The 106,208-nt window shown below is 38.9% G+C and carries 105 protein-coding genes and 1 tRNA gene (1 of these 106 cut by a window edge); 53 read left to right on the forward strand and 53 right to left on the reverse strand.

Annotated elements, in window-relative coordinates:
- Together QRD02_RS09350 and QRD02_RS09355 are read left to right on the forward strand one after the other, a co-directional pair.
- Positions 1 to 799, forward strand: partial view of a valine--tRNA ligase gene (locus tag QRD02_RS09350; RefSeq protein WP_290254679.1) — the 3' end only. Its footprint begins 1,832 nt before the window's first position; only the last 799 of its 2,631 coding nucleotides appear in the window; its start codon lies off the left edge, out of view; its stop codon occupies positions 797 to 799.
- 101 nt (positions 800 to 900) lie between these two features.
- Entirely contained in the window at positions 901 to 1,143 is a 243-nt protein-coding gene (locus tag QRD02_RS09355; protein ID WP_290254680.1) for a hypothetical protein, read from the forward strand.
- 1 nt (position 1,144) lies between these two features.
- On the opposite strand, the gene QRD02_RS09360 is transcribed toward QRD02_RS09355, so the two are convergent.
- From QRD02_RS09360 to rsfS, 6 genes are all read right to left on the reverse strand, one after another.
- Complete coding sequence (locus QRD02_RS09360) at positions 1,145 to 1,411, reverse strand: acyl-CoA-binding protein (RefSeq protein WP_290254681.1); 267 nt, start codon at positions 1,409 to 1,411, stop codon at positions 1,145 to 1,147.
- The gene (locus QRD02_RS09365; protein ID WP_290254682.1) at positions 1,411 to 2,061 is read right to left on the reverse strand and encodes a phosphatidylserine decarboxylase family protein; all 651 of its coding nucleotides are present in this window, start codon (positions 2,059 to 2,061) and stop codon (positions 1,411 to 1,413) included. The genes QRD02_RS09360 and QRD02_RS09365 overlap by 1 nt, the downstream gene beginning before the upstream one ends.
- Positions 2,051 to 2,884, reverse strand: coding sequence for a phosphatidate cytidylyltransferase (locus tag QRD02_RS09370; protein ID WP_290254683.1), 834 nt, complete (start codon positions 2,882 to 2,884; stop codon positions 2,051 to 2,053). Before QRD02_RS09370 ends, QRD02_RS09365 begins: the two co-directional genes overlap by 11 nt.
- A gap of 1 nt (position 2,885) precedes the next feature.
- The gene (locus QRD02_RS09375) at positions 2,886 to 3,497 is read right to left on the reverse strand and encodes an LUD domain-containing protein (RefSeq protein WP_290254684.1); all 612 of its coding nucleotides are present in this window, start codon (positions 3,495 to 3,497) and stop codon (positions 2,886 to 2,888) included.
- Positions 3,498 to 3,605: 108 nt separating this feature from the next.
- Positions 3,606 to 5,561: an ATP-dependent zinc metalloprotease FtsH gene (gene ftsH, locus QRD02_RS09380; protein WP_290254685.1), complete on the reverse strand. Its 1,956-nt coding sequence runs from the start codon at positions 5,559 to 5,561 to the stop codon at positions 3,606 to 3,608.
- Between the two features lie 15 nt (positions 5,562 to 5,576).
- On the reverse strand, positions 5,577 to 5,948 hold the full coding sequence (gene rsfS / locus QRD02_RS09385) for a ribosome silencing factor (RefSeq protein ID WP_272855708.1): 372 nt from the start codon (positions 5,946 to 5,948) through the stop codon (positions 5,577 to 5,579).
- A gap of 89 nt (positions 5,949 to 6,037) precedes the next feature.
- On the opposite strand from rsfS, the gene QRD02_RS09390 reads away from it, so the two are divergent.
- Complete coding sequence (locus QRD02_RS09390; RefSeq protein WP_290254686.1) at positions 6,038 to 6,769, forward strand: biotin--[acetyl-CoA-carboxylase] ligase; 732 nt, start codon at positions 6,038 to 6,040, stop codon at positions 6,767 to 6,769.
- Positions 6,770 to 6,859: 90 nt separating this feature from the next.
- On the opposite strand, the gene QRD02_RS09395 is transcribed toward QRD02_RS09390, so the two are convergent.
- On the reverse strand, positions 6,860 to 7,252 hold the full coding sequence (locus tag QRD02_RS09395; RefSeq protein ID WP_290254687.1) for an SRPBCC family protein: 393 nt from the start codon (positions 7,250 to 7,252) through the stop codon (positions 6,860 to 6,862).
- 72 nt (positions 7,253 to 7,324) lie between these two features.
- A complete protein-coding gene (pyrE, locus tag QRD02_RS09400) occupies positions 7,325 to 7,966 on the reverse strand; it encodes an orotate phosphoribosyltransferase (RefSeq protein ID WP_290254688.1) in 642 nt (213 codons plus the stop codon).
- 7 nt (positions 7,967 to 7,973) lie between these two features.
- Here pyrE and QRD02_RS09405 point away from each other — a divergent pair, with 7 nt between their 5' ends.
- The gene (locus QRD02_RS09405) at positions 7,974 to 8,603 is read left to right on the forward strand and encodes an NUDIX hydrolase (protein WP_290254689.1); all 630 of its coding nucleotides are present in this window, start codon (positions 7,974 to 7,976) and stop codon (positions 8,601 to 8,603) included.
- Here the strand turns inward: QRD02_RS09405 and QRD02_RS09410 are convergent.
- Together QRD02_RS09410 and rho are read right to left on the reverse strand one after the other, a co-directional pair.
- Positions 8,565 to 10,301 (reverse strand): M14 family metallopeptidase, encoded by a 1,737-nt coding sequence (locus tag QRD02_RS09410; RefSeq protein WP_290254690.1) that lies wholly within the window; start codon positions 10,299 to 10,301, stop codon positions 8,565 to 8,567. The genes QRD02_RS09405 and QRD02_RS09410 overlap by 39 nt on opposite strands.
- 177 nt (positions 10,302 to 10,478) lie before the next feature.
- On the reverse strand, positions 10,479 to 12,179 hold the full coding sequence (gene rho, locus QRD02_RS09415; RefSeq protein WP_290254691.1) for a transcription termination factor Rho: 1,701 nt from the start codon (positions 12,177 to 12,179) through the stop codon (positions 10,479 to 10,481).
- 199 nt (positions 12,180 to 12,378) lie between these two features.
- On the opposite strand from rho, the gene QRD02_RS09420 reads away from it, so the two are divergent.
- Entirely contained in the window at positions 12,379 to 12,789 is a 411-nt protein-coding gene (locus QRD02_RS09420; RefSeq protein ID WP_290254692.1) for a DUF4293 domain-containing protein, read from the forward strand.
- A 164-nt stretch (positions 12,790 to 12,953) separates the two neighbouring features.
- On the opposite strand, the gene QRD02_RS09425 is transcribed toward QRD02_RS09420, so the two are convergent.
- A complete protein-coding gene (locus tag QRD02_RS09425; protein ID WP_290254693.1) occupies positions 12,954 to 13,445 on the reverse strand; it encodes a metallophosphoesterase family protein in 492 nt (163 codons plus the stop codon).
- A 174-nt stretch (positions 13,446 to 13,619) separates the two neighbouring features.
- Between QRD02_RS09425 and truA the strand changes: the two genes are divergently transcribed.
- Both truA and QRD02_RS09435 read left to right on the forward strand, forming a co-directional pair.
- Positions 13,620 to 14,366 carry a tRNA pseudouridine(38-40) synthase TruA gene (gene truA, locus QRD02_RS09430; protein ID WP_290254694.1) on the forward strand — a complete coding sequence of 249 codons (747 nt, stop codon included), beginning with the start codon at positions 13,620 to 13,622 and terminating at the stop codon, positions 14,364 to 14,366.
- A 106-nt stretch (positions 14,367 to 14,472) separates the two neighbouring features.
- On the forward strand, positions 14,473 to 16,239 hold the full coding sequence (locus QRD02_RS09435; RefSeq protein WP_290254695.1) for an ABC transporter ATP-binding protein: 1,767 nt from the start codon (positions 14,473 to 14,475) through the stop codon (positions 16,237 to 16,239).
- A gap of 2 nt (positions 16,240 to 16,241) precedes the next feature.
- Here the strand turns inward: QRD02_RS09435 and cdaA are convergent, their stop codons facing one another.
- Together cdaA and folP are read right to left on the reverse strand one after the other, a co-directional pair.
- Positions 16,242 to 17,015 carry a diadenylate cyclase CdaA gene (gene cdaA, locus QRD02_RS09440; protein ID WP_290254696.1) on the reverse strand — a complete coding sequence of 258 codons (774 nt, stop codon included), beginning with the start codon at positions 17,013 to 17,015 and terminating at the stop codon, positions 16,242 to 16,244.
- Between the two features lie 50 nt (positions 17,016 to 17,065).
- Positions 17,066 to 17,893: a dihydropteroate synthase gene (gene folP / locus QRD02_RS09445; protein ID WP_290254697.1), complete on the reverse strand. Its 828-nt coding sequence runs from the start codon at positions 17,891 to 17,893 to the stop codon at positions 17,066 to 17,068.
- Positions 17,894 to 18,024: 131 nt separating this feature from the next.
- On the opposite strand from folP, the gene QRD02_RS09450 reads away from it, so the two are divergent.
- The 6 genes from QRD02_RS09450 to QRD02_RS09475 all read left to right on the forward strand — a co-directional run bounded on the left by QRD02_RS09450 (position 18,025) and on the right by QRD02_RS09475 (position 23,442).
- Positions 18,025 to 18,579, forward strand: a complete 555-nt coding sequence (locus QRD02_RS09450) for a DUF1599 domain-containing protein (protein WP_290254782.1) — start codon at positions 18,025 to 18,027, stop codon at positions 18,577 to 18,579.
- Positions 18,580 to 18,589: 10 nt separating this feature from the next.
- On the forward strand, positions 18,590 to 20,302 hold the full coding sequence (locus tag QRD02_RS09455; protein WP_290254698.1) for a BT_3928 family protein: 1,713 nt from the start codon (positions 18,590 to 18,592) through the stop codon (positions 20,300 to 20,302).
- Between the two features lie 46 nt (positions 20,303 to 20,348).
- Positions 20,349 to 21,425, forward strand: coding sequence for an ABC transporter permease (locus tag QRD02_RS09460; protein WP_290254699.1), 1,077 nt, complete (start codon positions 20,349 to 20,351; stop codon positions 21,423 to 21,425).
- 54 nt (positions 21,426 to 21,479) lie between these two features.
- Positions 21,480 to 22,235, forward strand: coding sequence for a triose-phosphate isomerase (gene tpiA, locus QRD02_RS09465; RefSeq protein ID WP_290254700.1), 756 nt, complete (start codon positions 21,480 to 21,482; stop codon positions 22,233 to 22,235).
- 70 nt (positions 22,236 to 22,305) lie between these two features.
- A complete protein-coding gene (prmA, locus tag QRD02_RS09470) occupies positions 22,306 to 23,136 on the forward strand; it encodes a 50S ribosomal protein L11 methyltransferase (protein ID WP_290254701.1) in 831 nt (276 codons plus the stop codon).
- Between the two features lie 30 nt (positions 23,137 to 23,166).
- The gene (locus tag QRD02_RS09475; RefSeq protein ID WP_290254702.1) at positions 23,167 to 23,442 is read left to right on the forward strand and encodes an ATP-dependent Clp protease adaptor ClpS; all 276 of its coding nucleotides are present in this window, start codon (positions 23,167 to 23,169) and stop codon (positions 23,440 to 23,442) included.
- A gap of 255 nt (positions 23,443 to 23,697) precedes the next feature.
- On the opposite strand, the gene QRD02_RS09480 is transcribed toward QRD02_RS09475, so the two are convergent.
- Positions 23,698 to 23,771 (reverse strand) — tRNA-Arg (locus QRD02_RS09480).
- Positions 23,772 to 23,844: 73 nt separating this feature from the next.
- Here QRD02_RS09480 and QRD02_RS09485 point away from each other — a divergent pair.
- Positions 23,845 to 24,357, forward strand: a complete 513-nt coding sequence (locus QRD02_RS09485; RefSeq protein ID WP_290254703.1) for an adenine phosphoribosyltransferase — start codon at positions 23,845 to 23,847, stop codon at positions 24,355 to 24,357.
- On the opposite strand, the gene QRD02_RS09490 is transcribed toward QRD02_RS09485, so the two are convergent.
- Complete coding sequence (locus QRD02_RS09490) at positions 24,354 to 24,506, reverse strand: SsrA-binding protein (protein ID WP_290254704.1); 153 nt, start codon at positions 24,504 to 24,506, stop codon at positions 24,354 to 24,356. The genes QRD02_RS09485 and QRD02_RS09490 overlap by 4 nt on opposite strands.
- 61 nt (positions 24,507 to 24,567) lie before the next feature.
- On the reverse strand, positions 24,568 to 25,461 hold the full coding sequence (locus tag QRD02_RS09495; protein WP_290254705.1) for a hypothetical protein: 894 nt from the start codon (positions 25,459 to 25,461) through the stop codon (positions 24,568 to 24,570).
- A gap of 134 nt (positions 25,462 to 25,595) precedes the next feature.
- Between QRD02_RS09495 and QRD02_RS09500 the strand changes: the two genes are divergently transcribed.
- The 13 genes from QRD02_RS09500 to QRD02_RS09560 all read left to right on the forward strand — a co-directional run bounded on the left by QRD02_RS09500 (position 25,596) and on the right by QRD02_RS09560 (position 41,792).
- Positions 25,596 to 26,549: a calcium/sodium antiporter gene (locus QRD02_RS09500; protein WP_290254706.1), complete on the forward strand. Its 954-nt coding sequence runs from the start codon at positions 25,596 to 25,598 to the stop codon at positions 26,547 to 26,549.
- A 453-nt stretch (positions 26,550 to 27,002) separates the two neighbouring features.
- On the forward strand, positions 27,003 to 29,189 hold the full coding sequence (locus QRD02_RS09505) for a glutamine synthetase III family protein (protein ID WP_290254707.1): 2,187 nt from the start codon (positions 27,003 to 27,005) through the stop codon (positions 29,187 to 29,189).
- Positions 29,190 to 29,902: 713 nt separating this feature from the next.
- Positions 29,903 to 30,760: a hypothetical protein gene (locus tag QRD02_RS09510; protein WP_290254708.1), complete on the forward strand. Its 858-nt coding sequence runs from the start codon at positions 29,903 to 29,905 to the stop codon at positions 30,758 to 30,760.
- 600 nt (positions 30,761 to 31,360) lie between these two features.
- Positions 31,361 to 32,833 carry a curlin gene (locus tag QRD02_RS09515; RefSeq protein WP_290254709.1) on the forward strand — a complete coding sequence of 491 codons (1,473 nt, stop codon included), beginning with the start codon at positions 31,361 to 31,363 and terminating at the stop codon, positions 32,831 to 32,833.
- Between the two features lie 177 nt (positions 32,834 to 33,010).
- A complete protein-coding gene (locus tag QRD02_RS09520; protein WP_290254710.1) occupies positions 33,011 to 33,553 on the forward strand; it encodes a hypothetical protein in 543 nt (180 codons plus the stop codon).
- Positions 33,554 to 33,568: 15 nt separating this feature from the next.
- Positions 33,569 to 34,345 carry a CsgE family curli-type amyloid fiber assembly protein gene (locus tag QRD02_RS09525; protein ID WP_290254711.1) on the forward strand — a complete coding sequence of 259 codons (777 nt, stop codon included), beginning with the start codon at positions 33,569 to 33,571 and terminating at the stop codon, positions 34,343 to 34,345.
- Position 34,346: 1 nt separating this feature from the next.
- The gene (locus QRD02_RS09530; RefSeq protein ID WP_290254712.1) at positions 34,347 to 34,763 is read left to right on the forward strand and encodes a curli production assembly/transport component CsgF; all 417 of its coding nucleotides are present in this window, start codon (positions 34,347 to 34,349) and stop codon (positions 34,761 to 34,763) included.
- 9 nt (positions 34,764 to 34,772) lie between these two features.
- Positions 34,773 to 36,155 (forward strand): CsgG/HfaB family protein, encoded by a 1,383-nt coding sequence (locus QRD02_RS09535; RefSeq protein ID WP_290254713.1) that lies wholly within the window; start codon positions 34,773 to 34,775, stop codon positions 36,153 to 36,155.
- 21 nt (positions 36,156 to 36,176) lie between these two features.
- The gene (locus QRD02_RS09540) at positions 36,177 to 37,700 is read left to right on the forward strand and encodes a carboxypeptidase regulatory-like domain-containing protein (protein WP_290254714.1); all 1,524 of its coding nucleotides are present in this window, start codon (positions 36,177 to 36,179) and stop codon (positions 37,698 to 37,700) included.
- 81 nt (positions 37,701 to 37,781) lie between these two features.
- Positions 37,782 to 38,960: an AIR synthase related protein gene (locus QRD02_RS09545; RefSeq protein ID WP_290254715.1), complete on the forward strand. Its 1,179-nt coding sequence runs from the start codon at positions 37,782 to 37,784 to the stop codon at positions 38,958 to 38,960.
- 139 nt (positions 38,961 to 39,099) lie between these two features.
- Complete coding sequence (prfA, locus tag QRD02_RS09550) at positions 39,100 to 40,176, forward strand: peptide chain release factor 1 (RefSeq protein ID WP_290254716.1); 1,077 nt, start codon at positions 39,100 to 39,102, stop codon at positions 40,174 to 40,176.
- 28 nt (positions 40,177 to 40,204) lie between these two features.
- On the forward strand, positions 40,205 to 41,026 hold the full coding sequence (gene pyrF / locus QRD02_RS09555) for an orotidine-5'-phosphate decarboxylase (protein WP_290254717.1): 822 nt from the start codon (positions 40,205 to 40,207) through the stop codon (positions 41,024 to 41,026).
- Positions 41,013 to 41,792, forward strand: a complete 780-nt coding sequence (locus QRD02_RS09560; RefSeq protein WP_290254718.1) for an ABC transporter substrate-binding protein — start codon at positions 41,013 to 41,015, stop codon at positions 41,790 to 41,792. The genes pyrF and QRD02_RS09560 overlap by 14 nt, the downstream gene beginning before the upstream one ends.
- Before the next feature lie 2 nt (positions 41,793 to 41,794).
- Here QRD02_RS09560 and QRD02_RS14415 read toward each other — a convergent pair whose 3' ends face one another.
- From QRD02_RS14415 to QRD02_RS09575, 4 genes are all read right to left on the reverse strand, one after another.
- Complete coding sequence (locus tag QRD02_RS14415; RefSeq protein WP_353959575.1) at positions 41,795 to 41,977, reverse strand: Lacal_2735 family protein; 183 nt, start codon at positions 41,975 to 41,977, stop codon at positions 41,795 to 41,797.
- Positions 41,978 to 42,094: 117 nt separating this feature from the next.
- Complete coding sequence (locus QRD02_RS09565; protein WP_290254719.1) at positions 42,095 to 42,826, reverse strand: DUF4197 domain-containing protein; 732 nt, start codon at positions 42,824 to 42,826, stop codon at positions 42,095 to 42,097.
- A 65-nt stretch (positions 42,827 to 42,891) separates the two neighbouring features.
- Entirely contained in the window at positions 42,892 to 43,845 is a 954-nt protein-coding gene (locus tag QRD02_RS09570; RefSeq protein ID WP_290254720.1) for a T9SS type A sorting domain-containing protein, read from the reverse strand.
- A gap of 99 nt (positions 43,846 to 43,944) precedes the next feature.
- Positions 43,945 to 44,895, reverse strand: coding sequence for a T9SS type A sorting domain-containing protein (locus QRD02_RS09575; RefSeq protein ID WP_290254721.1), 951 nt, complete (start codon positions 44,893 to 44,895; stop codon positions 43,945 to 43,947).
- 163 nt (positions 44,896 to 45,058) lie between these two features.
- On the opposite strand from QRD02_RS09575, the gene QRD02_RS09580 reads away from it, so the two are divergent.
- The 3 genes from QRD02_RS09580 to QRD02_RS09590 all read left to right on the forward strand — a co-directional run bounded on the left by QRD02_RS09580 (position 45,059) and on the right by QRD02_RS09590 (position 49,512).
- Entirely contained in the window at positions 45,059 to 48,484 is a 3,426-nt protein-coding gene (locus tag QRD02_RS09580) for a methylmalonyl-CoA mutase family protein (protein WP_290254722.1), read from the forward strand.
- 63 nt (positions 48,485 to 48,547) lie between these two features.
- A complete protein-coding gene (locus tag QRD02_RS09585; RefSeq protein WP_290254723.1) occupies positions 48,548 to 49,048 on the forward strand; it encodes an Xre family toxin-antitoxin system antitoxin in 501 nt (166 codons plus the stop codon).
- A 2-nt stretch (positions 49,049 to 49,050) separates the two neighbouring features.
- On the forward strand, positions 49,051 to 49,512 hold the full coding sequence (locus tag QRD02_RS09590; RefSeq protein ID WP_290254724.1) for an RES family NAD+ phosphorylase: 462 nt from the start codon (positions 49,051 to 49,053) through the stop codon (positions 49,510 to 49,512).
- Between the two features lie 74 nt (positions 49,513 to 49,586).
- Here QRD02_RS09590 and QRD02_RS09595 read toward each other — a convergent pair whose 3' ends face one another.
- A complete protein-coding gene (locus tag QRD02_RS09595; protein ID WP_290254725.1) occupies positions 49,587 to 49,982 on the reverse strand; it encodes a hypothetical protein in 396 nt (131 codons plus the stop codon).
- Between the two features lie 118 nt (positions 49,983 to 50,100).
- On the opposite strand from QRD02_RS09595, the gene QRD02_RS09600 reads away from it, so the two are divergent.
- Together QRD02_RS09600 and QRD02_RS09605 are read left to right on the forward strand one after the other, a co-directional pair.
- The gene (locus QRD02_RS09600) at positions 50,101 to 50,544 is read left to right on the forward strand and encodes an Lrp/AsnC family transcriptional regulator (RefSeq protein ID WP_290254726.1); all 444 of its coding nucleotides are present in this window, start codon (positions 50,101 to 50,103) and stop codon (positions 50,542 to 50,544) included.
- A gap of 100 nt (positions 50,545 to 50,644) precedes the next feature.
- Entirely contained in the window at positions 50,645 to 50,848 is a 204-nt protein-coding gene (locus QRD02_RS09605) for a DUF1328 domain-containing protein (RefSeq protein ID WP_290254727.1), read from the forward strand.
- Position 50,849: 1 nt separating this feature from the next.
- On the opposite strand, the gene QRD02_RS09610 is transcribed toward QRD02_RS09605, so the two are convergent.
- Positions 50,850 to 52,070: an MDR family MFS transporter gene (locus QRD02_RS09610; RefSeq protein ID WP_290254728.1), complete on the reverse strand. Its 1,221-nt coding sequence runs from the start codon at positions 52,068 to 52,070 to the stop codon at positions 50,850 to 50,852.
- Between the two features lie 206 nt (positions 52,071 to 52,276).
- On the reverse strand, positions 52,277 to 52,990 hold the full coding sequence (locus QRD02_RS09615; protein WP_290254729.1) for a hypothetical protein: 714 nt from the start codon (positions 52,988 to 52,990) through the stop codon (positions 52,277 to 52,279).
- A 75-nt stretch (positions 52,991 to 53,065) separates the two neighbouring features.
- On the opposite strand from QRD02_RS09615, the gene QRD02_RS09620 reads away from it, so the two are divergent.
- On the forward strand, positions 53,066 to 53,671 hold the full coding sequence (locus tag QRD02_RS09620) for a DUF1684 domain-containing protein (protein ID WP_290254730.1): 606 nt from the start codon (positions 53,066 to 53,068) through the stop codon (positions 53,669 to 53,671).
- 2 nt (positions 53,672 to 53,673) lie between these two features.
- Here the strand turns inward: QRD02_RS09620 and crcB are convergent, their stop codons facing one another.
- Together crcB and QRD02_RS09630 are read right to left on the reverse strand one after the other, a co-directional pair.
- Positions 53,674 to 54,039: a fluoride efflux transporter CrcB gene (crcB, locus tag QRD02_RS09625; RefSeq protein ID WP_290254731.1), complete on the reverse strand. Its 366-nt coding sequence runs from the start codon at positions 54,037 to 54,039 to the stop codon at positions 53,674 to 53,676.
- Positions 54,039 to 55,094, reverse strand: a complete 1,056-nt coding sequence (locus QRD02_RS09630) for an SRPBCC family protein (RefSeq protein ID WP_290254732.1) — start codon at positions 55,092 to 55,094, stop codon at positions 54,039 to 54,041. Before QRD02_RS09630 ends, crcB begins: the two co-directional genes overlap by 1 nt.
- 149 nt (positions 55,095 to 55,243) lie before the next feature.
- Here QRD02_RS09630 and QRD02_RS09635 point away from each other — a divergent pair, with 149 nt between their 5' ends.
- Positions 55,244 to 57,283, forward strand: a complete 2,040-nt coding sequence (locus tag QRD02_RS09635) for a dipeptidyl-peptidase 3 family protein (RefSeq protein WP_290254733.1) — start codon at positions 55,244 to 55,246, stop codon at positions 57,281 to 57,283.
- Positions 57,284 to 57,362: 79 nt separating this feature from the next.
- On the opposite strand, the gene QRD02_RS09640 is transcribed toward QRD02_RS09635, so the two are convergent.
- Complete coding sequence (locus QRD02_RS09640) at positions 57,363 to 58,148, reverse strand: hypothetical protein (RefSeq protein WP_290254734.1); 786 nt, start codon at positions 58,146 to 58,148, stop codon at positions 57,363 to 57,365.
- Between the two features lie 494 nt (positions 58,149 to 58,642).
- Here QRD02_RS09640 and QRD02_RS09650 point away from each other — a divergent pair, with 494 nt between their 5' ends.
- The gene (locus QRD02_RS09650) at positions 58,643 to 59,029 is read left to right on the forward strand and encodes a pyrophosphohydrolase domain-containing protein (RefSeq protein WP_290254736.1); all 387 of its coding nucleotides are present in this window, start codon (positions 58,643 to 58,645) and stop codon (positions 59,027 to 59,029) included.
- 105 nt (positions 59,030 to 59,134) lie between these two features.
- Here QRD02_RS09650 and QRD02_RS09655 read toward each other — a convergent pair whose 3' ends face one another.
- Positions 59,135 to 60,205, reverse strand: a complete 1,071-nt coding sequence (locus QRD02_RS09655) for a branched-chain amino acid aminotransferase (protein ID WP_290254737.1) — start codon at positions 60,203 to 60,205, stop codon at positions 59,135 to 59,137.
- Between the two features lie 112 nt (positions 60,206 to 60,317).
- On the opposite strand from QRD02_RS09655, the gene QRD02_RS09660 reads away from it, so the two are divergent.
- From QRD02_RS09660 to QRD02_RS09670, 3 genes are all read left to right on the forward strand, one after another.
- Complete coding sequence (locus QRD02_RS09660) at positions 60,318 to 60,830, forward strand: DUF4920 domain-containing protein (protein ID WP_290254738.1); 513 nt, start codon at positions 60,318 to 60,320, stop codon at positions 60,828 to 60,830.
- Positions 60,831 to 60,833: 3 nt separating this feature from the next.
- Positions 60,834 to 61,502 (forward strand): tRNA (5-methylaminomethyl-2-thiouridine)(34)-methyltransferase MnmC2, encoded by a 669-nt coding sequence (gene mnmC2, locus QRD02_RS09665; protein ID WP_290254739.1) that lies wholly within the window; start codon positions 60,834 to 60,836, stop codon positions 61,500 to 61,502.
- A gap of 83 nt (positions 61,503 to 61,585) precedes the next feature.
- Complete coding sequence (locus tag QRD02_RS09670; protein WP_290254740.1) at positions 61,586 to 62,494, forward strand: TIGR01777 family oxidoreductase; 909 nt, start codon at positions 61,586 to 61,588, stop codon at positions 62,492 to 62,494.
- A gap of 63 nt (positions 62,495 to 62,557) precedes the next feature.
- Here the strand turns inward: QRD02_RS09670 and QRD02_RS09675 are convergent, their stop codons facing one another.
- The gene (locus QRD02_RS09675; RefSeq protein WP_290254741.1) at positions 62,558 to 63,211 is read right to left on the reverse strand and encodes a YceI family protein; all 654 of its coding nucleotides are present in this window, start codon (positions 63,209 to 63,211) and stop codon (positions 62,558 to 62,560) included.
- A gap of 154 nt (positions 63,212 to 63,365) precedes the next feature.
- Between QRD02_RS09675 and QRD02_RS09680 the strand changes: the two genes are divergently transcribed.
- From QRD02_RS09680 to QRD02_RS09710, 7 genes are all read left to right on the forward strand, one after another.
- Complete coding sequence (locus tag QRD02_RS09680) at positions 63,366 to 63,917, forward strand: nucleotide exchange factor GrpE (protein ID WP_290254742.1); 552 nt, start codon at positions 63,366 to 63,368, stop codon at positions 63,915 to 63,917.
- A gap of 3 nt (positions 63,918 to 63,920) precedes the next feature.
- Positions 63,921 to 65,036: a molecular chaperone DnaJ gene (dnaJ, locus tag QRD02_RS09685; protein WP_290254743.1), complete on the forward strand. Its 1,116-nt coding sequence runs from the start codon at positions 63,921 to 63,923 to the stop codon at positions 65,034 to 65,036.
- A gap of 282 nt (positions 65,037 to 65,318) precedes the next feature.
- Positions 65,319 to 66,245 carry an ABC transporter ATP-binding protein gene (locus QRD02_RS09690; RefSeq protein WP_290254744.1) on the forward strand — a complete coding sequence of 309 codons (927 nt, stop codon included), beginning with the start codon at positions 65,319 to 65,321 and terminating at the stop codon, positions 66,243 to 66,245.
- 6 nt (positions 66,246 to 66,251) lie between these two features.
- A complete protein-coding gene (locus QRD02_RS09695; protein WP_290254745.1) occupies positions 66,252 to 67,559 on the forward strand; it encodes an ABC transporter permease in 1,308 nt (435 codons plus the stop codon).
- A 48-nt stretch (positions 67,560 to 67,607) separates the two neighbouring features.
- A complete protein-coding gene (locus QRD02_RS09700; RefSeq protein ID WP_290254746.1) occupies positions 67,608 to 68,771 on the forward strand; it encodes a sigma-54-dependent transcriptional regulator in 1,164 nt (387 codons plus the stop codon).
- 6 nt (positions 68,772 to 68,777) lie between these two features.
- Positions 68,778 to 69,656 carry a PPK2 family polyphosphate kinase gene (locus QRD02_RS09705; RefSeq protein WP_290254747.1) on the forward strand — a complete coding sequence of 293 codons (879 nt, stop codon included), beginning with the start codon at positions 68,778 to 68,780 and terminating at the stop codon, positions 69,654 to 69,656.
- Positions 69,657 to 69,710: 54 nt separating this feature from the next.
- A complete protein-coding gene (locus tag QRD02_RS09710; protein ID WP_290254748.1) occupies positions 69,711 to 71,102 on the forward strand; it encodes a M20/M25/M40 family metallo-hydrolase in 1,392 nt (463 codons plus the stop codon).
- A 33-nt stretch (positions 71,103 to 71,135) separates the two neighbouring features.
- On the opposite strand, the gene QRD02_RS09715 is transcribed toward QRD02_RS09710, so the two are convergent.
- The 8 genes from QRD02_RS09715 to QRD02_RS09750 form a co-directional block, all read right to left on the reverse strand.
- Entirely contained in the window at positions 71,136 to 71,942 is an 807-nt protein-coding gene (locus tag QRD02_RS09715; protein WP_290254749.1) for a DUF1853 family protein, read from the reverse strand.
- Positions 71,943 to 71,969: 27 nt separating this feature from the next.
- The gene (locus QRD02_RS09720; RefSeq protein WP_290254750.1) at positions 71,970 to 72,719 is read right to left on the reverse strand and encodes an AAA family ATPase; all 750 of its coding nucleotides are present in this window, start codon (positions 72,717 to 72,719) and stop codon (positions 71,970 to 71,972) included.
- A gap of 115 nt (positions 72,720 to 72,834) precedes the next feature.
- On the reverse strand, positions 72,835 to 73,293 hold the full coding sequence (locus QRD02_RS09725) for a DUF1801 domain-containing protein (RefSeq protein WP_290254751.1): 459 nt from the start codon (positions 73,291 to 73,293) through the stop codon (positions 72,835 to 72,837).
- 188 nt (positions 73,294 to 73,481) lie between these two features.
- On the reverse strand, positions 73,482 to 74,132 hold the full coding sequence (locus QRD02_RS09730; RefSeq protein WP_290254752.1) for a head GIN domain-containing protein: 651 nt from the start codon (positions 74,130 to 74,132) through the stop codon (positions 73,482 to 73,484).
- Positions 74,133 to 74,259: 127 nt separating this feature from the next.
- Entirely contained in the window at positions 74,260 to 75,381 is a 1,122-nt protein-coding gene (locus tag QRD02_RS09735; RefSeq protein WP_290254753.1) for an AraC family transcriptional regulator, read from the reverse strand.
- Between the two features lie 82 nt (positions 75,382 to 75,463).
- Positions 75,464 to 76,192: a phosphatase PAP2 family protein gene (locus QRD02_RS09740; protein ID WP_290254754.1), complete on the reverse strand. Its 729-nt coding sequence runs from the start codon at positions 76,190 to 76,192 to the stop codon at positions 75,464 to 75,466.
- A gap of 119 nt (positions 76,193 to 76,311) precedes the next feature.
- Positions 76,312 to 76,662, reverse strand: coding sequence for a DUF2200 domain-containing protein (locus QRD02_RS09745; RefSeq protein ID WP_290254755.1), 351 nt, complete (start codon positions 76,660 to 76,662; stop codon positions 76,312 to 76,314).
- A 510-nt stretch (positions 76,663 to 77,172) separates the two neighbouring features.
- Entirely contained in the window at positions 77,173 to 77,646 is a 474-nt protein-coding gene (locus QRD02_RS09750) for a DUF1572 domain-containing protein (protein WP_290254756.1), read from the reverse strand.
- A gap of 93 nt (positions 77,647 to 77,739) precedes the next feature.
- On the opposite strand from QRD02_RS09750, the gene QRD02_RS09755 reads away from it, so the two are divergent.
- The 3 genes from QRD02_RS09755 to QRD02_RS09765 all read left to right on the forward strand — a co-directional run bounded on the left by QRD02_RS09755 (position 77,740) and on the right by QRD02_RS09765 (position 80,146).
- Positions 77,740 to 79,128 carry an MATE family efflux transporter gene (locus tag QRD02_RS09755; RefSeq protein WP_290254757.1) on the forward strand — a complete coding sequence of 463 codons (1,389 nt, stop codon included), beginning with the start codon at positions 77,740 to 77,742 and terminating at the stop codon, positions 79,126 to 79,128.
- A 97-nt stretch (positions 79,129 to 79,225) separates the two neighbouring features.
- Complete coding sequence (locus QRD02_RS09760; protein ID WP_290254758.1) at positions 79,226 to 79,456, forward strand: DUF8828 family protein; 231 nt, start codon at positions 79,226 to 79,228, stop codon at positions 79,454 to 79,456.
- A 102-nt stretch (positions 79,457 to 79,558) separates the two neighbouring features.
- Positions 79,559 to 80,146: a phosphatase PAP2 family protein gene (locus QRD02_RS09765; protein ID WP_290254759.1), complete on the forward strand. Its 588-nt coding sequence runs from the start codon at positions 79,559 to 79,561 to the stop codon at positions 80,144 to 80,146.
- Here the strand turns inward: QRD02_RS09765 and QRD02_RS09770 are convergent.
- From QRD02_RS09770 to QRD02_RS09780, 3 genes are read right to left on the reverse strand one after another with little or no spacing between them, the layout of a single operon-like run.
- The gene (locus tag QRD02_RS09770) at positions 80,133 to 81,758 is read right to left on the reverse strand and encodes an ArnT family glycosyltransferase (protein ID WP_290254760.1); all 1,626 of its coding nucleotides are present in this window, start codon (positions 81,756 to 81,758) and stop codon (positions 80,133 to 80,135) included. The genes QRD02_RS09765 and QRD02_RS09770 overlap by 14 nt on opposite strands.
- Positions 81,748 to 82,380, reverse strand: a complete 633-nt coding sequence (locus QRD02_RS09775; protein WP_290254761.1) for a lipid-A-disaccharide synthase N-terminal domain-containing protein — start codon at positions 82,378 to 82,380, stop codon at positions 81,748 to 81,750. The genes QRD02_RS09770 and QRD02_RS09775 overlap by 11 nt, the downstream gene beginning before the upstream one ends.
- Positions 82,377 to 83,087 carry a glycosyltransferase family 2 protein gene (locus QRD02_RS09780; protein ID WP_290254783.1) on the reverse strand — a complete coding sequence of 237 codons (711 nt, stop codon included), beginning with the start codon at positions 83,085 to 83,087 and terminating at the stop codon, positions 82,377 to 82,379. Before QRD02_RS09780 ends, QRD02_RS09775 begins: the two co-directional genes overlap by 4 nt.
- A 188-nt stretch (positions 83,088 to 83,275) precedes the next feature.
- Here QRD02_RS09780 and QRD02_RS09785 point away from each other — a divergent pair, with 188 nt between their 5' ends.
- The gene (locus tag QRD02_RS09785) at positions 83,276 to 84,217 is read left to right on the forward strand and encodes an NAD-dependent epimerase/dehydratase family protein (RefSeq protein WP_290254762.1); all 942 of its coding nucleotides are present in this window, start codon (positions 83,276 to 83,278) and stop codon (positions 84,215 to 84,217) included.
- Position 84,218: 1 nt separating this feature from the next.
- Here the strand turns inward: QRD02_RS09785 and meaB are convergent, their stop codons facing one another.
- A complete protein-coding gene (meaB, locus tag QRD02_RS09790) occupies positions 84,219 to 85,298 on the reverse strand; it encodes a methylmalonyl Co-A mutase-associated GTPase MeaB (RefSeq protein ID WP_290254763.1) in 1,080 nt (359 codons plus the stop codon).
- Positions 85,299 to 85,480: 182 nt separating this feature from the next.
- On the opposite strand from meaB, the gene QRD02_RS09795 reads away from it, so the two are divergent.
- The gene (locus QRD02_RS09795; RefSeq protein WP_290254764.1) at positions 85,481 to 85,906 is read left to right on the forward strand and encodes an Ohr family peroxiredoxin; all 426 of its coding nucleotides are present in this window, start codon (positions 85,481 to 85,483) and stop codon (positions 85,904 to 85,906) included.
- Between the two features lie 45 nt (positions 85,907 to 85,951).
- Here the strand turns inward: QRD02_RS09795 and QRD02_RS09800 are convergent, their stop codons facing one another.
- Complete coding sequence (locus QRD02_RS09800) at positions 85,952 to 86,485, reverse strand: DUF2383 domain-containing protein (protein WP_290254765.1); 534 nt, start codon at positions 86,483 to 86,485, stop codon at positions 85,952 to 85,954.
- Between the two features lie 371 nt (positions 86,486 to 86,856).
- Between QRD02_RS09800 and QRD02_RS09805 the strand changes: the two genes are divergently transcribed.
- Genes QRD02_RS09805 through QRD02_RS09815 form a run of 3 tightly spaced genes read left to right on the forward strand, consistent with a single transcriptional unit; the run spans position 86,857 to position 89,396 of the window.
- On the forward strand, positions 86,857 to 87,402 hold the full coding sequence (locus QRD02_RS09805; RefSeq protein ID WP_290254766.1) for an RNA polymerase sigma factor: 546 nt from the start codon (positions 86,857 to 86,859) through the stop codon (positions 87,400 to 87,402).
- The gene (locus QRD02_RS09810) at positions 87,386 to 88,006 is read left to right on the forward strand and encodes a hypothetical protein (RefSeq protein WP_290254767.1); all 621 of its coding nucleotides are present in this window, start codon (positions 87,386 to 87,388) and stop codon (positions 88,004 to 88,006) included. Before QRD02_RS09805 ends, QRD02_RS09810 begins: the two co-directional genes overlap by 17 nt.
- Entirely contained in the window at positions 87,978 to 89,396 is a 1,419-nt protein-coding gene (locus tag QRD02_RS09815) for a YggN family protein (RefSeq protein WP_290254768.1), read from the forward strand. The genes QRD02_RS09810 and QRD02_RS09815 overlap by 29 nt, the downstream gene beginning before the upstream one ends.
- A 121-nt stretch (positions 89,397 to 89,517) precedes the next feature.
- Here the strand turns inward: QRD02_RS09815 and QRD02_RS09820 are convergent, their stop codons facing one another.
- From QRD02_RS09820 to QRD02_RS09875, 12 genes are all read right to left on the reverse strand, one after another.
- A complete protein-coding gene (locus QRD02_RS09820; protein WP_290254769.1) occupies positions 89,518 to 90,816 on the reverse strand; it encodes a T9SS type A sorting domain-containing protein in 1,299 nt (432 codons plus the stop codon).
- Positions 90,817 to 90,999: 183 nt separating this feature from the next.
- A complete protein-coding gene (locus QRD02_RS09825; protein ID WP_290254770.1) occupies positions 91,000 to 92,124 on the reverse strand; it encodes a tetratricopeptide repeat protein in 1,125 nt (374 codons plus the stop codon).
- A gap of 2 nt (positions 92,125 to 92,126) precedes the next feature.
- On the reverse strand, positions 92,127 to 93,650 hold the full coding sequence (locus QRD02_RS09830) for a helix-turn-helix domain-containing protein (protein ID WP_290254771.1): 1,524 nt from the start codon (positions 93,648 to 93,650) through the stop codon (positions 92,127 to 92,129).
- Positions 93,651 to 93,959: 309 nt separating this feature from the next.
- Complete coding sequence (locus QRD02_RS09835; RefSeq protein ID WP_290254772.1) at positions 93,960 to 96,617, reverse strand: YCF48-related protein; 2,658 nt, start codon at positions 96,615 to 96,617, stop codon at positions 93,960 to 93,962.
- A 189-nt stretch (positions 96,618 to 96,806) separates the two neighbouring features.
- Positions 96,807 to 97,916, reverse strand: coding sequence for a tetratricopeptide repeat protein (locus QRD02_RS09840; protein ID WP_290254773.1), 1,110 nt, complete (start codon positions 97,914 to 97,916; stop codon positions 96,807 to 96,809).
- Between the two features lie 4 nt (positions 97,917 to 97,920).
- Positions 97,921 to 99,480, reverse strand: coding sequence for a helix-turn-helix domain-containing protein (locus QRD02_RS09845; protein ID WP_290254774.1), 1,560 nt, complete (start codon positions 99,478 to 99,480; stop codon positions 97,921 to 97,923).
- A 143-nt stretch (positions 99,481 to 99,623) separates the two neighbouring features.
- The gene (locus QRD02_RS09850; RefSeq protein WP_290254775.1) at positions 99,624 to 100,283 is read right to left on the reverse strand and encodes a DUF1579 domain-containing protein; all 660 of its coding nucleotides are present in this window, start codon (positions 100,281 to 100,283) and stop codon (positions 99,624 to 99,626) included.
- Positions 100,284 to 100,429: 146 nt separating this feature from the next.
- Positions 100,430 to 100,906, reverse strand: a complete 477-nt coding sequence (locus tag QRD02_RS09855; RefSeq protein WP_290254776.1) for a DUF4199 domain-containing protein — start codon at positions 100,904 to 100,906, stop codon at positions 100,430 to 100,432.
- A 96-nt stretch (positions 100,907 to 101,002) separates the two neighbouring features.
- Complete coding sequence (gene secA / locus QRD02_RS09860) at positions 101,003 to 104,362, reverse strand: preprotein translocase subunit SecA (RefSeq protein ID WP_290254777.1); 3,360 nt, start codon at positions 104,360 to 104,362, stop codon at positions 101,003 to 101,005.
- 164 nt (positions 104,363 to 104,526) lie between these two features.
- Complete coding sequence (locus QRD02_RS09865; RefSeq protein WP_014782927.1) at positions 104,527 to 104,748, reverse strand: DUF2795 domain-containing protein; 222 nt, start codon at positions 104,746 to 104,748, stop codon at positions 104,527 to 104,529.
- A gap of 162 nt (positions 104,749 to 104,910) precedes the next feature.
- A complete protein-coding gene (locus QRD02_RS09870; protein ID WP_290254778.1) occupies positions 104,911 to 105,486 on the reverse strand; it encodes a cob(I)yrinic acid a,c-diamide adenosyltransferase in 576 nt (191 codons plus the stop codon).
- A 464-nt stretch (positions 105,487 to 105,950) separates the two neighbouring features.
- Positions 105,951 to 106,208: T9SS type A sorting domain-containing protein (locus QRD02_RS09875; protein WP_290254779.1), on the reverse strand; the 258-nt coding region annotated here is incomplete at its 5' end.

The following is a 106,208-nucleotide window of genomic DNA, read 5'->3' on the forward strand; positions in this document are numbered from 1 at the left end:
TATCGCCATAAAATGGTACCGAAGCAAATTTAAAAAAACACTTGCCGAAATTGAGGACCATTACAGCAAATACCGTATTAGTGACGCGTTGATGGCCACCTATAGGTTGGTGTGGGACGATTTCTGTTCATGGCTGTTGGAAATGGTAAAACCACCTTTCGGAGAAAAAATATCTGAAAAAACCTATTTGGAAGTCATTTCACTTTTGGAAGATAATCTTAAAATTCTGCATCCATTTGTGCCATTTGTTTCAGAAGAAATCTGGCAGCACATTGCCCAGCGCGATATTTCTGAAGCGTTGATTATTTCGGAATGGCCGAAAACTGAGCGTTTTGATGATAAAATCATTAAAGATTTCGAATTTGCTTCCGAAGTAATTTCAGGAATCCGCACAATTCGTAAAGAAAAGAACATTTCATTTAAAGAAACCATGGCACTGTCAGTGCTTAACAATGAAAATTTTTCAAAAGCTTTTGATGCCGTAATTTCCAAATTGGGAAATATTTCAGAATTGAACAATATTTCTGAAAAACTGGATGGGGCTCTTACTTTCCGCGTTAAAAGCAACGAATATTTCATTCCTATTGCGGGCGCTATAAACGTGGAAGAAGAACGCGCAAAACTTTCCGAAGAATTAAAATACACTGAGGGTTTTCTAAAAAGTGTGCAAGGCAAGCTGAAAAACGAACGTTTTGTGAGTGGCGCGCCCGAGCAAGTAGTGGCTTTGGAAAAGCAAAAAGAGGCAGATGCACTCGCCAAAATTGAAACGCTGAAGGCGAGTTTGGTGAACCTTCGGTAAATTATACTGCCGTTAAAAATTCTTAATTTGTTGTAAATCAAGGTTAATTGTTATCTATTAAAATATTTTTGCCCTTAACTTGTTCGGAAATTTGAACAATTATGGATCAAGCAAAGTATAATGAAATGGAAAAGATGCTCCATAAACTGGAGGACATTAAAAACAGTCAGAAAAGTATTATCGACAAAATAAACCACGTAATTACTGACCTCTTCCAACATCCGGATAAGGATTTGGAAACAGCAATGGAAGAGGCGCATGAGCGGGCATCAGAAAATGTGGAGCGAATTCGGGAGGCGATCGAGGATTATGAAATAAAGTTTAATAAAGCGCAGCAGTCCTAATTTATTTTCTATAAAGAAAATATTGGTTTACCGCCTCAATGTAGAGTTGTTTAGCTTCATCTTCAGAAAGTCCCCGGGTTTGGAAAAGCGCGTTCGTTTTAAAAGCAGATATGTGGGGTTTGCCGCCACTGGGAATATCGGCATCATTTGTGGCTCGCTTATAATAAGCGTAAAGCCGCAACAAAATGTCAGCGGGAAACGGCTCGGTGTGCTCATTTATGCTTTGCACGGCTTTTCTAAATGCAATTTCGAGCTCTTCTGATGTCATTACTTTTCGGCAATTATGGAAATTCCACCTTTCACTTTTTGATTTAGTGCGACTTTAATATTAGCGTCGAGTGGAAGAAAAATATCCACTCGGGATCCAAATTTTATAAAGCCACTGTCCGAAGCCTGTTCCACTTGTTGGTTTACTTCGGCATAGTTTACAATTCGCTTTGCCATTGCCCCAGCAATCTGGCGAAAGAGAACGTCTCCAAAAGATTTATTATTTACTACTACTGTTGTTCGTTCGTTCTCCTCTGAGGATTTTGGATGCCACGCCACTAAAAATTTACCCGGATGGTATTTGCTAAAAACTACTTTTCCGCCCACGGGATATCGGGTTACGTGCACATTTATGGGACTCATAAAGACTGAGACCTGCAATCTTTTATCATTAAAATACTCTGGTTCAAAAACCTCTTCAATCACCACGACTTTTCCGTCAACCGATGAAAGTATAGTGTCCGGTTGGACCAAAAAGTTGCGCTTTGGATTTCTGAAAAATTGAAGTATTAATAAAAGCAGTATTATTAATGAAATTATAATGCCGCCGCGAAGGGTTGTATTATCTATGAACACATTCGCCAATAGGCTTAGCCCAATAACAATTACCAGCGCTATAAAAATAATTTTAAAACCTTCTTTATGAAACATTGTCAACAATTAATAAAAATGCATAAATAAACGGACTTGCATAAATAATGCTATCCAATCGGTCATACAGGCCACCATGTCCTGGCATAATAATGCCACTGTCTTTCACCCCAGCTTGTCTTTTGAATTTTGACTGGATCAAATCCCCAATGGTTCCAAAAATCGATATCAATATGGCGAGCGACACCCAAATCCAAAGTGGGTAACGTTCGGCGTCCATGGGAATAAAATTCTCCAGCACCTTAAAGATAACAAATCCCGCCATAACAGCACCGATCATGCCACCCACAAAACCTTCAATGGTTTTTTTTGGTGAAATGCGTTCCAAAAGTTTATGCCTTCCCAGATTTTTACCAACCAAAAAGGCAAATGTGTCATTACTCCAAACCAGTATAAAAACTGCAACAATCAATTCTGGTTTGAAGGGACCGTCAATATCCATGATTGGTATAAGCGTAAGAAAAACGAACCCGCTGATAATGTAGAATACGACAGTGATATATTTTTTCTTCTCGAACATTGGGATTTTGCTGGTCCAAAGCACATCCTTTAAAAGAAAGAGATTCACGAAGCCACTTAAAATCAATAGAAGATACACGGCATTGTCGGCAAAAACGTCATAGCTCAAAAAATAAAATGCCGCAGCAAGAAGGAAGTAGGCTAGATAACTGGTTAAATGTACGAGCTTTAAATATTCACTTAAAGTAATGACGGCAAGTACGAAAAAAAGACCCATAAACCACTCGCGCGAAGTGAACATTGCAAAAATGATGATCGAAATGTATAATACGCCCGATATGGTGCGCACAAGAATTTCCTTCATATTATAAGTCTTCCAGTAGCAACAAATATAGGTTTTTTGTGCTACTTCCATAACTCATAAAATCCTTTTCTTTTTCGGTTTCAAAGTCTTGAATGGTAGTAATGTTACTCGGAATGTAACCGGAACTTTGGTTTTTAATTATCCGTAAGCCTTCACTAATGGAATCAACAATTTGGCTTGTTGTTGCGAAAATAATAATGTTTGCAGGAAGCTCATTCAGTTTCTTTTCCTTTATTTGGTTTGAAGAAAGCAGGATTGAACCGTTGTTCGAAACTAAGGATTCACAAGATGAAAGAAAAAATTTGGAATCCGATTTTTTGGTAAAGTTGAGGTTGAAGCCATCAAATTTTTGGGAAAGCAAATCGTTCACGCAAAAAACATCCTGCTCGTACCAATCATTTTCCAACATAATATTGTCAAATGCTTCGCTTACTTCCTCCCAATTCTCGCAATAAATAAATTTGCCACCGTTATTTTTGAAATTATAGGTGAATTTTTCGTCAATGGGAAGTTTCTGTTCGGGATAATAAGTGCTGTGATCGGCTTTCTCGGCACGTTTGGCCTTCTCTTCCGACTTATAATTAGGGTTTAAAAGTCTTTTAAATAGACTCATTTATAAAGAATTGAGGAGTTCAAAATCTGTTATACCTCAAATATATAAAATCTATACTGAAGTTGTTACCAAAAAAGTTTTATTATGAATTCAAAAAAGTGGCAACAATTATGTTGTTGCCACTCTGGTTGCTGCCTCTGGTGTCTCGAACGGACGATCACCAAAAATACTTTGAAGGTTGTCCTTAAATATCACTTCTTTTTCTAGCAATACGTTCGCTAATTCTGTCAATTTATCCTTGTTTTCTTCCAGAATTCTTACAGCACGTTCGTATTGTTCCTCGATCAATTTTGAAATTTCCTTATCTATTAGTTCGGCGGTTTTTTCGCTATATGGTTTGCTGAAGTTATATTCCGATTGACCGCTGCTATCATAATAGGTTAAATTCCCTATCTTTTCATTTAAGCCATAAATGGTGACCATGGCTCTCGCTTGTTTTGTAACTTTTTCAAGGTCACTCAAAGCTCCCGTTGAAATTCGGTTGAATATTACTTTCTCCGCTGCTCGACCTCCCAGTGCTGAGCACATTTCGTCTAACATTTGTTCTGGGTGGATAATTAATCTTTCTTCGGGTAAATACCAGGCAGCGCCCAATGATTGTCCACGAGGCACAATGGTTACTTTTACCAAAGGGGCAGCGTGCTCGAGCATCCAACTAACCGTTGCATGACCGGCTTCGTGAAAGGCGATGGCACGTTTTTCGTCCATTGTCATTATTTTGTTTTTCTTCTCAAGCCCGCCCACAATTCTATCAACGGCATCTAAAAAGTCTTGTCTTCCAACAGATTTTTTACCGTTTCGGGCTGCTATCAGCGCTGCTTCGTTACAGACATTTGCGATGTCTGCTCCAGAAAAACCTGGCGTTTGCTTTGAAAGAAAATCGGTGTCAAGTTCTTCGTCTTTTTTGATTGGGCGCAAATGCACTTCAAAAATTTCCTTGCGCTCGCGAACATCCGGAAGGTCCACATAAATCTGTCGGTCAAAACGGCCGGCGCGCATCAAAGCTTTGTCCAAAACGTCTGCACGGTTGGTTGCCGCAAGTACGATTACATTGGTATTGGTTCCAAAACCGTCCATTTCTGTCAGAAGCTGGTTTAAGGTATTTTCTCGTTCATCATTGCTTCCCGAGAAATTATTTTTACCGCGGGCGCGGCCAATGGCGTCAATTTCATCAATAAAAATAATGGCGGGCGATTTGTCTTTCGCTTGTTTAAAAAGATCACGCACACGTGAAGCTCCCACACCCACAAACATTTCCACAAAATCAGAACCCGAGAGTGAGAAGAATGGAACTTGTGCTTCGCCTGCTACTGCTCTAGCCAACAAGGTCTTACCTGTTCCGGGAGGTCCTACCAATAAGGCGCCTTTCGGAATTTTACCTCCAAGAGATGTATATTTATCTGGCTGTTTAAGAAAATCCACAATTTCTTGGACCTCTTCCTTAGCACCTTCTAATCCTGCAACATCTTTAAAAGTGGTTTTTACGTCAATTTTTTCATCAAAAAGCTTTGCTTTGGATTTACCAATATTAAAGAGTTGGCCACCTGCACCGCCGCCGGCACCGGATGACATTCTACGCATAATGAAAATCCAGATTGCAATAATGATAACGAACGGTAAAACGCCCATTAGTATATCGCCCCACACGTTATTGTCGGTTTCAAAATTCAAGGGAGTAGTAAGGCCATTTTCAGCCTTTATTTCCTGAAAATCTTTTTGAAAAAGCTGAAGGTCCCCAAATTCAAATTCATAATCTGGGTCATTCTGGCCTGGAGATAAAAATGAAGGAGTGTTCTCTTTTTTAGAATGGACTTCCTTCTGTTTCGCAGCATCCGTCAAATAAACTTTTGCAATTTTTTTATTGATGATGTCTACTTTTTCAACATCACCATTTTTCAAAAATTCCTCAAATTTTGCCTGGTTCGTTTTTTGAGGTTGCGACCAACTGCCACCACCAAATATCTGAATGGCAAAAAACAACATTATTATTGCCGCATAAATCCAGTAATAATTAGGTCTGGGCTTTTTGGAATCGTTCTTTTTATTTTTATTTTCTTCGGCCATATGGCATTTTCCTTTTTAGTGTGTTGTTTCTATTTTAACCGATTTTGCATCGCCCCAAAGTCCCTCAATATCATAAAACTCGCGAATGTGCTTTTGAAAAACGTGCACAACCACGTGCACATAATCCATTAGTATCCACTCCGCGTTATCGCTGCCCTCAACGTGCCACGGTTTTTCCTTTAAAGCCTTGCTTACTGATTTTTGAACGGAATTCACAATGGCATTTACCTGTGTGTTGGAAGTTCCATTGCATATTATAAAATAGTCACAAACGGTATTTTCTATATCTCTTAGGTCAAGAATTTCAATATCATTGCCCTTTACATCTTCAATCCCTCTTATTATTTGAGCAATAAGTTGATCTGGTTCTGCTTGTTTTTTCTGCATTAATTATTTTTCTTTTCTTTTTCGCAAAGTTATTACTTTTTTGTTTCTTGAAACGCCTTAAAAGCGTAATACTAAACATATTTATCGATTTGAACTTAATCAAACTTAGTGCCATCGATTCCACCAATTCCTACCTTAAAATATTGGCAAAGGAAACACGCGTGGATGACCGAACTGTAGTGATTGCGGAAAAACAAATTTCCGGTCGCGGACAAATGGGAAATGGGTGGGTTTCAAAAGAAGGTGAAAGCCTAACTTTCAGCATTTTTAAAGAGTTTGACGAATTGTTTGCTGATAACCAATTTATAATTTCAATGGCGGTTTCGCTTGGTATTTTGGAAGGATTCAAGCCATTAAATATTCCTAAAATTTCAATAAAATGGCCGAACGACATATTGTCAGCCAATAAAAAAATCGGTGGTATTTTAATTGAAAATGTTTTGGAGGGTAGTAGGGTGAAACATTCAATAATTGGGATTGGTATTAATGTAAATGAAACCGTTTTCACCAATCTGCCTCAGGCAAGTTCCTTAAAATTGCAGACTGGAATTGATTTTAATTTGGATGAAGTATTTCAAATTATTTTAAAAAGCGTGTTCAACTATCTGAATAATCTTTCTGAAATAGATTTTTCTGAAATGAAACAGCTTTACCAAAAACATTTATTTAAAGGAAATAAAATTTCCGTATTTGAAAACCCCAACGGTTTTCGCTATAACGGAATTATAAGAGGGGTTTCCGATATGGGCGAACTTTTGATTGAAACGGAAAACACTGCAATTAAAAAATTTCAACTAAAAGAAGTCAAACTTATTTATTGAATTACTTGTTTTGTCCGGTCGAGCGCAATCGATACTTTCTTTCAAAATAATAGATTACAGTTCCCGATTGCTCTCAAACAGCCATAAAACTTATATTTGCTCTAAATTCGATGCAAGTGTGTCAATAAATTTTGAAATTGGACCTTTTACCATCATCGCCATCATCATGTTGAATTCGCCTTCAAAATGCAATTCTACTGTTGAGGTATTTTCAGAAACCTCCTGAATATTTGCAGTCAAAGAAAAGGGAATTTTATCACTGATTGCGCCCAAAACTACTTTGTTCGGTCTTTCAACCTCTTTTACTTCCAGCGCAATTTCGGGCATTCCCTTCAATGCAAAAACAAAAGATTTTTGGCCTAGTACTTCAAATTTACTGATGCTTTCTGGCATTAAAGTTTCAAAATTCTTTACATCGGTCAAAAAATCGCAAAGTTCGGCTGCGGATTTTTGTACGGTAACTTTTTTGCTATTCAATTTCATTGCTATATTTTTTATTCTTTATTGATAAATTTTTTTGTGATTACGGGCAACTGCCATCGCCAATTGAACCCTTTATTGACCCCAAATTTGAGGATTTTTTCTCCACTGAGAAAGTAGCACCGCTTCTTCAGCATTGATATATTGGGATCTTTCGGCCTCTTGCAGCAACATTTCATAATTGCTCAATGTGTTCAAGGTAACATTCGCAGTTTTAAAATTTTCATCCGCAGTTTGAAAACCGTAACTGAAAATTGCAAGCATGCCCTTCACTTTTGCATTTGCTTCCTTCAATGCTTCTACGGCCATCAGACTGCTTTTTCCCGTACTTATCAAATCTTCAACCACCACCACACTTGTGTTCGGTTCAAAATGGCCCTCAATTTTATTTTGGCGGCCGTGGCCTTTTGCCTCGGGCCGAACGTAGCAAAATGGAACGTTTAAATAATCGGCTACCAATGCGCCCATCCCGATGGCTCCGGTTGCAACGCCGGCAATCATTTCGGGCTTTCCGTAAAGTTTCTCAATTTGTTTTGCAAGGTTTTCGCGTATGTAATTTCGAATTATTGGATACGAAAGCGTGATGCGGTTGTCACAATAAATAGGGGATTTCCATCCCGATGCCCACGTAAATGGGTTTTGTGGTTGCAATTTAATTGCATTAATTTGCAGAAGTAAGGCAGCGGTTTTTTGCGCCGTTTCTTTGTTTAATATCATTGTACAAATGTATAAAGTTTTTGTAAAAGATATTCCCATTATTCTGTCCACCGAGGAAAATATTGGGAAGCATTACACTACCATCCCTTTGAAACAGGCGCGTTTTAAAAAGTTGGTAAAAAAAATAAACAATGGCGAACTGCTTTACGTCAATCTCTACCACAAAAATGCGGAAAAACTTGAACGCTTTCTTCGGAAGAAAATAAAAGTGGTCGAGGCCGCCGGCGGGTTGGTCATTAACAGCAAAAAGGAAATTCTTTTTATACGAAGAAACAAAAAATGGGACCTTCCGAAAGGAAAAATCGAAAAAGGCGAAACCCACCAAGAAGCCGCCATTCGCGAAGTAATTGAAGAAACTGGGGTAATGGATTTGGAAATCCGCGATTTTCTAATGACAACCTACCACGTGTTTACGCGCAATGGAAAATTTCGTTTGAAAATAACCTATTGGTATGAAATGTTCAGCGATTACGATGGCCCGCTCATTCCAGAGGCCACCGAGGGAATTAAAAAAGTGAAATGGAAAAACTTCGAAAAATCGCAAGAGGCCCTGCAAGATTCCTATGAAAACATTAAACTTCTATTCCCAAAGGAATATTTAACCACCCACCCGAACGATAGGATAACGGAGGTGTGATTTTTCATAAAAGGTCGATTTTTTGTGAATCCAATCCAATTGCATATACCAGTTTTTTGAGAATTCGGGATCGTTTCGTTTTTTGGCTTCAAATTCTTTTTTGGTTTCTGGATTTTCGTTTAAAAAATTTTCAGCCATATCTTCCCAAACGTAAGGCGAAAAACCTTCCTTTTGCTGAAGGATTGCATCGAAAAAATTCCAATTAAAAAACGAGTCCGTAGCCGATGGTTCCAATGTTTCCAATAGATAACGAATGCCCGGCTGTTGCGTTTTTATTATAATGTCGCCAGGCTTTAGTGAAACTTGTTCAATGCCTTTTGAAACTTCGGTTCTATAATGCAAATAATGACCTTCAAATGGATTTTTGACCGTTTCAAAACTTTTTATGTGATACACTTCTGCGGAAATAGTTGAATCGTTTTTGATTTCGGAGAATTCAATATTGTTCAATTTTAAAAGGTCAATAACATTCCAGTACCCGTTCGGAACAATGTATGCCGAAGGAATTTTCACGGAATCCATCGGTTTGAAATAGTTGTAGTAAACAACATCTTTTACAAAAGGTTTGTCCAGAAAATATTTTAAGCGGTCTGAACCTGTTATTTTGCTCGGCACCATTTTTCCCTCAAAACCCTTGAAATTTAAAGTGGAAGTTTTGGTGGAATCCACCTCCCATGAAAGCGGATAATAGCTGCCAACTTTATATTTTTCTACAGCATTTGTCCGTAGGCGTTTAATTTTTGAAGCGTCCTTTTCAGCTATTGAAATAAAACTTTTCATCAATGCGTAAGTGCCTTCAACTCTTTGTTTATACGGTTTTAGCATATGAGTTTCAACCGTAAGTCCGAATGTGTTGAATAGGGTAGTATAGCCCGAGGCATACCGGGGAGAATCTAAAAACTGTGTAAACCCGAGTTCAGGCACTTGGTTGAAAACATTCACATAGGGAGTAATGTCCCATTTTTTTTGCTGAAGCGAATCTTCCAATTGCGGCATTAATGAAGTGTGTAAATAATGCCCCATTTCTCCACCAAGTTTATTATGCTGCGTAAAAAGATGGGTGAGCACATATTGGTAGTCGGCACCATTGCTCACGTGGTTGTCAATAAACAAATCTGGGTTTAACCAATGAAAAATTTCGGCAAAGGCGCGGGCATTTTTGGTGTCATTTTTTATAAAATCCCGGTTTAAATCATAGTTTCGCGCATTGCCGCGAAAGCCGTATTCGTCGGGGCCATTTTGGTTGGTTCGGCTTGTGCTGTTTCTGTTTAAAGCGCCGCCAATATTGTAAATTGGGATGGTAGCGATAATTGTGTTCTTCGGAAAAGGGATTTTATTTTCAGCAAAGTCCCGTAAAAGCAACATTGTGGCATCAATTCCGTCGGGCTCCCCGGGATGGATTCCGTTGTTTATTAGCAGAAGGTTTTTGCCGTTTTTTGAAAAGCTTTCCTTTGAATTTTTTTGGGGTGTATTTTCAGGATCAAATATCACAACGTGCAGCTGGAAGCCGCTATCGGTTTGACCCATTTCATAAACCTTTATTGGTGGAAATTTCTTTTCCAAAGCCAAATAGAAAGCAATTGTTTCTTGATAGGTGGCGGTTTGGTTTCCTCCAGAGTTCTCAAAAATTGTTTTTATGGGCTGGGCTATAGAATAGTTGAAAACTATAAAAATAACGAAGAATATTGTTTTTTGCATACCACAAAAATAAAAGCTTATTACTTTCTTTATCAAGAAACTTCTCAAAAGTTGTAACCACGTCAGGTACGATTATCCAAAAAATAGTAAAACAATATATTAATTATAGAAAACCTGAAAGCGGTAAATGAAAACGCCCCACAATTTCTTGCAGGGCGATTTTTCAATATTTATATTTTATCCATTCATCGAAATCAAAAACTCTTCGTTGTTCTTGGTCTGTTTGATTCGATCATTAATGAATTCCATTGCTTCCACGGGGTTCATGTCTGCAAGATATTTGCGCAATACCCACATACGTTGAATCACGTTTTCATCCAGCAACAAATCATCACGACGCGTGCTGGAAGAAGTTAAATCTATTGCAGGGAAAATTCTTCGGTTGGAAATTTTTCTGTCCAATTGCAGCTCCATATTTCCGGTTCCTTTGAATTCCTCAAAAATAACCTCGTCCATTTTTGAACCGGTTTCGGTTAAAGCCGTTGCGATTATGCTGAGCGATCCACCATTTTCAATATTCCTTGCAGCACCAAAAAAGCGCTTTGGTTTGTGAAGTGCATTGGCATCAACCCCACCGCTCAAAATCTTTCCACTGGCGGGTTGTACGGTATTGTAAGCCCTCGCCAAACGAGTAATGGAATCTAAAAGTATCACCACGTCATGCCCACATTCTACCAATCTTTTGGCTTTATCAATAACCAGATTTGCTACACGAACGTGCTCGCTGGCCTCTTTATCAAAGGTGGAAGCTACAACCTCGCCACGAACATTTCGCTGCATATCCGTAACTTCTTCGGGACGTTCGTCAATCAACAAAACAATTTGGTAAACCTCTGGATGATTTGCAGCAATTGCGTTTGCAATATCTTTCAGAAGCATAGTCTTACCTGTTTTTGGCTGCGAAACAATCATGCCACGTTGACCTTTTCCAATGGGTGCAAATAGATCTATAATTCTGGTTGAAATAGTACTTTGTTTATCGGCAAGATTGAACTTTTCCTGCGGAAAAAGTGGCGTTAAATGTTCAAAGGAAACACGGTCGCGAACCACATTTGGATTTAGCCCATTAATTTTATTCACTTTTATTAAAGGAAAATATTTCTCACCTTCCTTTGGCGGGCGCACTTCTCCCAAAACGGTATCTCCGGTCTTTAATCCGAAAAGTCTAATTTGTGACTGGGAAACATAAATATCATCGGGTGATGAAAGGTAATTGTAATCACTTGAGCGTAGAAAGCCGTAACCATCCTGCATAATATCCAGGACTCCTTCGCTTTCAATTATGCCATCAAACTCATAATCGGGTTCGCGATAACGGTTGCGGGAATCTTTATTGCCATTGGTTTTGTTATCGTGAACGTTGCCATCTTTTTGTTTATGGCCTTGATGTTTTTGACGATTGTCTTGGTTGTTGTTATCGTTGCGTGGGTTTTTTTGGCGGTTGTCACTGCTGTTGGGGTTAGACTTTTGGTGATGAGGTTTTTTATCGCCTTCGCTTTTTTCAGTTCTCTCATTCCGCTCATTGTTGGAGCGTTTATCCTCAGCCGGTTTTTTGTTGTCATCACTTTTTTTATCGTGATGTTTCTTTTGGTGCTGCGGTTTTTTGTTCCTGTTTTCGTTTTTTGGAGCCTGTGGTTTCTGTTCCTGTTCAGGATTGTCAACGACTGTGGGGGCATTTGCCTCTTTCTTTATTTCTGGGGCTGCTTCTTCCGTTTTTTGAACTGCTTTAACCGCCTTAGGATTTGCGGCCTGGTAATCAAGAATTTGATATACCAAATCCATTTTTTTTTGAGTGCGATATTTTGGCACATTAAGGTCTTTCGCTATTTCCTGAAGTTCGGGTAGCTTTTTATCTTTTAATTCTGAAATTTCAAACATGTAGAATATACTGTTGTTAATGTTGATACAAATGTTCCTTTTGAGAAGGTAAGTACGTTGAAAAGTTTTACGAAGACTAAGTAACCTTGATTGAACTGGTTACGAATTGTTCCTGCAATAATACAACAATAAATTAAAAAGTACTGTTATTTTTTTTAAAAAGAAAGAGTATTTTTGCTGCTCATTACAGCTAATTAGAATGATACAACGCGTTCAAACCATTTATTTAATTGTGTCCGCAATAATTATGGGGGCCTTGTTTTTGTGGTTTCCCGTGGTGTTGGGAAAAGATGGTTCTGTTATTATGGATCGCGATGAACCAGTATTATTCGGACTAATTTTTGTTAGTCTTGCATTGGCGGTTATTTCAATATTAAGTTTTAAAAAACGGCAGCTACAGTTTGTGCTAAACCGTTTAAATATAATATCAAATTTTGTATTACTAGGAGTTTTCGTTTATCGATTGCTTACATTATCCGGAGAAGCTATTGTTTCAGAGAAGGGTATTGGGGTGCTGCTTCCCATCATTTCTATCGTATTTTTAGTGCTGGCCAATAAGGCCATAAAAAGGGATGAGGACCTCGTAAAATCTGTTGATCGTTTACGATAAACCAATCTTGGTATATTAGTGCAAGAACCCCTGAAGGATGCCACCTTTGGGGGTTTTTTATTGAATAATTGAAAAGTAAAAGTTGAGTACTATTATTAGAATTTTATTAATTTCCCAAATTCAAAATCCCTATTCGCATAATGATAATGATATTTCGCTCGGAATTATTTATCAAACTCAATTACCTCCAAATTCTGGATTTTTTCTCCGTCAATTTCAAAACGTAACATAGTGCGTACTTTTTGAAATCCGTGCCTGCCTACCGCGCCGGGGTTCATATGGAGCAAACCCGTCGTTTTGTCTGGCATTACTTTCAGTATGTGGGAATGGCCACAAATGAAAATCTTCGGGGGATTGGAATAAATTTCCTGACGAATAGATGGATTGTACCGTCCGGGATAACCGCCAATGTGCGTAATCCAAACATCAATTTTTTCGCACATAAACCGGTCGTGAAGCGGAAACTCCATCCGTGCCTCGGTGCTGTCAATATTGCCGTACACCGCCCTCAAAGGTTTCAGTTCTTTGATGGCATCAGTAACGGAAAGGTCGCCGATATCGCCCGCGTGCCAAACTTCATCAGCGTTTTTTACATGCTTCAAAATTTTATCGTCAATGTAACTGTGGGTGTCGCTTAGCAGCAGGATTTTTTTCAAACCAGATAATTAGATTATTGGAATTTTGGATAGTTAGATCGCAAAGTTATTATTATTTTGGTTCATTGCCATTTAAAAATAAGTTCCCGATAAACACTAAAACTTTTTAAACAGTTAAACCCATCAACTCCTAAACTATATCGTAATTTTGTCAATTCTGAAAAAAAAATTCGCTTGCGTTATTTTATAGAAATAGCCTATAATGGCAAAAACTACTTTGGATGGCAGCGACAGCCCAAACAGGTTAGCGTGCAGCAGGTTTTGGAGGAAACGCTTTCAACTATGCTTCGCCGAGAAATAAAGATAACCGGCGCCGGAAGGACCGATGCCGGCGTGCACGCAAAACAATTATTTGCACATTTTGATATTGGGAAAATTGAAAATAGCGAAGAATTTCTTTTTAGGGCGAATTCGTTTCTTCCGAAGGACATTTCAATAAAAAATATTCGTGAGGTAAGAAAAGATGCACACGCTCGTTTTGACGCTCTGCAAAGGGAATACGAATATATAATTTCGTTGGGAAAGGATCCTTTTTCAAATGATTTTGCTTACCAAATTCACAACATGCCCAATGTGGAATTGATGAATCAAGCCGCCAAATTGCTATTGAAGCATAAAGATTTTCAATGCTTTTCCCGCTCAAAAACCGATGTGAAAACGTACAATTGCACAATTGTGAAGGCGAATTGGGAAGCAAAAAATAATAAACTTATTTTTACAATCGCAGCCGACCGGTTTTTGCGGAATATGGTTCGCGCAATAGTGGGAACACTTCTGGAAGTTGGTTTTGGAAAAACATCGTTGAAAGAATTTCAGAAAATATTGGATAGTAAAAGTAGGGAAGCGGCGGGCGCATCGGCTCCAGCGCACGGGTTATATTTAACGAAAGTGGAGTATCCGGAAAATATATTTCTAACATAAAATATTCAGAGCTTTTTCAATGAACCTGCAAGAACTATAGGTTAAAATAAAAGAGAAAAAATTACAAATTGATTGATAAATCAGTCACGAACTAAAGAAAATAAAAGTGTCAGAATCCACAGGAAATGCGTTTGATTTTAAGCTTTTTAAGCGATTATTAGCTTTCACTAAGCCCTATCGTGCCGTTTTTTATTTTGTGGCTTTTGCGGCAATCATCATGTCGGCACTCGCGGTGCTGCGTCCCTATCTTTTAAAACTGGCCATTGACAATTCCATGGTTCCGAAAGATGGTGATGAGTTTATGAAATACATCATATTAATGGTAGTTGTACTGCTGTTGGAGGTCATTTTTCAATTCGCCTTTATTTTTTATACCAATTGGCTGGGGCAAAGTGTAATTAGAGATATGCGCCAGAAACTCTTCAAGTTGATGATGAGTTTTAAAATGAAATATTTCGATAAAAGCGCCGTCGGAAGATTGACAACTCGCGCCGTGAACGATGTTGAAACCATTTCCAGCATTTTCAGCGAGGGTTTGTTTATGATTATTAGTGATCTTTTAAAAATGATAGTTATTGCCGGATTTATGCTTTATCAAAGCTGGCGACTGTCCTTAATAGTCTTTGTAGTTTTACCTTTTATACTCTATGCAACTAGGATTTTCCAAAAGGCGATGAAGGTTGCTTTCGAAGACGTTCGGAATCAAGTGGCCAATTTAAATACCTTTGTTCAGGAACGCATCACCGGAATGAAAATAGTGCAGATTTTCACGCGGGAGAAAACCGAATATGATCGTTTTCAGGAAATAAATAAAGACCATCGAAAAGCGTGGATAAAAACAGTGTGGTACAACTCTATTTTTTTTCCCATTGCTGAAACCGCGGGGGCTGTGGCCACAGGGTTGGTGGTTTGGTACGGCGGTTTGAATGTTATTGGAGGCGGCCTGGTAACCCTCGGTATTATCACTGCCTTTATACAGTATGCGGAAATGCTTTTTAGACCCCTGCGCCAAATTGCCGATAAATTCAACACCTTACAAATGGGAATGGTTGCCGCAAACCGGGTTTTCGGAATTTTGGACACTAAGTCGCATATTGCTGATACTGGCACGGTGGAATATACAGCTACAAATGGCGAAATTGAATTTAAGGAAGTCCATTTTGGATATAATGAGGATGAAGAGGTTATAAAAGGCATTTCCTTTAGGGCAAATCCGGGCGAAACCGTTGCAATTGTGGGAGCCACGGGAGCGGGAAAAAGTACAATTATCAATTTATTGAATCGTTTTTACGAAATAAATAGCGGCGAAATCTTAATAGACGGAATTTCTATAAAAAATTATAAACTCGCTTCCCTGCGAAGCCAAATTGCGGTGGTTTTGCAGGATGTCTTTCTTTTTGCCGATTCCATTTTGAACAATATTACCCTTGGCAATCCAGCCATTTCTGAAGCTGAGGTAATTGCCGCAGCCAAGGAAATAGGGGTGCATAAATTTATTGAATCGCTGCCGGGTGGTTATCATTACAATGTAAAGGAACGCGGAAGCATGCTCTCATCAGGGCAGCGGCAATTAATTTCATTCCTGCGGGCATATGTTAGCAAGCCCAGTATTTTAATTTTGGATGAAGCCACTTCATCCGTAGATACTTATTCTGAAGAATTGATTCAAACGGCTACGGATAAAATTACCGAAGACCGCACTTCAATAGTCATAGCCCACCGACTGGCGACAATTAAAAAAGCCGATAAAATTATTGTAATGGACGCGGGCAAAATTGTGGAAGTGGGCACACACCAGCAACTATTGCAGCTTGAAAAGGGTTTCTACAGAAATCTTTACGAAGTGCAGTTTATGGCTGAGGAATCCATTTAATTTCAACTTAAATCCTTCTTTAAAATTTTGAACAGCTCATCCGTATTTTCGAATAATACGAAATCCCCATCCTTTAAATAGGAAATCTGTCCGTTTTCCTCGGAAACAACCAAGCATACGGCATCTGTTTTTTCAGAAATTCCAACTGCTGCCCTATGCCTAAGTCCGAAGCGCAAAGGAATTTTTTTATCGTTGGAAACAGGTAGTATAACACGGGTTGCGGTAATTCTATTTTCTTCAATAATCATTGCCCCGTCGTGCAAGGGACTGTTTTTAAAAAAAATACTCTCAATAATTGGCTGATTAACTTCTAAGTTCATTTCGTCACCCGTGTTTTTAACAAAATCCAGGCTATTGTTTCGCTGAAGTACAATCAAGGCTCCGGTATGTGAAGCGGACATTTTTTTGCAGGCAGCCATAATTCCTTCTAAATTTGTCCTAAGGCCGGAATCGTTGCCGGAAAATCGAAATTGTTTTAAAAAGCGCCTTCGGGCGTTGAAATTTGTTGAACCCAGCATTAGCAAAAACTTTCGAATTTCCGGCTGAAACACTACTACCAATGCAAACATTCCGACGCCAAGAAAACCACCCAAAATCTTGCTAAGCAGTTCCATTTCTAAAAGTTGGGTAACTACGAAAATGGCGTACACAATGATAATTCCCACCAAAATGTTGATGGCCACAGTGCCCTTCACTAAGTTATAGAGGTAGTACAGCAGGAATGCAACCAGCACTATGTCCACAATGTCTATAATTCGTATGTCGAGAAAGTCCAAAAGGGTGCGATTTTTTGTAAAAGTACTTTAAAAATTTAAATGGTTCGTCTTCACGATTTCAGGTTTTCAAACAATTTTACGCATTCTACAGCTTCCTTTACATCGTGAACACGAATAATGGCGGCGCCTTTTAAAAGCGCTATTGTATTTAGAGAAGTCGTTCCGTTCAAAGCAAATTCTGCGGATGTTTCAAGCGTTTTGTAAATCAGCGATTTTCGGGAAATTCCGGCTAAAATCGGAACGTCCAAATTTTGAAATAATTCCAAATTATTTAAAAGCTGAAAACTTTGTTGGCGGGTTTTTGCAAAGCCAAAACCCGGATCGGCTATAATGTCGTTAATGCCTTCTTTCCGGGCGAGTGCTATTTTTTCAGATAAATCCTTTAAAACTTCCTTGGTCACGTTGTTGTAATCCGTAAGTTTCGCCATGGTTTGTGGGGTGCCCCGCATGTGCATCAAAATATACGGCACTTTCAATTTTGCAACTGTTTTATACATTTCTGCATCTAAGGTTCCGCCAGAAACATCGTTTACAATTGCGGCTCCGGCTTCAATCGCACTTTGTGCAACGGCACTACGGAAGGTGTCAATGGAAATAATGGTTTCGGGAAATTTTTGCAGGACACTTTCAATGGCTGCAACCACTCTATAAGTTTCTTCCTTTTCAGAAATCTCCGCAGCGCCGGGACGGGTGCTGTAACCGCCAATATCCAAAAATGTGGCTCCTTCCGAAAGCATTGTTTCGGCTTGCTTTAAAACTTCATTTTCTGAAAATGTTTTTCCGCCGTCATAAAATGAATCGGGCGTAACATTTATGATGCCCATCACTTTGGGCACGGAAAGGTCTATGAGTTTGCCGCGGCAATTAAGGGTCTGCAATTTCTTTGAATTTGGATTTTCAAAATTCGACTTTTTTACGGTAATGTGCCAATTCCACAATAACTTTGAGACTTCAACTTTGAACTTTGAACTATTTAAGCGAAATTTACGCAAAATCTTACACATCATTAATGGCGGATACTTCAAACCAATACAACGAACAAATTGAAAAATGCAGGGAGTTGTTTATCAAGAAAATGCACGATTACGGAAGTGCGTGGCGCATTCTTCGGCTTCCTTCCCTCACGGACCAGATTTTTATAAAAGCACAGCGAATCCGCGGTTTGCAACAAAATTCCGAAAGAAAAATTGAAGAAGATGAAACCAGTGAGTTTATCGGCGTGGTAAATTACGCCATCATGGCGCTCATTCAACTAGACAAAGGAATAGTGGAGCAACCTGATTTTTCTTTGGAAGAAGCAACCCAGCTTTATGATGAGCAGGTTGCAAAAACCAAGCAGTTGATGATGGACAAAAACCACGATTATGGCGAGGCGTGGCGCGATATGCGGGTAAGTTCGCTCACGGATTTAATTCTTCAAAAATTATTGCGCGTAAAACAAATTGAAAACAACCGCGGAAAAACCTTGGTATCGGAAGGGATTGATGCCAATTATCAGGATATGATTAATTATGCGATTTTTGCGTTGATTCATTTGGAAAAGGGAAAAGAGAATAAACAATAAAATATAGAGAATGAAAATATTAGTTGTAATATCAAGAATACTCGTAGGCGTACTTTTCATCATCAGTGGATTAATAAAATTGAATGATCCCGTTGGATTTTCATTCAAGTTAAAAGATTATTTCGCGCCCGAAGTTTTGGATCTTGGGTTTTTGGTGCCTTACGCTTTACTGCTTGCAATATTCGTAGTCATTTTTGAAGTACTGCTGGGCGTGGCGCTGCTTCTGGGCTACCTCAAAAAGTTTACGTTGTGGGCGCTGCTGCTTATGATTGTATTCTTCACATTTCTTACTTTTTACTCGGCCTATTTCAATAAAGTAACGGATTGCGGTTGTTTTGGCGACGCTATAAAACTAACGCCGTGGGAATCTTTCATTAAAGATATTGTGCTCTTGGTTTTGATTTTGATCCTTTTTATAGGGCAAAAATATATACTGCCATTCTTCACAAAAGGTACACGGAGCATTCTCATATTTGCATCGTTCGTTTTCTGTCTTGGAATTACCTATTATGTATTGCTCCACTTGCCAATAATAGATTTCCGTCCCTATAAAATCGGCGCGAATATAAAGGACGGAATGACCGTACCCGAAGATGCCCCAGGCCCTATTTATGAGTACAAATGGAAATTCAAAATAAATGGCGAGGAAAAAATTATTACCACAAATGGTGATTATCCGCAGGTTGACGGAGAATTGATCAGTACAGAAACTGAAATGATTCAGGAAGGCTACAGCCCACCAATCCACGATTTCACAATGGAAAGGGATGGCGAAGATTATACCGAACAATTTTTAAATGAAGAAAACCTGCTTGTCATTATAGCCTACAGTTTGGGCAATACCGAAAAAGACGGTTTCATACCAGTAAAGGAAATTACCGATAGAGCATTGAAAAATGGCTACAACGTTATTGGACTTTCGGCTTCCTCACAAGAAATGACCGAAGCTTTGACTGAAGAATATAAGTTGAATTTTAAGTTTTATTTCTGTGATGAAACTACGCTTAAAACCATCGTACGAAGCAATCCGGGAATTTTGGAACTGGATAATGGAACCATAAAACAAAAACTGCATTGGAACGACGCCCATAAACTGCAACTGCCCATAGTTGAAAATGCAAAACCTAAATTGGATTTATCTTTAAAACAGCGCTTGGATAGCATTGCGGTGCTCGACCAAAAATATCGTACGTTGATGCGTACCAAGTCTTTGGAAGAGCGAAAGAAATTGGGTGAAAAAATGGGTCTCTCCGAGGCTGAATATAGTGGTGATTTGGCTGTGATTCAAGGCGTTTTGGATAGCGTAAATATGGTTTTTGTCGAAAAATATTTTATTGAAAAAGGGTACCCCGGGATATCTGTAGTTGGCGAAGAATCAAGCCTTGTAGCTTGGAATGTACTTCAGCACAACCCAGATAAAATTCCGGTTTATTTACCTTTGGTGAAAAAAGCTGCCGAAACTGGAGAAATTCCAAAAACCTCAGCAGCAATTATGGAAGACCGTTATTTAATGATGGAAGGCAAACCGCAAATTTTTGGCTCACAGGGAATGACATATGACGATGCCCGCGGATCAATGATCTGGCCCATTGAAAATCCTGAAACCGTAAACAAAAGAAGAGCCGATGCGGGGTTTGATGAGACCATTGAAGCATATGCCAAAAGACTTTTCGGAGAAGATTTTGAATATAAAGCGGTGACCATGGAACAGATAAAGCAATAGCCAAATAAGAAATAAAAATTCCCATAAACAATAAACAATAAAATAGGTGGCGGGTTACATACTTCAAAAAATTGGTTACGCATTGCTCACCTTGTTTGGGGTTGTAACGGTGATTTTTCTACTTTTTACAATCCTTCCCGGCGATCCCGCGCGGATGATGCTGGGCCAAAACGAAACCGCGGAACAACTTGCCGTTGTTAAAAAGAAATATGGGTTTGACCAGCCGATTTCGGTACAATATCTTCGGTATTTAAATGATTTGTCGCCCATTTCCTTCCACAGTAAAAATTCTGGTGATTACACATTTCTTTCCGAAGGGAAATACAATGCCGTCAAATTATTTGCTGTTGGAAATACCAATGTAGTTCTAAAAACGCCCTATTTGCGGGAATCCTTTCAAAAGAACGGCAAAGAGGTAAGCGAGGTAATAGCCGAAACCCTTCCGAATACTTTCATATTGGCGGTTTCGGCAATCTTTATTGCAATGCTGATTGGGGTTTTTCTCGGAATAATTTCCGTGCTTTTTAAAGATGGATTTGTGGATAAAGCCATCCAATTGGTCAGCACTCTAGGAATGAGCGTCCCCTCATTTTTCAGTGCTATAATTTTTGCCTGGATTTTTGGTTTTTTGCTTCACGACTACACAAATTTGAATATGACCGGAAGCCTTTACGAAGTTGACGATTTCGGCAATGGAAAATATATTCAATGGAAAAACCTCATCCTTCCCGCTATCGTTTTGGGAATCCGTCCGCTGGCGGTTGTAAGCCAATTAATGCGAAATTCATTATTGGAAGTTTTGAACCAGGATTACATTCGAACTGCAAAAGCCAAAGGGCTTTCATTTTATCAAATTATTAAAAGACATGCGCTCAAAAATTCACTAAATCCGGTGGTTACGGCCATCTCCGGCTGGTTTGCGAGTATGCTAGCGGGAGCGGTTTTTGTGGAGTATATTTTCGGTTGGAATGGCTTAGGCAAGGAAATTGTGAACGCTCTGAACACATTGGATTTGCCCATAATTATGGGAGCAGTGCTTGTAATTGCCACTTTGTTCATTTTAATCAATATTTTTGTAGATATAATTTACGGATGGCTCGATCCAAAGATCAGTCGGCAGTAAGCATTGCGGAGAATATTCATCCCTTAATACACAATATCAATAAATTCCATAGAAATGAGAAGAAAAATAATAGTTGGAAATTGGAAAATGAATCATGATTTGGCCGAGACCGAAATGTTTTTGGTAGACTTGAAAAAACAAGTGTTTCCCGAAAATGTGGAAGTAATGATTGCCCCTCCTTTCACGAGTTTAAATCATACCTTTCGATCATTGCGAGAGCACCCGGTAACGATAGTTGCACAAAACATGCATCAAAGCATTGAAGGAGCCTTCACGGGTGAAATTTCTGCAAAAATGCTGAAAAGTGTGGGGGCAACTACAGTAATTATCGGCCATAGCGAACGGCGCACCTATTTCAACGAGAACAGCGCAGTGCTCGCGGAAAAAGTTAACACAGCGCTTGAAAATGAGATGAATGTTATTTTTTGCATTGGGGAAGAGTTGGATGACCGAAAAAAAGATAACCATTTCCAGCAGATCAAATCACAAATTTTAGAAGGACTTTTCCATCTTCCAAACGATGCTTGGGATAATGTAACAATAGCCTACGAACCCGTATGGGCAATAGGCACAGGTGAAACAGCCAGCGCGGAACAAGCGCAGGAAATGCATCAATATATCCGAAAAATTATTGCCGAAAATTATTCCGATAAAATTGCCGATTCCATTCTAATTCTTTACGGTGGAAGCGTAAAACCCGAGAATGCCGCTGAAATTTTTGGACAGCCCGATGTTGATGGTGGTCTTATTGGCGGTGCTTCCCTTCAAGTAGAAGATTTCATGAAAATAGTGAATGCCTTCGAGAAATAAAATTTTCGTTTATAAAAGTTTTTTTGCAGAAGGAACAGTATAAAAGAACAACCGTAAGTAATATTATAAAATGAACTACATTGAATACAAATTTACTGTGAATCCACTTCAGCCGGGAACTGAAATTCTTATTGCCGAACTTGGTCACGCAGGTTTTGAAAGCTTCGTGGAAACCGAGGCAGGGGTCATGGCATATATTCAATTATCGGAATGGACTGATCGTATTTTGGAGGATATCCATATTCTTGTTTCGGATGAATTTAAAATAGATTATACTTTTTCGGAAATAGAACAGGTAAACTGGAATTCGGAATGGGAAAAAAATTTTAGCCCTATTGAAGTGAACGGGAAATGTATTGTTCGCGCGCCATTTCATCCCCGTAAAAATTTTGAGTACGATATAGTGATTGAGCCCAAAATGTCCTTCGGAACTGGCCATCACGAAACCACCTTTATGATGCTCCAGTTTATATTGGAGAATGATTTTAAGGATAAATCGATACTTGACATGGGCTGCGGCACTGCAGTTTTGGCAATTTTGGCGGCAATGCGAGGGGCTTCAAAACTTGATGCCATAGATATTGACGAGTGGTGTTTTGAAAATTCCATGGAAAATATCCAGAGAAATAACTGTGAAAATATTTCCGTGTTTTTGGGTGATGCTTCCCTACTACACAAAAAAAAATATGATGTGATTATAGCCAACATCAACAGAAATATTCTACTGGCCGATATGGAGAGCTATCAAAAAAGTTTGAATGCTGGCGGAATTATTTATTTGAGTGGTTTTTATATAGACGATTTGTCAATAATTAGGGAATGTTGCAATAATTTAGGCCTCGTCTTCGTTGAAAATAAGGAAAAAAATAAATGGGTTGCGGCAAAGTTCAAAATTACTTAACTTCCCAGTATTGCTATTATTGAAAAGATTATGAGTACCAAGGAAAAAATTCAGGAAGATGTATCGGTGGTTGAAAAAGAGAGTCGCCAGAATGAAATCGTGCTTTACAATGACGATGTAAACACATTTGATCACGTTATCAACACCCTTATTTTTGCCTGTGAGCACACACCGGAACAGGCTGAACAATGTTCTATTATTGTGCACTATAAAGGGAAGTGCACAGTAAAAACAGGAGAATTCAGCGAATTAAAACCGCGCTGCTCCATGCTTTTGGAAGCCGGTTTAAGTGCCGAAATTATTTAAAACCATTCAAAAAAGAATCCAGAAATAATAACTCCGATTATTAAGATTATTAAAACAGTTATAATAAAACCTGCCCCGAAGCGGGTTTTTTTGTTGTCTTGAAAAATATAATCTCTTTCTTGTTTGTTGTCTGAGTCCTTTACAATTTTGGTCATTTCTGAAGTTTTTAGTATGTCCAAAGTAATAAAAAATAGGAGATATTCTAAAAATAAATCCATAAAAAAAACCACGTTTATCCAACGTGGTTTCCACTTGTGACCTTGCCAGGATTCAAACCTGGAACCTCCTGAGCCGTAATCAGGTGCGCTATTCAGTTGCGCCACAAGGCCAAATTAATTTCGGTTTAAGCGGGTGCAAATATATTTCTTTTTAAATTGCAAGACAAATTAATACTTGTAAAAAATGAATTTTTATGATTACGTTCGGAACATTCAGAATTTTCCAAAAGCAGGGATAAATTTCAAAGATATAAGCCCACTACTTGCAGACAAACATGCGTTGGCAAATTGTTTGTCAGAATTGGTAGTCCTTGTGGGCAGCCAAAAAATTGATAAAGTTGCTGCCATTGAATCTCGAGGCTTTTATTTTGGAACCCTTCTGGCCCATAAACTGGAGGCCGGTTTCGTGCCGATTAGAAAACCTGGAAAACTTCCATTTAAAACAATTAAGGAGCCTTATGAATTGGAATATGGGATTGATGTACTGGAAATTCACGAAGACGCAATAGAGGAAGGAGACCGAATATTATTGCATGATGATGTTTTGGCAACCGGCGGAACAGCGAGAGCAGCTTGTAATTTAATTGAACGATTGGGCGGGAAAATTGTTCAATGTAATTTTATTCTGGAACTTGAGTTTTTGTATGGAATAAAAAAATTGCAGGACCATTCCGTATGTTCCTTTTTGAAGTTTTAGTCCAGAGCATTTTTAGCTACCCACACTTTATAGGCAAATATGGCCATTTGAAATTTAGAGGCTTTTGCCAAATCCACTTCATTCTTGGTGAAACTTGGTAATATTTTCTTATTTACCTTCGCCAAGAGTTTAAAAAAATTCTTTTTCATTGCGCGTTTATTTCAAATGATTTAAGTAAAGTGGCCTACTATTTTAAATAATATTGGAACACTATTCTCCGTTGGCCATAATTGTGTTTTGTTTGTCGACAGCTAAAGTTATATTTTTAATTGGTTCCATTCCGTTACCAAAATTTGAAGTCGAAACAGACCCATTTCGATTATCTACAGTAATATAAATCTTGGTTATTTGATTGTTTTTGTTTCGCTCTAAGCTCTTATAATGAACGGAAATATCTTTTTCATTATAAAATTCTTGAATTTTAAGCAACTCGCTATCTGTGGTGTTGCACGTTATCAGTTTTGAACCTGCCGGTTTTTTGGCACTATGAACGGCGGGTTGGCCAACGGAGCGGATGTCGTCGCTCTGTTTTTTCATTCGTCTTTCCATTTCTGCTTGTCGTTTTTCCATCTCCTTCATTTGGGTCTCCATCTCCATTTCCATTTGAGCTCTTTTTTTATTCATTGCTTCCCTCATATCGTTTTCGGCTTTTTGGGAGTTCTGGGAAACTTGATCATTATTGCCTTGTTGGATAATAGCTTGATTGGAATTCCCAACACTTCGAACCGAAATCCTTGTTCCCTCAGATGCTATTGTGATGTTGTTAATGGGGTTTTCGCTGCTAACACTGTAGTTTCCGGAATTATTGTTGGCGTCTTTATACCAAATGTTTATAGCTGTTATTTCATTTTGTTTGTTATAAACAACATTTGAATAGTCAAATCCAAATCCTTCATCCGTCATTTGCTTTTTTATTTTTTGAAGCTCTTCCAAGGTGGTTTCTTTTGTTATCACAATAGTAATTTGTTTTTCATGGATAATTTTGGTCGCTGTAAATGAAGGACAAACATTATTAGTGCCGAACAATAGGAACGGCAAGCCACAGAAGACCAAACTTAAATAAAATGAAAAATTTTGTAATAAATTTTTAATGGTGGTTTTCATAATTTTTCCAATTAAATGATGGGTAACGCTTGTTGCGTTGGCAGCTAATGGTAAGAATTAAGTTTGCGGGGCTTAAAACAAATATACAATTAATTCTTTTTTGGTTTTAGTATCTTCGCAGGCATTTGCAAATTATGGACTATCTATTTATTTTTTTCGGATTCGTATTGTTAGTTGTTGGAGGAGAGTTTTTAGTTCGGTCCTCTGTGGCGCTTTCGTTCAAACTTCATCTTTCCAAAATGGTTATTGGACTCACCGTGGTTTCGTTTGCCACCTCAGCCCCTGAACTTCTTGTAAGTTTGCAAGCTGCATTAAATGGTTTTTCGGATATTTCTTTGGGAAATGTATTGGGATCGAACATTGCAAACATTGGGTTGATTCTTGGAGTAACTACCGTTATAGCGCCCCTCACTGTCGACAAAGACTTTTATAGGTTTAATTGGCCTGTAATGATGATTTTTTCCGTAGCGCTTTACTTTATTTTAATTAGCGGCGGCCAAATATCTTTTTCGGAAGGAGTGGCTTTAATCCTGATGCTCATTTGCTATTTATGGATTTTAATCAAACGCGCCCGAAATGAGAAAAGTTCCAATCCCACCGAGGAAAGTATAGATGACGGCTTATCGAAAGCATCCAATTTTAAGATAACAATCTGGCTACTAATTGGTGCGGGAGCCCTTTTTGCCGGAAGTGAGTTTTTGATAAGCGGTGCGGTTTCCGTGGCGGAGAACTTTGGGATTAGTGAGCGTGTGATTGCGGTAACAATGATTGCCGTAGGAACTAGCATTCCAGAATTGGCAGCCTCGTTAATTGCAGCATTGAAAAAGGAAAAATCCATCTCATTGGGAAATCTTGTTGGGTCTAATATTTTTAATATTTCTGCAGTTTTGGGCATAACAGCTATAATTCAGCCAATTGCCGTAAATAGTCAGGAAATAATTAATAAGGATATTTTTTGGATGATTGGCTTTGCAGCCATTATACTTCCGTTGGCATTGCTTCCAAAATCATTGCAATTAGGTCGTAAAAGAGGATTGGTTCTTGTGGGGGCTTATGCAGTTTTTATTTCAATGATCTTTATTTCTTAATCCCTAAATAAAACCATTTCATTTATTCACGAAGCGGTGCATTGGTGCGAACAGGTTTCTCCTATGCCTAAAAATTTGGTATCATTTAAATTAATTTTTAGCAAAAAAGAGCAGTTATGTTACCAATTAATAGCTTCGTATTGGATTTGCCGTGGCTTTAATATTTCTTAAATATTTTTGATTGGGGGATGCCCATTCCGAAGGAACTATTCGGATTAAAAGAATAAATTCATCCAATAATCCTATAATTTACTCTGGAAGAAGACTAATGAATTTAAAATTCCTGCATAGCGCAAAAAATATCTTTACAAAAATTTATATTGTTGCTTAAGCCCCTAAACTTTGAGGGTGTCAATAATTAAAATGTCATTAATTTATAAATAAACATTGAAATTATGGGGGTGTAAAAGTGTTTTTTATATTTTTGTGCTATCAAACCCTAAAAACAGTTGTATGCCCACCTTGCGATTTTATGCCTTAAAAGAAACTTTTAATAGAGTTCCGGTGCCAGTTACAGAGCCAGAAAGACGTTCTGAAATTTTCGGAAAAAATGTTTTTAACGAAACTGCAATGCGGCAGTATTTAACGAAAGATTCGTTTAAAAGTGTTATGGATGCGATAGAAAACGGATCTAAAATAGAACGACACATTGCCGATCATATTTCAACGGGAATGAAAGAGTGGGCTATAGCGAAAGGTGCTACCCATTATACCCATTGGTTTCAACCATTAACTGGTGCCACGGCAGAGAAGCACGATGCCTTCTTTGAGACGATGGATAACGGCCAGGCCATAGAGAAATTTGGCGGTGGGCAATTGGTACAACAGGAGCCGGATGCATCCAGTTTTCCCAATGGCGGAATTAGAAATACCTTCGAAGCTCGTGGGTATACTGCGTGGGATCCCACCTCGCCAGCGTTTATATATGGTACGACTCTTTGTATTCCTACGGTTTTCGTTTCATACACCGGTGAAGCGTTGGATTATAAAACCCCGCTACTTCGTGCATTGCAGGCCGTCGATAATGCTGCAACGGCCGTTGCTAAATATTTTGACAAGAATGTAACCAAGGTAAATGCCACTTTGGGATGGGAACAGGAATATTTTTTGGTGGATAGTGCATTGGCTCTGAGCCGTCCGGATATTTCCTTGGCTGGAAGAACTTTATTGGGACATTCCTCAGCAAAAGGGCAACAATTGGATGACCATTATTTTGGATCTATTCCTGCGCGAGTTTTAAATTTTATGCGCCATTTGGAAACCGAATGCATGTTTTTAGGTATTCCAGTAAAAACGAGGCACAATGAGGTTGCTCCCAACCAGTTTGAATTGGCCCCAATATTTGAGGAAACCAATTTGGCGGTGGACCACAATTCCTTATTGATGGACCTGATGCACAAAATTGCCAACAAGCATAATTTCAAAGTTCTATTTCATGAAAAACCCTTCGCAAATGTGAATGGAAGCGGGAAGCACAATAATTGGTCATTGGCAACCAATACAGGTATAAATCTTCTGGGTCCCGGCAGCACGCCAATGAAAAATTTACAGTTTCTAACTTTTTTCATTAACACCTTAAAAGCTGTAAACGAGCATGAGGAACTGCTTAGGGCTTCAATCGCAAGTGCAAGTAATGATCACAGATTGGGTGCGAATGAGGCTCCTCCGGCAATTATTTCCGCATTTATTGGTTCACAACTAACAGAAGTGCTGGATGAACTTGAAAAAGTTACCAGTGGTAAACTTTCTCCACAGGAAAAAACAGATCTTAAGCTAAATGTGGTTGGAAAAATCCCAGAAATATTATTGGATAATACAGATCGGAACAGAACCTCCCCATTTGCTTTTACAGGTAATAAATTTGAATTCCGTGCAGTAGGCTCTACGGCCAACTGTGCAAATCCCATGACCGTTCTAAACGCAATTGTTGCCAAACAATTGATTGACTTTAAGGTTGAAGTAGACGCACTGATCAAGAACAAAAAAATGAAGAAGGATGATGCCATCTTCAATGTATTGAAGGAATATATTAAAGATTCCAAAAGAATACGTTTTGAGGGTGACGGATATGGGGATGCTTGGGAAAAGGAAGCAAAGAAGCGAGGATTGAGCAACCATAAAACAACGCCTGAAGCCCTAAAGGCAAAGATTTCAAAAAAAACTATTTCTCTTTTTGAAGATTTAGGAATTATGAGTAAAGTGGAATTGGAGGCCCGTTATGAAATTGAAATGGAAGATTATGCGATGCGTATTCAAATTGAAGGTCGCATTTTGGGTGATATAGCCCGCAATCATGTTATTCCAACCGCGATTCGCTACCAAAATATATTGATTGAAAATGTTCAAGGACTAAAAAATATTTATGGAACTGATTTCAAGTTATTCGCTGTTGAACAAATGCAGCTTATTGAACAAATTAGTGAGCATATTGCGAAAATCAATAAGGGAATAACTGATATGATTGAAGAAAGAAAGAAGGCCAACAAGATTGAGAATATTGAAAGAAAGGCTTACGCATACTGTGAGGAAGTGAAGCCATATTTTGAAATTATTCGTTATCACTGTGATAAATTGGAATTGTTGGTGGATGATGAAATTTGGCCACTAACGAAATATAGGGAGTTGTTATTCACCAAATAACTTATACTATTTAATAATTAAAAGCACCTAATTTAAAAAATCAGGTGCTTTATTTTTTTGAAACGAGGTGAGAAAAAATGTGTTTTGTATTCTATTCTTCTTTTGATAATGAAGCGGAATTTTTATTGAATTTTATATAGTTAAAAATGAAGAACTTAAATAAAATGGTTCCTATAATTCTTCGCCAATCTATCATAGAAAACCGATAAACGACACAAATATTTTTCGAAATACGTGAACAACTATTTTAGAGGATAAATTTTTAACATAAAATTAACTTTTGTATAAAATGTTAAAAAAGGATTCTGTATATCGGAAGAAATTATTCTTTAAACATTTTATCGATGAATAATGGTTCGGGTAATTCCTACATACATTATTCATCGATACGATCCATCCCTTAATCGGATTGGAACTTAAGTTAAAATATTGCAGTTTTGGAAACTGAAATTTCAAAATGTTACTTCTCATTAAAAGGAAGTAAAAACAAACCTATCCCCCTTAGTTATACGTCCTTAATTTTTAGGAAATCAAAGAATTAGAATTTTTATAAGTTTTTCAATTTTTTTTAGAGAGGGAGTCTTCTTTAAGTATTTGAAAATCATTTTTAAATTCTTCTCAATGGTTTCCAGTTGAATTCTTTGGTAGCAAATAAGCTAACACGGAAAAATCAAACAATATTAAATAGATAATAACCTTTAAACCTTTAAATTATGAAAAAAGTTTTTTTAAGCACTTTAGCCTTAACATTCGGAGCAATTGGTTTTGCTCAAATCGGTAATATAGGAACTGTAACGCAAACAGGAAATGAAAATGCGGGCATTGTAAATCAATCAGGGGATGCTAATACAGCTACAATAACTTCCGAGGGTAATAGATTTAAAAATAATATTACTAAATATGGTAATTGGAGAACTGCAGGTGCGTCTGGCACAATGATGGCAAAAGGTGTGACCCAAACTGGGGACGGTAACACAGGGACTATATCTCAAGTAGGTTATAGTGGTGTTACTTCAGGCACTGGTAGTGCAGGTGTTGGACAATTAGGAAACTCCAATAAAGCGATCATTACTCAAACAAATGTCTTAGCGCACGCTTGGAGCAGTCAAAATCAAGCCTTTGTTGATCAAATTGGCGATTTAAATGAAAGCGTTCAATATCAAACTGGTCGTGCAGGTACAAGTTATTTTAGACAAGCCGGGAATGATAACTATGCAGAATCCCAACAAGCGAGCCAATCCAGTGCCAAATTAGAACAAGAAGGTAACAGAAATAATTCCGTTCAAATCCAGGGAGCAGAGAATGGCCAAAAATCAGATACCTATCAACTAGGGAATGACAACTTAGCAACGAGTAACCAATCTGGTGGTTTAAGCAATGAATCCACAATTTTACAAGATGGTGATACCAATATCGCAGGAGTGACTCAATTTGGTGCTACCAATAAAGGATATGTAACTCAAACTGGAGATTATAACACTGGAACAATTTCATCTAATGGCACTAATCATTTAGGCACAATAACCCAAATTGGTGGTTTAAATGAGGCCATTATTACTCAAAATCAATAAGTGGTAATTCAATGAGATTATATTAAAAAAGGGGAGAAACTCCCCTTTTTTGTTTCTATATGTTGATGCCTATTCTAACCAAAACATACTATCATTAATTCTAACAGGTGAGAGGTAAACATTTTACTTCAAATAGTTTATAAAATCATAATTATACCTATTCATTACTATTTAACAAAAATTTAACAAATTTATTTATTTTGATTATTTAGGTATTTTACCGAACAAAAGTTTCAATACATCATCTTTTCCCAAAATTGTTAATAAGATATTTCTTACATTTAAATTTAACTAGTTTCACACTTCAGTTTTAAAGTTTGGTTATTAGAAAATTATTTGGATATTTGGCTTGTAGTTAAAACGAAAAATTTTGACTGCGTACTCCTCAAAATAACAAATCTATCCCCTTTTACTATCAGATTCTCTTTCGAGAAAATTTGAAATCTTTATCCCCTAATATACATTTAGCATTTTTGAATGCAATGTTATCCCCACACTTATTTTGACAAATCCATTGATTTGTTGAATGCCAAGGAAAAAACCTTGTTTAAGAACAGAATATTTTTTTAACCAAATATTAATCTTTTAAACTATTTAATTATGAAAAAAGTAATTTTAAGCGCTGCGGCGCTAATGATTTGTGGGTTTGCCTTTGCTCAAAGGGGAGGAGTTGAAACTCCTACAGCACCTACAGGAGCGGAACAGATAGCAAATTTATCTGCTGATCCTACGGCGAATACGGGACAGTCCACACAGACGGGTAATGATAATCGTGTTCAGGTTTTGCAAATTGGAACAAGCCAATCAGCATCAACTTATCAAGGTGATGGAAGTGGTAGTGGTGGTAACTTAGCATCAATTAGGCAGGTTGGTGCAATTCAAGCTGGTATAAGTGGTGAGAGAAATGATGCTGAAGTGCATCAGTTCGGTACTGAAAACAAGTCTATTACTAATCAGGAGGGAGATTTGAATGAAGCTCTTACTAACCAGGGAATGAATGATGACGGTAGCACAAATAACTTTGCCTGGATTCGTCAAGGTACCAATGAGCAGGCACAGGAAAATATGTCGGAAGTTAATCAGGATGGTGACAACAACGTAGCAAAAACCTTGCAAACATTTGATGGAAGTTCCGCTCTTATTAACCAAGTAGGTGATGACAACAAGGCTTTCAGCAAACAAAATGCGGGTGCTAATTTAACCGGAGGGCATCAATCAGAGATTTGGCAAGAAGGAGACGATAACAAAGCCTTCCAGGATCAAAAACAAGGAAATGATGGGAATAATTCTGCGTTAATTGCTCAAATAGGCGATGGCAACGAAGCTCAGCAAACACAAGAAAATATGGGTGGATCGGGTGCTGCACAAAACACGGCATTTATTTCACAGGGTGATGGAACTATTGCAAGTGACTTAACCACTTCAATTTACTATGGCCGTCTTACTTTATTAGATGATATTCAGAATGGATCCTATAATGCTGGTTCCACAAATGGTAGAGCTTTCCAAGATCAAGTTGGTGTAGGGAATAATGTTGAGTTGTATCAAAATGGGGATGCTACTAATGGTAGTAACTATTCTGAGCAAAATCAGGATGGTACTGACAATGATGGTTACGTAATACAAAACCTATTTGGAAATCCTAATGGAAGTGGTAACGCTGCATGGCAAGATCAAACAGGGTCTGGTAACCAAGCTGGTATAGCCCAAAACGGAAATACTCACAAAGCATATCAGTTCCAAAATGGTAATGACAACATTGCAATGTCAACTCAAAGGGGAGAGTGTAACCAACTAAATACTCATCAACTTGGCGATGACAACTATGCTCAAACTGCTCAAAGAGGACATGATAACGGTATCCTAATTGTTCAAGATGGTGGTCACAGTTATTCAGTACAACAGAATCTTCTTGATGGAATGCCCAACGGTGGCAATTCTGTAAATGTGCTTCAATTAAATCCTAATGGTGTGGATCCAAATATCGTTTGTGATTTCCCAACAATGGATACGCACGATGGCGGTTATGGTACTCCAGGCTTAACTATAGATGATGTGTGCCCAGGTTGCTAATCTTTTATAAGTTAGAATTTGTAAGAAAAAATAATAGGAGGGCAATTCATTGTCCTCCTTTTACAATAAAAATTGATACCTTGAAGCTTAATTAAATAGGTGTATATTTGTAAATGATATAAATTCATTCAAAAAATACTACGGTCTATTTAAAGTATTACAACTGTAAAATTATTCATGATGATCAGATTATCTAAAGTTTATCTTTTCTTTCTTAGTATGGTGGTTTTTACCCCATCACTTACTGGGCAAACTTATAAAGAAGAAAATAAAAAAATTGATGGGAACAATGTGGTGCTGAAAGGGGAAAATGTTAATCCTGAAGTTTTATCCAATTTTGGAATATTTGCCACGCCCAACCCCAAAAACGCTACGGTTCAAGGAAATTCTGTTTTTGTGAGACAGATTGGTGATTTTAATACTGCAAGTGTACAGACTAAGACCAACGCAAGTGAAATTAATCTGTTGCAAAATGGCAATAGTAACCATACGCAACTGGACTATACTGCTAATACAGCTATAGCTGATTTGGTCCAAAATGGGGATTATAACCAAATCACTGACTTTGTAAATGACCCGAATGCCGATATTTCTTTAGATCTCGTACAGGAAGGAAGCAACTTGAACTTTGAACGAAACGGTGTTAATGAATTGACCAAATCAATAAAGTTTAAACAAACGGAAGCCTCTCCGACCATTATAGTTCGAAGTTATTTTTAAGAAAAATACTTCACTTTGAAAGAAAAAAAAACATTTGAACACGTAGTGACTTTTCTAATTCTGCTAATTAGTGCTGTCATTAATGCCCAGTTCTACAATAAAGATTATGTGGGTAAAATTTATGTAAAACAGGATAGTGAATTCTTCACCTTTACGGCAACAGCAGAGAACCTTACTCCAGTAGATGTAAATTTGAAATATGATTTTATTATTTATAAAGTAGATACCGCAAAAAATACATCAAAAAATAATCAGGAAAATCTCTTTTTTTTAAAAGGGAATGATAAAGTAGCGTTAGCCTCAACAACTATAAGTTATAATGAACAAGGAAAAATAACCTTGGTTTTAATAATATATGATAATGATGGAAAACCTGTAGGTCAGGACAGAATTGAATTAAATTCTGATGGAAATAATCAATCGGTTCCAAGAGACAATCAAGTGGAAGCTGAAAATTCAGATCAGGCCTTACCTCAGGATGGGATTATTTTGGATGGACTGGTTTTGGAAAAAACCATTACTAAAGCCGGACGTGATTTTTATAAATATTTTTACGCAGAATATTATAACAGACAAATAAGAACGAAAAAAAATATATTCATTGAAGAAGTTCCAGGCAGATTTCGAAACACGAGAATTTCGGTGTCAATCGACGGCCAATTACTTTGGCAATTTTTTTCGCAGCCTAATAAATCTTTTCTACAAAGTATGGCAACTACAGCATTAGATAAATGTATTTTGTATCTTCAACAACTACAACAACAAAAGACAAATTCAATAACACACTATTGAAATGAAAATATTTAAAGTTCCCTTTTTAGCCCTTGCTCTATTTTTTTGGAGTTCTATAAGTTTTGCGCAACAATTTTCATACACACCGTTAAACCCTGCATTTGGAGGAGACACTTTTAATTATAATTGGCTGCTAAGTTCTGCAACTTCGCAAAATAAACTTACAGCACCTGTTAATCCTAGAGACCAACTATCTGAATTGGAACAATTCGGCTCAAACTTAAATCGACAATTACTTAGTCAGATTTCACGTATTCTTTTACAACAGCAGTTAGGTGGCTTAGGAAATTTTGATCAAGAAGGCACCTTTACCTACGGTACTTTGAATGTTGAGATTTATCAATCCGATGAAGGATTGGTCATAAATATTTTGGATACATCCAATGGCGAAGAAACCCAGGTTATTGTCCCAAATTAAATATATTTCATGAAAATAATTTACAAAGCTATACCATTTCTGGTAACTTTATTTTTATCCTCTTGCTCGGCATATTTTAATCAACCGATGTTCCAGGAACCTTCCAGGACCGGCGAATTGTCTAAATCTACAAACAAACTTTTGGATTTACCACCTGCTGCACAACCTGTTGAAGTTGCTGTCTATAATTTTAGCGATCAGACCGGTCAATATAAGGCAGTAGAGTTGGGAAGTACATTTAGTACTGCAGTTTCACAAGGAGGAACTACAATGTTGATAAAAGCTTTAGAGGATTCGGGCTGGTTCATTCCAATTGAGAGAGAGAATTTAAATAATTTATCCACGGAAAGAAATATTATCCGAAATACGAAACAGGAATATGTTAAAAACCTAAATCCAAACGAACCGCCGTTGCCACCATTATTATATGCTGGTTTATTGTTGGAAGGGGGGGTGATTTCTTACGATACCAATATTATAACTGGGGGAATAGGAGCGAGATATTTTGGCTTGGGCGGTTCCGCAAAATATAGACAGGACCGAATTACCGTCTACTTAAGGGCAGTTTCCACCAGTAATGGCGAAATCTTAAAAACGGTTTACGTTTCAAAAACTATCCTTTCGCAGGCTATCGACGCTAGCTTTTTCCGCTTCGTTAAATTTCAACGATTATTGGAAGCAGAGACAGGGGTAACTCAGAACGAACCCGTGCAATTGGCCATGAAGGATGCCATTGAGAAGGCCGTTCATGACCTGATTATTGAAGGTATTCAAAAACAATTCTGGAGCTCACAAGGTGGAAAGGAAGTAAATGATCAACTAGTTGCTGAATATATAGCTGAAAAGGAAACGGATGAATCAACACTGCTGTTTGATAGATTACAAGTGGGAAGGGATGCACAAAATACTTTAGGAATTTCATTAGGGGGCAATTTACCTGATAATGATTATTCAACCCAAGAGCTGGGATTTTTGGGAAGTTTGGAGTATGGAAGGCATTTTGGACGATTTTTTAACGTGAATTTAAAAACATCGGTTTTTAGAATTGATAATGGTAGACAGTATAGAAATGTTTTTGCAAGTGCAGACATTAATGGGCAATTCGCATTACTTCCAAATGATAAGCTCACGCCTTTTGTTTATGCAGGTTCTGGTGTAATTATTAGTTTGTTGGATCCGAAAAATGACAATGCCTTTGATACCGGTGAACCATTTTTTAAGGTTCAGTACGGAGTGGGCCTAGAATATTTTATTTCGAAAAAAGTAGGAGTAAAATTATTCGGTGAACATAACCTTGTTTTTACCGATAAGTTAGAGAAAGCCGTCCAAGGTAAGAGGAACGATTTTTATTTTAATTTTGGGGTGGGCGTAAATTATTATTTTAAACTATAAAAAATTTAATAATATAAGACAATGAAAAAATTGATAACCTTATTTTCTGTATGTCTATTTCTTTTACATATCAGTTGTAGTGAAGACACGATAGATGTTGTGTTGATGGGAAATCTTTCCGGAAAGGTTACAGACAAATTAACAGGGGTACCGTTGGAAAATGTGAAAATAACAACAAATCCAGCATCTACGACCGTTTTCACGGATTCAATAGGGAGGTTTAGAATTAATAATATACCAGTAGATGATTATTCCGTCCAAGCTGAATTGAGTGGTTATGCCGCAGGTTTTGAAGCTACGGCCGTTACTGAAGGCCAGACTGCCGCAGTTTCTTTTGAGCTCTCCTTAGCTAATTCTGATAACAATCCACCCACTATTCCAATTTTGATATCACCCGAAGATGGCGCGGTAGATTTGCCTCTGGAAGTACAATTCATTTGGGAAGCCTCCGATCCAGAAGATGATGAGCTTTCTTATACGCTAGATTTGCGAAATGGAAGCACTGATGAAGTTCAAGTTTTTGAAGTAGGCCAGGATACTACCTTTACGGTAAGCAATCTTCAATTGGCCACGAAATATTTTTGGCAAGTTACGGTCACCGATGAAACAAATGATCCTGTGAGTTCGCTTATTAGTGAATTTAAAACGCTTACATTGCCTGACAATCCATATATTTTTGTAAAGGAAAAAAATGGAAGTCTTGTTATATTTTCAGGGGCACAGGATACGGTAACTGGAGGAAATACCACACCGGATTTCAATGTTCTGCAGCTAACCAGTGATAACACAAATAGTTTTAGACCTCGAAAAAGCAACATTCTTAAAAGAATTGCCTTTTTGCGCAATTCCGGGGGGAATACGAATATTTTTACAATGAATTATGACGGAACAGATGTTAGACAAATAACCAGTCAAAGACCTTTAGCTGGGTTCAGAACTGAAGAATTAGATTTTACTTGGGCTAAAAATGATAGTAAACTATATTATCCATATTTTGATAAATTATATTCTGTAAATTCGGATGGGAGCGGATTTATGTTAGAATACACCACAAGTGATGGTGCCTTTATTTCAGAAGTCGCCGTTCCGGAATTTGATGACAATTTAGTGTTGTTAAAAACGAATAACCCAAGCGGATATGACGTACGTATTTATACGGCAAGAATTGATACGGATACAGAGGAAACCATTATTCTGGAAAATGTAAGTGGCGCGGCCGGAGGAATTGACATTACGTCAAATGCCGATAGTGTTGTATACACCTGGGATAAAAGTGGAAATCAAAATTCCTCCTATAAAATTTCTGAAAGCAGAATATTTCTTTTTACAATAGGAAGCGGAAATCCTCCCATGGAATTGGACACAAACGCCATTCCTGGCGAAAATGATTTGGATGTCAAATATTCCCCCTCCGAAGGTGGCGTAATATTTACACGGGTCAAAAGTAACTTTGGAGCGGATCCAGCTATCTATTCATTTTCATTTGACCAAAATCAGGAGGATCAATTATTATTTACTAAAGCATTTATGCCCGACTGGCAATAATTCGCTAAAAAATTCAAATCACTAAAGCCCACCTTTGTGGGCTTTTTTTTAATCCGTACTTTTGCAACTTAATCAATTTCAATGAGCAAAGAAATTTCAAAAAGGTATGCCCAACGTGGCGTTTCTGCAGGAAAGGAAGACGTACACAATGCTATTAAAAATGTGGACAAAGGTCTTTTCCCAAAAGCATTTTGCAAAATTGTTCCGGATTTTTTGACGGGTGATGAAAAGCATTGCCTTATCATGCACGCTGATGGAGCCGGTACAAAATCTTCACTTGCTTATACTTATTGGAAGGAAACAGGTGATATTTCGGTTTGGAAAGGTATTGCTCAAGATGCCCTAATAATGAATATCGATGATTTGCTATGCGTCGGTGCTGTCGATAATATTATGCTATCATCAACTATTGGCAGGAACAAAAACTTAATTTCCGGAGAAGTCATCTCGGAAATAATAAATGGTACGGAGGAATTGATTTCGGAAATGAAACAATTTGGCGTAACCATTCATTCCACAGGAGGGGAAACGGCAGATGTTGGTGACCTGGTTAGAACCATTATAGTAGATTCCACGGTTACTGCCCGTATGAAACGTTCAGATGTTATTGATAACCGAAATATTAAACCAGGTGATGTTATTGTGGGTTTAGCCTCTTTCGGACAGGCTTCTTATGAAAGGGAATTTAATGGGGGCATGGGCAGCAATGGCCTCACTTCAGCAAGACATGATGTTTTCCAAAAATATTTGGCCGAAAAATATCCCGAAAGCTTTGACGCTTCCATGAATAATGATTTGGTTTATTCGGGATCAAAAATGCTCACGGATACTGTGGAAAATAGTCCGTTGAATGCTGGAAAATTAGTGCTTTCGCCAACAAGAACTTACGCACCAATTATTAAGGAAGTGCTTTCCATATTTTCTAATAAGGATATTCATGGAATGGTTCACTGCAGTGGTGGGGCGCAGACAAAGATTCTTCATTTTATTGAAAACCTGCATATCATAAAAAATAATCTGTTTCAAATTCCACCACTTTTTAAGCTAATTCAATCAGAGAGCGGAACAGATTGGAAGGAAATGTACCAAGTTTTCAATATGGGCCATCGAATGGAACTTTATGTACCCGAAGAGATTGCACAAACTATTATCAATATTTCGAAATCCTTCAATGTTGAAGCAAAAATTATAGGCAGGGTAGAAGCTTCAGAAACTAAAAAATTGACCATCACTACGGAAATGGGAAGTTTTGAATATTAAATGTGGTAAGCAATATATAACTCGATTTTAACCTATCTGAATGCCTTGCACTTGGCTTTATAAAAAGGGAAAATTTCCATATTTACCACAGTTTTCATTCTTTAAAAAAGTGTAAATTTGCACCCATTACAAAAACAATATGTTAGACAGGCTTCAAATTATAAAACAACGTTTTGACGAGGTAAGTGACCTAATTATTCAACCAGATATTATCAGTGACCAAAAACGGTATATCCAGTTAAATAAAGAATATAAAGACCTTCGAATTTTGATGGAAAAGCGCTCGGAATTTATGGAGCTTACCGATAATATAAACGAAGCTGAAGAAATTATTGCAGACGGAAGCGACGTTGAAATGATTGAAATGGCGAAATTGCAATTGGAAGAGGCCAAAGTACGTTTGCCAAAATTAGAAGAAGAAATTAAATTCCTGTTGGTACCTAAAGATCCCGAGGATGCGAAAAATGCGGTAATGGAAATTAGGGCGGGAACCGGTGGTGACGAAGCCAGTATCTTTGCTGGCGATCTTTTCCGAATGTACACTAAATATTGCGAGAGCAAAGGTTGGAAAACTAATGTGATTGATTTTAATGAAGGAACTAGTGGCGGCTTTAAAGAAGTGCAAATTGAGATAGAAGGCGAAGATGTTTATGGCACACTTAAGTTTGAGGCAGGCGTACACCGCGTACAGCGAGTTCCGCAGACCGAAACCCAGGGCCGCGTTCATACCAGTGCCGCAACGGTAATGGTGTTTCCGGAAGCTGAAGAATTTGATATTGAAGTGAATCCAAAGGATGTAAGAGTAGATTTTTTCTGTTCATCGGGTCCAGGTGGTCAATCGGTAAACACTACTTACTCAGCGGTGCGTTTAACCCATATTCCCACGGGAATTGTGGCACAGTGCCAAGATCAAAAGTCACAACACAAAAATAAGGAGAAAGCATTTAGAGTACTTCGATCCCGATTGTATGATCTTGAACTTGCCAAAAAGCAGGCAGAAGATGCTCTTAAGCGGGGATCGATGGTGACGAGTGGAGATAGGAGCGCAAAAATTAGAACCTATAATTATCCGCAGGGCCGGGTGACGGATCATCGAATTAACCTTACGCTCTACAATTTGGGGAATATTATGAACGGTGACGTTCAAGAAATAATAAATGAACTTCAATTAGTGAGCAACACCGAAAAATTAAAGGAAACGGGCGAAACTTTTTAATCTCAATTCCTTCTGAAACAATCTTATCATGACTATTGAAAATTTAATTTCAGAAATTAGGAAAAAAAACTCCTTTCTCTGCGTTGGTCTCGATGTTGATCTCGATAAAATTCCTCCCTTTCTGTTAATGGAAGATGATCCAATTTTTTCATTCAACAAAGCAATAATTGATGCGACGCATACTTTCACGGTTGCTTATAAACCTAATACGGCTTTTTATGAGGCATATGGCATAAAAGGCTGGAAGGCATTGGAAAAAACAATAAAATATTTAAACACAGCCTATCCCGAAATTTTCACAATAGCCGATGCAAAACGAGGCGATATCGGCAACACGTCCACTAGATATGCTAAAGCTTTTTTTGATGATTTGGGATTCGATTCCGTAACCGTCGCACCTTATATGGGAAGAGACTCTGTGGAACCTTTTCTCGCTTTTGAAAATAAACATACTATTTTATTGGCACTTACCTCAAATGAAGGTGCTGCAGATTTCCAAACCTTAAAAAACGGGAAAGAAGATTTCTATAAACAAGTTTTACGGATTTCCAAAACTTGGAAAAATTCGGAAAATCTTATGTATGTGGCTGGTGCCACTAAGGCTGAATATCTTGCGGAAATTCGGGAGTTGGTCCCCCACAATTTTTTATTGGTTCCAGGTATTGGCGCCCAAGGCGGAAATTTGAAAGAAGTGTGCAAATATGGTCTGACGGAAAATGTTGGTCTCTTAATAAATTCTTCTCGGTCTATTATTTATGCTTCAAATAATTCTGATTTTGCGGAAGCAGCTGCTAACGAAGCAGCCAAAATGCAACTTGAAATGAAAGCTATTCTCAATGGAATTCATTGATCAAATAGGTAGACGGATTGATTTAAATAAAACGCCTTCAAGAATTGTTTCCTTAGTTCCCTCACAAACCGAGTTAATAGTAACTCTTGGTTTGGAAACCCAACTTGTGGGAATCACGAAATTCTGCGTACACCCCTCGCACTTACGAGCTGAGAAAACGATTGTTGGAGGTACAAAAAAAGTTAATTATGAGAAAATAAAAGCGCTACAGCCGGATGTGATTATATGTAACAAGGAGGAGAATACCCGCGAAATGGTACTTCGTTTAGAAACCATTGCTCCTGTTTGGGTTAGCGATATTTCTTCCATTTCCCAGAGTAATGAGATGATTGAAAAGCTTGGGACACTTTTTGGAAAAAAGAGACAGGCATTAAATTTAATTTCAAAGATTGAAACGGAATTAAATGATTTTCAAATTTATATGAAATTGGTTCCAAGGAAAAAGGTGATTTATACAATCTGGAAAGATCCCTTTATGGCCGCTGGTAGAAATACTTTTATAAACACTCTTCTCGAATTGAATAATTTCGAAAATTGCATAATTGAGGAAAACTCCCGCTATCCCATCATCTCATTGAATGAAATGGACCGTGCCGAATTGGTTCTTCTCTCCACAGAACCTTATCCTTTTAATAAGCACCATGTTGTAGCTTTGCAAAATGAAATCAGAAGAAAAGTACGGTTAGTAAATGGCGAGTACTTTAGTTGGTATGGCAGCAGACTGTTATTCGCTTTTGATTATTTCAGAAGCCTTCACCAAGTTTAGGATTATTTATCGCCTCGCCGAAGTGTTAAATATTTAATTTCCTGATAAAGTTTATCTGCCTGATTATGAATTTTATCGCTTTGTTCCGTATCCCTTAAAGCTATTTCGAAAGATCTCCTCATTAAAAAGGTGTATCTCTCTTTCAATTTTTCTATTCTACTTTTCTTTCTGAACCAGTGCATCATTTCTCTTTCGCTTGTAATAACAAATATACTTTTGAAATACCGAAGTAATTATTAACGTCAGGTTAATGGAGTCTTAAAACTATAAAAAATGCTTTCTACCAAAGTGAAATTTAATTGCTAATCCTGAAGAGCGAAAACTTGTTTTAATAGCGGAGTGGTCCGGGCAGATATATTATTCCGAATTTGTTTTTCCTCTATGCTTATCATTTTATATACACCTTTGAGTGCTTCATTGGTTACGTAATCCGTAAGATCTGGATTTACTCTTGTTACAAAGGGTACAGAATTGTATTTTGTAATAATGTTGCTCCAAATTTGGTCCGCACCCACTTTTGAGAATGAAGTTTTAATAACGGGATTAAATTTAGAGTATAGAGCATTCGTAGTTCGCTGCTCTAAATATTGTGTAGCAGCATTGTCTGCTCCTAAAAGTATATTTTTTGCATCTGTAAATGTTATTTCTTTAACCGCATTCACAAATATTGGGGTTGCCTCTCTCACGGCATCTTCCGCCGCACGGTTCAAAACTTTCAAACCTTCATCGGCTAAACTTCCTAAGCCAATATCACGCAGAGTTTGATCTACTTTCTGTAATTCTTGGGGCAGTGTTATTTTAACTAATTGGTTTTTGTAAAAACCATCCTTCTGGGTGAGCTTTGTCACTTGCTTATCAATTCCCAAATCTAACGCTTGCCTTAAACCTTTTGCAATGGTATTGGTATCAATTCCAATTCCTGATTGATTGGGAAGTGTGTCTACCACATGTTGCAATTCGGCACAGGAAATAAGCGCAAATGTGGTGCAAAGAAGTAATATTTTTTTAAACCGCATATATTTTATGTTTATCATTTTTCAAATATAAAAAAGGCCCTACGATATCGAAGGGCCTTTTCTGTAAAAATATTTTTGGCTATTTATTTAAGCACTTTAACCGTCTTTGAAGAATCTCCGATAGTTACTTTAACTAGATAAGATCCAGAAGCTAGGTTCCCCATGTTGATTGCTGGTGAAATTTTTCCAGGGTTTTCTTGAAGAACAACTTTTCCTAATAAATCATAAACAGTAACATTGTCAACAGCAGTACTTGACTTAATGTTCAACATATCCTTTACTGGGTTCGGATAAACTGAGAATTTAGCTGCCGAGAATTCATCAACACCTACAGTTGTAATGTCACCATTATAAAGGGTTACGTCATCTATGTACATTTCATTATGGGCAGTTGCTGAATAGAAGTCCAAACCTGCCAATTCAATAAACACTTGCGTGTTAAATGCAAATGGATGTGCAAAAAAGAATTGAACATCATCAATGTACATATCCCAAGTTTCATTGTCAAGATCATAAACGCAATCCACTTTAAACCATTGATCCTCTGGATATGTAAAAGAAGCTGCTGATAGTGTACATTCCTGACCTGCTGGACTTTGGTCAATGGTACCGATACCGCCAGATGCACCGTCACAGTTAAAGAATATATTACCACCCATTAAGGCTTGTACCCACGCGGAACCTTCAGGAGTTAACGCAGCTTGCATGTTGAAATATCCTCCCTTTCCGGCAGGAATATATGCGTGAAATTGAATTGAATAGATGCCACTTGTTGGGGCTGAAGGCACCAAAAGCATTAAATCGGTGGCGAGGTTTCCAGGAATTAGAATAGATTGTAAACCGGAAAGAGCTTCATCATCTACAACGTTTGCCTCATCGGCACCGCCATCAACACCACTCCATGTTCTCCAATGTGGAGATTGAGCTGAAATACCTCCTAAATTATATGATTCAATGTCATCATATAGCTCCTGTTGAGCATTTGATGTAAAACTAAATGCTCCTAAAAGAAGCGCTACTAGGTAAACTTTTTTCATAATTTTAATTTTATAATGTTTAATATTAAAGAATCTACTATTTTAAAGAAAAAAGGCTCTTCGACCGAAGAGCCTTTTATCAAAAGCTTTATGAAATTTTTATTTCAATACTTTAACTGTTTTTGAAGAATCTCCGATGGTCACTTTAACTAAGTAAGATCCAGAAGCCAGATTGCTCATGTTGATTGCTGGAGAAATTTTTCCAGGGTTCTCTTGAAGAACTACTTTTCCTAATATATCGTAAACAGTTACATTGTCAACAGCAGTGCTAGACTTAATGTTCAACATATCTTTCACTGGGTTTGGATATACGGAAAATTTGTCAGCTGAAAAATCATTCACGCCTGCAGTCGTGATATCACCACTATAAAAAGTAACGTTATCTATAAACATTTCATTCGCAGCACTTGCAGAATAGAAATCTAATCCGGCTAATTCAATAAATACTTGAGGGCCAAATGCGAATGGGTAATCAAATACAAATTGAATATCGTCAATATACATATCCCATGCCTGACCATCGATGTCATACACACAAGTAACTTTGAACCACTGATCTTCAGGATAGGTAAAGGCTGCATCACCGGCTACAGGCACACAATCAATTGCGCCAGAAACGCTTCCAATTCCCCCAGAGTTACCATCGCAGTTAAAATAAACGTTACCACCCATTAATGCTTGAACCCAAGCACTTCCTTCAGGAGTAACTGCGGCCTGCATATTAAAATACCCAGCTTTCCCAGCAGGAATATAAGAATAAAATTCAATGGAGTAGACTCCGCTAGTTGGTGCAGAAGGTACCAAGGCAATTAAATCTGTTAATGTGTTTCCTGGAATAAGAAGTGATTGTAATCCAGAAAAAGATTCGTCATCAACAACGTTTCCATCGTCAGACCCACCGTCAACCCCACTCCAAGTTCTCCACTGCGGAGACTGGGCAGATATTGGGCCTAGGTTATAAGATTCGAAATCATCTACAAGCTCAACTTGAGCATTAGATGAAAAACTAAATGCACCTAAAACTAGTGCTAAAATGTAAATTTTTTTCATAATGTTAAAATTTTAATTGTTTAATATTGATGACGCAAGATACAAAAATATTGAATGAACGCAACACTTTTCTAAATTTTTTGTGATATCAATATTCACCGAAAGTGTTATGTTCGTTGCGTTTTAACTAAATTTGCAATTAATAAAATTAAGCATAACAATCATGCAACAGATAAATCCCTACAAACCAAAACATAAAGTACGCATTGTTACTGCCGCCTCTCTTTTTGATGGCCACGACGCTGCCATCAATATTATGCGAAGAATTATTCAATCCACTGGTGTTGAAGTTATTCACTTAGGTCATGATAGAAGTGTGGAGGAGGTTGTAAATACTGCCATTCAGGAAGATGCCAATGCCATTGCCCTCACCTCATATCAAGGTGGGCATAATGAATATTTTAAGTATATGTATGATCTTTTGAAGGAAAGAGGTGCGGGACATATTAAGATTTTTGGCGGCGGCGGCGGAGTAATTCTTCCTTCAGAAATAGAAGAATTAATGGCATATGGCATAACAAGAATATACGCTCCCGATGATGGAAGGGAAATGGGCCTGCAAGGAATGATCAATGACTTGGTGGAACAGTCCGATTTTGCTATTGGAAATTCCCTTAATGGAGAACTAGAAAATCTATCGCAAAGAAGTAGTGGTGCAATTGCTCGGATAATTTCTTCAGCTGAAAATTTTCCTGAGGTTGCTAAGGATACCCTTGAGAAAATTCACATTAAAAACAAAAAAAACAAGACACCGATTCTTGGAATAACCGGCACCGGAGGGGCAGGAAAATCCTCATTGGTTGATGAATTGGTGCGCAGATTTCTAATTGATTTCCCGCAAAAAACAATAGGCATAATTTCAGTAGATCCTTCTAAAAGAAAAACTGGGGGCGCATTGTTGGGCGATCGCATTCGAATGAACGCTATAAACTCCCCAAGGGTATATATGCGCAGTTTGGCCACCAGACAAAGCAATCTTGCACTTTCAAAATATGTTTCTGAGGCCATACAAGTTCTCAAGGCGGCGGAATTTGATCTTATAATATTGGAAACTTCCGGAATAGGCCAAAGTGATACGGAGATATTAGAGCACAGTGACATTTCCTTATACGTAATGACTCCAGAATTTGGCGCAGCTACCCAACTTGAAAAAATTGATATGCTAGATTTCGCGGATTTGGTGGCTATCAACAAATTTGATAAACGTGGTTCTTTGGATGCTTTGCGCGACGTAAAAAAACAATATGTAAGAAACCATTTGCTTTGGGACACGCCACAAGACCAACTGCCCGTTTACGGTACCATTGCTTCTCAGTTCAATGATCCCGGGATGAACAAACTCTATAAGGCGGTAATGGAAAAAATTGTTGAAAAAACCCGGGCTGATCTAAGCAGTGATCTTCACATTCCAGAAGAAATGGGTGAAAAGGTTTTTGTTATTCCACCATCACGCACGCGTTATCTTTCTGAAATTGCAGAGAATAATCGTAATTATGATAAAGATACTTTAGATCAAGCGGAAGTAGCCCAAAAATTATACGGTATCTTTAAAACAATAGAATCCGTATCCGGCAAAAAAATTAATATTGATAAAGGCGGAATTGTATCAGAATCCATCGCCAATTCTGAAAAAAATGAGGATTTGTTAAAATTGCTGCTAGCTGAATTTGATCGCGAAAAGCTTAATTTGAATCCCTATAACTGGGAGGTTATAATTGGCTGGGAAGAAAAAGTAGCAAAATATAAAAATCCAATTTATACCTTTAAGGTTCGGGCAAAGGAAATAAATATACAAACCCACACGGAATCGCTCTCACATACACAAATCCCGAAAGTTTCATTGCCAAAATACAAGGCTTGGGGTGATATTTTATGGTGGTGTTTGCAGGAAAATGTACCGGGAGAATTTCCGTATACTTCCGGACTTTATCCTTTCAAAAGAACTGGCGAGGACCCTGCGCGAATGTTTGCGGGGGAAGGTGGTCCGGAACGCACTAACCGTCGTTTTCATTACGTAAGTTTAGGATTGCCGGCAAAAAGACTTTCCACCGCATTTGACAGTGTTACTTTATATGGCAATGATCCCGATGTTCGGCCTGATATTTATGGTAAAATCGGAAATGCAGGTGTTTCAATCTGCTGCTTGGATGATGCCAAAAAATTATATTCCGGTTTTGATTTAAGTCATCCCATGACCTCTGTGAGTATGACCATTAATGGCCCTGCGCCTATGCTGCTCGGCTTTTTTATGAATGCAGCTATTGACCAAAATTGTGAGAAATATATAATTGAGCATAACCTCGAAAAGGAAGTTGAAGAAAAAATTAGTAATATTTACAAGAAGAAAGGTATTGAACGTCCTAAATATTTTGGCGATTTACCGCAGAGCAATAATGGCTTGGGGCTAATGTTGCTTGGAGTGACGGGCGATCAAGTTTTGGACGAATCTATTTATAATACCATAAAATTTGAAACCCTACAGCAAGTTCGTGGCACTGTTCAAGCAGATATTCTGAAGGAAGACCAGGCCCAAAATACTTGCATATTTTCTACTGAATTTGCGCTACGTTTGATGGGTGATGTACAGGAATATTTTATTCAAAACAAGATTCGGAATTTTTATTCTGTTTCCATCAGCGGTTACCACATTGCTGAAGCCGGCGCAAATCCTATAACTCAACTTGCGTTTACGCTGGCCAATGGTTTCACATATGTGGAATATTATTTGAGCCGCGGGATGGATATTAATGAGTTTGGACCAAATTTATCCTTTTTCTTCAGTAACGGAATAGATCCGGAATATGCAGTAATTGGTCGGGTAGCTAGGAAAATATGGGCAAAGGCCTTAAAAAATAAGTATGGCGCAAATTCTCGGGCGCAAATGTTGAAGTACCATATCCAAACTTCTGGACGGTCACTCCATGCCCAAGAAATTGATTTTAATGATATTCGAACAACGCTCCAGGCCTTGTATGCTATATATGATAATTGCAACTCTTTGCATACCAATGCTTATGATGAAGCCATAACTACACCCACGGAGGAAAGTGTTCGTCGGGCAATGGCTATCCAATTAATTATCAATAAGGAACTCGGTCTGGCTAAAAATGAAAATCCCATCCAAGGTTCTTTTATTATCGAGGAATTAACGGACTTGGTGGAAGAGGCGGTATTGAAGGAGTTTGATAATATTACGGAACGCGGCGGAGTATTAGGAGCAATGGAAACCATGTATCAACGCAGTAAAATCCAGGAGGAGAGTCTTTACTATGAAACTTTAAAACACAATGGAGATTTTCCTATTATTGGTGTAAATACTTTTTTAAGCAGTAAAGGATCCCCCACTGTACTTCCCGCTCAAGTTATTCGTGCAACGGAAGAAGAAAAAAAGGTTCAGATCCGAACTCTGAATAACCTTCAGAAAATGTATGGAGAGGAGGCAGTAGCTTCCCTTAGTAAAGTTAAAGATGCAGCGGTGCATAATGAAAATATTTTCGAAGTGCTCATGGAGGCTACAAAAGTTTGCTCATTGGGACAAATCACGGAAGGTTTATTTGAAGTTGGTGGACAATACAGACGAAATATGTAAAAAGTAGAAAAACAATTTTCAAACACGACAAAAATTCGTATATTTGTGTCAAATGTCGTGATTATGAAAAATTTTTCCTCACATACCGAAGTTAATTTATCAAAAGAGCCCGAGGTTTTTTATCTTATCGACAATCCGTTTGATAGAATTGTAAGTGTGCTTGGAGGTACAAGTCAGGTGGGTCAAGTGGTAAATAGTGATATAGATTTAATTACGGTAACCCGAAAAGGGTTGCCAAAAAGTGTTGTATATTCCCTTTGTGAGGTGTTGGGTATTTCCATGGAAAAACTGAGCGATCTTCTTCATATTTCTCACCGGACCTTGCAGCGTAAGGCAGATGATGATTTGTTATCCGTATCCAGCACGGAACAGGTTTTTGAAATTGCGGATGTAGTATCAAAAGGTATTGAAGCGTTCGATACACTTGAAACTTTTAGAAGTTGGCTACACTCTACGCCTTATATTTTTAATGGCCAAAAGCCATTGGATTTTCTAGACACTAGATTTGGTATTCAATATGTCAAAAATATTATCGGGCGTATAGCGCACGGAATTCCTTCTTAATTGTGCGCATTTATCGGATTTCCAAAAATCAGTATATCAATGACTTGTCGGGAGAAGGTTCCCGGTTGTACGGGGGTCGCTGGAATCATATTGGGGAGGCGATGCTGTATTTTTCCCAGAATCTTTCCTTGAGTTTGCTTGAAATATTAGTGCATGTGGATTATCCTAGGCTACCCTTGGACTATTCTTTTTTAGAGGTTGAGATTCCCGATAATTCAATTAAAAATATTCAATCAATAGAATTCATTGAACCCAAATGGAGTACTGAAGCTGCTGTTAACCAACTTCAATTATTGGGATCCAATTGGCTTAAAAAAAATGAAAGCTTAGCAATGAAAATACCATCGGCGGTATTGCAGCCTGAAAATAATTTCTTGATCAACCCTATGCACAAGGATTTCCAAAAATTAAAGGTTATTAAATCTGGTAAATTGGATTTGGACCCTCGTTTATTTCGAAAATAAAAGAAGAGATGGCTATCCGTATTAAAATTTTTGATAAAATTTTATAGAAATTCACTTAAAATTCTGGACAAAACCTAAAGTGTTAACCCCCAAGTATGTTGCAATTTTCTAAACTTTTTCAATTCTTTTCTGAGCAAGGGTAAAAAATCCTTTCCATTGCTATTTACCCGTTCCAACCGTTCGCAATTTTTGTAGAGCAAGTTTGACAGCCGTTGGACCGAAGCAATGTATTTATGCTTTTCTTCCGAATAATGCTGATTTTCTGCCTTAAGAATCTGTGGGCCCAAAGATATGGATTGCTGCACCAAATCACCTGTGAAATAAATATTGGGATCTTCTTTCCCATTTTTTTGAAGTGATGCAATATCATGGCTAATATAATGAGCAATATGCCTGGCCAATGAAAATATTTCTAAGGATTTGTTATAAACAGCGGAATGTTGATGGTTTCCGAACGAGCGGGATGACATTTTATTTTTTTTTAAGCGTATCAAATTTAACTACAACATGGATTTATTCACAATTGATATTAAGGTTATATCATATATTTGCTTTAAATATTAATCAATATCTTATTAAATCTTTAATATGAGCATAGATTCCCTCAACTGGAAAATTCTCCATTGTCTCCAAAAAAATGCCCGGCAACCCAATACGGAAATAGGAAGAGAGGTGGGTATGAGCTCTCCCGCCGTTTCGGAAAGAATAAAAAAAATGGAAGATTCGGGTGTCATCAATGGTTATTTTACAGCTGTTTCGCCTTTTGAGGCGGGCTATCAGTTTAAAGCCATTATTACACTTCGGGCCTTTATGGGAAAATTAAAACCCTTTTTGGAAATTGTAAAAACCTATGACGAAGTGTTAAACTGTTATCGAATAACGGGAAATGAAAATATTGTAATGGAGGTAGTCCTTAAAAATCAGAAGCATCTAGAAGCATTCATAGATCAGTTGATTATTTATGGCGAAACAAAAACGCAAATTGTCCTTTCACACGTGGTAAAAAATAATGCATTGAAGCCGCTGAAATAATAAATTCATCTTGTTAAAACTGTAATAATTGGATTTGTTTTAAGACTAGTCTTTTCCTTTCAGCCTATTTTTGGAGAAAATTTTTAAATAATATATCCAAATGAAAAAATATACTTTCCATTTTCTAATTGTCACGCTTCTCTCAGCATTATTAGGTTTTACCGGTTTGGAATTTCCCGGAGATACGGCCGTTAGGCTTCTGTGTCTCTTCGCAGGAATAGGTTTAATGATTTCTTGTTTGGATGCTATAATCATTAGTCGCAAACAAAGAAAAATCAAAAAGAAATCAGAATTTGAGGGGTGATTTAAATATTCTTAGTTTCAGATTTTTTCAAAAGATAATAAAGCCAAATGGTTAAGACCGCTACTAACAATAGGAAAAAGGACATAACCGTCCAAGTATGGAAATAACCGAAACTGTCCACTAAATTCATTCCCCCGTTGTGGCCAATCAAATGTGCAATACTGAAGCTCATACTATAAAAAGCCATATAACTACCTTTTCTTCCTTTGGGAGCCATTTCTAAAGCTAGCGCGTTCGAAAATGGAAATCCTATCATTTCGCCAAGTGTCATCAAAAGCATTCCGATTACTAATACGCCGGTCCAACTGGTAAAATTCAACACCAAAAAGCTAAGGCCCAAAAAGAAAATTCCCCAAAATGTGGCCATGGTTTTGGAAATTTTCTTGCGGTCGAGCCAGCCTATAAGTGGCATTTCAAAAATTACAATAGTTGCCCCATTTAGAAATAATAGCCATCCAATAATATCTTCCGAAAGAAAATGAGCTTTTTCATAATAAACCGGCAAAACCGAAAAATATTGAACGAAAGCCAAACTATTGGCTACCATTATAATGAAGAAAAGAATAAAAAGTTTATTCAAATAGGGTGGAATTCCTTCTTTAATGGCTATGGTTTTTTCACCCATTTCTTTTTGAGGCTTTGGTCTTAAGAGTATAAAAACGCCAATGGAGGCAAGGATACATGTTATGCCATCAATCCAAAACAGGGATGTATAATTAATGTGTGCAATAATCAATCCTCCAACTAACGGTCCAACCGAAAATCCGAGGTTTATAGCCAAACGGATTAGGGTTATGCTCCTTGTTGTGTTTCCCGGTTTACTATAAGTATCGGCGGCCACAAAAATTGCGGGTCTACCCGCATCGGCCATCATTGTTAATATAAAAATCCCGATGCAGAACCCATAAAATGAATTTATGAATTGAAGCAGGATAAAACCAATTCCCCCTAAAAACAAACTGCCGAGTATGACTTTATAAAAGCCAATGGTATCGGTAAGTTTTCCTCCAATAAAAGTTCCGAACAAGGAGCCCAAACCGAAACAGGACATAATCCAGCCCACTTGGGGCAGGGTGAATCCTTCAACATTAATTAAATACAGGGAAAGAAACGGAATTACCATTGCTCCGGCCCGATTGATAAAGGTAACTAGGGCCAATAGCCAGATTTCTCGGGACAGCCCGCGGAAATTTGCAAGATAGGAAGTATAGATTTTTCGCATTTTTGGTTGGCACCCTAAAAGTAAAACGTCCCGGTTACAGCCGGGACGTTTTTATATTGAATAAATTTATTGCTATATCAATACATACATCGCCGACATTTCTTCTTCGAAATGACTTGATAATTTGGGCAGGTGTATGTGTTGTTGCGCATTTTTTTCTTTTTGCAAAATCAAATGTAATGAAAAAATCTTTTCACCATAAAATTTTAATCCAAAACTCTTTTTAAGGTCATGCCAAAGCGGGCTGCGGCCTTATCGTACATATTTCCCATTCTGATAAGGCTGGGGCGAGGGTAATCATTATTGGCAATTAAAAATTCATCAAGCCAATTGGTGGCGGTAATTCCACTTGCTCCCAATGGAACAGTAGGGGTAAAGGAAAAATTTCCGATAACATCGAAGCCTTCAGCGCGATCAACTTCAATGGTTGATAGTACATTTTGCGGGTTAGATGTTTCATAAAATGAAACCTTTAAATTTGCCTTGGCCGGTTGTTTCGCGATTCCTGCATCATAGCCAAAATACATCCAATCAGTCTGCACTTTCATGGTATATTTCGTGGAAGCATCATTCACCACAAATTCTATGGGATGGTCATAATTTTTAATGCGGTTAGTTAGCGAGGTGGCAAATATTTTCGGATACACGGAATCCTTCGCATGAAAATATCGCTGTTCCCAATCCAACGCCTCTTCTGTATTTAGTTTAGTTTCTATTTTTTCTTTTATATAATCCAAAAATTCTTGTTCGGAAAGATTGTCTGCATTAAAACGAAGTCGTTCATAAGTAAAAATCACATTCACTGTTTTCTCTGCTGCCAAAAAGGCCATTTCTTTTTTGTCCAATCGAATATGTTGGGCACACAAGATGTGAGTGCCAAAAAAAAGCAGGACCAAAACTAGTATTGATTTAATTTTCATATATTTTTATTTCGGTCAAAAATAGAAATAATAATATAGTTGCAAATTGTTTTCTATTTTTACTGAAAACAGAGTATGAAGAATTTATTGCTTCTTTCCTTTTTAATCCTCGCTACCATGGTTGGTGCACAGAATACCGAGGATATTTCTGATAGTAGATTGGCTCAAATTGAATTAAACGCAGAATTCAGCAATCCGGAAACAACAATTTTGGAGCCGGAGGATTATAAGGAATTCACGGGGCTGGAATTTTATCCAATAAATAAGAAATTCATTGTGGAAGCCAAATTCATCCGCACTCCCAATGAAAAACCTTTTCTAATGCCAACAACTACCAGTCGTTTGCCGGAATATGTGAAATATGGCGAAGCACATTTTACCATTGACGAAAAGGATTTTGTGTTGAACCTTTTCAAAAGTGTGGAGCCTTATGATGAGCCCGGTTATGAAGACTATTTGTTCTTGCCATTTACGGATTTAACCAGCGGAGACGGTTCATACGGAGGCGGCAGATTTTTAGATCAACGCATTCCGGAAGGAAATACAATTGTTATTGATTTCAACAAGGCATATAATCCTTATTGCGCATACAGCCCTCGTTTTTCCTGTCCAATTCCTCCAAAGGAAAATGATTTAACCATTCGCATTGAGGCTGGGGTAAAGGCTTTCGGAAAGCATTAGGATTACTTAACCAGCCACAATCCAAGAAAGACCATTGCCAAGCCAACTGCAAAACTCGCAATGGTATAAAGGGCAAAAATTAGAAAATCACCATTTTTCAAAAAGAGATTACTTTCTAAGGCAAAAGTGGAAAAAGTAGTAAATCCGCCACAAAAACCCGTTGCCAATAATAAAACGGCGTTTGGGGAAAAGGTTATATTTTTTGCGGCAGCACCAAGGATCAATCCTACTAAAAAACACCCAATAATATTAGAAGCAAAAGTGCCAATTGGGAAGGAAGTTTCCGATGTATTTAACCAATTGGAAAGCAAATACCGAAGAACACTCCCAAATCCTCCCCCGATAAAAACCAATGCCAGTTGTTTCATTAATAGCCAGTTTCAACAGTCGCGGGTATAGTAATGATCGGTATATAAATTTCGGTTAGCCAATTGGCGGGGTTAGGCGTTTCTTCCGGGTCCGTTATATAAACCTCAAACATTTTCCCCGCGGAATCTATTTGAAGGTTATTTTTTTCAGCATATTGGTGCCCATTATTATAGGCTTCGGGTAGATGATCATAATTTCCTTTCAACGAAACCTTCACGGCCGATACGGGCTCCATAAAACCGCATACCACCGGGCTTCCGTCGGGAGTTATAACTTGTTCCTTCACGGGAATTCCTGTAGAGAAAATAACTGTGTTATTCGCATTATCTATTTCATTGTAAATTGTGAAGGGCTCTCCAGCCATATTCAAATTATTTTTTGCAATGAAACTCTTGACCACTTCCATCAATGATTTCATTTTTTCACCTATTTCACTTTGTTTGGCCACGGAAGTAGTGTACATATAAAAGCCGCCACCATATTGGGTTACGCCATCAACATTTATGGAATATTGTTTCATATCATTAGCCACTTCTAGCGCGATACTTTCCAAGCCAGCTTTGTTCATTTGGTGCATGGCAGCATCAAAATTGAATCCGCTAATGGAATAATAAGCCTTATCCATTAAGGTGTGTTCACCTTTCATTCCCCATGTTACCTTGGTTCCGCCTTCCACTTCTTCAAAAGTCCATACTACTTTTGGATGTCTTTCGCCACCCGGAGTGTTCAATGTCAAATCCTGTTCAATCGCTTTGTTTGGAATAACCTTGGTGGTTGTCATTGACCCACTCATTTCGCCTTCCCACGAATAGGAAGCGCCCTCACCTGAGGTTTTTTCGGCATAGGTAATGGTTATCGTGGAATCCTGCTTTTTCCATTGCCCCCAACTTTCCCAGGTTTTATAGTCATTCACTTTATTGAATACTACCTCTGGCGGAGCATTGATTACCATTGAATCCATAAGATTATAAGTTCCGTCCTTAGTTCCAAAATATATGGCGCTGCCAATAATAATCAATAGAATTAGAAAAAGTAAGTATTTAAGTATTTTCATCCGATAGCGAAGTGTTGATTGTAGTTGCTAAGATAATGAAATTTCAGTGATAGCGGGGAATGCCAATTATTCTGAACGGCAGCAGTTATATGGTTCGGTTTTCACCCGTAATATTTTAGTACATTTGCGGAAATTAAAAATTTTTTAAAATGAAAAACACCTTTTTTATTGCCATGGCTACGTGTGGAATATTGCTTTTTTCCTGCAAAGAAAAAGAGAAACCTAATAACCTGGCAAAAGTGGAGACCGAAACATCTACCGACTTTGATTATAATGTGGAGTCATTTGGCGACGTAAAAGTTTTACGTTACCAGATTCCGGGATGGGAAAAGTTGACTCTTAAGGAACAAAAACTAGCCTATTATCTTACTCAGGCAGGGTTGGCTGGAAGGGATATTATTTGGGACCAAAACTACCGTCATAATCTTACCATTAGAAAAGCTTTGGAGAATGTTTACACAAATTTCAATGGAGATAAAACTTCGGAAGATTGGAAAAATTTTGAAACCTATTTAAAAAGAGTTTGGTTTAGCAATGGTATTCACCACCATTATTCCAATGACAAATTAAAGCCAGATTTCTCACCCGAATATCTTAAATCACTTTTAGCTGAAACCAGTACAAATCTTGAAGGCGAAGCCTTTGAAGTGATTTTCAATGATAAGGATTCTAAAAAAGTTAATCAAGCCAAAGGTGTAGATAATGTTTTGGAAAGTGCCGTGAATTTCTATGGCCCAAATGTTACAAATAAAGATGTGGAAAGTTTCTATTCAAAAATGAAATCGCCCAATCCCAACAAGCCACTCTCTTTTGGCCTGAACTCAAAACTAGTAAAAGAAAATGGTCAGCTTAAGGAATTGGTATATAAATCTGGCGGATTATATGGCTCCGCAATTGACAAAATAGTTGAATGGCTTGAAAAAGCAAAAACCGTGGCGGAAAATAAGGCACAAGGTGATGCAATAGGTTTGTTGATACAATACTACAAAACAGGTGACCTTCAAACTTGGGATGACTACAATGTGGCTTGGACGCAAGCCACGGCAGGAAACATTGATTACATCAACAGTTTTATTGAAGTATATAACGATCCCTTGGGCTATCGGGGTTCCTATGAAACAATAGTGCAGATAAATGATTTTGATATGTCAGAAAAAATGGCGGTACTTTCAGAAAACGCCCAGTGGTTTGAGGACAATTCACCTTTAATGGATGAGCACAAAAAGAAAAACGTTGTGGGTGTAACCTACAAAGTAGTTAATGTTGCCGGTGAAGCGGGCGATGCTTCGCCAAGTACGCCCATTGGCGTAAATCTCCCCAACGCCAACTGGATCCGTGCTGCAGTGGGAAGCAAATCTGTTTCCTTGGGAAATATTATTGATGCTTATAACAATGCCGGAAGTACGGGTAGATTACAGGAATTTGTAAATGATTCCACCGAACTTGAATTGGAAGAAAAATACGGGCAGCTTGCCGATAAATTGCACACCGCACTTCACGAAGTTATTGGTCACGCCTCTGGCCAATTGAATCCAGGAGTGGGCGAAACCAAAGAAACCTTAAAAACCTATGCGTCCACTTTGGAAGAAGGCCGCGCGGATTTGGTAGGTCTCTATTACCTCTACAATCCGAAATTGCAAGAACTTGGTTTAGTTGACGATTGGAAAAAAGTTGGAATGGCAGCTTATGACGGTTACATTCGCAATGGGTTGATGACTCAGCTAATCCGTCTGAATTTGGGCGATGATGTTGAAGAAGCACACATGCGTAATAGACAATGGGTTTCCGCTTGGGTGTATGAAAAAGGCAAAGCAGATAATGTTATCGAAAAAATAAACCGCGACGGTAAAACCTATTATAACATCACCGACTATGACAAATTACACGATCTTTTCGGGCAATTGCTTCGCGAAACACAAAGAATAAAAAGTGAAGGCGACTATGCAGCCGTTGAAAAACTGGTTGAAGATTATGGCGTAAAGGTTGACCAAACCATCCATGCCGAAATATTGGAGCGCAACAAGCAATTTACATCCGCACCCTATAGCGGATTTGTTAATCCAGTAATAATTCCGAAAATGGATGATAATGGCGAGATTGAAAGCTTCAATATAGAGCAGCCAAAAACCTTCGCCGATCAAATGTTATTTTACTCAGATAACTATAGCAATCTGCCGGCAATCAACTAAAATTTAGCAATGCGTTAAAATGGAAAAGCTCCTCAAAATTTTTTGAGGAGCTTTTTTATTTCGAATGATTTTCAAAAATTTAAAGTGTCAACTGAAATCGCAAACAATTGTCCTCGGTAATATTCACTGTGCCGTTCCAAGTATAATCCTGGCAGCTGGCGGTATAATTGTAAGTGCCCACTGTTAGATAGTTAAAATTTCCGCCAAAACCATCTTGATCGCAATTAGGACTTACACCGTAATAACCGGTAATAGTGCTGGAACCAACTCCAGTTAGATTTACAGTAATGGGGCCACAACCATAATCTTGGTTGGTCCAAAATTTAACATCGCCTTTTCCACTTCCGCCGTTGCCGCCACCGTTGCCGCCAGAAGCATCGGTACAATCAACTCCGTAGCCACCAACAATCACGTCAATTGCGCCATTGGCATCAAGGTTTGCCTCAAGAATAAACTCCACTCCATTAATTGAAATGGTACAAGTGTTTGGCGAAATGCTCCCAAGATTGTGGGCATAAAGAGTTACATAGTTGAAACCATTGTAACCGAAATCATAATCAACACTAATCGGATTTGACGGGCCGTCAAGCGTTCTTTCGTCAATAATGGTATTGCCGTTGGCAATGATGGAAACTATATCTCCATCAACTGTTCCATGGTCCCAAACACTAATTGTGGTAATTCGGCTGGAAATTTCAATGCAACCCAGATAGTTGTTTTCCCTTCCCAATTGTGATGTTGGAATAATTGAAGTAGTGTTCACCACAATTTCTTGTTCAGGTTCAGAGTCGTCTTCTTCCTCACAACTAATCAGCAAGAGCGAAAAAATAAAAATAAATGGTACTAGATACTTGATTTTTTTCATTGGTAAAATTTGGTTTTAGTTAATTATTTTTCAGAATAAAGCGGCTAAAATAATTTTTTTTTTGATTTCTCATTGAATTTTTTCATTGCCGAAAGAAATTTATTTCAATAGAAATTTATTTCAATAGAAATCTTTCAATAGACACTTGATGCTTATCGAATTGTAGAACCGGAAATTTGAAAAAATAAAGAAAAATAGGGTTATCAATCCTTTGGTGGAATAGGGGAGTCGGTTATAAAAAAGAAAGAAGTAATTGCGTTTTAATGCTTAAAATAAGCTTTCATTGCCATCAAAAGGAGCACGAAAATAATAAACCCCATTAAAACCCAAATACTCCCTTTGTAATATTTTTTGTGAAGTTTTTTATCGCCTCTATAACTGTAGACCATAAGAATTACGAATGCAATAAAAACGATAACAGCGAAAACCAATTGACCGGTACTGAACATAAATGTGTAGCTTTACGCAACAAATTTACGCCTTAAGTTAACAATATGAAAAACAAAATTGCCGCAGTTTCCGAATTTCACAGAGCCTTTGGTCTAGGTATGAATGAAGCCCCAAAAGCCAATTTGGGAATCAAAAAAAACCTGTTGCGTTATGAGCTTATGCGCGAAGAAAATGAGGAATATCTTGAAGCTGCAAATAATGACGATATGGTTGAGGTTGCTGACGCGCTTGGCGATATGCTCTACATTCTTTGCGGAACTATCATTGAACACGGAATGCAATATAAAATAGAAGCTGTTTTTGATGAAATCCAACGTAGCAATATGAGCAAATTGGGAGCCGATGGAAAACCAATTTATCGTGAGGACGGAAAAGTTTTAAAGGGTCCAGACTACTTCAAACCTAAGATTAAGGAAATTCTCGCAAAATAATTTCCTATTTTCGGCAATCCTTTGATAGAGAATAAAAAAATTCCAAAATCCGAGGCAACTGTTTTCCGGATCTTGGAATTTTTGATAGTTATTTTATAACTGGCTTTACACTACCTCATATCTCCATCCAAAAGGATCTTCGCTGCGGTTATATTGTATGTCCATTAATTCTTTTTTAAACCGAGTAGCGAATCCGTCTTCCTGTTTTTCAAGTTCATAAATGGTTTCCTGATAGCTAAAGGCACTTACTGGACTAATGACGGCCGCCGTGCCGGCACCAAAAATTTCCTTTAAACTTCCATTTTTGGCTGCTTCCACAATTTCGGCAACCGAAACTGGCCTTTCTTCAACGGCAATATTGTCGTTTTTTGCGAGAGCAATTACACTTTTTCTGGTAACGCCGTCCAAAATCCGATCGCTTATTGGTGCCGTAAGCAAAGTGTCATTAACCCGAAAGAAAACGTTCATTGTACCGGCTTCTTCTAAATATTCATGTTTACTGGCGTCGGTCCAAATAACTTGCTGAAATCCTTTTTCACGTGCCAAATTGGTAGGGAAAAATTGTGCGCCATAATTTCCCGCAGCCTTTGCAGCCCCAACGCCACCGTTCGCTGAACGGCTGTAATGGTCCGCAATAACCACTTTCACATCGCCAGTGTAATATGCCTGTGCGGGCGACATTAAAATCATAAATTTATACTCCGAGGATGGAGATGCCGAAACCCCAACTTGCGTCGCAATCACAAATGGACGGATGTACAGTGAATTGCCTTGGCCCGGTTTAACCCATTCTTTATCCAATTTCACCAACGTAGTCAGGGCCTCAAAAAAAACGTCTCTCGGAAATTCCGGAATGGCGAGCCGTACGGAAGATTTATTGATTCTTAAATAATTTTGTTCCGGTCTAAAAAGCCATACTTTTCCGTTGTCATCCTTAAAAGCTTTCATACCTTCAAACACTGCTTGGCCATAGTGAAAAACCTTAGCCGCCGGCGAAATCGTTAAGGGACCATAAGGTTTTATTGTAGGGTTTTGCCATTCCCCATCTTTATAGTCACACTCAAACATGTGGTCCGTAAAAGCACTCCCGAAAGTAAGGTTATTAAAATCTACTTCTGCTATACGTGAAGACTCAACTTTTTGTATTTCTAGTTTTTGGTTGGTGGAAGAATTCATCAGAAGAAATGTTTATTTGGTAAAAATAGGTAAAATTTAGGCCATATTAAATTCAAAAAATCATTAAAATTGCAACGTCGTATCAATCAATTAATTATTAAATCCATTTAAGATGAAGAAAATCATATTTCTATTCGCCATTTCATTTGCAATAATCGGCTGTAAAAACGAAAAAACTGAAGAATTGCCGATGGAGGCTGAAGAAACCGCAATAAATTATCAGTCATTTGGTAATGAAATTACTGACGAAAATGTGCTTACAACAACAGAAATGATGGAGAAAAGCCAAAACCTCAAACCCGGAGATACCATAGATGTAAAATTTGCGGCAACCGTGAAGGATGTGTGTCAAAAAAAAGGATGTTGGATGAATATTGAAACAGGTGCGGAACCAGTTATGGTAAGGTTTAAGGATTATGCCTTTTTCATGCCAAAGGATATTGCCGGCCAAGAAATAATTGTAAACGGAAAGGCGTATGTGGAAGAAATGAGCGTGGATGACCAACGCCATTATGCCGAGGATGGCGGAAAAACTCCCGAAGAAATCGCCGCCATTACTGAGCCAAAATTGTCCTTGGCCTTTGAGGCCGACGGTGTACTTATTCCCGAAGTGCAGAACAACTAATTTTTGAAGAGAACTCTTTTAAGAACAGGCGATGGTTCGTACACCCTCCACATTCCAGAATGGAACGAGCAGTACCATTCCAAACACGGAGCCATAGCCGAAGCCAACCATGTTTTTATAAAATCCGGGCTTAGTCATTGGTTTGCAAACAATGAACCCAATGAAATTTCAATAATGGAAATAGGTTTCGGCACAGGTTTGAACGCATTGCTCACCTTATTGGAATCTGAAAGAGAAAATTTCATTATTGATTACACTGGCGTGGAAGCCTTCCCTTTAACGTGGGAAGAAATACAGCAACTCAATTATTCCTCAATGTTGAACATTTCGGATGAAAAATTCTTAGCCATCCACAAGATTCCGTGGGCAGAAAGGACTGCCATTTCTGAAAGATTCAAACTGATAAAAATGCAACAACTCTTTTCTGAAATAAATATTGAGAATGCCTACAATCTAATATATTTTGATGCTTTTGGAATTAGAGTGCAACCCGAACTTTGGACAGAAGAAATATTTCAGAAAATGTACAATTCCTTAAAAACTTCTGGAATCTTAGTTACCTATGCCGCAAGTGGCAACGCGCGTCGAGCCATGCAATCCGTAGGATTTAATGTAGAGCGACTACCCGGGCCGCCTGGGAAGAAAGAAATGCTCAGAGCCTCAAAATACTGACTTTTCCACGCCCTCAGCGACCAATTCACAATCTTCCGTTAACGTGCTTTGCTGTTTATAGTTGAATTTCTAAATTTAGAAATATGATTAAAAGAGTATTAATTACAGGGGCAACGGGACTTATTGGCAGTGAACTGGTGCGGCAGTGCCATCTTGATGGAATTGCGGTTAATTACTTGACAACCAGTAGGGAAAAAATAGAAAATACGACAAATTATAAGGGATTTTATTGGAATCCAATAAAAAATGAAATGGACGTTGAAGCCTTTAATGGGGTAACCGCTATTGTGAATTTAGTTGGCGCCCCTGTTTCAAAAAGATGGACCAATAACTATAAAAAGAAAATTTTGGATAGTCGTGTTCAATCGCTAAATCTTCTGCACGCCACACTTCAAAAAACAGATCATTCCATTGTTCATTTTATTACTGCGAGTGGCGTGAGCATTTATCCAAACTCCAAAACAAAATTATATACTGAAGAAGATAATGATGTGGATAATACTTTTTTGGCAAGAGTAGTATCCCAATGGGAGGCAACGGCAGCAAAATTCAAGAATCTGGGAATGGAAGTGAGCAAGGTTAGGACTGGCGTAGTTCTGGCTAGTGATGAGGGGGCGCTGCCCAAATTGGTCCAGCCAATTAAACTTGGCGTGGGTGCGCCTTTGGGTGATGGAGAGCAATGGTTGTCATGGATTCATATTCGCGATATTGCCGGCATCTATCTTTTTCTGCTAAAAAATCAGTTGGAAGGGAAGTACAACGCCGTGGCGCCCAACCCTGTACAAAATAAAAAAATGACACGGATGATTGCTGCAAAATTTGACAGTCCGCTATGGCTACCCAATATCCCTGCATTTGTACTGAAATTGATTCTGGGCGAAATGTCCGTAATGGTTTTGGAAGGACAATTGGTCAGCTCAAAAAAAATCGAACAATTGGGTTATAAGTTCAAATTCTATAATCTGGACAATGCCTTGGAAGATTTGCTATAAAAAAAGAGAGGGACGAAATTCGCCCCTCTTTTTTTCCAATTTTAAAATGCTAATACTTTTTAATTACGATTTTGTAGCCACTAGGGATACAGTAATTTTTACTTGGTCATTTATAAACTTGTCACCCAGGCTTGGAAAAACGGATTTTGAACCATAATTAACATCCCACTTTGTTCTGTCAATTTCAAAAGTTTCACTTTTTAGCATCAATTTTTCTCCTTCCATATTTACCGAGGCAGGAAATTCCACTGCGTGAGTTTTGTCACGAATGGTTAGATTTCCTTTAACCATGTTATTTTCAACACCCGTCATTTCAAATTTTGCAGTTGGAAATTCCTTTACGTTAAAGAAGTCGCCTTCCTTCCCTTCAGCGGTACCTTTCAAGTGGGCTTCCAAATTAGCTTTCTGATCACCTTCCAAATCAAGATCGGTTATGGTGTTCATATCAATTACAAAGTTCCCAGCCTCAATTTCGCCATTGTTCATATGTATAGTTCCCGAGGAAAGGCTAATTGTTCCATTGTGCTTTCCCGTTGGTTTTTCCCCTTCCCATGTAATTTGTGAAGCGGCTGTATCCACGGTGTATTCTGTAGCCATTTCAGTAGCTTCCGCCGCTTGTTCGGGCGTTACTTCTGCATCCTTTTCGGAATTTTTGCAGGAGAAAGCTCCAACTGTAACAAAAGCCATTACTGTAATTTTCAAAAATGTTGATTTCATAGGTATGAGTTTAGGTTTTTAAAGGAGCAAAATTATGATTTATGCCGAAGTATTATCTTAAAGTAATATTAAATAAATCCAGTGACATTTTGACATTTTATTACAAGTGGCAGTACTTTTGCTCCCTTTCCGAAAAATTGAAAGAACCCTAATTATGAATAAAGACGATAAAAACCCAACTGCCGAACGGGAAGACACCTCCGGAATTGAAGATATAGATTTGACCGAACAAAAACGTGCAGAGGAGAATGTTTCCCACGTACTTTCGGAATTGCAAAATGAATTTGAACGCGAAAAGGATAGATATTTACGTCTTTTTGCGGAATTTGAAAATTTCAAAAAAAGAACCGCCAGGGAACGTGTTGAAATGTTTAGAACCGCCGGGGAAGAGATTATGCTTTCACTTTTGCCTATTTTAGATGATTTTGAGCGCGCCCTGAAGGAAATTGATAAAATTGAAGATAATACCCATGTTAAAGGTGTGGAACTTATCAACAATAAACTCCGAGAAACCTTGCGATCAAAAGGATTGGAATTAATGGAGGTAAGCGCGGGTGATACCTTTAATGCTGATTCACACGAAGCAATCACGCAAATTCCGGCGCCAGAAGCCAAATTAAAAGGGAAAATTATAGATGTTGTTGAAAAGGGATATACTTTGGGCGACAAAGTTATTCGCTATCCAAAAGTTGTTATAGGTCAATAAGATATGAAGGAAGATTATTACGAAATTCTTGAGGTATCAAAAAGCGCCTCGACGGCCGAAATAAAAAAGGCCTACCGAAAAAAAGCTTTGCAATATCACCCAGATAAAAATCCGGGTGACCATGACGCGGAGGCTATGTTCAAGAAATCCGCTGAGGCCTATGAAGTTCTCAGCGACCCCAATAAACGCTCTCGTTATGATCAATTTGGTCATCGCGCCTTTGACGGAAGTGGCGGTTTTGGTGGCGGAGGAATGAATATGGAAGACATTTTCAGTCAATTCGGTGATATTTTCGGAGGAGCTTTCGGAGGTGGTTTTGGTGGTGGATTCGGAGGTGGAGCAGGCCGAAGAACCGTAAAAGGCAGTAATCTGCGTATCAGGGTTCAGCTCACCTTAGAGGAAATTGCCCAAGGGGTAGAGAAAAAAATTAAGGTTAAACGTAAAAAACTTGCGCAGGGCACCACCTATAAAACCTGTTCAACCTGTAATGGGCAGGGCCAGGTATCGCGTATCCAAAACACAATATTGGGTCGTATGCAAACCTCAACAACCTGTACGGCTTGTGGTGGTTTAGGGCAAATTGTTGACTCAAAACCCGCAAATGCCGATACCGAAGGAATGTTGGTGACGGAAGAAACCGTTTCAATAAAAATACCCGCAGGCGTTGTGGACGGTATGCAACTGAAGGTATCCGGAAAAGGTAATGATGCCCCAGGCAATGGAATTCCGGGGGATCTTTTGGTGGCCATCGAAGAAAAACCGCACGATACCCTGCAGCGTGAAGGCGACAATTTACATTATGATTTGTACATCAGTTTTTCCGAAGCTGCATTAGGAACTTCAAAAGAAATTGAAACCGTTACAGGTAAGGTGCGCATTAAAATTGATAATGGTGCACAAAGCGGTAAAATATTGAGGCTTCGAAATAAGGGAATCCCGAGCATTAACGGTTACGGAACGGGTGATTTGTTGGTTCATATAAATGTTTGGACTCCCAAAACCCTTTCAAAGGAACAACGGGAATTTTTCGAAAAGATGAGTGATGATGCCCATTTTCAGCCCAAGCCGGAAAAGGAGGATAAATCATTTTTTGAAAAAGTGAAAGATATGTTCTCTTAAACAAACGTTAAATTGAAAATTTTATTTATATTTGAATTGTCGCTTTGTAAAAGGGGCGACAATTTTTCTTTTTCATAGCAATTTTTTTTCCCACCCAAGAATTTACTTTTTGGGTGGGTTTTGTTTTTAGACCTATCATAGCCGGCTTTTGTGATAGGATGGTTTTTCAAAATGCCATTCAGTTTTTTATTCTTCATTTTGCAAAAGAAATCATAAATCTCACGCATTTTAAAGGATAGGGTTGGGCCAAATCAATATATTTACAGACTTCAAATAAATTTCATGGAAAAACTTTTAGTTGTCAATAATGTTTCCAAAAATTACGGCAGTTATAATGCGCTTAACAACGTTTCCATAACAGTGGAAAAAGGAAGCATCTTCGGATTGTTGGGCCCGAACGGAGCGGGAAAAACCACTCTCATTCGGATTATAAACCAAATTACAATGCCGGACTCCGGCACTGTCATTCTCGACGGCGAGCCGCTGCAGCCCCGCCACATTCAATATATCGGTTACCTTCCCGAAGAACGCGGTCTCTATAAAACTATGAAGGTTGGGGAGCAGGCACTCTATTTGGCGCAGTTGAAAGGGCTTTCAAAACAAGAGGCAAAGGAGCGCTTAAAATATTGGTTTGACCGCTTGCAAATTGGCGACTGGTGGGATAAAAAAATTCAAGAGCTTTCCAAAGGGATGGCACAAAAAATACAGTTTGTGGTAACTGTGCTGCACAAACCGAAGTTGCTGATCTTTGATGAACCCTTCAGCGGTTTCGATCCCATAAATGCCAATTTGATAAAGGACGAAATTTTGAAACTTCGCGATGACGGAGCGACCGTAATTTTTTCTACGCACCGAATGGAATCTGTCGAGGAAATGTGTGACCATATTGCGCTCATCCACAAATCAAATAAGATCCTTGACGGGAAATTGGTAGAAATAAAAAGGCAATATAGAAGCAATACATTTGAAATTGGACTTAAAACCACAAATCATGCAGCCATTTCGGATGTTTTACGGGATAAATTTGAAATTTTTCCGGCTACCTTCAAAAGCATTCATGACGAATTGCAATACAGAATAAAGGTGCCGGATTCCGTGGCAACCAATGACTTTGTCAGCTATTTAACATCATTGGGTCAGCTCACCCATTTCGTGGAAGTAATTCCCTCTGCAAGTGATATCTTTATTGAAACCATCAAAAAAAATTAATCAGCAATGAACCATCTTTCGCTCATCATTAAACGGGAATATCTAACCAAAGTTCGCAATAAGTCCTTCGTAATAATGACTTTTTTGAGCCCATTTATATTTGTTGGGATTTTTGCTCTGGTGGCCTACCTCTCAAGCCTGAATAGTGATACCATTCGGAGAATCTCAGTTTTGGACAACAGCGGATTGTTCATTGAGGAGTTTAATAGTTCCCCGCATAGCCAATATAAAATCTTGCAAAATATTACATTGGATGAAGCGAAAAAGCAAGCCGAAAAGGAAGACATCAACGGGTTGTTGTACATTCCGAAAACTGAGAGATTGGAAGACCTATCCAAAGGCATAACATTTTATTCCGAAGATTCGCCCTCACTTTCTATGATGGGCGACATCAATAATCTGTTGGAGTCAAAGGCGAATGCTTTAAAATTAAGGGAAGCCGGCATTGATGCTGAAACCATCAAAAATCTCCATATAAATATTGATGCGAACCAAGAAACCTTTCAAGGGAAGGAAACCTCCAAACTTGGTTCCGGCTTGAAATTGGCCTTTGGTGGCGCCGCGGGCTATTTGCTTTTTATGTTCATCATTATTTATGGCAACATGATAATGCGCAGTGTGATAGAGGAAAAAACGAGCCGGATTATAGAGGTAATTATTTCGTCCGTGAAACCTCGATTGTTGCTGCTCGGAAAAATTTTCGGAACCACTTTGGCGGGCATTACACAATTTTTAATTTGGGTGGTTTTGATTGTTGTTTTGATGACGGTTGTAACTTCCGTTTTTGGAATAGATCCCGCCGCGGGCTCGCCTTCCCAACAAATTATGGAAAATAAGGTGGAGGGAGGCGCACAGCAGGTCTTGCAGGACATCATGGTTGAAATCAACAATTTGCCGATTCTCAATTTAATATTAATGTTCATCCTTTTCTTTGTGGGAGGATATTTACTGTACGCATCATTATATGCCGCCGTTGGCGCCGCGGTTGATAGCGAAACAGACACCCAACAGTTTATGATGCCCATTTTGATGCCCCTAATCCTAGCGGTTTATGTGGGCTTTTTTACGGTAATTGACAATCCCCACGGCACGGTTTCACAGGTGTTCTCATACATCCCGTTTACCTCTCCCGTTGTTATGCTTATGCGCATTCCATTCGGTGTGCCGCTGTGGCAACAGCTCATTTCGGTAGTACTTCTCTTCGCCACTTTTATAGGAATGGTTTGGTTCGCCGCTAAAATTTATCGCGTGGGAATTTTGATGTACGGAAAAAAACCAACCTATAAAGAGATTTTTAAATGGTTAAAGTATTAAAAAACCTTAGCCTTAAACTGCCTTATTTTAGGCAATAATAAAATGTCCATGTACAGAATACTTATAATTGAAGACGAAGCAGCAATAAGGAGAGTGTTGGTTAAAATTCTTTCTGAGGAAAACCAGGGGTACGAAGTTTTCGAGGCGGAAGATGGCCTTGTTGGGCTGGAAATGATCACTAAAGAAGATTTTGATTTGGTGCTCTGCGATATCAAAATGCCGAAAATGGACGGAGTTGAGGTGCTCGAGGCGGCAAAAAAAATAAAACCGGAAATCCCAATAGTAATGATTTCTGGTCACGGCGATTTGGAAACAGCCGTGAATACTATGAAAATGGGCGCGTTTGATTACATCTCCAAACCCCCAGACTTGAATAGATTGCTGAACACTGTGCGTATTGCCTTGGACAGAAAGGAATTGGTAGTTGAGAATACCCGACTAAAAAAGAAAGTTTCCAAAAACTACGAAATGGTCGGCGCGTCCCACGAAATTGAACATATAAAAGAAATGATCGAAAAAGTGGCACCCACAGAAGCCCGCGTCCTCATTACCGGCCCAAACGGAACGGGAAAGGAATTGGTGGCTCACTGGCTCCATCAAAAAAGCGAGCGCAGCAGTGGCCCCATGATTGAAGTAAATTGTGCCGCAATACCCAGTGAATTGATAGAGAGCGAACTTTTCGGGCACGTAAAAGGGGCTTTTACTTCAGCAATAAAGGAGCGCGCTGGTAAATTTGAGGCCGCCAATAGTGGCACCATTTTTTTGGATGAAGTTGGTGATATGAGCCTCCCGGCCCAAGCCAAGGTGCTTCGCGCTTTGCAGGAAAACAAGGTGCAAAGGGTGGGTAGCGATAAAGATATTAAGGTTGATGTGCGCGTAATCACCGCTACCAACAAAGATTTGAAAAAGGAAATAGAGGCGGGCCGTTTTAGGGAAGATCTCTACCACAGGCTGGCAGTAATCCTTATAAAAGTCCCGGCCTTGAATGACAGACGGAACGATATACCATTACTGGTAGATTATTTTTCGGATAAAATTTCCATAGAGCACGGCACCGCCAAAAAGAAGTTTACCTCCAAAGCAATAAAACTTTTGCAGGAATATGATTGGACGGGTAATGTCCGTGAACTTAGAAACGTGGTGGAAAGACTCATAATTCTCGGCGGAAACGAAATAAGTGAGGAAGATGTGAAACTTTTCGCAAGTAAATAATCGCGCATGAAAAAGGTTAAGATTGACGATTTTAAGGTTACGCAGCCCATAAAACTTGACGGCACTAAAAATGATTGGGATTTAAACGCTACAGAAGACGAACTGAAAGACCGTCTTAAAACAACTCGACAAAAATTGGGGAAACTTCAAGATACCTTATACGCCCACGGAAAGTATGCAGTTTTGGTCTGCCTTCAGGGTATGGATACTGCCGGAAAAGACAGCCTCATACGTGAAGTCTTTAAAAGTTTTAACGCCCGTGGTGTGGTGGTTCACAGCTTCAAAACGCCCACTGCACTTGAAAAAAAACACGATTTTCTTTGGCGCCATTATATTGCCCTGCCCGAACGGGGAAAGTTTGGAATTTTTAACCGCACCCATTATGAAAATGTTTTAGTCACAAGAGTACATCCTCAATATATTCTTGGAGAAAATTTACCGGACGTCAACACTTTGGATGATATCAACACAAATTTTTGGGACAAACGATTTCAGCAAATCAATGATTTCGAAAAAACGCTTCAAGAAAATGGAACCATTATTTTTAAATTCTTTTTGAATATTAGTAAAGAAGAACAGAAACAACGCCAACTCCGCCGCTTAGACAAGCCTAACAAAAACTGGAAATTCTCTCCCGGTGATTTGGATGAGCGTGCCCTTTGGGAGGATTATAGAAAATATTATGAAGATGCCATTAATCGCACCTCCAAACCAAAAGCTCCGTGGTACGTGATTCCGTCAAACGATAAGGATATCGCCCGTGTTATAGTTGCAGAAATACTGCTGCAGGAACTTCAAAAATATAACGATATCAAAGAACCCGAATTGGACGATGCAATCAAGGCAAAAATTTCGGAATACCGGGAACGGCTAAAAAATGATTAATCGTACAAATATTTACCTTTGCGTAATCACGCTTTAACTATCAAAATTTTTATAATGAAATTTCCTTCAATCCCCGTTTTACTTTTTGTTTTTAGTACGGCCGCCTCAGGTTTTTCACAAAATGCTGTGCAGGATTCCGTAATGATGAAAAAATTATACACTGCTGCCCTAACTGAGGGGAAGGCTTATGAATGGCTGGACTATCTTTCCAATGAAATTGGCGGGCGACTTTCCGGTTCCATTGAAGCAGAAAATGCCATAAAATATACCGAAACCGAATTAAAGGAATTGGGACTGGACAAGGTTTGGCTGCAGCCTGTAATGGTTCCCAAATGGACGCGCGGATTTAAAGAATATGCATATATTGAATCGCCAACCGGTGAAAAAAGCGTGACTGATATATGCGCGCTCGGTGGTTCCGTGCCAACTCCCAATTTGGGAATAAAGGCCGAATTGGTAGAAGTAAAGGGCATTGATGAATTGGCCACTCTCGGCAAGGAAAAAATTGCCGGAAAAATAGTTTTCTACAACAGACCCATGCAGGCAGATTTAATTCAAACATTTGAAGCATACGGTGGCTGTGTTGACCAGCGCTATTCAGGGGCCGCGGAAGCCGCAAAATTTGGCGCAGTTGGGGTAATTGTTCGGTCTATGACGCTAAGTCAGGATGATTATCCGCATACGGGTGCTATGAGTTATGGAAACATCCCCGTGAACCAACGCATTCCCGCTGCCGCCATAAGCACAAACGGCGCCGATTATTTAAGCAGTTTGTTAAAGTTGCAACCCAATCTCTTATTTTATTTTAAACAAAATTGCAAAACCTTTGACGACGTACAATCCTATAACGTAATTGGAGAAATAACAGGCAGTACTAAACCCAATGAATATATGGTTGTCGGTGGACATTTGGACAGTTGGGATCTTGGTGATGGCGCTCATGATGACGGTGCCGGCTGTGTGCAAAGTATGGAAGTGCTGCGCCTGTTTAAAAAGGTGGGCTATAAACCAAAGCACACCATTCGTGTGGTGCTTTTTATGAATGAGGAAAATGGCCTTCGCGGTGGAAATAAATATGCAGAGGAAGCAAAACGCAAAAACGAAAAGCACCGGTTTGCCCTTGAAAGTGACGCGGGCGGTTTTACGCCTCGCGGATTTTCATTGGATTGTGATGAATCGAATTTTCGCAAGGTAAAATCTTGGGAGCCATTGTTCAAACCGTATTTAATTCATTATTTCGAAAAAGGATATAGCGGTGCAGACATTGGGCCACTAAAGGGAAATATAGATGTATTGGCCGGTTTTTTGCCGGATAGCCAGCGATATTTTGACCTCCACCACGCAGCCAATGATACTTTTGATGCCGTAAACAAACGCGAACTCGAACTAGGAGCGGCCACTATGGCCAGTTTAGTTTATTTATTCGACACTTATGGCACTAACTAAGCCATCATTTTTCTGAGACAGAATTTTATTCTTTCACCACCAGACTACAAAAAACCGCTCTATTTCATGAGGCGTTTTTTGATAAATTAAGGGTGACTTGTTCATTTTCAATTGAGCCTCAAGCATACTTTTTATTTCTGAATAACCATACCAATCGGTAATTTCCTCGATGGGCAAGAGCCATTCTTTTTTACTCGGCATGGCGTAACGGGCATTTTTCACGACGGTAAAATCTTGTCGTTTAATGTAATAGCCCACAATACAATCTTGAATATATTTGGGAAGAAAATCGGGTTTTATTTTCTTCGGAAGAAATAGAAATGCTTTCAAACATAATTTCTGTACGGTGGGTTTTTCTATATTTAACTGTTGCAATTTTTTGATCGTTTCCGCCTCGTGGAGCAGTGGAAATTGCTTCGTTTTGATCTTTTCCAATTTATAAAAAAGACTGTCCTTCCGGTTGGGACCGATCCAATGTTCTGCTTCGGAAGCATTTTCAATTTCATCATATAGATAAAATTTACAAGCCAATTCAATGTGTACAATTCTTTTTGCGGCGAGATCCTTTACAATATAATCCAGTTCGCCCAACGTCTTTTTTCCGTCATTAATTTGCAGGTTGGCAGCCAATAGTTCAAAATTTTCCGATTGCTTTAGGTATGCTTCAAAGCACGCTTCTGCCTGCATTCCCATTACGGAATTGCTCGGAAATGTGAAATTGCTTGCATTCACTTGTTCATTGGAAAACTCAAATGTTTCAAAAGGATATAGTTCCGAATTAATCCTTAAATCAGGAGCGTTTACGACGGTTTTTAAAATCTTACTTTCTAATGAATCCACTGACTTTAACAATTTCGTTGGGGCTGATCACGTAATCGATCCATCAGTATTTTCGAAAACATTACTACTATTTTTCACCTCTTCGCTGGCAATTATGTTATTCTTCACAGCCCTCAAAGTTATGTCCTTCGCTTCCGCATAGGAAATATTATATGTCCGCTCGACGCTTCTAAATTCCTCGGGAAATGGATTTAAAAGCGAATCATAATAGGTGTCCAATTGTTTTGGGGTGGGCAACTCAAATTTCAATTTTAGCTGAAACCTGCGCAACAGTGCGGTATCAATAACTTGGGAGTGGTTGGTAGCTGCAATCAAAAACGCATGGCTGGGCAGCTCATCAATCAATTGGATAACTGTATTCACCAATCGCTTCATTTCAGCGGAATCCTTGGCATCGTGATCGCGAAATTTGCCAATGGAATCAAATTCATCCAACAATAAAACTGCGTTTTCCCGGGCAGCTTTTGAAAATACCTCGGTGATATTCCGAGCTGTTTCGCCTAATCTAGAGGACACAATGTTTCCTAAGTTTAGGATGATTATCTTTTTGTTCAATGCTTTTGCAATGGCCTTTGCGGTGGTGGTTTTTCCACATCCCGTATGGCCGAAGAGAAAAATTTTGTTGGCTACCGGAAGGTTATAATGGCTAAGAATGGCCAGGTGTTTATATTCCTTCAACAGCTGGTTTAGCGAGTTTTGGTTCTCTTCGCTTACATGTATTTGGTCCAGCCCAATAGTGGATTCGTATGAATTAATTATAAAATCTGATACAGCCATTTGCGTCCTAATTTGTATATGCAAAAATAGGAAGCTTTTTAAAATGAACTGGTTGTTTTTGGGAATAAGAAATAGGCTTCGGTTTCTAAAAAAGTCGCCTTTAAATTAGTATTTACTACTGTTTTTTAAGAACACGCTCATAAATTTCAATCCATTGGGCAACTGAAATTTTTGTGGTGAGCTGGCCCACTAACTCAAAAGGAATATTATCCACATTTTTGAAACGAATGCAGCTTTTGCCCATATCCAGCTTTCCTTTGGCGTGTTTGGGATATTCTGCCTTAAACCATTCCAACAGTTCGGGGTCCGCATAAATTCCCGAATGGTATAAACTTATATTATTTTTTTGGGAGGCAATACTCACGAAAGGCAGCGCATCGGAGGGTTTGCAATGGTAGCCATCGGGATAGATGTTGTGCGGCACCACATAACTCAACATTCCATATTGCATGGTTTCCTCAAAACCTTTTGGCAGATTTAGTAATATGGTTTCGCGCAATTTTTGCATTGCTTCCTTTCTGTCGTGTGGCAATTCCGCAATGTATTGATTTGGCGTTGTGGCTGCTGATTGCATTTTTTTCGTGTTGAAAGTTGAGGTTTCAAAGATATTATTTTTTTGAATTGAAGCACCTATAGTGAATATTTCGAACATAAAATGTTTCAAAAAATGGCCGATACTAAACTTTCCGAAAAATAGAAATGGACGGTGAATGGATTCAACCACCGCCCAGTTATTATTTAGAAGAATTCCAATTTTGTTTCTTAATTGGCATTAATCAAACTGCCGGAACCGTGGATATCCACTTGTACCGTAGGGTTTCCTTTGTAATAAACATTGCTGCTGCCTTCTATTTCCACAGTCAGGTTTTCGGAGCAGTGCACTTCAATATCTCCCGTGCCCATAGTTTCCACATCGGCATTTTTAACCATAAAGGCAAAGCCGTGGAAACTGCCCGTACCTTCATTATAAATGGACAAGCTTTCTGCGCTGCCTGCGATTTTTATATCGCCAGTGCCGGAATTTTCTACGTTAAAATGGCCATTCCCTACCATTTCCTGAACGGCTATGTTTCCAGTACCTGAATTCTTGAGGCCGTTAAGATGTGGTACGGTAATTCGTGCCTTCAGGGTAACGCGATTGTAGCCGTCATTTTTTAAAAAAAGCCTTAGCTCATTGTCTATAACTTTCGTTTCCACGCGCCCTATTACGTTGTCGTCTGCAGTAATTTCAAGGGATTGAACTGGGCCTTGTGTTATGGTTACTTCAAAAACGCCTTCACTTTTCACCTTTGAGAAGTTTTCAACGCTTCGGGTTTCGGTAACCATTCTGCCGGAACCTACTACCATGTCGTCGTCATTGCAGGAAATTAAAATATAGAAAAGGCAAACCGGTAAATAAATTAGATTTTTCATAATGTGTTTGATTAAATTTTTGATTGAATCCAGCAAAAGTATGGCGCGAAATCGAACCGTAAAAACCAGCGTTGTATCAAATACGGTTTTTAGGACAACTACTTAAAACAATACACACATTCGGACACTATAATTTTCTGTATTGCCCGGGGGAATGGCCCAATTTTTTTTGAAAAGCGGAATACATGGTGGACCGTGATTTAAAACCTGCAGCAGTGCCAATCCCTTCGAGGGACAACTGGTTTTTTGTATCAGTTTCGATAAGTTTTATGGCTTTTTCAACTCGAAACCCATTTACCCATTCATTGAAATTATTACCAAAATTAGTATTGATACAAGTGGAAATCAATCTGGGGGACATATTGATGGCCTTTGCAAAATGATGGAGTGTTAGATCCTGGTTCAAGAAAAGTTCGGTTTCCACCATAAATTTATGAATTGCCTCACTTTGGAATGCATCGCATTTTTGAAAGGGAAATTCATTGGATAGAACTTCATTTTCGGGAACAATCCGATGAGGAATTTGATCGAACAAATTGGCATGCTGGTAGGCCTTATAACTGAGAAAGTAGAAAAAAAGCGCAACAAAACCCCAGATGATCATTTCTAAATTTGTTTCACTGGGACCGATAAAAAGGATTCGGGCTATTTCAATTCCCCAAAGCAAGGTGGCCGGAACCAACATAAATATGAATTGCCAAAGCCAGTTTATTTGAAGCATTTTATAGTCGGAATATTCATTTTGGGCTAGTTTTCTGAAGGCGCGGGTTTCCGTGATGGCAATGGTAAAGGCGGCAACCAAAATAGCAAAGGCATAAAGCTGTTGCGCCAGGTGGAAATTTTCAACAGCCATTGGCCCAAATGCGGCTTCCAAGGTAACCGAATGCATGAAAAAAAGAAATATATTTAAAATGGTGAGCGCACCAATGGCTGTGGCCAGAATATAGTTGTACTTCAAGAATTTCCTGTACTTGGCACTTTTGCCAATTTTTTCCAACACATAATGTATAAAGAAGAGGGGAATGAACAGTTTTACTTCGAGCAGCGAAAAATACGTGTCCACGGGATAGGAACCTATATAACGAAAAGGCAGAATGGTGGTAAGCGCTTCCAAGATGATACTTAACAAAAAAAATCCCAAAAGGGTGTTCGCAAAACTGCTATGCGTTTTTGAAAAAATGTACAGCAATGCCAATAGCAAGCCCTGTATTAGGGCGGCCCATAAAATAACATTGCCAACGTCGCTCATAAATAGGAATAGTGAAACAAATATAATTTTTTCGGGGAAACAAAGGCTTCGTAGTAGCGGGGAAGTCTTGTAAACGAATATATTAGGTTTTTTGATCTTTGCGGAAAACTTCAACCAAATTGAAAATGAGGATGCAAAACACCACCCAAATTAGTCCAGCAATGTAGCCGCCGGCAACATCCGATGGATAGTGCACTCCCAGATAAATTCTACTGATGCCAATTGCCAAAATAATGAAAACCAAGAAAATAGCTATCCCGATTTTTAAATAGATGTTGATCTTAAAGTTAAAGAAGAGATAGATCACAAAACCATAAAAAGCCATGGCACTCATGGCGTGGCCGCTAGGATAGCTAAGGGTTTCTACGGACACTAGATGTTCAATACCCGGTCGGGCCCGGTCGATAAATCGTTTTAAAATGGTGTTTGAGAGCGAGGCCAGCACTAAAACAAATATGGTTTGCAACAGTCCTCTCCATTTTTTGAAAATAAAAAAGGACAGCAGGCTGGAAATGGCTAGCACAATTAAATAGCCATATAAATCGCCAACATGGGTAATAAAAATAAAAAATTGAGTGAGCGCCGGAGTTCGAAAAGCGATTACGTAATCGGTAATAGCTTGATCATATTGAGGCAAAAGTTCGTCGTGCAATTCATCCGTGAGCTCAACAAACATATTAATACCGCCAATAACAATTATTAGCGCCACAACTACCGTAATTATATAGGGAAGTTTGCTATTATATTGATGAAAATTGTGGATTAAAAAAGCTTTTATCTTTTGAATTAATGCCCGAATGGATTCTCTCATTTTCAGCAAAATTTAATGGGATTGATGGCTAAAGATAAGTTTAATTTTTAGGGGAATTAAATTGAAGGATTGTTTAAAGATAACGCCAAAGGATAAAAAGAAAATTGAAAATTCTATAGCTATACCCTTAAAATTTTTTCCATCGCCCTGCCCTTGGCCAGCTCGTCCACTAGTTTATCTAGGTAACGGATTTTCTTCATCAGCGGTTCTTCAATTTCCTCTACGCGGTAGCCGCAGATTACGCCGGTTATTTTTGATACGTTTGGGTTTAAATGGGGGGCTTCGTCAAAAAAGGTTTCAAAGGTTACCTTTTTGTCTATTCGCTGTTGCAGTTGTTCTAGGCTATAGCCGGTTAGCCAATGGATAATGGTATCTACTTCCCCCTTGGTTCGTCCTTTTTTTTCGGCCTTGGCTATGTAGTGGGGATACACGCTGGCGAAGGTCATTTTGTAGATTCGGTGAGTTTTCATAGAGAATTTATTTTTTAATCGTGGAATAAGGGTGCCTAAATTCTCATTGTCTAGTTGTCTTTCGCCATATTTTGCTTTCAAATATCTGCATTTTTGTTTCCGCATCATTCGCGAATGCCGCTGTTAAGAATCTGTGGGTAAATTAAAAAGCAGCTTGTTCTTTTTGTTCTACAGTGGTTGTTTCCGGTTTAACAACTTCGCAATCTTCTGTTCGTGCAGCCATGCAAAGCGTGAAGCATAACATTGAAAAAATACTGTTTTTTGAATATTTATATAACCTTATTTCTAATTTATACAGGATATCATTTATAAAAATACAAATTTTATGTTGTCAGTGGTGCGCATTGCATATGATTTAATTAAGATGGGCACGCGTGGAAAACGCATCAGGAGAAGGAGATACGGACGCGAGTTTTCGTTCCTTTTCCAGATATGGATTTTGGAACTTGTCTGCGCATTCTTTAAATTAAGAGTTAGGTGTTAGTTGTTAGGAGTTAGTAGTTTTTGGTTTTACTTCGAGAATTGGATTAGCTTTTTTATCAAAACAATCTGTCCAAGGTGGTAATAACAATGCTCAATCATGGCGTCAATATTTCTTTGGTAGGTGCCATATTTTATATCGGTAAAAGAATGGTTTAAATTGCTTTCTGGCAGTTGCTCCACGAGAGTTGCAAATTCTTCGGCATCGTTAAAGAAAATATTGAGGAAATCCTTCCATTCTTTTTCAGCCGTCAGGGGAGGAAAATAGAAACTATTAACATCCTTAATTTCCAGATCGTTACCAATAAATACGGCAGAAACACCTTTTATATAATAATGTACATGCTGCGCCAAAAGTGCGATGGTGTTGAGTTCTCCCACCTTTTTGCACGCTATTTTCAACGGCAGATTTTCCAATTGAGCCTTATAATTGGTGTTTGCTATAAACGTGCCGTGCAGCAGTACTTCCCGGAAACGGTCTGCCAATTGTTGGGTGGTTGTCATCTTATATTTATTTGGTTTATTAAAGTAACAGTTTTTTGGGAAATTGCCCTTTAAAAATTCGCAACAACTATCTTTGCGCAAAAATCTTTCGTTTTGGCACTTTCTGATTATACCAAGGAATTTAAGTTCAATACAAAACTGGCAACCCCGGTAATTTTGGGTATGCTCGGGCACCAAGTAGTGGCTCTTGTTGACAATATTATGGTGGGCCAATTGGGTAGTGCCGAACTTGCCGCGGTGTCTCTGGGCAATAGTTTTATGTTTGTGGCCATGAGTATTGGCGTGGGCTTTTCAACCGCCATCACACCTTTGGTGGCCGAGGCCGATGGCGAAGGAAATCGTGAAAAGGGAAAATCATCATTTAAGCACGGTCTGTTTTTGTGCAGCGTGCTTGGGTTGGTTCTGTTTGCAATTGTTATGGCCGCAAAACCGCTGATGTATGTGATGAAACAACCGCCCGAAGTGGTGGATTTGGCAATGCCATACCTAACGTTGGTAGCAGCATCTCTGGTGCCATTAATAATTTTTCAGGGATTTAAACAGTTTAGCGATGGCCTATCAATGACGCGTTTTCCCATGTATGCTACGGTTGTGGCTAATTTGGTGAACGTGCTGCTCAACTATATGTTTATCTTCGGAAAATTTGGCGCCCCAGAACTTGGGGTAGTGGGCGCGGCAATAGGGACTTTGGTCTCGCGGGTAGTGATGGTTGCTTATTTGTGGTATTTGTTGAGCCGAAAGGAAAAGTCGCGATATTTTGTTACCAATATTAAGATATTCACATTAAGTAAAATAATGCTGAAGAAGCTTTTAAACCTAGGTTTTCCTTCGGCATTGCAAATGTTTTTTGAGGTGGCAATTTTCACCTCGGCAGTGTGGCTGTCAGGAATTCTAGGGAAAAACCCTCAAGCGGCAAACCAAATTGCACTGAACCTCGCCTCCATGACCTTTATGGTGGCAATGGGTTTTAGCGTGGCCGCTATGATTAGGGTGGGTAACCAAAAAGGTTTGAAAAACTTTCGCGAATTGCGCCGTGTGGCCATTTCAATTGGATTGTTGACTTCAATATTGTCTTTAATTTTTGCGATTTTCTTTATTCTTTTTAATGATGAATTGCCAAAAATATTCCTGGATTATAACAGCGTGGAAGATCTTACCGATAATATTGAAGTGGTAACCATAGCCGCACAACTCTTGATTATAGCTGCCATTTTCCAGTTTACCGATGCACTTCAAGTGGTGGCACTTGGCGCACTGCGCGGAATGCAGGATGTAAAGATTCCCACGGTCATAACCTTTATAGCCTATTGGATTATCGGTTTCCCAATTTCGTATTACTTAAGTATGGAAACCTCCTTGGAAAGCATGGGAATATGGATAGGCCTGTTGGCGGGCTTAACGGCAAGCGGCATTATGTTATTCATCAGATTTAATTATCTTTCGAAAAAATTGATTCGGCAGAAAATGTTGATGAGCCAATAGCGAAAAGCGACTAGCAAAAAGGGAATAGAGAATAGAGAACAGAGATTTTTTTATAATAACCAAACAATCAACCAACAACCATCAAAAAAACAAAAAAATGGATTTCCCAAAATATTTATTAGGCGACAATAGCGATTATCCAACCGCCATTTTTGTAATTCATACAGAGTTTCCTCGTTTTATAATAAACCTTGAAAACGATGAAGTGGAATGGTTGGAAGATTTTGATGCCGAGGACCAAAAGGAGCTTGAGGCAGAGGCAGAGAATTTGATTCAGGGGGCAAATGATTTTTATGATAGGGAAATTGCCCGCTATGATGAGGAATAATTTTGTTGTTTAACTGTTTCAATGTTTCAATGTTTAAATGTTTAAATGTTGAAGTGTTTGAAGGCGGAATTTATATTAATGTTTCAAAAGAATTAAAATTGAATGCTTGAAGAACTTTTAAAATACGACACTGAACTGTTTCTTCTTTTAAATAATTGGGGCAACCCCACTTGGGATGGGTTTTGGCTTTTTGTTACCGAAAAATGGTCGTCCATTCCCATTTACGCAATTCTTCTTTATTTAATTTATAAAAACTATGGTCTAAAAGGAACGCTCGTCATTGTGGTTTGCGTAGCTCTGATGATTACCGCCACCGACCAAGTTGCAAACGTTTTTAAACACGGATTTCGTCGCCCGCGCCCCTGCCAAGTCGCGGAATTAACAAAACAAATGCGCCACATTGCGGAAGGTTGTGGTAGGTATGGCTATTTTTCTGCCCACGCGGCCAGCAGTATGGCGGCTGCTGTTTTTTTAGGGCTGAGCCTTCAAAAATGGTATAAATATTTACCCTTTTTATTGTTGGTTTGGGCCATAGCCACAGGATATAGCCGCATTTATTTGGGCGTGCATTATCCGCTGGATGTTATTAGCGGGATGGCTTTTGGTGGTCTGGTGGGCTGGCTTTTTTATCTTTTGCAGCGTTGGGGGCAGAGGAAATTCAAAACGCAAACTGCAATTACTGCTTCGTAACTATAAACAAATCTCTATACAGCCTGTCTTTATGCGTACGACTTTCACGGCCTTTTGGGTTCATGTCATAACGGCCAATCCGCTTTGTTTTGAAAGGTGTGAAAACGGCTTCAAAATGTTCGATATTATTTTCTGAAACCATTACGCCGAATTCTTTTTCTTCGGGAATTGAAACTTTATCACCTGTTTTTAAAATTTCCATCTTTTCGCCATAATCCCAGATTAGCTCGGGCGTCATATCGGAGAATTCGTAAATTATTATTTGCTTTTCATTTCCGAAGCGGTTCAATTCTGAAAAGGATTTATAATCGGGATTGTTGGTAATGGCCGCACTCAGCGGTAGCCCGAACCAAATGATTATTACAATGAATGCAATGGTTAGATAAAAAACCGAGGCAATTTTTCTTCGTAAAAGATTTCGAAACATCAATATCCCAATGGCGAACAATGTTATTGAAAGTAGCACGAACCATATCCAATTTCCCGATAAACCGTTTTTAAGAAATATGTAACCCCCTATGGGAAAGGCAATTCCGATCAGCGCGATCAGTCCGAAATTGAAATAGACCGGCCAAGTTTCCCGCTTGTCGCGTATTTCCTTAAATTTTCTGAATAAATATTCAATATAAAATGCCGTGTTTAGCGCCATTGGAATTAGGACAGGCAGCAGATAGCGAGACTTTTTCTCCGGAATTAGAGAAAGCAACACAACCGAAATAATAGTCCAAAGAAAAGTAAATAGATATGCTTTTTTGTTGATTACGCGGTTTTTTAAATACGGATATAACAGTGCTATAAATGCGGGAATGGTCCAAACTCCGCTTTGGGTGAAGAAGCTCCAGTAATAATAGAACGGTTTTGTTTCGTAGCTAATCCAGTTGGTGGTTTCCTTTTTGGTAATTGCCGCGGCAGCCGGATCAAAGGTAAGAGTGTACCAATGCCACCAAGCAGAAACAATTGTTGCAACAAATAGAAAAACAAAAAGCGGCAACCATCGCGATTTAAAATTTCGGAATTTGTAAACGATTCCGAACGCCAACAGAAACGGCAGGAGCAGAGCATATAGGGAAACGGGCCCTTTGCTCAAGAACGAAAAGCCAAAAAAAAGCCCAGCTAAAATGGTATTTCTGTAAATGTGTTTTTCTTGCGTAAAAAATAAAAATAGCAAGTAGATGCAAACCACCATAAACCCATGCGTGTAAATATCCCACTGTCCATCACGGGCGGAAGCAACAACATAAAATGATGTCGCCATTATCAGGGAACTTATGAATGCGAAAAATTTGCCGGAAGTAAGTTTTTGTGAAAACTTATAGGAGAAAAATATCAAAACAACCGTAATTATTGCCGCTGGAAGCCGCAATGCCCAAACATTTTTAATCCCGAACATTGCGGCGGATATGGCAGTGAGCCATGTGGGCAATGGAGGTTTTTGGTATCGCGGCTCCCCGTTTATGGTGGTTAGCAACCAATTTCCATCTACCAACATTTCACGGGCGGTAATAAAATTTCTTGCTTCCATTATGTTCACTGGCAACGAGCCCAAGTTCACAAAAAATATTGCCGCACAGATCAGCGATAGAAGCAATAAATAATTTTTCTCAACTTTCATTATCGGTCTGTTTTTTCCCAATAAAAATATTTCGCGCGTAGATAATCAAACCCGCAATATGACCCACGAAAAGCACCGGATCCTTTCTAAATATGGCGTAGATTAAAATAAGGGAGGCTCCCAATACGCTCAGAGTCCAAAAACCGACCGGTAATTGGGAGGTTTTAGTTTTTTCCGAAACCACCCATTGATACACAAAACGCAACGTAAAAATTATTTGCGAAACAATGCCCAACAATAAAAGCCAAAGTGGAATAGCATCATTCCTAAAAAGTTTTTGGATGTCATATTGTCCGTTATTGTAAGCGTAAATAACAATGAAAATAGGAAAAATGAACAATATTAACTGAAACCATTTTGGCGCTTTTTGCCACTCGCCCTGCAATTGTAGGTTTCGGATATAAATATAATAGGTAAGCGCCTGGCCCAGCATTATTGCAAAATCATTTCGCAGATGGCCGTACAGAAAAAGTAGAAAGGACGCCAGCAAACTGAGTTTCCAAAAAAGGGATGGGGTAATGATGCGTTTGCTTTTTTCGGAAAGAATCCATTGTAAAATAAGCCTTCCGCTGAAAAGGATTTGTGCCAAAAAGCCAATGCTATACACAATCCAATTGCTCATCCCTTGCATTTAATTTCGTAGTTGATGTATTTTTTCTTCATCCAAAGATATGCGAAACAATCCATCAGCGGACCTCCCAACCGGTTCCAAAGTCCAAATTTTGCCGTACCCGCACGTCGTGGAAAATGTTTTACAGGGATTTGCAATACTCTTCCGTGCTGCAACAAAACCATTGCGGGCAAGAATCTGTGCAGGCCATTGAACATTGGAATTTTTTTTGCGAATGGGGTTTTGATAACTTTCAACGGACAGCCGGTATCGTCCATTCCATCCCGCGTGAAGGACCTGCGAATGCCATTGGCAATTTTGGACGACATGTTTTTCACGAACTTATCCTTCCTATCGGCGCGAACGCCCGTAACCAAATCATACTCGCCAATGTGCTCTAGCAAAAGGTTGAAATCTTTTGGGTCCGTTTGAAGGTCGCTGTCAATATAACCCACCAATGGGCTTTCAATAGTATCGAACCCAGCTTTTATAGCCGTGCTCAAGCCTCGGTTTTCCTTGAAACAGATATAAAAAAAGTCATCGTTTCGGGCGCAGATTTCTTCAATCAAGTTCTGGCTATTGTCTTTGGAACCATCATTCACAAAAAGAATCGATGTCTTTTTGCTAGCTATTTTCAGGTATTCCTGTAGTTCCTCCTCAACCCTTTTCAGGTTTTCTTCTTCATTGTAAACGGGTACAATTATGGTAAATTCGTACATTGGATGGTTCCAAAAAGGTTTTTGCAAATGTAATTTTTTTACTTTAAAACTTCGGCGCTTTCCTATTTTAGAGAAAAGATCATTTTGTTTTATCAATACATTGCCTCCAATTTATTAAAAGCCTTAACTTAAAAAGTGGTTATTTTGCAGGATTAAATTAAAGAGCAGTTATCGAAAAGGATTTTTAAATGAAGATACTCATTACCGGCGCAGCTGGATTTATAGGATCGCATACTGCGGAAAGACTGCAAAAAATGGGACACCACGTGATTGGAGTGGATAATTTTTCACCCTATTATGACCCCCAGCTCAAAGCACTCAATGCCCGATCACTTAATGAAAATAGCATTGAAATCATTACACTTGATTTACGAGTGGATGATTTGGTGGCAGCACTACCGTTGGATTTAGATTTCATTTTTCATTTTGCGGCCCATCCCGGGATTTCAAATACTTCTTCCTTCCAAGATTATTATACCAACAATATTTTGGCGACTCACCGATTGCTTGAGTTTGCAGAGAACCTGCCCGAGAAACCATTTTTTGTCAATATTGCAACTTCCTCTATTTATGGTTTAGAGGCGACCTTTTCTGAAACCGTACCCCCGAAACCTGCGTCGTGGTACGGGGTCACAAAATTGGCAGCGGAACAATTGGTGATGGCCAAAACACGCGCGGAAAAATTGCGCGCCACCTCTTTTCGTTTATTTTCGGTTTATGGCCCTCGCGAAAGACCCGATAAACTTTACACACGATTGATAGATTGTGGATTAAACGCGAAGAAATTTCCACTCTTTGAGGGCAGTGAAAAACATTTGCGAAGCTTTACATATGTACAGGATATAGTTGATGGAATTGTAAGTGTTATTGGGAAAGAGGAAATCTGCAACGGAGAAATTTTCAATTTGGGCACCGAAACCGAGAACACTACGGCGGCGGGAATAGCTGCCGTGGAGGAAATTTTAAACAGAAAAATAGCACTGGAAAAAAAACCACCTCGCGCTGGCGACCAATCCCGGACCAAGGCAAATATTGACAAAGCTAGAAAACTTTTGGTCTATAACCCACAAACTTCGTTGAGGGATGGATTAGAAGCACAGGCGGAATGGTTCAAGAAAAATTTTGTTTAGCTTATTTAAGTTTTAATAATTTTTCCGCGGCCTCGAAGGGTGTGGTTTTATTTTCATCCAAGGCTTTCAGTTGTAATTCCAACTCCTTTTTTACTGAAGGATTTTCATAAAAATCCATCTTCAATCTACTATCCACGGTCTGCATCAGCCAAAATTTGTTTTGGTTTCTTCTTTTATGCTGAAAGTATCCGTTGGCTTTTACGCTTTCAAAATATTTTGATATAACGTCCCAAATTTCAGCAATGCCGTCATTTTTAAGTGCACTGCAGAGCAAGGTTTTTGGAGCCCACCCGCTTTCCTTTTCGGGATAAAGGTGCAGGGCGCGGTTGAATTCGGTTTTTGCCAATTTTGCCGCTTTAAGATTATCGCCGTCTGCCTTATTGATAACAATGGAATCAGCCATTTCCATAATACCTCGTTTTATTCCCTGAAGTTCATCGCCGGCTCCGGCCAATTTTAGCAAAAGAAAGAAATCGGTCATCGAGTGGACGGCGGTTTCACTTTGGCCAACGCCAACAGTTTCAATTAAAATTACATCGAAACCCGCGGCTTCACAGAGAATAATGGTTTCACGTGTTTTTCGGGCAACACCGCCCAAGGTATCGCCACTGGCGGAAGGACGGATATAAGCATTCTTTTCCTTCACCAAATCTTCCATTCGGGTTTTGTCACCCAAAATGCTGCCTTTGCTAATGCTACTGCTAGGGTCAACGGTTAGAATCGCTACTTTCTTACCTTGGGAAATTAATAATTTTCCAAATCTCTCAATAAATGTACTTTTGCCAACGCCGGGAACTCCAGTAATTCCGATACGAATGGAGTTGTTGGCAAATGGCAAACAACTCTCAATAAGTTTTTTTGCCTGTTGCTGGTGTTTTTGGGCAGTGCTTTCAATAATGGTAATTGCTTGGCTCAGTGCTGCTTGATTTTCTTTAAGAATTTCAGAAACCAAATGCTCGATCAATATGGGTTTATTCCTGCTTTTTTGAAGTTGTCGCACCACCTTTTGGTTCAAGGTTTCCGGAGGGGCAACCCCATTTTTTTCGGTTAAGGCGCTTGTATTTTTTTTCTTATTTGGCACAATGTGAATTTAGGACAATTTTATGAATATGTTTTTTATTAAGCCAGTTTTCAGTGGTATATTGGATTTTCTTATCAATTGCAAATTAATAAAATTAGAAATGCCTGCAGGCCAATTTAATAATCAAAGGGAGATGTTTTATCAGGCTTTCCATCTTTCCAATCTAACAAAAATTTTTAAGGATGAAAACATTATATGAAGCAACAACAACAGTAGTTGGTGGACGAAAAGGTCATTTAAAAACCGACGACGGGAAATTGGATTTGCAGCTTTCTGTCCCGAAAGGGCTGGGTGGTGAAGGTGGCGATGGCACCAATCCCGAGCAGCTTTTTGGTGGGGCCTATGCGGCCTGTTTTGGAGGGGCGGTGCAAGTGATAGCCAAAAAGAAGAAAATTGAGCTGTCCGATGATTTCAGTATTACTGCAACCATTGGGTTTAATGAAGATGAGGACGGAGCATTTCTAGAGGCTACGCTTGATTGCTATCTTCCTGGTGTTGATGTGAAAACCGGGGAAAGTATCATTAAAAATGCGCATAAAATTTGTCCTTTCTCTAAGGCAACACAGGATAATATTACCGTAAATTTGAATTTATTGCTTGACGAGTAAATTTGGCAATATAAAAAAAGCCCCGGATTTCCGGGGCTTTTTTGTTTACATTGCTTTTAGGTTTATAACCTTTCCTTTTTCATCATCCTTTTTGGACTCTTCCTTAACTTCATCTTTCTTTTCTTCCACAAACGGACTCTTCTTTGGCTGCTGTAATGCCTGTTTTATGTACCACTCCAATTGATATTTCTGCTTTTCCAAAAGTTCAAGAATGCCGTCGGGCAATTCCTTTCGTTCCAAAAGTTCGTCATACCTTTTTATATTGTTACGGTCCCGGTTAATGCAGGAATTCACAATTGCTTCGGCGTCAAAATGTTCAAGGGCTTCCTTAATTTCCTGCCATGTGCGGCTAATGTTGCCTTTTTCGGCGTCTTCCTTTAACGGCTCAATATCGCGCGAGTGCAGCTCGTTGGAAATGTCGTGGCTCATCCTGTTTCGCTCCACTGCCATATAATTCAAAAACCTTTTCAAATCTGTGGTTTGGGCATCCTGTGCGGCATTGTAGTACAATTTTTCTGCTTCAAAACAGGCCACCAGCAAGCGGTTTAGTTTGTCAAAATCTGCGTAATTCTTTTTCATAATTGTTAGATTCAATCAAGGTTAATTAAAATAATCGTGATCCGTTTCTGTATTTTCAATTTTCTTTTTTTTTATTTAGAGGGCATAAAATTAGCGAATTGGAAGCATTTTTTATGCCAAAATCAAAATGAAGAGAATACGGCAGAAAAGAATTTTTTTAAACCGTCTTCGGAATTCTTCGAGCAAGATACAAAATTTATATGCTCAGAATTTTTAAATAAACCTTAAAAATATTTTAGCGATTTCCCCTAAAATTAACGGCTGTCAAATGTTTTTAACAACTTTGTCGTTCAAAAAATTTATAAATATTGCAACAACTAAATTCTTTTTTCGTCTTTTAGATGAACAGCAACCAAAAAAAATTTTCAAGTTTGTCCGATTTGTTACTTATCGAGCAGTGCAAACAGTCTAACCAAAAGGCACAAATGGTGCTATATGGAAAATATTGTGACGGCATGTATATCATTGCCCAACGATATTTAAAGGACAGCGCTGCCGCGGAAGATGCAATGCAGGAAGCCTTTATAAAGGCATTTAAAAAACTAGGCCAGTTTAAGGGAGACGTCACTTTTGGGGCCTGGTTGAAGAGAATAGTGGTAAACACGTGCCTGGATGCATTAAAGGCGAAAAAGTTAGAAACGGAGAGTTTGAACGATGAGGTTTTCACTATTGCCCAAGATGATGTGGATTGGTCCATCCCCGATGAAACTACGGTTTCAGAAGTATTGGAGGCCATTGAGGAACTGCCGGACAATTACAGGACAGCGGTAAAATTATTTCTGATCGAAGGTTATGATCACCAGGAAATTTCAGAAATACTGCAGATTTCTGAAAATGCCTCTCGAACCTATCTTCATCGGGGAAAAATGAAATTGAAAGAAAAATTAAAACACTTGCGCTATGGCACGGGATATTAAAAAAATGTTCGAAAATTATACGCCGGAACCTGTGGAACTTCCCAAAGGTCACGAGGCACGTTTCAAAGCAAAATTGAACCAGGCCTTTCCCGAAACTTCCACGGAAAAAAGGCGGACATCGTGGCAGTGGCTCAAAATCGCTTCCGTAGCCGTGGTACTTATTGCGGTAAGTTTTTTTGGGTATCAACAGCTTTCACCAAAGAATTCGGAAAATATAAGCGATACGAAGAATTCTGTGGTAGATATTCAATCAGAAAAAGTGAATAATAGCCAAAAACAGCAGCTCACCTTGGCAGACATTTCTCCAGATTTGAAAAAAATGGAAGAATATTATATGACAGGTATCAACGTGCAATTGGCCTCTTTAAAAATCACGGAGGAAAATAGGGATGTTGTTAATGGTTATATGCAAAGATTGGCGGAATTGGACAAAGAATACAACAGATTGAATCTTGAACTTAATAAAGTAGGGCCCACCGAAGCTACCGTGGTTGCGCTAATCGATAATTTAAAAATTCGCTTGGATTTGCTGTTCAAGCTAAAGAACAAATTAAAAGAACTAAAAAATCAAAACAATGAAAACTTTGAAATCATACAAACCTAAAGCAACCCTTCTTTTGTTGCTAATGATTGGGACCATTGGCTATTCACAGCAAAATTATGTGGAGAGTTTTAATGTGGCCGATAATGTGGAAGTGACGGTAAACACTTCTTTTACTGACATCGTTTTTGAAACGTGGAACAAAAACAAAGTTGAAGTGGAGGCCTATATTGAGGGTGAGAAACTTTCCGAAAAGGAAAAGCAGAATTTGATGAAAAACTGGAACCTAGACATAACCGGGAACAGCAAAGAAGTTAGCATTAATTCCAACTTTGAAAATGAAGGTTTTGCGATGCCAAATATGCCACAAATGGATTTTATAGGTCCGCTTATGGACAATATGGTTATGCCGATGATGCAGAATATTCAAGTGCCGCCACTTCCGCCGGAACTTTTGGAAAATATTGGCAGCATTCAATTCGATTATGAAGCGTTTCAAAAAGATGAGGAGGCTTATATGAAAAAATTTGAGGCGCAGATTGATAAAAAGTTTAATAAGGACTTCCAAAAGCGAATGGATGAATGGAGCAAAAATTTTGAATCTTCCTGGGATGCCCGTAGAACTGATAGTATAGGGGAGGCCTACGGAAAGGAAATGGAAGCTTGGGGCGAAAACTTTGGAAAGCGAATGGAAGCTTGGGGCGAGGAATATGGGAAAAAAATGGAGGCTTGGGCAAAGGAAATTGAGAAAAACTATGAAAAAGACGGTGAAAATTATACCAAAACCGTTACCAAAAGTCCTCACGGAACCTCTATTGTAATTAAAGGAAACCGAACAACCACAAGCGCAGGCAATGCCAAGAAAACCATTATTATTCGAATGCCCAAAAACGCCAAAACAAATGTAAACATTCGTCACGGCAGTTTAAAAATGGCAGACGCAAATAATTTGAAGGCCAAATTGGATTATACGCCGTTTAAGGCAAATAGCATTGATGGGGGGCAAACCCTCATCAGTGCTTCTTATGGTCCGGTGAATATAAATACTTGGAAACAGGGGTCACTCCACGTGAAGTTTGTGGACAATTGTTCCGTGGGTACAGTTCAAAATATAAACTTGCAAGCCAATTCCAGCGATGTGCGGATCGGAAACATTACCAATCAAGCTTTTCTTTCCGGTTCTTTTGGTGATTTGAGCATCGCAAAAATTTCGGATACCTTTGAAACCATTGACATTCGGCTGGAAAATACAGACGCAGTGGTGAAAGTGCCAGTGGGAGCGTTTTTGTTTTACTTCACCGGTAAAAAATCTACTTTGAAATATCCAAAATCACTTCAACTCAACGAATCCAAAAATGCCGATAGGGTTTTTTTGAAAGGCTATAACCAAAACAAGACATCCGGCAAGACAATCACTATTAATTCCAATTACAGCAATGTGTCACTTCAGTAAAATTTTCTGTTTGGTTTGAAAATTACTTTTTCCCTTAATTTTAAAATTCATATTCAAAAAAAACCCCTTTCCAAAATTGAAAAGGGGCTTGCGCATTGCGCGTATATAAATTGAGGAAAGTTTATTGTTTTACGATCTTAAAATTTTCTACATTGCCATTGCTACTCACTTTCACAAGATAAACACCGATGGACAAGCTTGAAAGATCAAGTTGACTATTGTTTTCGTTGAATGAAACATTTGTCACCATTTGACCCGTAACTGTGTAAATTGAAACTGAATCTATCGCTTCCTTTGAATTTAAATGAAGAATATTTTCAACAGGGTTTGGATAAAATGAAACTGTGTTTTGCGCAATGTTGTTTGTTCCCAAAAGAAGATCATCAAGATAAACCATCCAACCTTCGGCAAATGGTGGCGGACCGTTTAGCCAACCTGCAATATATTTTCCATTTGGGGAAACTGAAATAGCCGTGCCCAAAAGTCCGTCGGGTGAATTGACGGTAATGCCATTATCAGCCAATACATCCTTTAAAAACAATGGTTGTGTTCCTAAAGAAGGGTGATAGATTATTGCATCCCTAACTTGAAAATCCACATCGGCGAAGCCAACCACAACGCCATCATCAGAAATGCTGGTAAAAGCTGCAGAGTTGGCACCAGTTGGCGCATCATAGCTTGTAAAGGTATTTGAGGCCAAATCAAAAATAAACGGTTTATTATCAAAATCGCCCACCATTACATCACTACTGTTTATGTCGCTGATGGAATTTATTCCAGTGAGTGTAGGTAACTGGCCCTCGGGAATGAAATGATATTCACCATCCAAAGTTCTATAAGCGGGCACGCGAAGGGTACCGCCGCCATCGGGACGGTCAACCCAGCCCACCATAATTCCATTGTCATTTACGGCATAGGAAGCGCTGGCTTCTCCTTCGGGATCTAATGTAATTATCAATTCTTGGGTTACAGTGTCAAAAAGAAAACCTCCGTAATCATTGCCAACACTAGATTGGCCGGTTATGTATTGGCTGTTTGGCGAAATACCGTATGTGGTATTTTCATCAAAATTCATAGGGTCTTGCTCTGGTGTGAAACCAATTGCGTTCCACACTCCATCTTTTCGATATCCTGCCTGTAAAATAAAATTAGGTTCATCATAAAACATAAATCCGGCCACATTGCCATCATTATTAACAGCCTGTACCATCACCGCCTCCGGCTCGAGTGGCATAAGTGTGTTTGTTTCAAAATCATAATAGTCATAAACGGTAACGCCGAAACCTGAATCGTTTACATCATTGAAACGTGTGCCCATGTCGGTGAGTACTTTCAATTCAACCTGTGCGGATGCCGTTGTGGCAGCAATTAAAAAGCAGACTGCAAGAGTGCTTTTCGCAAAAAAAGTAATTTTTCTCATTTTAAATTATTTAAATAGAATTAGTAAAATTTTGGAGCCGCAAAGTAAATTTTATCCTGCTATAATAAAAGAAACACCCTTTCGGAATTCGGAATTTCTATAGATTTTAATTTATAAAATACTGATAGTCAAGAGCAATTTAATAATGTAATAAAATGGGAAATCCTTTTTTTTTGAATAATATTAAAACTTCAATTCCTTTCGAAGTGCTTTCAGGGTCTTTTCCGAAGAAAAAATAAAGCGCGCCAATATTAAAATTATGGCGCTCATTAATACAATCAATACAATCTTGTATATATTATTTGTGTTGTTGAGGTTCTCCACTTTTTCCGAATTTACCCTCATTAAATTGTAGATTGACTTATCAATGGTTCTGCGCTCCGTTTTGATGATTTCATCGTGAATTGTCTGGCTTTTGTTTTCGAACACTTCATAATTTTCAATATCGCCCAAGGCCAAATAATTGTTGGCAAGCATGGTATATATGGATCGGTTCAATATTTTGTCGCCCACTTTCTCGGAATTTTCAAGGGCGTTTAATAGTAGTTGTATGGCTACCGTGTGTTGGCCTTCCATCGTATAAACATTGGCCAATCCTTTTTGGGCAAAGGCAATCAAGCTTTTGGCGTTATTTTTTTCCGCATAAGTTATGGACTGTAAAAAGCTTTCTTCGGCCTCGTTAATTTTGTCAATCACCAACAAACAGTTTCCTTTATTATAAAAAGCGATGCTGAGGTTCGAATTTACGGGGACCTCAATTAGAATTTTTTGATAGGCCGCAATAGCACTGTTAAAATAGTCCAGCGCAATCTCGCAACTCATTTGTTCCCGATAAATAAACCCACGTACTAAGTGGTTAAAACCCAAACTCTGCGATTTTTCAGTGCTTTCGGGAAGGGTGCCTAACAAGGTATAAGCATCGTCCAGATAAGTTAAGGCCCTGTCATACACATTCAATTCTTGATATTGCCCCCCAATCCGGTTAAGCAAATTAATCTTCAATTGCACGTCCGTTATTTTTGGAAACATTTCCATAGCTTTTCGGGAATATTCCAGCGACTTTTCATACTCTCTTTTGGAGGAATATGCCGTGGAAATAATGATAAGCGAACGCACTTTAATGTCAATGGAATTTGATTCCTTTAATAAATTTTCCGCAGTTTCAATGGCCAAGTTCGGATTTTCATAAATCTGCCGCCGTGCGAATTCAATGATGCTATCAGTTTGTTGCTGTGCCCACAGCATTGGCCCGAAAAGCATTAAACTTCCCATTAAAAAGAAAAGAGCGTATGTTGTTATATTTTTCATTTTTAAATGGCTAAGGCGTTTTCCTGTTTGTCTCGCAATAATGTTATAAATGTGGTGGGGGAGATGCCTGTGACGGATTTGAATACAGTGGCAAAAACGCTATGGGAGGAAAATCCGCTTTCCTCGGCCAAATAGCTGATTTTATACTGCAAATATTGAGGATCATTTTCTAATTTTTGAATGATGAAATTGATCCGCAATTCATTGATATAGCTATTAAAGTTTTTCTGTTTATGCGTGTTTATAATTTCCGAGAGGTATTTCGTGTTGGTTTCAAACTGCAGCGCCATTCTAGAAAGGGAAATATCCTTATTTGTGAAATTCAACGATTGTTCAAAATCATCCAATTTGGTAAGCAATTGCTGCTCGGCCTCTTTCGGAACATTCAAGGTTTTTACAGCTTCGGGTTTGAATGGGGCGGGCGCGGTAACTGGTTCTTTTCGTTTTTCCAAATAGCCTATAAACTTCCGGTATTGCCCAATTTTGGCCCGATATCTTAATGCGGTGAGCCCTAAAATCAGCAACAGCAGCAGCAGTCCCGCGCCCAAAACTAATAGCTGGAATCTATTTTTGGACCGAAGGGCATCGAGCCGTTGGTTTTCGTTTTCATTAAAAATATTATAAGCCGTATTAACCGATTCATGTTCAAAGTCGCCGCGGGTGTTGTTGAGTTCGTCGGCCAATTGTTTAAATTCATTGAAGGCTTCGAGATTTTTAATTTCGAGGTAATTTTTGGCAATCGCATTTGCAATTGTTATTTGCTCGGAAAGATTGGGGAATTTCTCCGCAAGTTTCATTGCCACTTTTAAGGTGTCTATTGCCCGGGCGTGTTCATTTTTTTGGTGAAGGAAATCGCCATATTTTAACAGCGCTTTCATTTGTAAATAATTGCCAGGCTTCTTTTTTTCGCTCTGTCGGAAAGCTGACAACAAATAGTTTCGAGCAGAATCTAACTGGGCATGTTGCAGATGCATTTCTGCTAGATCCAAATCAATATTCCCAATTTGCTGACCGTCGTCGTTTGCCATTTGGTTTTGCAGCAGCGCTTTCGCTTTGTAAATTCTGCCAAAATTAGCGTCTGAACTATCGATTTGTGCCGTATTTAAGGAATATTGAATAGTTTTTCCCTTTACCCAGTTTTTAATTTTAGTATCAGAATTTCTATCCGATAAATCCAAAGCCTGGATAGAATAATAGTTGGCGAGGGATCCAATTTCCAGTTCTTTCAAAATTTTGGAGAGAAGAATATTTAATTCAATTTGCGTTTCATCTGCACCGTTCCAATTTACATCGGCAGATTGTAACCCTTTTTTTAAGGCCAGATTATATCTTCCTTGCATATAATAGCCGCGCGTAAGCAGGTAGGTTGCCTTGAACAAATCCGCCTGGCTATTGGATTTTTCTGAAATATATTCCGCAATTCGGATCGCTTCTTGGGGGTCTGAATACAGCACATCTTCCGCTTGGGCCAATAGACTGGAAATATTATCTTCCTGTGCAATTGAAACTGCGAAAATGAACAGCATTAAAAATGTGCAAACCCTACTCATGCCTCCTACGTACTTTTCAAGCTGTAAAAGTAGTTACAATGCCTGAAAAGCCTAGCAAAAATTTGTGAAACTACTACTTATATCACTTCAAAAATTCCACTGAATACAAAACCCCTTTTCATAGAATGAAAAGGGGTTTGCTGGGGAAGTGCACAATTTGTGGGGCAATTAATTCAAAAAAAAATAATCTTAAACTTTCATTTTAAAAACCGCCCACCTAAAAAAGAAGGTGGACGGTCCATCCAAAATCCAAAATTTAACTATGAAAAAATTTACTACTAACTATTAATTTTTTACGATTTTGAAAGTTTCGGTTGCATTGTTTGCCGTTACTCTGGCAAAGTAGATGCCTGTTGTAAGTGCTGACATATCTAGTTCTCCATTCACGCCATTTATTTCCTTATTCAATAATTGTTGCCCATTCACATTGAAAATGGTTACGGAATTTAATTCGGTATTGGAGGTTATTTGAAGCACATCGGTCACCGGATTTGGATATAAAGCCACACCTTCAATTTGGCTTTCTTCGATACCAATGGTTCCACAAGTTAAAAGCAGCTGAAAGTTACCGGATTTTGTGTCATCATATCCTTCAATCATTATAACATACGTACCTGTTCCGTCAGATTCAAAAGACAATTCCGGTTGGTTTACGCAGGAGCTATCGTTAAATGCAATTTGATTTGTTAGGTTGCAATCACTATAAACCCTCACAGTTGTTGGGAAATTAGTATCGGGTCCACAAGCGTTTAAGGTTATGGTTTCAGCCGAACCATTACCAGTGTATGAATAGAACACATCCGGCGAAGCATTTCCTCCGGAATTGGTTGCAAAAATGGTCGAGCTGGTAACCAAATCACCACAAGCTAAAGCTATTGACTCAACACAGTCATCATTGGTGGGAACTGCTGGAAGTTGCACTCTATATGTGAAAGTATCACCCCATGGGCCAATGGTTGGATCATATCCCCATCCGGTTATAAATTCCCCGTTAAAGGAGATAGAATTCGGAACCCAAATTGGGCTTGCGTCCATAGTATAGCCCAAAGTATCGGTCACAAAGGAATTGAATTCCTGTAACCCGCCGGTTGCAGTCCATATGAACGGAACATTTGGGTCCCAGGGTCCAATTCGGAAATAGCCAATTACCATCGTACCATCGTGGTTTATTCCGGTAACGTTTCCAGTACTGCCCGGGGACAAAGTGCCCAAGGACATATATCCTGTAGTTTCACTCCAGATCCACGGTTCGCCATTATTTGCGTAATCACCACGGCCTCCAATCCAGTTACCGTCGGCAGAGATGGCGCTGCATTCACCCAATTGGTTATATTCATCGGTTGGGTCGCCATTCGGGTCTAATAATAGATATTCATTAGGCAGCCAGTTGCCATGGGCATCCTTTCGCCACACTGCAGATTTCCACGGTCCGTTGAAATCCTGCCACCCTACAATTACGTTTCCGTCACCACTAACGGCATTTGCGCGGGTGCTTCGGTTTAGATTTGAGTATAAACTGCCCAAATCAACTAGGCCGTCTGCTGCTGTCCACGCTGTTGCGTGAACCGCAATTCCAGGTTCGCCGGGGGTAGGTTCAACATACGCACTACCAACGACCGTGCTTCCGTCTTCCGAAATGTTATAGCCGGAACTTAAGTTTCCATCCACAGAAACATTAAAACTGCCAAGTACGGTCCATTCATTATTCGCGACATTGTACAAGGATTGAACAGAATAGGTATTGGACGTAGATTCTTTTTTAAACATGACCCCTTGCGAGCCGAACACATAGCCAGTTCCGTTTTCTGTATAAATCACTTCATATAAAGCTTCATTAAAGGTTGAAGTTCCCAAATTATTGATGGGCCAGGTTTGGCCACCGTCTTCAGAAGAAAAAATTACCTCGGGAGTTCCAACCAGAGTAACATGATCTGCATCCAGCCAAGCTACATCGCGCCAGATAGGTCCGGGGCTATTGGCTACCGTTATTGTTTGCCAAGTGGCTCCGCCATCGATTGTTTTTAGTACAATATCATCGCCTACGGCAAAACCCGTATTCATATCATAAAACTCAATTCCCGCCAATACTCCGGCTCCCGATAGTACGGTAGTCCAAGTGGCACCATTGTCTATGGATTTTTGGATAGTACCTCCATTTGATATCATAAAATAAGTATCACCGCCCACATAAGTCAATTGGTCGGGAATTGCATCAACACCGGTAGCTTGGGTCCAAGTGGAACCACCATCGGAAGTGTAATAAATAGTTCCCGAGGCGCTGTTGGGGAATGCACCAATTATTCCATTTTGCCAATCCTTGAAAACTACATCGGTGTAGTACCAAATATCATTTCCGGGTGTCATTGTGGTCCAAGTATTTCCCGCATCGTTTGTTTTGGCTGCATACGCACTCCATCCCGCAACATAGCCGGTATACGAATCTGGAAAGCTCATACCTTCTATACCTTGGTTGGCACCCGTCCACAATTCTTCCCATGTTTCTCCGCCGTCATAAGTTCTTATAACAATTCCATCTCCATTATAGGTGGTGGATTGGCCAGAGGCGTAACCGGTTGAGTTTTGATTGTCTGGAAAATCAATGCCGGTGAAAATATAATTGTAACCGGTATTCATTTTTTCCCATTCGGTTGGAAGGGTAGTAGTTTCATAGGTTGTTCCTGAAAGTAAATTGCCGTCGCCAGAAAAGCGTGCGGCTCCGCCAACGCCCAATCCGGGTGCTGCACCTCCAATTTGCTGAAAGATATTGGTGTCTGGATTCCAAATGGAATATGGACCCGCCTGGGCTTCATATCCAGAAACTGTACCATCATTGGAGACCCCTTGGGTTTCAAAAAAAGTAGGCTTCACAATAAATTGGGCCATTACATTTTCGGCGCACAAAGCGTACAAGCACACCGTTAAAAGAATAATAATTTTTTTCATTGAAATAAGTTTTAATTGATTTGCATTTTCTGAAGGCTAAAATAAGTGCGCAAATACTCTAATAAAAGGAAGTATCTTTTGAATTTCGTGAATTTTAAAAGCGAAAAAACCACTTAAAGCCTTTAAGGACAAAGCTTTGCTTCTAATTTATAAATTTTAGGGAATGAAGAAATAAAATGGATGGAAAAGCTAATTCTTCAATTTGTTTTCCAGATTTTTTAACTGTTTTTCCCATATTAAAATAACACGTACCAGAAAAAAAAGTGCAGCTAATATGGAAATTATGAAGATGATTTGAATGGGTTTATAAATGCTATGGATTTCATTTATTTCTTCCGCTTTTGCTTCAGTTAAATTTAGAAGGGATTGGTTAATGGTTTTCCGACCCGAAATTTTATTCGCCTTTTTTATTGCCAAATATTTCTCTTGATAGCGCGAATAATTTTCCCAGTCGCCCAAAATAAGATAGTTGTTGGCCAGGCCTTGATAAATGCCTCTATTCAAAACTATGTCGCCAACATCTTTGGAAATGGCCAGCGCATTGGTGAGTAACGCAATCGCTTCTTTATAATTTCCCTTGCCAGATTCCGTTTCCGCAAGGCCTTTTTGGGCAAAGGCTATCAAGCTTTTTGCGTCTATTATCTTTGCATGGTCAATAGATTTTAAAAAGCATTCCTTGGCATCTTCAACCTTATTGAGGGAAAGCAGGCAATTGCCTTTGTTGTAGTAACAAATGCTTAAGTTGGCATTCATTACATGTGGTTTTTCCGTTGCCTTATTGAATGCAATTATTGCATCATCAAAGTATTTTAGGGCAATGTCGCAATTTGTTTGTTCCCGATAAATAAACCCTCGCAAAATGGAATTATAACCCAAAAAAGACTGAACCGAATCTTTCACCGGGTAGCTTTCAATTAGTAGCAAAGCTGCATCAAGATATTCCAAAGCTTTGTCGTGAATCTGCAATTCTTGGTAATGGGCAGCAATTCTGTTTAAAATGTTCATTTTCAGAATTTCATCCGTAATTGTTGGAATGAGATCATTTATTTGAACAATGTATTCCGAAGATTTCTCGTAGTCCCGTTGTGAGGAATACGCCGTGGATATTGCCAATAACGTGTTTATTTTATTTCGTAAGGTAATCGATGGGTGGGAATAGGCTTGTTGCGCGAGATGGATGGCGGCATCGGGGTTTTCATAAATCTGCTTATTGGCAAGTTGTAAAAGGCTATCCACTTCCTTTTGCGAATGAGCAATCGGCGCACAAAAGATGAATGCCAGCAACATTATTGGAGCCATATACCTATTCAACTTCCTCATAAACGTGCTTGGGAGATTTTTTGGAAGATTTCAGCAAATCAATAAAAACGGTGGGCGAAATTCCGGTGACTGATTTAAAAACGGTGGCGAAGCTACTATGCGATGAAAACCCACTCTCCTCGGCCAAATAACTTATTTTATACTGCAAATAAGTTCGGTTATTCTTTAACTTGTCTATGATGTAATTGATACGCAACTCGTTAATATAGCTATTGAAATTTTTACCCTTATGGGTATTAATCACTTCTGAAAGATATTTTGTATTCGTATCCAAATGTGCCGCCAATAGCGCCAAGGACATATCTTGTTTTGTGAATTGTTTCGAATTTTCAAAATGGGCCAATTTCTTTACAAGAAGATTTTCTGTTTCCACAGGAATATTTAGACCTTTTGAAATTTCTTTGGTGGGAAGTTCTTCGGTCGGTCTTTCCCTGTTTTCATTGTAGGCAATGAATTTTTGGTATTGTTTGAATCTGCTTCGGTATCGAAACCTAAGAAGCAAACCAAGAATAATAATGAATCCCAAAATAGCTGAAAATATCCAAATGTTCTGCGCATAATTCTTTTTCAACGTTTCGGTTTTTGTCGTATGGTTGGTATTAACGTAATTATAAATTGCGTTTACGCCTTGGTCTTCCGCTATTTCAGTTTTGGTGTCGAGTTGCTGCGCCTCTTTTTTAAAAGCATAAAATTGATCGGAATTCTTTAAAGCTAAATATACCGATGACAGATTTTCTGAAATCTGCGCCTGGTAAGCGTGGTTTTCAAATTGTGTTGCTATTTTAAGCGCCGTTTGGTACGATTCCAAAGCCTTCTCATAATTCTTTTGAATAAAATATAAGTTGCCCATTTGGTTGCGTAACACCATTTCCAAATAATTATTGGGATGTTCGCCGCCCGTTTTGGCCAATAGATTTTCGAAATATTCTTTTGAAGCTGTGGTATCGTTGCGTTTTAGAAAAATTTCTGCAATTGAAACCGTAGTTTCAATCGCCATGACCGGGTCGGGAATTTTTTCGAAATTGGTTTTGGCGAGATTAAACTGTTCACTCGCTTGTTGCCAATTGTCCTCCTGTAAATTTTTATTGGCTTCAAGAAGCGCCTTGCCGGCGTAGATATATTTTTGGGCATCCTCATTATTGATTGCCGTTGCCAGCACAATAGTGTTGATATAATATTGTTGCGCCACCACGTCCAACCCCAGATGCATTAAAATGGGAATTGAGGTTACTGTTGCCCTTAACTGGAGGGGTAAATTTTTTGTGGATTCTGCAATTACTTTGGCCTGCACACCTGCTTTTACGGCGTTTTCAAAATTTCCAGTAATGTAAAATCCCACCGTATTTAATAAATGTGCCTGTACACGTTGGTCTTTATTTGCAGAATTTTCCAACACATGGTTAGCAATTTTTATGGCTGCCTGGGGTTGTGTGTATAAAATCGCTTCAGCGTTGGATAACATATTTTTATAATCGCCAAAGTCTTGCGCATTACTGTTTATGCTTATTTGGGCAATAAAAAATATTAAGAAATAAAAACGCATTTTGTATAGAGATAACAATGCCCCAAGATACATAAAGTTAAATTTTGAAGCGTATTATGAGGGAGATTTCAATAAAAAAACCTCGTTGAAATATTATCAACAAGGTTTCGCAAAAAGCTTTAATTGTTATATAAAGCAGCTATTTAAATTCTTTTCATAACAATTTCCATGCTTTTATATTCAGATCCTCCAGCCACGGTTTCAAACATTTCCATTTTGCGGGTATTTTCGTCAACAATTGTAAAAACCTCGCGCACCTGTCGCTCCTTTCCTGTCATAGGGTCCACCATATTTCCATTGGAAATGATAGCCTTGGTGGCGTCATCATATTTTCCACGCAGCACCATCATACCCGTGCCCATATTATCAATCCATGTGGAGACCGTTTCTTTGGTGGCATTGTCAAAGGCCGTGGTAGCTTTTCCTTCAAACGGCATGTCCATTACATTTCCCTTGTAATTCGTTTCCTGGTAGCGACCTCCAAGAATCATATTTATTTCAGCCGTTGAGGTAGCTTTAACGGATTCTCCGCCTTCGCCCATCCAAAAGGTCATTTCATTGTTCCAATTGCCAACGTCCTCGGCCATCATTTTGTGCGGCTCGCTGGGGGTTGCGTAAGCTTCCCAAGCCTTTTGCATGGCTACGGAATCCATAGGTGTTTCTGTCGTTTCAATACTGTCCGTGGCAGTTGCGGTAGTGTCGGTCGCCATAATGGTTTCAGTTTCCATGGTCGCTTTGTTTTCATTTTTACACGCTGATAAACAAAGCGCAAGTACGGATGCTGCTAAAAATAGATTTTTCATAATATGTTGGATTTTATAGGTTGAATTTACCTGCTAATGTAGAAAAAATCTCAACATCCAAGGCAGTAGTTTGTTCCAAATGAGGGTTTTAAAATCTGAATTGGAATCGCCTTAGTTTTAAATTGAAAAACAATAATCCTGCCCCTTTACTTTCTTCTAACCAAAATGGCAACAACTGCCGAAAGTAAAACCCCAAATCCCAGCGCCCCAAAAGCCGCCTGCCACATATAATTGTTTATGTTGAAATAATCATTCGCCTTGGTCCGACTCATCATTTCGTTGGTCACGGAATATTCAATCACGTTGTTAAAGTATTCCGGTGTCACATAATTATGGGTAACAAATTGGGCCAAGGGCGAAAGAAGCGCCACAAATACGCTCAGGATAACACCAGATAGAAAGCCTTGCAGCCAAGTCATTTTACCCTCAAAGGCTCGCCTTCTTTTTTCCCGCATTTCCAGCCAATACATCAAAATTGCAATGGGCGCAAAAAACATGGTCAGCCACCAATGGTCTGCAATCTGTTCCTCGTGCCAGCCCATTGTTTTCTCGAAAAGCATCCAACAGAGTAAAGCGACGGTAAAAATGATAGCCCATTTAAATTCGATGTATATTTTTTTCATATTCGTTTTATTTTATGCGAATTAAAGATAGCTTTTTCACAAAAAAATCCCCCGCAAAAGCAGGGGATTTTTTTTAACTCATAACTCATAACCAAACTACTCATCAACCAAAACCCAATCGCCTTTATCGAGCAGTGGAATGGCTTGTTTAAACTTCATCTCCTTATTTTCTCCGCTCATCACGTGTTTGATCGTCACTTTATCGTTACGGTTAATTTTTGGGCGCTCGCGGGTAATGGTTTCCGTTATCTGCTGGCGTTGCGGTTGTGTATTTCCAGCCGCGCGCGCTTGTGCGGAACGCTCGTCCATATTTGGGATTTCGTCTTTTTGCTCGTTCAGGTTTTCCTTGCGTTTCACCTCCCGCGCTTCCTGGATTTGCTGCTGGTTTTCCTGCGGCAATTCACCTTTGAAAAGGAATGATATAACCTCTTTGTTCACTTTTTCAATCATTGCTTTAAAAAGTTCAAAAGCCTCAAACTTATAAATGAGCAACGGATCCTTCTGTTCGTGCACCGCAAGTTGAACAGATTGTTTCAGCTCGTCCATTTTTCGCAAATGCGTTTTCCATGAATCATCAATTATGGCGAGGGTAATATTTTTCTCAAAATCATTTACCAATTGCTTCCCTTCGGTTTCATACGCTTTTTCAAGGTCTGTGGCCACGTTTAGGGTTTTTACGCCATCGGTAAAAGGAACAAGAATTCGTTTGTATTTATCCTTCTGCGTTTCATAAACATTTTTGATTACCGGGTACGCCATTTCAGCGTTGCGCTCCATTTTATTTTGATAGTGCAGATAGGCGGCCTTATAAACCTTGCCTGCAATTTCACGGGCATCCATTTTTTCAAATTCCTTATCGGAAATAGGGGAGCTCATGGAGAAGAAGCGGATCAATTCAAATTCAAAATTCTTATAATCCTGCGCCAGTTTGTTGCTTTCCGCAATTACTTCTGCGGTGTCGTAAATCATATTTGCAATGTCCACCCGAAGACGGTCACCAAACAATGCATGGTATCGTCGTTTGTAAACCACCTCGCGTTGCGCATTCATTACATCATCATATTCCAACAATCTTTTACGTATTCCGAAGTTGTTTTCTTCCACCTTTTTCTGGGCCCGCTCAATAGATTTTGAAATCATTGAATGTTGAATAACTTCGCCTTCCTTCAAGCCCATTCTGTCCATCATTTTCGCAATTCGCTCACTTCCGAAGAGGCGCATCAAATTATCCTCCAAAGAAACATAGAACTGTGAACTTCCCGGATCGCCCTGCCGTCCACTACGTCCGCGTAACTGTCTGTCCACGCGACGTGAATCGTGGCGCTCGGTACCTACAATAGCGAGTCCGCCGGCTTTTTTCACTTCGTCGCTCAATTTAATGTCCGTACCACGGCCCGCCATGTTTGTGGCTATGGTAACAATACCAGATTTTCCAGCTTCGGCAACAATATCGGCCTCGCGTTTGTGCAGTTTCGCGTTCAATACGTTATGAGGAATATTCCGAATGCTCAACATACGGCTCAATAGTTCCGAAATTTCCACGGAAGTGGTACCAATCAAAACAGGTCGTCCTGCATTTGAAAGTGCGGTAACTTCTTCCGCTACGGCGTTGTATTTTTCTCTTTTTGTTTTATAGATTTTATCATCGCGATCGTGGCGGGCAATAGGGCGGTTGGTAGGAATTTCAACCACATCCAACTTATAGATTTCCCAGAGTTCACCAGCTTCCGTTACCGCAGTTCCCGTCATTCCGGAAAGCTTATTGTACATTCGGAAATAATTCTGAAGCGTGATGGTTGCAAAGGTTTGCGTCATTGCTTCAATCTTCACGTCTTCCTTCGCTTCAATTGCTTGGTGAAGCCCGTCACTGTAGCGGCGACCATCCATAATACGGCCGGTTTGTTCGTCCACAATCAGCACTTTATTTTCCATCACCACGTATTGGTCATCTTTTTCAAAAAGAGTGTATGCCTTCAAAAGTTGGTTCATCGTGTGGATGCGTTCACTTTTAATAGAGAAATCGCGGAACAGTTCTTCTTTTTCAGTTACTTCATCTTCCTTGGAAAGTCCCTTATTTTCAATCTTCGCTATTTCGGTGCCTATTTCGGGCATCACGAAGAAATCCGGATCGCCTTCCCCAGAAAGATAATCCACCCCTTTATCGGTGAGTTCTATCTGATTGTTCTTTTCATCAATAACGAAGTAAAGTTCGGCATCAACCTTGGGCATTTCGCGGTTGTTGTCGCTCATATAATGGTTTTCGGTTTTCTGAAGAATCTGCCGAACACCTTCTTCCGAAAGGAATTTGATCAAGGCCTTATTTTTCGGCAACCCGCGATACACGCGAAGCAATTGGAAACCTCCTTCTTTTTCGTCACCTTCTTTTATAAGTCTTTTGGCCTCGGCCAATACTCCGTTTAAATATTTTTTTTGTACTTCAACAATGTTGTTGATTTTCGGCTTAAGTTCGTTGAATTCGTGGCGGTCACCTTCGGGCACGGGACCGGAAATAATAAGCGGCGTTCGTGCATCATCAATCAATACGGAATCCACCTCATCCACAATGGCATAATGGTGCGGGCGCTGCACAAGATCATCTGGTGCATGGGCCATGTTGTCGCGCAAATAATCAAAACCGAATTCGTTGTTTGTTCCGTAGGTAATATCGGCCAAATAGGCTTTTCTTCGTGCCGCGGAATTTGGTTTGTGGTTGTCAATACAATCCACCGTCATCCCGTGAAATTCAAACAGTGGCGCCATCCATGCGCTATCACGCCTGGCGAGGTAATCGTTCACGGTAACAAGATGCACCCCATTTCCGGCGAGGGCATTTAAGTACATTGGAAGCGTGGCAACCAAGGTTTTTCCTTCTCCTGTTTGCATTTCGGCAACTTTCCCCTCGTGAAGTGCAATTCCCCCTATAAGCTGAACGTCATAGTGTACCATATCCCAAGTGATCGGTTTTCCCGCGGCATCCCAGCTGTTTTTCCAAATCGCTTTGTCATCCTCAAGGGTTATGTAGTCTTTACTGGCCGATATTTCACGGTCAAACGGGCTTGCGGTTACCGTAATTGTTTCATTGTTTTTGAAGCGCTTGGCAGTTTCCTTCATCACTGCGAATGCCTCGGGAAGTATTTTGGTTAGGGTCGCTTTTTCAACTTCATAACGATCGTCCTTTAGTTTGTCAATCTGGTTGTAGAAATCTTCCTTTTTATTGATATCTTCCTCGTTTTCTGATTGTTTTTCAAGGGCATCGATCTGGTCTTGAATTTCTTTTTGGGCGTCTTTTATTTCCTTTCTAAAGAAATTCGATTTGGCGCGAAGTTCATCGTGGGTAAGTTTCTCAATCGCCTCTTCGTGTTTTTTTACTTCATTTACGAGCGGTTGTATTTGGCCGATGTCTTTTTTCGATTTATCGCCTACAAAGACTTTTAATACATTATCTAATATTCCCATGATATAATTTTATTTTGAAATGTTGCAAGGCAACACTTTTGGTCGATTTCAGTTTTAGGTCAAGTTTGTACTCGACCTACTATTGCTAATTTAGTTTAAATAAAAAAAGCCTCTTAAAAGAGACTTTTTATATTATTTTTTAATTGTACCCCAAAAATTGGGGATTAATATTCATCCTCATTCCAAAGATAATCGTCGTCCGTTGGGTAGTCTGCCCAGATCTCTTCAATAGAGTCGTAAGAATCTCCCTCGTCTTCAATTGCCTGAAGGTTTTCCACTACTTCCAGTGGAGCACCGGTCCTGATCGCGTAATCAATTAATTCATCTTTGGTTGCGGGCCAGGGCGCATCGCTTAAGTAGGATGCCAATTCTAATGTCCAGTACATAGCACTTTAGGTTTTAATTTTCTGCAAAAGTAATTTTTTAGATCAAAAAGTCAAGTAAAATCCAAATTATTTCTGCTATATTTTAAAGAACGTTTGTTTTTGTTTGATTTACAGAGGGTTATAACGCTTAAAAATCTGCTATCACAATAACCCAATAACTTTTTAACCCAGTTTCTCCGGAATCCATTGCGTCTCTTCTGCGTTGGTGTCTTTGGACAACTTTCGTGCCAGCACAAAGAGGTAGTCAGATAAACGGTTTAAATATTTTAGTACCCGCTCGTCAATGGGTTCATTTTCATTTAAAAGTGTGGCGCGGCGTTCGGCACGGCGGCAAACTGTACGCGCTATGTGACAAGATGACACGATGGTGTTCCCTCCCGGCAAAATAAAATGGGTCATCGGTGGCAGGGTGTCGTTCATTCGATCCATTTCATTTTCGAGAAGGACGATGTCCTCCTCTTTTATTTTGGGAATATTGAGTCGTTCCTTTCCGCTTTTCAGCATTGCCTTTGCCGGATCCGTGGCTAAAATTGCGCCTAATGTAAATAACCTATCTTGAATATGAACCAAAATTTCTTTACTACGCTCATCAATTTCTTGAGTGCGAATTAAACCTAAATAGGAGTTAAGCTCGTCTACGGTGCCATAACTTTCAATCCGAATATTATGCTTGGGAACTCTCGTGCCGCCAAAAAGTGCCGTTGTACCGGCATCGCCGGTTTTGGTGTATATTTTCATTTCGAGGTTGAGGTTTGAATGTGGGGTTTCGGGTTTCGAGCAAATTTACAAATATCTCTTTTAAAATGCCCATAAAAGCGAGAAGACTGAGTTGTAGTACTTAAACCTGAAACTGATTAATTTCCGCTCTCTTTCTCCCGTTGTTTTTTGCGTTCGTAATAACTGCTTCTAAAATTTTTGTTTCTGCGTTCCCGTTGGTTGCGTGAGTTGCGCTTGTTCCAAAAATAAAGAATTGCCAAAAGAAGAATTCCAGCAATTATTAACACAATTGGATTTGAAAGGTCAAGGTTCATAAGTCAAAGATAAAACAGCGAGTGGGAAGTGTAAAATTAGTATATTAAAAATTCCAGATGGCTATCTGTTCCATTTAATTTAAAACTTATTTAATGAAACAACATAAAAAAATCCGCCCGGCATAAATTGCCGGACGGATTCCATTTTAACTAATAACAATTATGAATCTACTATTCCTTTACCAATCGCTTGGTGGTGGTTCCATTTTGTCCCTGGATCCTGACCATATATACCGCCGCGCCAAGTGTTGAAACGTCAAGGGTCCTCTTGGATCCCATCCCTCTCAGGTCTGCCCTTTGCACAAGCCTTCCGCGAAGGTCGAATATCTGCAGACTCTCCAGCTCAAGGTTCTGGGGGTTCCCAACGTTCAGGAGGTGCTTGGTCGGCACCGGATAAAGCGAAACGCTTCCCAGGTCCTGCGCAGGCCC

This window comes from Aequorivita aurantiaca, from assembly GCF_030410135.1.
Classification (GTDB): domain Bacteria; phylum Bacteroidota; class Bacteroidia; order Flavobacteriales; family Flavobacteriaceae; genus Aequorivita; species Aequorivita aurantiaca.

Excerpts from the sequence above, each read along its gene's own strand:
- QRD02_RS09355 (WP_290254680.1), top strand. The coding sequence starts at position 901 with ATGGATCAAGCAAAGTATAATGAAATGGAAAAGATGCTCCATAAACTG.
- QRD02_RS09360 (WP_290254681.1), bottom strand. The coding sequence starts at position 1,411 with ATGACATCAGAAGAGCTCGAAATTGCATTTAGAAAAGCCGTGCAAAGC.
- QRD02_RS09365 (WP_290254682.1), bottom strand. The coding sequence starts at position 2,061 with ATGTTTCATAAAGAAGGTTTTAAAATTATTTTTATAGCGCTGGTAATT.
- QRD02_RS09370 (WP_290254683.1), bottom strand. The coding sequence starts at position 2,884 with ATGAAGGAAATTCTTGTGCGCACCATATCGGGCGTATTATACATTTCG.
- QRD02_RS09375 (WP_290254684.1), bottom strand. The coding sequence starts at position 3,497 with ATGAGTCTATTTAAAAGACTTTTAAACCCTAATTATAAGTCGGAAGAG.
- ftsH (WP_290254685.1), bottom strand. The coding sequence starts at position 5,561 with ATGGCCGAAGAAAATAAAAATAAAAAGAACGATTCCAAAAAGCCCAGA.
- rsfS (WP_272855708.1), bottom strand. The coding sequence starts at position 5,948 with ATGCAGAAAAAACAAGCAGAACCAGATCAACTTATTGCTCAAATAATA.
- QRD02_RS09395 (WP_290254687.1), bottom strand. The coding sequence starts at position 7,252 with ATGAAATTGAATAGCAAAAAAGTTACCGTACAAAAATCCGCAGCCGAA.
- pyrE (WP_290254688.1), bottom strand. The coding sequence starts at position 7,966 with ATGATATTAAACAAAGAAACGGCGCAAAAAACCGCTGCCTTACTTCTG.
- QRD02_RS09405 (WP_290254689.1), top strand. The coding sequence starts at position 7,974 with ATGTATAAAGTTTTTGTAAAAGATATTCCCATTATTCTGTCCACCGAG.
- QRD02_RS09410 (WP_290254690.1), bottom strand. The coding sequence starts at position 10,301 with ATGCAAAAAACAATATTCTTCGTTATTTTTATAGTTTTCAACTATTCT.
- rho (WP_290254691.1), bottom strand. The coding sequence starts at position 12,179 with ATGTTTGAAATTTCAGAATTAAAAGATAAAAAGCTACCCGAACTTCAG.
- QRD02_RS09420 (WP_290254692.1), top strand. The coding sequence starts at position 12,379 with ATGATACAACGCGTTCAAACCATTTATTTAATTGTGTCCGCAATAATT.
- QRD02_RS09450 (WP_290254782.1), top strand. The coding sequence starts at position 18,025 with ATGGCGGATACTTCAAACCAATACAACGAACAAATTGAAAAATGCAGG.
- QRD02_RS09455 (WP_290254698.1), top strand. The coding sequence starts at position 18,590 with ATGAAAATATTAGTTGTAATATCAAGAATACTCGTAGGCGTACTTTTC.
- tpiA (WP_290254700.1), top strand. The coding sequence starts at position 21,480 with ATGAGAAGAAAAATAATAGTTGGAAATTGGAAAATGAATCATGATTTG.
- prmA (WP_290254701.1), top strand. The coding sequence starts at position 22,306 with ATGAACTACATTGAATACAAATTTACTGTGAATCCACTTCAGCCGGGA.
- QRD02_RS09475 (WP_290254702.1), top strand. The coding sequence starts at position 23,167 with ATGAGTACCAAGGAAAAAATTCAGGAAGATGTATCGGTGGTTGAAAAA.
- QRD02_RS09485 (WP_290254703.1), top strand. The coding sequence starts at position 23,845 with ATGAATTTTTATGATTACGTTCGGAACATTCAGAATTTTCCAAAAGCA.
- QRD02_RS09490 (WP_290254704.1), bottom strand. The coding sequence starts at position 24,506 with ATGAAAAAGAATTTTTTTAAACTCTTGGCGAAGGTAAATAAGAAAATA.
- QRD02_RS09495 (WP_290254705.1), bottom strand. The coding sequence starts at position 25,461 with ATGAAAACCACCATTAAAAATTTATTACAAAATTTTTCATTTTATTTA.
- QRD02_RS09500 (WP_290254706.1), top strand. The coding sequence starts at position 25,596 with ATGGACTATCTATTTATTTTTTTCGGATTCGTATTGTTAGTTGTTGGA.
- QRD02_RS09505 (WP_290254707.1), top strand. The coding sequence starts at position 27,003 with ATGCCCACCTTGCGATTTTATGCCTTAAAAGAAACTTTTAATAGAGTT.
- QRD02_RS09510 (WP_290254708.1), top strand. The coding sequence starts at position 29,903 with ATGAAAAAAGTTTTTTTAAGCACTTTAGCCTTAACATTCGGAGCAATT.
- QRD02_RS09515 (WP_290254709.1), top strand. The coding sequence starts at position 31,361 with ATGAAAAAAGTAATTTTAAGCGCTGCGGCGCTAATGATTTGTGGGTTT.
- QRD02_RS09520 (WP_290254710.1), top strand. The coding sequence starts at position 33,011 with ATGATGATCAGATTATCTAAAGTTTATCTTTTCTTTCTTAGTATGGTG.
- QRD02_RS09530 (WP_290254712.1), top strand. The coding sequence starts at position 34,347 with ATGAAAATATTTAAAGTTCCCTTTTTAGCCCTTGCTCTATTTTTTTGG.
- QRD02_RS09535 (WP_290254713.1), top strand. The coding sequence starts at position 34,773 with ATGAAAATAATTTACAAAGCTATACCATTTCTGGTAACTTTATTTTTA.
- QRD02_RS09540 (WP_290254714.1), top strand. The coding sequence starts at position 36,177 with ATGAAAAAATTGATAACCTTATTTTCTGTATGTCTATTTCTTTTACAT.
- QRD02_RS09545 (WP_290254715.1), top strand. The coding sequence starts at position 37,782 with ATGAGCAAAGAAATTTCAAAAAGGTATGCCCAACGTGGCGTTTCTGCA.
- prfA (WP_290254716.1), top strand. The coding sequence starts at position 39,100 with ATGTTAGACAGGCTTCAAATTATAAAACAACGTTTTGACGAGGTAAGT.
- pyrF (WP_290254717.1), top strand. The coding sequence starts at position 40,205 with ATGACTATTGAAAATTTAATTTCAGAAATTAGGAAAAAAAACTCCTTT.
- QRD02_RS09560 (WP_290254718.1), top strand. The coding sequence starts at position 41,013 with ATGGAATTCATTGATCAAATAGGTAGACGGATTGATTTAAATAAAACG.
- QRD02_RS14415 (WP_353959575.1), bottom strand. The coding sequence starts at position 41,977 with ATGATGCACTGGTTCAGAAAGAAAAGTAGAATAGAAAAATTGAAAGAG.
- QRD02_RS09565 (WP_290254719.1), bottom strand. The coding sequence starts at position 42,826 with ATGATAAACATAAAATATATGCGGTTTAAAAAAATATTACTTCTTTGC.
- QRD02_RS09570 (WP_290254720.1), bottom strand. The coding sequence starts at position 43,845 with ATGAAAAAAGTTTACCTAGTAGCGCTTCTTTTAGGAGCATTTAGTTTT.
- QRD02_RS09575 (WP_290254721.1), bottom strand. The coding sequence starts at position 44,895 with ATGAAAAAAATTTACATTTTAGCACTAGTTTTAGGTGCATTTAGTTTT.
- QRD02_RS09580 (WP_290254722.1), top strand. The coding sequence starts at position 45,059 with ATGCAACAGATAAATCCCTACAAACCAAAACATAAAGTACGCATTGTT.
- QRD02_RS09585 (WP_290254723.1), top strand. The coding sequence starts at position 48,548 with ATGAAAAATTTTTCCTCACATACCGAAGTTAATTTATCAAAAGAGCCC.
- QRD02_RS09595 (WP_290254725.1), bottom strand. The coding sequence starts at position 49,982 with ATGTCATCCCGCTCGTTCGGAAACCATCAACATTCCGCTGTTTATAAC.
- QRD02_RS09600 (WP_290254726.1), top strand. The coding sequence starts at position 50,101 with ATGAGCATAGATTCCCTCAACTGGAAAATTCTCCATTGTCTCCAAAAA.
- QRD02_RS09605 (WP_290254727.1), top strand. The coding sequence starts at position 50,645 with ATGAAAAAATATACTTTCCATTTTCTAATTGTCACGCTTCTCTCAGCA.
- QRD02_RS09610 (WP_290254728.1), bottom strand. The coding sequence starts at position 52,070 with ATGCGAAAAATCTATACTTCCTATCTTGCAAATTTCCGCGGGCTGTCC.
- QRD02_RS09615 (WP_290254729.1), bottom strand. The coding sequence starts at position 52,990 with ATGAAAATTAAATCAATACTAGTTTTGGTCCTGCTTTTTTTTGGCACT.
- QRD02_RS09620 (WP_290254730.1), top strand. The coding sequence starts at position 53,066 with ATGAAGAATTTATTGCTTCTTTCCTTTTTAATCCTCGCTACCATGGTT.
- crcB (WP_290254731.1), bottom strand. The coding sequence starts at position 54,039 with ATGAAACAACTGGCATTGGTTTTTATCGGGGGAGGATTTGGGAGTGTT.
- QRD02_RS09630 (WP_290254732.1), bottom strand. The coding sequence starts at position 55,094 with ATGAAAATACTTAAATACTTACTTTTTCTAATTCTATTGATTATTATT.
- QRD02_RS09635 (WP_290254733.1), top strand. The coding sequence starts at position 55,244 with ATGAAAAACACCTTTTTTATTGCCATGGCTACGTGTGGAATATTGCTT.
- QRD02_RS09640 (WP_290254734.1), bottom strand. The coding sequence starts at position 58,148 with ATGAAAAAAATCAAGTATCTAGTACCATTTATTTTTATTTTTTCGCTC.
- QRD02_RS09650 (WP_290254736.1), top strand. The coding sequence starts at position 58,643 with ATGAAAAACAAAATTGCCGCAGTTTCCGAATTTCACAGAGCCTTTGGT.
- QRD02_RS09655 (WP_290254737.1), bottom strand. The coding sequence starts at position 60,205 with ATGAATTCTTCCACCAACCAAAAACTAGAAATACAAAAAGTTGAGTCT.
- QRD02_RS09660 (WP_290254738.1), top strand. The coding sequence starts at position 60,318 with ATGAAGAAAATCATATTTCTATTCGCCATTTCATTTGCAATAATCGGC.
- QRD02_RS09670 (WP_290254740.1), top strand. The coding sequence starts at position 61,586 with ATGATTAAAAGAGTATTAATTACAGGGGCAACGGGACTTATTGGCAGT.
- QRD02_RS09675 (WP_290254741.1), bottom strand. The coding sequence starts at position 63,211 with ATGAAATCAACATTTTTGAAAATTACAGTAATGGCTTTTGTTACAGTT.
- QRD02_RS09680 (WP_290254742.1), top strand. The coding sequence starts at position 63,366 with ATGAATAAAGACGATAAAAACCCAACTGCCGAACGGGAAGACACCTCC.
- dnaJ (WP_290254743.1), top strand. The coding sequence starts at position 63,921 with ATGAAGGAAGATTATTACGAAATTCTTGAGGTATCAAAAAGCGCCTCG.
- QRD02_RS09690 (WP_290254744.1), top strand. The coding sequence starts at position 65,319 with ATGGAAAAACTTTTAGTTGTCAATAATGTTTCCAAAAATTACGGCAGT.
- QRD02_RS09695 (WP_290254745.1), top strand. The coding sequence starts at position 66,252 with ATGAACCATCTTTCGCTCATCATTAAACGGGAATATCTAACCAAAGTT.
- QRD02_RS09700 (WP_290254746.1), top strand. The coding sequence starts at position 67,608 with ATGTACAGAATACTTATAATTGAAGACGAAGCAGCAATAAGGAGAGTG.
- QRD02_RS09705 (WP_290254747.1), top strand. The coding sequence starts at position 68,778 with ATGAAAAAGGTTAAGATTGACGATTTTAAGGTTACGCAGCCCATAAAA.
- QRD02_RS09710 (WP_290254748.1), top strand. The coding sequence starts at position 69,711 with ATGAAATTTCCTTCAATCCCCGTTTTACTTTTTGTTTTTAGTACGGCC.
- QRD02_RS09720 (WP_290254750.1), bottom strand. The coding sequence starts at position 72,719 with ATGGCTGTATCAGATTTTATAATTAATTCATACGAATCCACTATTGGG.
- QRD02_RS09725 (WP_290254751.1), bottom strand. The coding sequence starts at position 73,293 with ATGCAATCAGCAGCCACAACGCCAAATCAATACATTGCGGAATTGCCA.
- QRD02_RS09730 (WP_290254752.1), bottom strand. The coding sequence starts at position 74,132 with ATGAAAAATCTAATTTATTTACCGGTTTGCCTTTTCTATATTTTAATT.
- QRD02_RS09735 (WP_290254753.1), bottom strand. The coding sequence starts at position 75,381 with ATGAGCGACGTTGGCAATGTTATTTTATGGGCCGCCCTAATACAGGGC.
- QRD02_RS09740 (WP_290254754.1), bottom strand. The coding sequence starts at position 76,192 with ATGAGAGAATCCATTCGGGCATTAATTCAAAAGATAAAAGCTTTTTTA.
- QRD02_RS09745 (WP_290254755.1), bottom strand. The coding sequence starts at position 76,662 with ATGAAAACTCACCGAATCTACAAAATGACCTTCGCCAGCGTGTATCCC.
- QRD02_RS09750 (WP_290254756.1), bottom strand. The coding sequence starts at position 77,646 with ATGACAACCACCCAACAATTGGCAGACCGTTTCCGGGAAGTACTGCTG.
- QRD02_RS09760 (WP_290254758.1), top strand. The coding sequence starts at position 79,226 with ATGGATTTCCCAAAATATTTATTAGGCGACAATAGCGATTATCCAACC.
- QRD02_RS09765 (WP_290254759.1), top strand. The coding sequence starts at position 79,559 with ATGCTTGAAGAACTTTTAAAATACGACACTGAACTGTTTCTTCTTTTA.
- QRD02_RS09770 (WP_290254760.1), bottom strand. The coding sequence starts at position 81,758 with ATGAAAGTTGAGAAAAATTATTTATTGCTTCTATCGCTGATCTGTGCG.
- QRD02_RS09775 (WP_290254761.1), bottom strand. The coding sequence starts at position 82,380 with ATGAGCAATTGGATTGTGTATAGCATTGGCTTTTTGGCACAAATCCTT.
- QRD02_RS09780 (WP_290254783.1), bottom strand. The coding sequence starts at position 83,087 with ATGTACGAATTTACCATAATTGTACCCGTTTACAATGAAGAAGAAAAC.
- QRD02_RS09785 (WP_290254762.1), top strand. The coding sequence starts at position 83,276 with ATGAAGATACTCATTACCGGCGCAGCTGGATTTATAGGATCGCATACT.
- QRD02_RS09795 (WP_290254764.1), top strand. The coding sequence starts at position 85,481 with ATGAAAACATTATATGAAGCAACAACAACAGTAGTTGGTGGACGAAAA.
- QRD02_RS09800 (WP_290254765.1), bottom strand. The coding sequence starts at position 86,485 with ATGAAAAAGAATTACGCAGATTTTGACAAACTAAACCGCTTGCTGGTG.
- QRD02_RS09810 (WP_290254767.1), top strand. The coding sequence starts at position 87,386 with ATGGCACGGGATATTAAAAAAATGTTCGAAAATTATACGCCGGAACCT.
- QRD02_RS09815 (WP_290254768.1), top strand. The coding sequence starts at position 87,978 with ATGAAAACTTTGAAATCATACAAACCTAAAGCAACCCTTCTTTTGTTG.
- QRD02_RS09820 (WP_290254769.1), bottom strand. The coding sequence starts at position 90,816 with ATGAGAAAAATTACTTTTTTTGCGAAAAGCACTCTTGCAGTCTGCTTT.
- QRD02_RS09825 (WP_290254770.1), bottom strand. The coding sequence starts at position 92,124 with ATGAAAAATATAACAACATACGCTCTTTTCTTTTTAATGGGAAGTTTA.
- QRD02_RS09830 (WP_290254771.1), bottom strand. The coding sequence starts at position 93,650 with ATGCTGTTCATTTTCGCAGTTTCAATTGCACAGGAAGATAATATTTCC.
- QRD02_RS09835 (WP_290254772.1), bottom strand. The coding sequence starts at position 96,617 with ATGAAAAAAATTATTATTCTTTTAACGGTGTGCTTGTACGCTTTGTGC.
- QRD02_RS09840 (WP_290254773.1), bottom strand. The coding sequence starts at position 97,916 with ATGGCTCCAATAATGTTGCTGGCATTCATCTTTTGTGCGCCGATTGCT.
- QRD02_RS09845 (WP_290254774.1), bottom strand. The coding sequence starts at position 99,480 with ATGCGTTTTTATTTCTTAATATTTTTTATTGCCCAAATAAGCATAAAC.
- QRD02_RS09850 (WP_290254775.1), bottom strand. The coding sequence starts at position 100,283 with ATGAAAAATCTATTTTTAGCAGCATCCGTACTTGCGCTTTGTTTATCA.
- QRD02_RS09855 (WP_290254776.1), bottom strand. The coding sequence starts at position 100,906 with ATGAAAAAAATATACATCGAATTTAAATGGGCTATCATTTTTACCGTC.
- secA (WP_290254777.1), bottom strand. The coding sequence starts at position 104,362 with ATGGGAATATTAGATAATGTATTAAAAGTCTTTGTAGGCGATAAATCG.
- QRD02_RS09865 (WP_014782927.1), bottom strand. The coding sequence starts at position 104,748 with ATGTACTGGACATTAGAATTGGCATCCTACTTAAGCGATGCGCCCTGG.
- QRD02_RS09870 (WP_290254778.1), bottom strand. The coding sequence starts at position 105,486 with ATGAAAATATACACCAAAACCGGCGATGCCGGTACAACGGCACTTTTT.